The organism is Dyella sp. GSA-30 (assembly GCF_027924605.1).
Taxonomy (GTDB): Bacteria; Pseudomonadota; Gammaproteobacteria; order Xanthomonadales; family Rhodanobacteraceae; genus GSA-30.
On record NZ_AP027042.1, the window covers coordinates 746,909 to 862,251 of the forward strand.

Annotated in this window: 97 protein-coding genes (2 of these 97 running past the window's edge); 50 read left to right on the plus strand and 47 right to left on the minus strand. The window is 62.4% G+C overall.

The genetic code is table 11. The annotated features are described in order from the left end of the window. Positions 1–385, minus strand: partial view of a winged helix-turn-helix transcriptional regulator gene (locus QMG46_RS03365; RefSeq protein WP_281851054.1) — the 5' portion only. 143 nt of this gene lie to the left of the window's left edge; the window shows 385 of its 528 coding nt (coding positions 1–385); its start codon is at positions 383–385; its stop codon lies off the left edge, out of view. 510 nt (positions 386–895) lie between these two features. On the opposite strand from QMG46_RS03365, the gene QMG46_RS03370 reads away from it, so the two are divergent. Continuing rightward, positions 896–2,458, plus strand: a complete 1,563-nt coding sequence (locus QMG46_RS03370; protein WP_281851055.1) for a GDSL-type esterase/lipase family protein — start codon at positions 896–898, stop codon at positions 2,456–2,458. Between the two features lie 255 nt (positions 2,459–2,713). Here the strand turns inward: QMG46_RS03370 and QMG46_RS03375 are convergent, their stop codons facing one another. Next, a complete protein-coding gene (locus QMG46_RS03375) occupies positions 2,714–3,520 on the minus strand; it encodes an SDR family NAD(P)-dependent oxidoreductase (RefSeq protein ID WP_281851056.1) in 807 nt (268 codons plus the stop codon). A 153-nt stretch (positions 3,521–3,673) separates the two neighbouring features. On the opposite strand from QMG46_RS03375, the gene QMG46_RS03380 reads away from it, so the two are divergent. The 9 genes from QMG46_RS03380 (at position 3,674) to QMG46_RS03420 (ending at position 13,798) form a co-directional block, all read left to right on the plus strand. Beyond that, the gene (locus tag QMG46_RS03380) at positions 3,674–4,255 is read left to right on the plus strand and encodes a TetR/AcrR family transcriptional regulator (RefSeq protein WP_281851057.1); all 582 of its coding nucleotides are present in this window, start codon (positions 3,674–3,676) and stop codon (positions 4,253–4,255) included. 299 nt (positions 4,256–4,554) lie between these two features. After that, positions 4,555–5,910 carry a carbohydrate porin gene (locus QMG46_RS03385; RefSeq protein WP_281851058.1) on the plus strand — a complete coding sequence of 452 codons (1,356 nt, stop codon included), beginning with the start codon at positions 4,555–4,557 and terminating at the stop codon, positions 5,908–5,910. Between the two features lie 109 nt (positions 5,911–6,019). Continuing rightward, entirely contained in the window at positions 6,020–6,934 is a 915-nt protein-coding gene (locus tag QMG46_RS03390) for a LysR family transcriptional regulator (RefSeq protein WP_281851059.1), read from the plus strand. Between the two features lie 394 nt (positions 6,935–7,328). Continuing rightward, positions 7,329–8,411, plus strand: a complete 1,083-nt coding sequence (locus tag QMG46_RS03395) for a 4-oxalomesaconate tautomerase (protein WP_281851062.1) — start codon at positions 7,329–7,331, stop codon at positions 8,409–8,411. A 28-nt stretch (positions 8,412–8,439) separates the two neighbouring features. Beyond that, on the plus strand, positions 8,440–9,165 hold the full coding sequence (locus QMG46_RS03400) for a PIG-L deacetylase family protein (protein ID WP_281851064.1): 726 nt from the start codon (positions 8,440–8,442) through the stop codon (positions 9,163–9,165). Then, entirely contained in the window at positions 9,162–9,869 is a 708-nt protein-coding gene (locus tag QMG46_RS03405; RefSeq protein WP_281851065.1) for a 4-carboxy-4-hydroxy-2-oxoadipate aldolase/oxaloacetate decarboxylase, read from the plus strand. The genes QMG46_RS03400 and QMG46_RS03405 overlap by 4 nt, the downstream gene beginning before the upstream one ends. Before the next feature lie 7 nt (positions 9,870–9,876). Then, a complete protein-coding gene (locus QMG46_RS03410; protein ID WP_281851066.1) occupies positions 9,877–10,746 on the plus strand; it encodes an amidohydrolase family protein in 870 nt (289 codons plus the stop codon). A gap of 23 nt (positions 10,747–10,769) precedes the next feature. Next, the gene (locus tag QMG46_RS03415; RefSeq protein ID WP_281851067.1) at positions 10,770–12,074 is read left to right on the plus strand and encodes a dicarboxylate/amino acid:cation symporter; all 1,305 of its coding nucleotides are present in this window, start codon (positions 10,770–10,772) and stop codon (positions 12,072–12,074) included. Positions 12,075–12,349: 275 nt separating this feature from the next. After that, entirely contained in the window at positions 12,350–13,798 is a 1,449-nt protein-coding gene (locus QMG46_RS03420) for a MocR-like pyridoxine biosynthesis transcription factor PdxR (RefSeq protein WP_281851068.1), read from the plus strand. A gap of 242 nt (positions 13,799–14,040) precedes the next feature. Here QMG46_RS03420 and QMG46_RS03425 read toward each other — a convergent pair whose 3' ends face one another. Beyond that, positions 14,041–14,892 carry an alpha/beta hydrolase gene (locus tag QMG46_RS03425; protein ID WP_345781784.1) on the minus strand — a complete coding sequence of 284 codons (852 nt, stop codon included), beginning with the start codon at positions 14,890–14,892 and terminating at the stop codon, positions 14,041–14,043. A gap of 102 nt (positions 14,893–14,994) precedes the next feature. Continuing rightward, positions 14,995–17,235: a TonB-dependent receptor gene (locus tag QMG46_RS03430; protein ID WP_281851069.1), complete on the minus strand. Its 2,241-nt coding sequence runs from the start codon at positions 17,233–17,235 to the stop codon at positions 14,995–14,997. A gap of 189 nt (positions 17,236–17,424) precedes the next feature. Here QMG46_RS03430 and QMG46_RS03435 point away from each other — a divergent pair, with 189 nt between their 5' ends. Next, positions 17,425–21,750: a DEAD/DEAH box helicase gene (locus tag QMG46_RS03435; protein ID WP_281851070.1), complete on the plus strand. Its 4,326-nt coding sequence runs from the start codon at positions 17,425–17,427 to the stop codon at positions 21,748–21,750. Here the strand turns inward: QMG46_RS03435 and QMG46_RS03440 are convergent. From QMG46_RS03440 to ftrA, 4 genes are all read right to left on the minus strand, one after another. Next, positions 21,738–22,109: a nuclear transport factor 2 family protein gene (locus tag QMG46_RS03440; protein ID WP_281851071.1), complete on the minus strand. Its 372-nt coding sequence runs from the start codon at positions 22,107–22,109 to the stop codon at positions 21,738–21,740. The genes QMG46_RS03435 and QMG46_RS03440 overlap by 13 nt on opposite strands. 198 nt (positions 22,110–22,307) lie before the next feature. Continuing rightward, complete coding sequence (locus QMG46_RS03445) at positions 22,308–23,918, minus strand: S10 family peptidase (protein ID WP_281851072.1); 1,611 nt, start codon at positions 23,916–23,918, stop codon at positions 22,308–22,310. 74 nt (positions 23,919–23,992) lie between these two features. Then, positions 23,993–24,856: an EamA family transporter gene (locus QMG46_RS03450; RefSeq protein WP_281851073.1), complete on the minus strand. Its 864-nt coding sequence runs from the start codon at positions 24,854–24,856 to the stop codon at positions 23,993–23,995. Between the two features lie 42 nt (positions 24,857–24,898). Continuing rightward, on the minus strand, positions 24,899–25,882 hold the full coding sequence (ftrA, locus tag QMG46_RS03455) for a transcriptional regulator FtrA (protein WP_281851074.1): 984 nt from the start codon (positions 25,880–25,882) through the stop codon (positions 24,899–24,901). A gap of 78 nt (positions 25,883–25,960) precedes the next feature. Between ftrA and QMG46_RS03460 the strand changes: the two genes are divergently transcribed. From QMG46_RS03460 to QMG46_RS03470, 3 genes are read left to right on the plus strand one after another with little or no spacing between them, the layout of a single operon-like run. Beyond that, complete coding sequence (locus QMG46_RS03460; protein WP_281851075.1) at positions 25,961–26,359, plus strand: rhodanese-like domain-containing protein; 399 nt, start codon at positions 25,961–25,963, stop codon at positions 26,357–26,359. Further along, positions 26,356–26,820: a GNAT family N-acetyltransferase gene (locus QMG46_RS03465; RefSeq protein ID WP_281851076.1), complete on the plus strand. Its 465-nt coding sequence runs from the start codon at positions 26,356–26,358 to the stop codon at positions 26,818–26,820. Before QMG46_RS03460 ends, QMG46_RS03465 begins: the two co-directional genes overlap by 4 nt. Before the next feature lie 27 nt (positions 26,821–26,847). After that, a complete protein-coding gene (locus QMG46_RS03470; protein ID WP_281851077.1) occupies positions 26,848–27,150 on the plus strand; it encodes a DUF1272 domain-containing protein in 303 nt (100 codons plus the stop codon). A 19-nt stretch (positions 27,151–27,169) separates the two neighbouring features. Here the strand turns inward: QMG46_RS03470 and QMG46_RS03475 are convergent, their stop codons facing one another. Continuing rightward, entirely contained in the window at positions 27,170–28,789 is a 1,620-nt protein-coding gene (locus tag QMG46_RS03475) for an MFS transporter (RefSeq protein ID WP_281851078.1), read from the minus strand. A gap of 79 nt (positions 28,790–28,868) precedes the next feature. Here QMG46_RS03475 and QMG46_RS03480 point away from each other — a divergent pair, with 79 nt between their 5' ends. Then, positions 28,869–29,084: a DUF3820 family protein gene (locus QMG46_RS03480; protein ID WP_281851079.1), complete on the plus strand. Its 216-nt coding sequence runs from the start codon at positions 28,869–28,871 to the stop codon at positions 29,082–29,084. A gap of 140 nt (positions 29,085–29,224) precedes the next feature. On the opposite strand, the gene eda is transcribed toward QMG46_RS03480, so the two are convergent. The 4 genes from eda to zwf all read right to left on the minus strand — a co-directional run bounded on the left by eda (position 29,225) and on the right by zwf (position 34,139). Further along, the gene (gene eda / locus QMG46_RS03485; RefSeq protein WP_281851080.1) at positions 29,225–29,890 is read right to left on the minus strand and encodes a bifunctional 4-hydroxy-2-oxoglutarate aldolase/2-dehydro-3-deoxy-phosphogluconate aldolase; all 666 of its coding nucleotides are present in this window, start codon (positions 29,888–29,890) and stop codon (positions 29,225–29,227) included. 6 nt (positions 29,891–29,896) lie between these two features. Continuing rightward, a complete protein-coding gene (edd, locus tag QMG46_RS03490; protein ID WP_281851081.1) occupies positions 29,897–31,717 on the minus strand; it encodes a phosphogluconate dehydratase in 1,821 nt (606 codons plus the stop codon). 94 nt (positions 31,718–31,811) lie between these two features. Beyond that, a complete protein-coding gene (gene pgl, locus QMG46_RS03495; protein ID WP_281851082.1) occupies positions 31,812–32,525 on the minus strand; it encodes a 6-phosphogluconolactonase in 714 nt (237 codons plus the stop codon). Between the two features lie 138 nt (positions 32,526–32,663). After that, on the minus strand, positions 32,664–34,139 hold the full coding sequence (gene zwf / locus QMG46_RS03500; protein ID WP_281852797.1) for a glucose-6-phosphate dehydrogenase: 1,476 nt from the start codon (positions 34,137–34,139) through the stop codon (positions 32,664–32,666). Positions 34,140–34,355: 216 nt separating this feature from the next. Between zwf and QMG46_RS03505 the strand changes: the two genes are divergently transcribed. Next, complete coding sequence (locus QMG46_RS03505) at positions 34,356–35,108, plus strand: GntR family transcriptional regulator (RefSeq protein ID WP_281851083.1); 753 nt, start codon at positions 34,356–34,358, stop codon at positions 35,106–35,108. Positions 35,109–35,388: 280 nt separating this feature from the next. Here QMG46_RS03505 and QMG46_RS03510 read toward each other — a convergent pair whose 3' ends face one another. Next, a complete protein-coding gene (locus tag QMG46_RS03510; protein ID WP_281851084.1) occupies positions 35,389–38,388 on the minus strand; it encodes a TonB-dependent receptor in 3,000 nt (999 codons plus the stop codon). 492 nt (positions 38,389–38,880) lie between these two features. Between QMG46_RS03510 and QMG46_RS03515 the strand changes: the two genes are divergently transcribed. Next, positions 38,881–42,042: an efflux RND transporter permease subunit gene (locus QMG46_RS03515; RefSeq protein WP_281851085.1), complete on the plus strand. Its 3,162-nt coding sequence runs from the start codon at positions 38,881–38,883 to the stop codon at positions 42,040–42,042. Positions 42,043–42,385: 343 nt separating this feature from the next. Continuing rightward, the gene (locus QMG46_RS03520; protein WP_281851087.1) at positions 42,386–45,544 is read left to right on the plus strand and encodes an efflux RND transporter permease subunit; all 3,159 of its coding nucleotides are present in this window, start codon (positions 42,386–42,388) and stop codon (positions 45,542–45,544) included. Positions 45,545–45,688: 144 nt separating this feature from the next. Here QMG46_RS03520 and QMG46_RS03525 read toward each other — a convergent pair whose 3' ends face one another. The 3 genes from QMG46_RS03525 to QMG46_RS03535 form a co-directional block, all read right to left on the minus strand. After that, positions 45,689–46,363 (minus strand): class I SAM-dependent methyltransferase, encoded by a 675-nt coding sequence (locus QMG46_RS03525; protein WP_281851089.1) that lies wholly within the window; start codon positions 46,361–46,363, stop codon positions 45,689–45,691. A gap of 134 nt (positions 46,364–46,497) precedes the next feature. Beyond that, complete coding sequence (locus QMG46_RS03530; protein WP_281851090.1) at positions 46,498–47,940, minus strand: MATE family efflux transporter; 1,443 nt, start codon at positions 47,938–47,940, stop codon at positions 46,498–46,500. Between the two features lie 49 nt (positions 47,941–47,989). After that, positions 47,990–48,562, minus strand: coding sequence for a DUF2239 family protein (locus QMG46_RS03535; protein WP_281851091.1), 573 nt, complete (start codon positions 48,560–48,562; stop codon positions 47,990–47,992). Positions 48,563–48,747: 185 nt separating this feature from the next. Between QMG46_RS03535 and QMG46_RS03540 the strand changes: the two genes are divergently transcribed. Continuing rightward, positions 48,748–49,272, plus strand: a complete 525-nt coding sequence (locus tag QMG46_RS03540) for an acyloxyacyl hydrolase (RefSeq protein WP_281851092.1) — start codon at positions 48,748–48,750, stop codon at positions 49,270–49,272. 71 nt (positions 49,273–49,343) lie between these two features. Here the strand turns inward: QMG46_RS03540 and QMG46_RS03545 are convergent, their stop codons facing one another. From QMG46_RS03545 to QMG46_RS03565, 5 genes are all read right to left on the minus strand, one after another. Beyond that, positions 49,344–50,864 carry a DHA2 family efflux MFS transporter permease subunit gene (locus QMG46_RS03545; RefSeq protein ID WP_281851093.1) on the minus strand — a complete coding sequence of 507 codons (1,521 nt, stop codon included), beginning with the start codon at positions 50,862–50,864 and terminating at the stop codon, positions 49,344–49,346. Between the two features lie 57 nt (positions 50,865–50,921). After that, positions 50,922–52,133: an HlyD family secretion protein gene (locus tag QMG46_RS03550; RefSeq protein WP_281851094.1), complete on the minus strand. Its 1,212-nt coding sequence runs from the start codon at positions 52,131–52,133 to the stop codon at positions 50,922–50,924. An 11-nt stretch (positions 52,134–52,144) separates the two neighbouring features. Next, positions 52,145–53,605, minus strand: a complete 1,461-nt coding sequence (locus QMG46_RS03555) for an efflux transporter outer membrane subunit (protein ID WP_281851095.1) — start codon at positions 53,603–53,605, stop codon at positions 52,145–52,147. A 24-nt stretch (positions 53,606–53,629) separates the two neighbouring features. After that, positions 53,630–54,106: a MarR family winged helix-turn-helix transcriptional regulator gene (locus tag QMG46_RS03560; RefSeq protein ID WP_281851096.1), complete on the minus strand. Its 477-nt coding sequence runs from the start codon at positions 54,104–54,106 to the stop codon at positions 53,630–53,632. Positions 54,107–54,180: 74 nt separating this feature from the next. Next, positions 54,181–54,453, minus strand: coding sequence for a hypothetical protein (locus tag QMG46_RS03565; protein ID WP_281851097.1), 273 nt, complete (start codon positions 54,451–54,453; stop codon positions 54,181–54,183). A 192-nt stretch (positions 54,454–54,645) separates the two neighbouring features. Here QMG46_RS03565 and QMG46_RS03570 point away from each other — a divergent pair, with 192 nt between their 5' ends. From QMG46_RS03570 to QMG46_RS03585, 4 genes are all read left to right on the plus strand, one after another. Next, on the plus strand, positions 54,646–55,449 hold the full coding sequence (locus QMG46_RS03570) for an AraC family transcriptional regulator (protein ID WP_281851098.1): 804 nt from the start codon (positions 54,646–54,648) through the stop codon (positions 55,447–55,449). Positions 55,450–55,528: 79 nt separating this feature from the next. Next, complete coding sequence (locus QMG46_RS03575; RefSeq protein ID WP_281851099.1) at positions 55,529–55,927, plus strand: hypothetical protein; 399 nt, start codon at positions 55,529–55,531, stop codon at positions 55,925–55,927. Between the two features lie 34 nt (positions 55,928–55,961). Beyond that, entirely contained in the window at positions 55,962–58,175 is a 2,214-nt protein-coding gene (locus QMG46_RS03580) for a hypothetical protein (RefSeq protein ID WP_281851100.1), read from the plus strand. A 21-nt stretch (positions 58,176–58,196) separates the two neighbouring features. After that, a complete protein-coding gene (locus QMG46_RS03585; protein WP_281851101.1) occupies positions 58,197–58,745 on the plus strand; it encodes a relaxation protein in 549 nt (182 codons plus the stop codon). Between the two features lie 21 nt (positions 58,746–58,766). On the opposite strand, the gene QMG46_RS03590 is transcribed toward QMG46_RS03585, so the two are convergent. The 4 genes from QMG46_RS03590 to QMG46_RS03605 form a co-directional block, all read right to left on the minus strand. Then, positions 58,767–59,528 (minus strand): LytR/AlgR family response regulator transcription factor, encoded by a 762-nt coding sequence (locus QMG46_RS03590; protein WP_281851102.1) that lies wholly within the window; start codon positions 59,526–59,528, stop codon positions 58,767–58,769. Continuing rightward, the gene (locus QMG46_RS03595) at positions 59,525–60,733 is read right to left on the minus strand and encodes a sensor histidine kinase (RefSeq protein WP_281851103.1); all 1,209 of its coding nucleotides are present in this window, start codon (positions 60,731–60,733) and stop codon (positions 59,525–59,527) included. The genes QMG46_RS03590 and QMG46_RS03595 overlap by 4 nt, the downstream gene beginning before the upstream one ends. 59 nt (positions 60,734–60,792) lie before the next feature. Beyond that, on the minus strand, positions 60,793–62,166 hold the full coding sequence (locus QMG46_RS03600) for a serine hydrolase domain-containing protein (protein WP_281851104.1): 1,374 nt from the start codon (positions 62,164–62,166) through the stop codon (positions 60,793–60,795). A gap of 282 nt (positions 62,167–62,448) precedes the next feature. Next, positions 62,449–64,884 (minus strand): S9 family peptidase, encoded by a 2,436-nt coding sequence (locus tag QMG46_RS03605; protein WP_281851105.1) that lies wholly within the window; start codon positions 64,882–64,884, stop codon positions 62,449–62,451. Positions 64,885–65,108: 224 nt separating this feature from the next. On the opposite strand from QMG46_RS03605, the gene QMG46_RS03610 reads away from it, so the two are divergent. The 4 genes from QMG46_RS03610 to hemC all read left to right on the plus strand — a co-directional run bounded on the left by QMG46_RS03610 (position 65,109) and on the right by hemC (position 68,581). Then, complete coding sequence (locus tag QMG46_RS03610) at positions 65,109–65,771, plus strand: alpha/beta hydrolase (RefSeq protein ID WP_281851106.1); 663 nt, start codon at positions 65,109–65,111, stop codon at positions 65,769–65,771. Positions 65,772–65,799: 28 nt separating this feature from the next. After that, positions 65,800–66,855: a sensor histidine kinase gene (locus QMG46_RS03615; protein WP_281851107.1), complete on the plus strand. Its 1,056-nt coding sequence runs from the start codon at positions 65,800–65,802 to the stop codon at positions 66,853–66,855. Positions 66,856–66,878: 23 nt separating this feature from the next. Beyond that, positions 66,879–67,583 carry a LytR/AlgR family response regulator transcription factor gene (locus QMG46_RS03620; protein ID WP_281852798.1) on the plus strand — a complete coding sequence of 235 codons (705 nt, stop codon included), beginning with the start codon at positions 66,879–66,881 and terminating at the stop codon, positions 67,581–67,583. A gap of 77 nt (positions 67,584–67,660) precedes the next feature. After that, positions 67,661–68,581 carry a hydroxymethylbilane synthase gene (gene hemC, locus QMG46_RS03625; RefSeq protein WP_281851108.1) on the plus strand — a complete coding sequence of 307 codons (921 nt, stop codon included), beginning with the start codon at positions 67,661–67,663 and terminating at the stop codon, positions 68,579–68,581. A 179-nt stretch (positions 68,582–68,760) separates the two neighbouring features. Here the strand turns inward: hemC and QMG46_RS03630 are convergent, their stop codons facing one another. Both QMG46_RS03630 and QMG46_RS03635 read right to left on the minus strand, forming a co-directional pair. After that, positions 68,761–69,588: a DUF481 domain-containing protein gene (locus QMG46_RS03630; protein WP_281851109.1), complete on the minus strand. Its 828-nt coding sequence runs from the start codon at positions 69,586–69,588 to the stop codon at positions 68,761–68,763. An 84-nt stretch (positions 69,589–69,672) separates the two neighbouring features. Then, positions 69,673–70,515, minus strand: a complete 843-nt coding sequence (locus QMG46_RS03635) for a hypothetical protein (RefSeq protein WP_281851110.1) — start codon at positions 70,513–70,515, stop codon at positions 69,673–69,675. Positions 70,516–70,808: 293 nt separating this feature from the next. On the opposite strand from QMG46_RS03635, the gene QMG46_RS03640 reads away from it, so the two are divergent. Further along, positions 70,809–71,792 (plus strand): helix-turn-helix transcriptional regulator, encoded by a 984-nt coding sequence (locus QMG46_RS03640; RefSeq protein WP_281851112.1) that lies wholly within the window; start codon positions 70,809–70,811, stop codon positions 71,790–71,792. A 16-nt stretch (positions 71,793–71,808) separates the two neighbouring features. Beyond that, positions 71,809–72,756, plus strand: a complete 948-nt coding sequence (locus QMG46_RS03645; RefSeq protein WP_281851113.1) for a patatin-like phospholipase family protein — start codon at positions 71,809–71,811, stop codon at positions 72,754–72,756. Here the strand turns inward: QMG46_RS03645 and QMG46_RS03650 are convergent. From QMG46_RS03650 to QMG46_RS03675, 6 genes are all read right to left on the minus strand, one after another. Next, complete coding sequence (locus tag QMG46_RS03650; RefSeq protein WP_281851114.1) at positions 72,734–73,102, minus strand: DUF488 domain-containing protein; 369 nt, start codon at positions 73,100–73,102, stop codon at positions 72,734–72,736. The two genes, QMG46_RS03645 and QMG46_RS03650, sit on opposite strands and share 23 nt — an antisense overlap. Before the next feature lie 86 nt (positions 73,103–73,188). Beyond that, a complete protein-coding gene (locus tag QMG46_RS03655) occupies positions 73,189–73,905 on the minus strand; it encodes a glycosyltransferase (RefSeq protein ID WP_281851115.1) in 717 nt (238 codons plus the stop codon). A 148-nt stretch (positions 73,906–74,053) separates the two neighbouring features. Then, entirely contained in the window at positions 74,054–74,932 is an 879-nt protein-coding gene (locus tag QMG46_RS03660; RefSeq protein ID WP_281851116.1) for a ParB/RepB/Spo0J family partition protein, read from the minus strand. A gap of 2 nt (positions 74,933–74,934) precedes the next feature. After that, on the minus strand, positions 74,935–75,792 hold the full coding sequence (locus QMG46_RS03665; RefSeq protein WP_281851118.1) for a ParA family protein: 858 nt from the start codon (positions 75,790–75,792) through the stop codon (positions 74,935–74,937). A gap of 85 nt (positions 75,793–75,877) precedes the next feature. Then, a complete protein-coding gene (gene rsmG / locus QMG46_RS03670; protein ID WP_281851119.1) occupies positions 75,878–76,510 on the minus strand; it encodes a 16S rRNA (guanine(527)-N(7))-methyltransferase RsmG in 633 nt (210 codons plus the stop codon). Between the two features lie 118 nt (positions 76,511–76,628). Further along, complete coding sequence (locus tag QMG46_RS03675) at positions 76,629–77,090, minus strand: SPFH domain-containing protein (RefSeq protein WP_281851120.1); 462 nt, start codon at positions 77,088–77,090, stop codon at positions 76,629–76,631. A gap of 429 nt (positions 77,091–77,519) precedes the next feature. Between QMG46_RS03675 and QMG46_RS03680 the strand changes: the two genes are divergently transcribed. The 7 genes from QMG46_RS03680 (at position 77,520) to QMG46_RS03710 (ending at position 89,122) form a co-directional block, all read left to right on the plus strand. Next, the gene (locus QMG46_RS03680; protein WP_281852799.1) at positions 77,520–78,524 is read left to right on the plus strand and encodes a LacI family DNA-binding transcriptional regulator; all 1,005 of its coding nucleotides are present in this window, start codon (positions 77,520–77,522) and stop codon (positions 78,522–78,524) included. A gap of 157 nt (positions 78,525–78,681) precedes the next feature. After that, positions 78,682–81,717, plus strand: coding sequence for a TonB-dependent receptor (locus QMG46_RS03685; RefSeq protein WP_281851121.1), 3,036 nt, complete (start codon positions 78,682–78,684; stop codon positions 81,715–81,717). 143 nt (positions 81,718–81,860) lie between these two features. Beyond that, positions 81,861–83,336 (plus strand): glucoamylase family protein, encoded by a 1,476-nt coding sequence (locus QMG46_RS03690; RefSeq protein ID WP_281851122.1) that lies wholly within the window; start codon positions 81,861–81,863, stop codon positions 83,334–83,336. Further along, on the plus strand, positions 83,333–84,625 hold the full coding sequence (locus QMG46_RS03695; RefSeq protein ID WP_281851123.1) for a sugar ABC transporter substrate-binding protein: 1,293 nt from the start codon (positions 83,333–83,335) through the stop codon (positions 84,623–84,625). The genes QMG46_RS03690 and QMG46_RS03695 overlap by 4 nt, the downstream gene beginning before the upstream one ends. Positions 84,626–84,656: 31 nt before the next feature. Beyond that, positions 84,657–85,535 carry a carbohydrate ABC transporter permease gene (locus tag QMG46_RS03700; protein WP_281851124.1) on the plus strand — a complete coding sequence of 293 codons (879 nt, stop codon included), beginning with the start codon at positions 84,657–84,659 and terminating at the stop codon, positions 85,533–85,535. Next, positions 85,532–86,356, plus strand: a complete 825-nt coding sequence (locus QMG46_RS03705) for a carbohydrate ABC transporter permease (RefSeq protein ID WP_281851125.1) — start codon at positions 85,532–85,534, stop codon at positions 86,354–86,356. Before QMG46_RS03700 ends, QMG46_RS03705 begins: the two co-directional genes overlap by 4 nt. Before the next feature lie 3 nt (positions 86,357–86,359). Beyond that, on the plus strand, positions 86,360–89,122 hold the full coding sequence (locus QMG46_RS03710) for a glucosidase family protein (protein ID WP_281851126.1): 2,763 nt from the start codon (positions 86,360–86,362) through the stop codon (positions 89,120–89,122). Positions 89,123–89,216: 94 nt separating this feature from the next. On the opposite strand, the gene QMG46_RS03715 is transcribed toward QMG46_RS03710, so the two are convergent. From QMG46_RS03715 to QMG46_RS03735, 5 genes are all read right to left on the minus strand, one after another. Continuing rightward, positions 89,217–90,050: a pirin family protein gene (locus QMG46_RS03715; RefSeq protein ID WP_281851127.1), complete on the minus strand. Its 834-nt coding sequence runs from the start codon at positions 90,048–90,050 to the stop codon at positions 89,217–89,219. Between the two features lie 84 nt (positions 90,051–90,134). Further along, positions 90,135–91,913, minus strand: coding sequence for a zinc ribbon domain-containing protein (locus tag QMG46_RS03720; protein WP_281851128.1), 1,779 nt, complete (start codon positions 91,911–91,913; stop codon positions 90,135–90,137). Positions 91,914–91,964: 51 nt separating this feature from the next. Further along, positions 91,965–92,639 (minus strand): YecA/YgfB family protein, encoded by a 675-nt coding sequence (locus QMG46_RS03725; RefSeq protein ID WP_281851129.1) that lies wholly within the window; start codon positions 92,637–92,639, stop codon positions 91,965–91,967. After that, the gene (gene xth, locus QMG46_RS03730; protein ID WP_281851130.1) at positions 92,639–93,412 is read right to left on the minus strand and encodes an exodeoxyribonuclease III; all 774 of its coding nucleotides are present in this window, start codon (positions 93,410–93,412) and stop codon (positions 92,639–92,641) included. The genes QMG46_RS03725 and xth overlap by 1 nt, the downstream gene beginning before the upstream one ends. A 21-nt stretch (positions 93,413–93,433) precedes the next feature. Continuing rightward, complete coding sequence (locus QMG46_RS03735; RefSeq protein WP_281851131.1) at positions 93,434–95,476, minus strand: M3 family metallopeptidase; 2,043 nt, start codon at positions 95,474–95,476, stop codon at positions 93,434–93,436. 124 nt (positions 95,477–95,600) lie between these two features. On the opposite strand from QMG46_RS03735, the gene QMG46_RS03740 reads away from it, so the two are divergent. The 3 genes from QMG46_RS03740 to QMG46_RS03750 all read left to right on the plus strand — a co-directional run bounded on the left by QMG46_RS03740 (position 95,601) and on the right by QMG46_RS03750 (position 100,144). Beyond that, positions 95,601–97,334: a patatin-like phospholipase family protein gene (locus QMG46_RS03740; RefSeq protein WP_281851132.1), complete on the plus strand. Its 1,734-nt coding sequence runs from the start codon at positions 95,601–95,603 to the stop codon at positions 97,332–97,334. A 41-nt stretch (positions 97,335–97,375) separates the two neighbouring features. Then, on the plus strand, positions 97,376–97,909 hold the full coding sequence (locus QMG46_RS03745; protein WP_281851133.1) for a gamma carbonic anhydrase family protein: 534 nt from the start codon (positions 97,376–97,378) through the stop codon (positions 97,907–97,909). A gap of 474 nt (positions 97,910–98,383) precedes the next feature. Then, complete coding sequence (locus tag QMG46_RS03750; protein WP_281851134.1) at positions 98,384–100,144, plus strand: peptide-N4-asparagine amidase; 1,761 nt, start codon at positions 98,384–98,386, stop codon at positions 100,142–100,144. A 121-nt stretch (positions 100,145–100,265) separates the two neighbouring features. Here the strand turns inward: QMG46_RS03750 and QMG46_RS03755 are convergent, their stop codons facing one another. The 5 genes from QMG46_RS03755 to aroE all read right to left on the minus strand — a co-directional run bounded on the left by QMG46_RS03755 (position 100,266) and on the right by aroE (position 104,280). After that, complete coding sequence (locus QMG46_RS03755) at positions 100,266–100,811, minus strand: hypothetical protein (protein WP_281851135.1); 546 nt, start codon at positions 100,809–100,811, stop codon at positions 100,266–100,268. 126 nt (positions 100,812–100,937) lie between these two features. Continuing rightward, the gene (locus tag QMG46_RS03760; RefSeq protein ID WP_281851136.1) at positions 100,938–101,231 is read right to left on the minus strand and encodes a hypothetical protein; all 294 of its coding nucleotides are present in this window, start codon (positions 101,229–101,231) and stop codon (positions 100,938–100,940) included. A 66-nt stretch (positions 101,232–101,297) separates the two neighbouring features. Continuing rightward, positions 101,298–103,067, minus strand: coding sequence for a peptide-N4-asparagine amidase (locus QMG46_RS03765; RefSeq protein WP_281851137.1), 1,770 nt, complete (start codon positions 103,065–103,067; stop codon positions 101,298–101,300). A gap of 119 nt (positions 103,068–103,186) precedes the next feature. Further along, complete coding sequence (locus tag QMG46_RS03770) at positions 103,187–103,444, minus strand: YkgJ family cysteine cluster protein (RefSeq protein ID WP_281851138.1); 258 nt, start codon at positions 103,442–103,444, stop codon at positions 103,187–103,189. 2 nt (positions 103,445–103,446) lie between these two features. After that, on the minus strand, positions 103,447–104,280 hold the full coding sequence (aroE, locus tag QMG46_RS03775) for a shikimate dehydrogenase (protein WP_281851139.1): 834 nt from the start codon (positions 104,278–104,280) through the stop codon (positions 103,447–103,449). Between the two features lie 124 nt (positions 104,281–104,404). Here aroE and QMG46_RS03780 point away from each other — a divergent pair, with 124 nt between their 5' ends. After that, positions 104,405–104,665: a hypothetical protein gene (locus QMG46_RS03780; RefSeq protein WP_281851141.1), complete on the plus strand. Its 261-nt coding sequence runs from the start codon at positions 104,405–104,407 to the stop codon at positions 104,663–104,665. A gap of 158 nt (positions 104,666–104,823) precedes the next feature. On the opposite strand, the gene QMG46_RS03785 is transcribed toward QMG46_RS03780, so the two are convergent. Further along, the gene (locus tag QMG46_RS03785; RefSeq protein WP_281851142.1) at positions 104,824–106,311 is read right to left on the minus strand and encodes a RimK family ATP-grasp domain-containing protein; all 1,488 of its coding nucleotides are present in this window, start codon (positions 106,309–106,311) and stop codon (positions 104,824–104,826) included. Positions 106,312–106,538: 227 nt separating this feature from the next. Between QMG46_RS03785 and QMG46_RS03790 the strand changes: the two genes are divergently transcribed. Then, complete coding sequence (locus QMG46_RS03790) at positions 106,539–107,012, plus strand: GNAT family N-acetyltransferase (protein WP_281851144.1); 474 nt, start codon at positions 106,539–106,541, stop codon at positions 107,010–107,012. Between the two features lie 18 nt (positions 107,013–107,030). Here QMG46_RS03790 and QMG46_RS03795 read toward each other — a convergent pair whose 3' ends face one another. Further along, a complete protein-coding gene (locus tag QMG46_RS03795; RefSeq protein ID WP_281851145.1) occupies positions 107,031–107,711 on the minus strand; it encodes a hypothetical protein in 681 nt (226 codons plus the stop codon). A gap of 99 nt (positions 107,712–107,810) precedes the next feature. Between QMG46_RS03795 and QMG46_RS03800 the strand changes: the two genes are divergently transcribed. From QMG46_RS03800 to QMG46_RS03840, 9 genes are all read left to right on the plus strand, one after another. Then, the gene (locus QMG46_RS03800; RefSeq protein WP_281851146.1) at positions 107,811–107,996 is read left to right on the plus strand and encodes an LPS translocon maturation chaperone LptM; all 186 of its coding nucleotides are present in this window, start codon (positions 107,811–107,813) and stop codon (positions 107,994–107,996) included. 7 nt (positions 107,997–108,003) lie between these two features. Beyond that, a complete protein-coding gene (gene dapF, locus QMG46_RS03805) occupies positions 108,004–108,867 on the plus strand; it encodes a diaminopimelate epimerase (protein WP_281851147.1) in 864 nt (287 codons plus the stop codon). A gap of 67 nt (positions 108,868–108,934) precedes the next feature. Continuing rightward, entirely contained in the window at positions 108,935–109,618 is a 684-nt protein-coding gene (locus tag QMG46_RS03810; protein WP_281851148.1) for a DUF484 family protein, read from the plus strand. Positions 109,619–109,631: 13 nt separating this feature from the next. Further along, positions 109,632–110,516 carry a tyrosine recombinase XerC gene (gene xerC, locus QMG46_RS03815; RefSeq protein ID WP_281851149.1) on the plus strand — a complete coding sequence of 295 codons (885 nt, stop codon included), beginning with the start codon at positions 109,632–109,634 and terminating at the stop codon, positions 110,514–110,516. A gap of 165 nt (positions 110,517–110,681) precedes the next feature. Further along, positions 110,682–111,218, plus strand: coding sequence for an ATP-dependent protease subunit HslV (hslV, locus tag QMG46_RS03820; protein ID WP_281851150.1), 537 nt, complete (start codon positions 110,682–110,684; stop codon positions 111,216–111,218). A 50-nt stretch (positions 111,219–111,268) separates the two neighbouring features. Further along, positions 111,269–112,603 carry an ATP-dependent protease ATPase subunit HslU gene (hslU, locus tag QMG46_RS03825; protein ID WP_281851151.1) on the plus strand — a complete coding sequence of 445 codons (1,335 nt, stop codon included), beginning with the start codon at positions 111,269–111,271 and terminating at the stop codon, positions 112,601–112,603. 112 nt (positions 112,604–112,715) lie between these two features. Beyond that, positions 112,716–113,330: a hypothetical protein gene (locus QMG46_RS03830; RefSeq protein ID WP_281851152.1), complete on the plus strand. Its 615-nt coding sequence runs from the start codon at positions 112,716–112,718 to the stop codon at positions 113,328–113,330. 36 nt (positions 113,331–113,366) lie between these two features. Further along, positions 113,367–113,723, plus strand: a complete 357-nt coding sequence (locus tag QMG46_RS03835; protein WP_281851154.1) for a S8 family serine peptidase — start codon at positions 113,367–113,369, stop codon at positions 113,721–113,723. A gap of 107 nt (positions 113,724–113,830) precedes the next feature. After that, entirely contained in the window at positions 113,831–114,322 is a 492-nt protein-coding gene (locus QMG46_RS03840; protein ID WP_281851155.1) for a hypothetical protein, read from the plus strand. A 202-nt stretch (positions 114,323–114,524) separates the two neighbouring features. Here the strand turns inward: QMG46_RS03840 and QMG46_RS03845 are convergent, their stop codons facing one another. After that, a protein-coding gene (locus tag QMG46_RS03845) for a S9 family peptidase (RefSeq protein WP_281851157.1) crosses the window boundary here: on the minus strand, positions 114,525–115,343 show its end. 1,410 nt of this gene lie beyond the right edge of the window; 819 of the gene's 2,229 nt are visible here — the last part of the coding sequence; its start codon lies beyond the right edge, outside the window; its stop codon occupies positions 114,525–114,527.

Consider the following 115,343-nt stretch of genomic DNA (forward strand, 5'->3'; position numbering starts at 1 on the left):
GATCGGTGAGAATTGGCTCGACCATATGCCCATCGCGTTCATCGGCAAGGAAGATGGCCAACCCTTCGGGCGCGAAATGCTTGTTGCCCCAGGTCAGCAAGGCCAGCATCACCGGACGGAAATCACGGCCACGCTCGGTCAATACGTATTCGTAGCGAACCGGCTTGGTCTGATACGGACGGCGCTCCATCAGGCCACCTTCCACCAGCCCGTTCAAACGGCGGGTCAGCATGTTCGGCGCGATGCCCAGGCTCTTTTCGAACTCGTCGAAACGGGTCATGCCGTAATAGGCATCGCGAAGAATCAAGATGCTCCACCATTCGCCGACGCGCTCGAGGCTGCGCGCGATCGGGCATGGCATTTCAGCGAAGTTGGTTTTTTTCATGGCGCGCCGGCCTAGTTACTATCAAGATGCAAGTAACGATACGCCGGTGACTACCGTTATGCAAGTGACTCTTTCCGTCATACGTACAGGTCAAAATATTTATAATATTATCAACAATTTATAAGCGTGACGCGCTCTTCCTCGGGGCCAAGCGACGCTCCGCGATGTCCGCGCGCTCAACGAAGAGATATCGGCGGTTTATGGATACTGGAAGCGACCGATATGGACGAGGCGCTGGCGTGGGGACGCAAGGCTCTCGTCGCCTAAAAGAAAAAACACGAGGTGCGAAACGATGGATTCGGCACAGCACGCTAGCGAATAGTTTCAACATTTCGCAAAGATCAGACGTCTGAACAGAACAGAATCGCTGACATCATTTAGACGTCCAAAATTATTACAGTTCAAACACGCACGTGACGAGAGCGTTCACGGCCGATCCGTGATCGCACTAACGTTCTTGTGGTGCGATGCAATGACACGCTTCGCGCTCCTCCCATGCGAAGCACACGAATGACTATCCGAATCTCAGGCGGCCTTTATCGCCTCGCTCTAGGCTTGTGCCTCACCCTGACGGCCAGCGGCGTCATGGCTGCAAGCACGCTGTCACCCTGGGTCGGCACCTGGGGCGTGGCGCAGTTGAACAACGGCAACGCCAATTACAACGGCAAGACGTTGCGCCAGGTCGTGCATACCAGCATCGCCGGCAGCTCGGTGCGTGTGCAGATTTCCAACGAGTTCAGCGATCAGCCGCTATCGATCACCGATGTGCATGTGGCGCTGCGCAGTTCCGGCTCGTCCACGCAAGCCGGCAGCGATCGTCAGATCACTTTCAACGGTCAACCGGGCGTCGTGGTGCCTGTGGGTCAACGTGTGAGCAGCGACGGTCTCGACTTCAACGTGCCGGCCTTGAGCGATGTGACGATCAGCTTCTACGTCAATGGCAATACCAATGTCATCACCGGCCACTCCTTCAGCAATCAAGACAAATACGTGGCCGATGGCGATGTCAGCGCGGCGACGTCGATCCAGGCACAGACCAATGGCGACTATGCGTTCCTGACCAACCTCGACGTACAGAGCACGACAGCGCAAGGCACGCTGGTGACCTTTGGTGCGTCGATTACCGATGGTTACGATTCCAGCTACAACGCGAACAAGCGCTGGCCAAACGACCTGGCGACACGTTTCAACAGTACCGGTCAGCAGGTAGGTATCGTCAACGTGGGCATCAGCGGCAATAACCTGCTGCAGGATGGTTCGGGGCAGAGTGGCGTTCATCGCTTTGCGCGCGACGTGCTGTCGCAGCCGGGCGTGCGCTGGGTGATTTTTTCCGATGATCCGATCAACGACCTGGGTTCGGGCAACCCACAGGCGACGTTTGCCAATCTCAGCAACGCCATCGAAGGCCTGATCGGTCAGGCGCATGCGCAAGGCATTCGCTTCTATTGCTCGACACTGACGCCGTTCGAAGGATCGGGTGGTTGGACGGCCGATCGGGAAGTGATCCGCGAACAGCTCAACGACTGGGTGAAATCCAGTGCCAGCGGTTGCGATGGCGTGATCGACCAGGACACGGCAACGCACGATCCCTCCGCGCCGACCAAATACCTGCCCGCTTACGATGCCGGCGATCATCTGCATCCGAACGACACCGGCTATCAGGCGATTGCCAATGCGGTGAATCTTGCGCTGTTTGCGCCGGCAACGTTGCCGGTCATCGCGACACCGACTGGCTGCGGCACGATCGGTACCGGCGAAGGCATCGTGCCCGGGCAGACGGTCACTTCATGCGATGGCGGCTACGTGCTCAATATGCAGCTCGATGGCAATCTTGTGCTCTACAAGAGCAACGGCACGCCGCTTTGGGCGAGCCATACGGTCAACCAGCCGGCAGCACAGGCGGACCTGACGGCCGACGGCAACTTCATCGTGCTCGGTGCGCTGGGCAATGTGCTGTGGCAGTCGGGCTCGGGTGGCCAGACAGCCGCGCGCCTGTTTGTGCAGGGTGACGGCAATATGGTGATCTATAACAACGACGGGCCGGTGTGGAATTCGGGGACGGCGGGGGAGTAGGTCGCGATATTCTGAGCCGCCTCGATAGCTTTTTGTAAGAGCGACTTCAATGAAGTTCTAAGAACCTCTCCTATCCGTCATTCCGGCGAAGGCCGGAATCCATTCCTCAGCGTGCATGCTTGTCACATGATTTCTGACCAGCGATCACTGAGGATTGGATTCCGGCCTTCGCCGGGATGACGACGGTTGCGAGGCACTCGAGGTTCACTTCAGTCGCAACTGAAGTCGCTCTCACATACAACCAAGCAAATTCAATCAGCTATTCACGCCATAACGCGCAGCCGACTTGTTCTTCGACAAGTTCGGCAACAACGCCGTACGCGCATCGACCAGCCGCTGCCAATCACCGACATCAGGCAATGCAGGGATGGTGACCAATTCGCCCTGATCAAAACCAGCCAACGATGCATCCACCATGTCGTCCGTTTCCATGACGATTTCCGCCGGCAGGCTTTCCAGCGTGGTGCCGCCCTGCTTGCCCCAGATCTCGGTGCGCGTCGCACCCGGCAGTACCACCTGTACCTGCACGCCCGCGCCGGTCGTTTCCTGCGCCAGCGCCTGACTGAAATGCAACAGATAAGCCTTGGTACCGCCGTATACCGTGTTGCCCGGCTGCACCATCTGCGACATCACCGAGGCGATATTGATGATGGCGCCCTTGCCGCGCGCCAGCAGGCCCGGCAGCACGGCACGTGCCAGACGGGTCGGCGCGGTGATGTTGAGTTCGATTTCGCGCTGGAAGGCTGCGATGTCGGTCTGTGCAAACGGGGCCAAGGTCGCGGTGCCGGCGTTGTTGACCAGCATCGTGATGCTTGCATCGTCGCGCAGCAGCTTTTCGACCTTGGCGATGTCCTGCGCATCGATCAGATCGGCCTGCACGGTCTGCACGCGAACACCGTCGCGTGCACTCAGCTCCTCGGCCAGCTTCTTCAGCGCGTCGACGCGGCGCGCCACCAGGATCAGGTCATAGCCACGCTTGGCCAGACGGTCGGCATAGACAGCGCCGATGCCGGACGATGCACCGGTAATCAGCGCGGTACCCAGGGATGCTTGCTTGCTCATGATGGACTCCAGAGAGGGGAAGGAAAGGGCGGAAAGAATGTGGATGATGAACATCATCTAAGCTACGCCCGTAAAATCTGGATGTCAACTAACATCTTTTGGCAGCAATAGGGCTATGATGCCGACTGCATCTTCCTTAGCAGTGAGGCCGTCATGGGCCATTCCCGCGCCGACAAAGCCCAAACCCACGAGCGCCTGGTCGAAGCCGCAGCTGTGCGCTTTCGCGAGAAAGGACTCGATGGCATCAGCCTGGCCGACCTGATGAAGGAGCTGGGGCTGACGCATGGCGGGTTCTACAAGCATTTTGCATCGCGCGATGCGCTGGTGGCCGAAGCGGTGGAATATGCCTACACGCAGGGCGAGCGCACCGTCGCCGGGATCGTCGACGACCAGGGGCAACTCGATCTGGCCCGCTACGTCGATTTCTACTTGAGCGACTCGCACCGCGATGCGCCCGGCAGCGGTTGCGCGATTTCTGCGCTTTCGGCCGATATCTCGCGCCGTGACGACGACACGCGGGCACGTTACCGCCAGCAACTGGATGGCATATTCACCCGCATCGGCGCGTCGTTTCCCGGCAACGAGGCTGAGCAGCGCAAGCAGGCCATCGCCCTGATGACGCGCATGTATGGCGCCATCCTGATTGCCCGCGGCGCGGGCGATTCGGAACTCTCGAACGAGATTCTCAAGACCGTGCGCGAACAGCTCCACGCCGCCCTTCCCGGCCAAGGCTGAGCTCGCTTCTACGCTCCCAAACGGCCGTTTTGCAGTAGTTGACCGATCGGCGATGCGAGCTGCAAAAACGGCTTGATCGCGTTGCGGCGCTGCAGCGAAAATAATCGGCCGTGGCGCAACAGGCAGCTACACGGGCCAATTGCAGTGTTTTGCGATGCATCATTTTCATTTCGCATTGCGTGCTATGCATAAACTGCATATCTGAAACTTTCTTCATCTTGTTGTTAGCGCACGATGACGTCGCGAGGATCGTGACCCAAACCGCACTTTGATAGCGGAACAGTCACGGGGAATGTTTCATGAGTTATCGCAGCGGCATCGCCTGCCTCTTGCTTTGTATCGCCGGATGGACCCAGTTCGCAGCCGCGCAGGACGCTACACCCAGCTCGACCCAATCGACGGCGACGGCCGACACGCAGCAGGCAGACACCAATTTCATCCAGCGTTGGAAAGACGATGGCGTTTCGTTGCGCTTCGTCTGGGCCAATGACTGGCTCGCCAGCGTGAAAGGCGGCGAGCGCACCGGCCAGACCAACGGCGGCGGCGCGGTCGGCGGCGCGGACCTGGACATGTTCAAGCTCGCCGGCATCGACGGCGCCAAGATCCATATCACCTTCGCGCGCTACTACGGCCATTCGATCTCCGCGACCGACATCGGCATCACGCAGAAGGTCCAGGGCTACTGGTATCCCAAGCGCCAATGGCAGCTCGGCCAGCTGACCTGGGAACAGGCCTTTGACGACAATCATTTCAACTTTCTGTTTGGCCGCGTCAATGCGACATGGCAGTTCGCGCGCTCGACCTATGGCTGCCGTTTCGTCAGCGCACCCGATTGCCCGTTCCAGCTCACCAACACCACGGGCGGCTTCTCCGGCTTCCCGTACGTGAACTGGGGTGGACGTATTCGCTACCAGACCGATGCGCATTATTTTTCGATCGGCGCTTTCGAGATCAATCCCGACCGCCGCAACAACAATGGCATCAACTGGGGCATCGAGAACTCCACCGGCGTGATGGTGCCGGTCGAGTTCGGCCACGTCACTTCGTTCGCCAACGATCCGTATCCGCACACGTTCAAGGTGGGCGGCTGGTACAACTCCGCCGATTACACCGATCCGGAACTCAATACCCGCGGCGTGTCGAAGACCTTGTTCGGCGGTGCGTTTCGCACTTATGACGGCGGTCGCTATGGCGTTTACGCGTTGGGCGACAAAGTGGTCTGGAAACCGGACCCGAACAGCAATACGCGCAATCTTGCCTTGTTCGGCTCGGTAACCGCGCCACTGGACAGCACGGAAATCTACACACTGCAGTCGACCGCGGGCTTCGTATGGACCGGCCCGTTCGCCAGCCGCGCCACCGATTCGCTGAATCTCCAGGCGACCTGGTTCAAGTTCGCCAAGCGTCAGGTGCAGTTCGAAGACGATCTGCTGCGCAAGATCAAACAGCCCGGTAGTTTCTCGCGTAACGAAACCATGCTCGAGCTCAACTACACCTATAAGCTGTTCCCGCTACTGAGCATCGTGCCCAATATTCAATACGTCGTGCATCCGGATGTATTGGGCAACACGGTGGACGTAACGCATGTATCGGCTAATGCGCTGGTATGGGGCGTGCGCGTGATGTTCAACTTCGGTGGACCAGGTAGTCAGTAACGTTGCCGAACACTCAAATCTGTGACCGACGAGGAACGAGTCAAACGCTCGTTTCTCGTTTTTTCGCTCATACTCCCCGCTATAGCGGTCGTCTCGCGGCGAGGTATTCGTGGATCTGAAACACCTGCAGAGCTTTATTCGCATTGTTGAGTTCGGCAGCCTCACCCGCGCTGCCGCTACACTGAACGTCTCGCAGTCGCTGCTCAGCCGGCAGGTGCGCCAGCTGGAAATCGAACTGGGCACGCATCTCCTCCAACGCAACGGTCGTGGCGTCACAGCCACCGATGCAGGCCGGCAATTGTTGGAACACGGCCGTGGAATCCTTCGTCAGGTAGAAGTCGCGCGACAGCAGCTTGGCCATGCGCGCGGACCACAGGGCGGCAAAGTCGTCGTGGGTTTCCCACCCAGCGTCGGCGCCTTGCTGACCGTCGATCTGGTGACGCACTTTCGCTCCAACTATCCGTTGGCATCGATCAGCGTCGTCGAAGCCTTGAGCACCAGCCTGCTGGAGTGGTTGCAGCTGGGTCGTCTCGATTGCGCGCTGCTGTACAACCCGCCGGTCAATGCCAATGTGCATTACCGCCATGTGCATTCGGAGACGCTCTATCTGGTCGGTAGTGCGCACAGTGGCATTCCGCTGCCCGACAAGGTGCCGCTGGTCACATTGGGCAGCTATCCGCTGATCATTCCCTCGCATCTGCACTCCGTGCGCCAACTGGTCGAGGCCGATGCCGCCAAGCACGGCGTACCGCTGGACATCGTGGTCGAGATCGATTCGATTCGCGCGCTGCTCGATCTGGTCGAGCGCGGGGTCGGGTATGGGGTGCTTTCGCGCAATGCGGTGTTGTCGCGTGCGCCGGGGCATAGTTTGCGTGCGGTGCCGATCGTGCAGCCGAATATCGAGACGCGACTGGTGGTTGCTACGCCTACGCAGCGGCCGGTCAGTACGATTACCGAGCGGGCGATTTCTATGATTGATGATGCGATTGGGCGGGGGTTGTTGGATCCGGTGATTGAGGGGTGATTTGGGGGTGGGTGTTTGCGGGGTTTACCCTGCAGCGGCTCTTGAGGTGCACCGGATTTGTGCGCGAGGTGTCGCAGCGGTGAGGACTTAAAGCGTTCCCCCTCACCCCAACCCTCTCCCCCGGCAAAGCCAGGGGAGAGGGAGCCGACTGAGTAAATCCTCAACGCTTCGAATTTCCGAAACCTGCTCCCTCTCCCCTGGCTTTGCCGGGGGAGAGGGTTGGGGTGAGGGGGTGGGTGCTCGCGGGGACCTTTCCACCATGCTGCGATGCACAAAACGCAATACTCACCCCAAGAGTTGCAAATAACGCATATCAGAAACCCAGCCCATCGCGTTGTTCAGCTGCGTTCTGCCGTCCACCATCAGCCCCGAAAAGCTAAGTGGACGATGCACGATGGCGTACGAAATTCCCTGTTGGTTTATGCGTGGCGGCACCTCGAAGGGGCCGTTTTTCCGCGCCCAGGATTTGCCGGGCGATATCGCTACGCGCGACAACGTCATCATGGACGTGCTCGGTACGCCCGATCCGCGCCAGATCGATGGCCTGGGTGGCGCGACTTCACTGACCAGCAAGGCAGGGATTCTGTCGATCCCGACCGATGGCGAGGCCGATCTCGATTTTCTGTTCGCCCAGGTCGGTACGGCTGACGCGACCGTCGATACCACGCCAAACTGCGGCAACATGCTGGCCGCCGCACTGCCCGCCGCTATCGAAGCGGGCATGTTGCGTGGCGATAACGGACGGACTACGCGTCGCGTGCGTACCATCAATACCGGCGTGATTGCCGAGATCACTATCGATACGCCCGACGGCCGACCGCTTTATGACGGCGACGCGCATATCGACGGTGTGCCCAAGCCGGCCGCGCCGGTGTCCTGCGGTTTCCTGGACACCGAAGGCGCCGTCTGCGGCACACTACTGCCCACCGGCAATGCGCAAGATCACATCGACGGTGTCGCCGTGACGATGATCGACAACGGCATGCCCGTGTTGGTTATACGGGCGACGGACGTTGGCATCACCGGCTACGAATCGCACGAACAGCTCGATGCGGACACCGCGCTGAAGGCGCGTATCGAAGCGCTTCGCCTCAAGGCCGGTCCGCTGATGAATCTCGGCGACGTCAGCAAGAAGCCGATTCCGAAAGTGACGCTGGTCGCCGCACCGCGCGACGGCGGCGCGATCTGCACACGCACGTTCATTCCGCACGACTGCCACGCCGCGATCGGCGTGCTCGGCGCGGTCACGGTCGCCACGGCGGCGGTGATGAAAGGTTCGGTCGCCTTCGATCTCGCCCAAGGCAGCAGCGGCGCTACGCGTGTCCTGTCGATCGAGCACCCCAGCGGCGAATTCAGCGTCGAGCTTGGCTTCGATGGCGAGCGCGTTGTGCGCGCCGCCCTTTTGCGTACCGCGCGCTTGCTGATGCGCGGCAGCGTACCGATTTCCCCCTCGATCTGGCGCGGCCCCAACGCCTGATCCGTGTATTACTTCCAAGGAGCTTTCCATGTCCGACACCCGCAAAACCGCGCTGGTGGTCAGCGCTCACTCCGCCGATTTCGTGTGGCGTGCCGGCGGTGCCATCGCCCTGCATGCCAGCAAGGGCTGGCATGTGCATATCGTCTGCCTGTCGTTCGGCGAACGCGGCGAGTCGGCCAAGCTGTGGAAGAAGCCGGGCATGACGCTGGAGCAGGTCAAGAAAGATCGTCAGCGCGAAGCCGAAGAAGCCGCGTCCATTCTTGGCGCCACTGTCGAGTTTCTCGATATCGGCGACTACCCGATGCGCGCCGATCTGGATGTGGTGTTCAAGCTCGCCGAGATCTATCGCAAGCTGCGTCCGGCGTTCGTGCTCAGCCACTCGCTGAAAGACCCGTACAACTTCGATCATCCGCTGGCCACGCATGTGGCGCAGGAAGCACGCGTCGTGGCGCAGGCGCACGGCCATGAGCCGCAGGTGCCGGTAATCGGCGCACCGCCGGTGTTCCTGTTCGAGCCGCACCAGCCCGAGCAGTGCGAATGGAAGCCGGAGCTGTTTCTCGATATCACACCGGTATGGGAAAAGAAGAAGGCCGCGTTCGAAACCATGCAGGCGCAGGAACATCTGTGGGAGTACTACACGCGCGTCGGTTTGCAGCGCGGCGCGCAGGCATCGCGCAACTCGGACTTCAAGATCACCTATGCCGAAGCTTTCCAGCGCGTGTTCCCGCACGTCACCCAGGACACGCTGGCATGATCGGGCCGGATCTGATCGGTATCGTGGTGCGTCAACGCCCCACGATCAGCACGCAGCAGGCAGACAAGCTCGCCGCGCTCGGCGTGGCCACCGTGCACGAAGCACAAGGCCGAATCGGCCTGTTGCGTCCCACCGTCCATCCGATTCAGCAAGGCACATCGATCGCCGGTGCGGCCGTGACCGTGCTGGCGCAGCCAGGCGATAACTGGATGCTGCATGTTGCGGTGGAGCAGTGCCGCCCGGGCGACATCCTGGTGGTGGCCTGCACCACCGACAATACCGATGGCATGTTCGGCGATCTGCTCGCCACGTCGCTGATGGCGCGCGGCGTCAAGGGCCTGATCATCGATGCCGGCGTACGCGATACCGCCGAACTGCGCGCGATGGGTTTCCCGGTCTGGGCCAAGGCTGTGCATGCCCGTGGCACGGTGAAGGCCACGCTGGGCTCGGTCAATGTGCCGGTCGTGGTGGCGGGGCAGGCGATCCTGCCTGGCGACGCGATCATTGCCGATGACGACGGTGTCGTCGTGGTGGCCAACGCCAGCGTCGATAAGGCGATCGAGCTGGGCGAGAAACGCGTCGCCAACGAGACCTCGAAACGCGAACGTCTCGCCGCCGGCGAACTCGGCCTCGATATCTACACCATGCGCCCGGAGCTGGAAAAGCTCGGCTTGCGCTATCTCGACGAACTTCCCAAGGCCTAAGCTCCCGATGAAATCCTGTCTGCCTCCGGACCCGAACCCCACCAAGCCACAGCACGCGATGCCGGCGCTGGCCTGCGACGCGCATTGCCACGTGTTCGGGCCTGCCGAACGTTTTCCCTATGCCGACGACCGCAGCTATACACCGCCCGATGCGCCCTTCGAGCACCTGGTCGCCTTACACGACTTTCTCGGTTTCCAGCGCGGCGTGATCGTGCAGGCCAGCTGCCATGGCACTGACAACACCGCCATGATCGATGCGATCGGTCGCGGCAACGGCCGTTATCGCGGCATCGCCATCGTCGACGACCATATCGACGGCAACGGCCTCGATGCACTGCATGAAGGTGGTGTGCGCGGCGTGCGCTTCAATTTCGTCAAGCATCTGGGCGGCGCGCCCGACATGGGCGTGTTCAACCGCGTGCTCGAACGCATCGAGACCATGGGCTGGCACGTCGTGCTGCACCTGGATGCCACCGATATCGTGGAGCTGCAAGATGTTCTCAAAAGCATCTGCGTGCCGTTCGTGATCGACCATATGGGCCGCGTACGCGCCCAGGATGGCCTGGAGCAGGAGCCATTTCGCCTGCTGGTGCAGCTAATGCGCGACAATCCGCTGGCCTGGGTCAAGGTTTGCGGCGCGGAGCGTGTCTCCGCCGGCAAGCGGCCTTTTGAGGATGCGATCCCCTATGCGCAGACCCTGATCGAAACGGCGCCCGATCGCGTCTTGTGGGGCACGGACTTCCCGCATCCGAACATTTCCAAGGATATGCCCAACGATGGCGGCCTGGTCGACCTGATGTTCCGTTTCTGCCCCAACGAAGGCCTGAGACAGAAGCTGCTGGTCGACAATCCCGCCCGACTCTACGATTTCGGCTAAGCGCCGGAATCGGAGGCTTCTGCATGACACAAGCACCTGTCACCACCGTTCGAGACAAACTCGTCAAACCGCGTCAGCCGTTCTACCGCAAGTTGTATGTGCAAGTGCTGATCGCGGTAGTTATCGGCGTGATCCTGGGTTATCTCTCGCCAAGCTACGCGGTCGCCATGAAACCGCTGGGCGACGCGTTCATCGCGCTGATCAAGATGGTGATCGGGCCGATCATCTTCTGCACGGTGGTGACCGGTATTGCCGGCATGCGCGATATGCGCAAGGTCGGCCGCGTCGGCGGCAAGGCCTTGCTGTATTTCGAGGCCATCTCATCGGTCGCGCTGGTGATCGGGCTGATCGGCGGCATCGTCTTTCAGCCGGGCGTGGGCTTCAATGTCGATCCGTCGACGTTAAAGGCCGGCGAGATCGCCTCGCTGACGGCGCAGGGCCATAACATCGAGTCGATCGATTTCCTGCTCAGCATCATCCCGACCACTTTCGTCAACGCGTTCGCCAAGGGCGACGTGCTGTCGATCCTGCTGGTCTCGGTGTTGTTCGGTTGCGCGCTAGCGTCGATCGGCGACCGTGGCAAACCGGTATTCGACTTTATCGAAAGCGCCGCGCAGGTGTTCTTCAAGATCGTGCACTACATCACCGCGGTGTCCTCGATCGGCGCATTCGGCGCGATCGCCTTCACCATTGGCAAGTACGGCGTGGTGTCGCTGGTGCCGCTGCTGAAGCTGATCGGCAGTTTCTACCTGATGTGCGTGCTGTTCGTGGTGATCGTATTGGGGCTGGTGGCGCGGCTGGCCGGTTTCAGCATCATCAAGTTCGTCTCCTACATCAAGGACGAGCTGCTGATCGTGCTCGGAACGAGCTCATCCGAGGCCGTGCTGGCGCCACTGATGCGCAAGATGGAGCAGGCTGGCTGTCCGAAACAAACGGTTGGTCTGGTCGTCCCGACGGGTTATTCGTTCAACCTGGACGGCACCAATATGTACCTGACCATGGCGATCCTGTTCATTGCCCAGGCCTTGAACGTGCACCTGACGCTGTCGCAGATGATCACCGTCGCCATCGTCGGCATGCTTACCTCCAAGGGCGCCAGTGGCGTCGCCGGCGCGGCGCTGGTGATGCTGGCTTCGACACTGACGGTGGTGCCGGTGGTCCCGGTCGCCGGCATGGTGCTGATCCTGGGCATTCACCGCTTTCTCGGCACCGGCCTGGCGATGACCAACCTGGTCGGCAACGGCGTGGCGGCCGTGCTGGTATCGGCGTGGGAACGCGAGCTCGACCGCGATCAGCTCAGGCACGTGCTCGATCACCATAACGACTGACAATGCCCCGCCCGATCCGGGCGGCGCCATCGACCGGCACAGGCCCGCACGAAAGTGCGGGCCTTTTTGCGCCATATGAAGAAAAATCCCCCGCGGATGGAATGCTCTGGAAGGTGAGCATGGGGATGTGGGGATAGGGCATCCGCGGGGGTGCTGGAAGCTGCGCGCCTGTCGGTATTTCGAGGCCTGGCGCACAGGCTAGGCATCTCGTTGGGTTCCATCCATAGCCACTTTTTCTATAGTCCGTAGGGCCAATGCGATGGGGAAGGCGCCAGGTGTATCTAGAACTCGACGGTCAGGGTCCACAGTACGCACAACTCACCCGTGCCATGAAGGGCGCGATTCTCAACGGGCGGCTAGGTGCCGGCTCGCGTTTGCCACCTACGCGGGTGCTGGCGCGCGAGCTGGAGCTCTCGCGCATTACGGTCCTGGCCGCCTATGAGCAACTGCGTGCCGAAGGCTTTATCGAAGGCCGGGTCGGCTCGGGCAGCTATGTCGCGCATCTGCAGACCAAGGCTCCTGCCAGGCCTGCGGCGAGCACAACCGAGATAGCGGCACCTTCACGCTTTGCCCGGCGCGCACGCACGGTACTCGACCGCATGATCGCCGTGCAGCACCGCGGCCTGCGCTACAACCTGCAATTCGGCAATCCGCAGATCAACCCGCTGCTCAACGACATCTGGGCTCGCGAACTGGCCCGTGCGGCTACCTACACCTCGCTCGACGTCGCCCGTTCGCAGGGCTACGAGCCCTTGCGCGTCCAGGTTGCCGACTACCTGGGGCGCCGTCGCGGCCTCAACGTTTCGCCCGACGATGTGCTGATCGTCAGCGGCAGCCAGCAGGCGTTCTCGCTGACCGCGCGCGTCCTGGTCGACGAAGGCGACAGCGTCGTGCTGGAGGAGCCCACCTATTTCGGTGCGCGCCATGTGTTCGGTACCTACGGTGCCAAATTGCATCCGGTACGCACCGACGACGAAGGCCTGGTCTGCGCGGAGCTGCCCAAACAGGCACCGGAGCTGATCTGCGTGACGCCATCGCATCAGTTTCCGGGCGGCTCGGTGATGTCGCTGCAACGTCGCCTGGATTTGCTGCATTACGCCGCCACCAAACGCTGCTGGGTACTGGAAGACGACTACGACGGCGAGTTTCGCTACGACACTCATCCACTCGCGGCGATGCGTTCGCTCGACCAGCACGATCGGGTGATCTATGTCGGCACCTTTTCCAAGGTGATGTTCGGCGGCCTGCGCCTGGCGTACATGGTGTTGCCGCAAGCGCTGCGCGAAGACTTCATCAACGCCAAGTACATGGACGATTTCTCCTGCGCGGCCATCGAACAGGCGGCGCTGGCGCATTTTATGGAAAGCGGGGGCTTCGAGCGTCATCTGCGTCGCGCGACCAAGGAACTGCGTGCGCGGCGCGAGGCCGTCCTGGAGGGGTTGCGCCAGCATGCAGGGGATCGCGTGGATATCGTCGATTCACCGGCCGGTATTCATACCGTCGTGTGGCTGCGTGGCTATAGCCATGAACTGGCGGCCGAGCTGGTCGACTATGCGCATGATCGCGGGCTGGGGCTTTATCCGATCGCGCCGCATTATTTCAAGGCACCGCCGCGGCCGGGGCTGTTGATTGGTTTCTGCGGTCTGCCGGTCAACGCGCTGGAAGAGGCGATGCAGCTGTTCGGGCGTTGTCTGGATGCGTTCGAATCGCGTCGGCAGATCTAACCAGCAAAACGCCGTGCCGAGATGGCATACCGTTCGTGCCGCCTACTCGAGTTGCCAGGGGGCACTTCGGCGCTTCTGAGGTGCGCCAGGCGTCGTGGCGGTGAGGGCTTAAAGCGTCCCCCTCTCACCGTCGCCTACTCCTCTCGTCATTCCGGCGAAGGCCGGAATGACGGATAAGCAGGATTGGTGCGGAATGCAGCGCGATTGTCTTCCTCAGCACTCATTCCTCACCCGACAACGCGTCAATGCAACTTCCGCAACCAATCCCCAAGCTGCTTCAACACCTGACTCCGCGCCGGCTCCGCTTCATTGAACAGCTCGTGATAAAGCGTATCGAAGAAGCGCGTGGTCAATTGCCGCGTGGCCCAAGCACCGCTGGCAAAATCACGGCTGCCTGCGGGGTCGACCAGTTCGTCGCTACCGGCTACTAACAGCAGGGTGGGTGTCTTCAGTTGCGAGGCATCGGCAATCGATGCGGCGCCGGCGCGGAAAATAAAATCCGCGAGCCTCGGCGTGATCCAGCTGTGTCGCAGCGGGTCTTCACGATAGGCCGTCACGGTCTGTGGCTCATGCGACAGCTTGTCGAACGGCAGGCCATTCGGCAGCGGCAGATTGGGCAGGGCCCGGGTCAGGAGATGTGCCACATGCTGCATGAAACGGGACTCATGCGTACGTAGCGCAGGGGAGGACAGCATCAGCGCAGGGGGCCTGATGCGGCCGTCCAGTACGGTACGCACGGCGACCAGGCCACCCATGCTGTGACCCAGCAGGAACGGCTTGCTCGGCTGGGTCGAGGCGTAGTCGTCATAGACCGCGGCCAGGTCTCGCAGCAGATCGTCGCCATGCTTGATCGCACCGCGTGGGCCGGCTGTCTGGCCATGACCGCGCTGGTCGTAGCAGCGCACGGCGTAGCCGCGAAGATGCAGCCACTGCGCCAGCCTGGCATAGCGGCCGCTATGTTCGCCCAGGCCGTGTACCAGCAGGATCGAGCCGCGCGGGCTGGCGTGTGGCCAGTCGCGCACGTACAGAACCTGTCCGTCGGCCATCGTCAGTGTGGTTTGGGTTTCGCTGACGAACTCGCCGGGATGATTCACTGCGCCTCTCGCCTTGGGTCCATGCGTCCGGGCGAGTTTAACGTGAGGTGGCGCCTACTGCATCGGTCCACGGCCAAGGGCTCGTGGACCGATGCGCGGGGCTTACAGCTCCGTCTTGAACTCCACGCCGATCACGCGCGGGTCGTTGACGAAGGCGGTGCGGTTGTCGAAGTCGATCGCACCGATGATCTGGCGACGGTTGGTGATGTTGCGGCCGTACAGGGCCACTTCCTGCTTGCCGTAGTTCCAGTTGTAGCCCAGACGCAGGCCACCCTCGAGCAGCGGCTTGCCGCGGAACTCGGCCGAGTCGTACAGGAAGAAATTGACTTCGCTGCGGTAGTTCCAGTCGGTGTAGATGAAGAACTCGCCGCTGTTGCCGTACGGGATGCCATAACGCGCGGTCACCGTGCCGATCCACTTGGGAGCATTGGGCAGCGAGTTGCCGTCGATCAGCGCATTGCCCTGGGCATTGAGCGGATCGAGTACGGTGCAGCCCGCGCCGCAAATCGCCACCGACAGGTCCTTGTCCTTGAGCTCGGTGTGGTTATAGCTGCCGCCGGCGGTGACGATGAAGTTCGGCGTGAGGTAGCCCTCCAGGTCGAACTCGGCGCCGTAGCCATCGGTCTTGCGCGCGTTGATCAGGCGCGTGGTGTTGATGTCGCCGCCCACCGCGGTGAGCTGCTCGTTGTGCATGGTGTACGAGTACACGTCCGCATTCAGACGGATGCGGTTGTTCCAGCTGGTGCTCTTCAGGCCCAGCTCGTAGCTGGTGATCGTCTCGGGCTTGGCCTGCGAGATGGTATCGGCGAACAGCACGCGTCCCTGCACGCTCGGTGCGCGGAAGCCGTTGGCGATGCGCGCGTAGACGTTGACGTTGGGGCTCAGCGTCCAGGTACCGGTGACATCGCCGCTCCAGCGTGCGTCGTGTGGCGAAGCGGCCAGGCTCAACGGACCACCGCCGATCGGCGAGAGGAAACGATCGACGTGATAATCGCGCGAATCATGCGACCAGCGCGCACCGGCGCGGATATCGAAGTCGTCGTTGATCTTGTAATCGGTCGAACCGAACAGCGCCCAGGCCGTAGTGCGTTGCTTCTGCACGGCGAAACCGTCCAACGCGTGATTGTTCAACGTGTTGTAGTCGTAGTTGGCGATCGCGATGTCTTCGTTGAAGTAGTACGTGCCGACCTGCCAGTTCCACTGGTCCTGCGGATTGCTGGCCAGGCGGAATTCCTGCGTGATCTGGCGATCGTGCGGCAGCGCGTCGGCGGTCTCGGACGGGAACGCCGTCACCCACTGCTGCTGCGCCGGCGTCTTGGCCACGGCGATGCCGCCGTCGACGTCGCCCAGGCTGTACATCGTGGCGCGTTCCAGACCGGTGATCGAGGTGAAGGTGTAATCGCCGATGTTCCAGTTCAGGTGCAGGTTGCTGCCCCAGGTGAACAGGTGCTGGCGGTTGCGGCCGTCCTGGGTGACCTGATCGCGATTGAAGCCGGGCACGAAGGTGTCGCTGCCCAGCTCGATCGCGTTGCCACGGTTGACCGTGGCCGAACCATCGAGCCAGCGTGCGTGCACGTTGATCAGCGCACTGAAGTCGCCATCTTCGTACAGCGCCTGCGCGCGCACGGCGCGGTCGTTATAGCCGCCCAAGGCGTCTTTCTTGCCGGTGTAGTTGTTGTCGATCCAGCCGTCGCGGTGCTGCGCCAGCGCCGACACGCGGCCGGACCAGTGCGAGCTCAACGCGCCACCGAGAGCTGCTTCGACATTCGCTGTACCGAGCGAACCGTACGAGGCCTTGGCATAGCCGGTCGTTTCCTGGCTGGGCTTCTTCGAATCGAACTTGATCACGCCAGCCGGCGAGTTGCGGCCGAACAGCGAACCCTGCGGGCCGCGCAACACTTCGACCTGTTCGAGATCGAACAGCGGGAAGCCTTTGAGGATCGGGTTTTCCTGCACGATGTCGTCGTACACCATCGACACGGGCTGCGAACCGTTGAGGTCGAAGTCGCTATTGCCCAGGCCGCGGATGTAGAAGCGCGGGAAAATGCGGCCGTACGAGGTTTCCGCATAAACGCTCGGCGCACGCGAAGCGAGCTGGAGCACGCCGTCGCCGGCTTCGCCAAATGCCTCGAGCTTGTCGGGGGTGAGCACCGTGAGCGAGATCGGCACCTTCTGCAGATTTTCCACGCGCTTTTCGGCAGTGACGTTGATCGTCTGCAGTTCGGTGGCTTTGGTCGGCGGCTGCGTGGGGGCAGCATCTTGCGCGACAACGGCCGATGCCGCGAAGGCGGTGGCAATGGACAGCGCGAGCACGGCATAACGCGGCGAGCGGGCGACGGACATGGCTTGTAGTTCCCCAAAAAAAGTGTGGATTGGCGACCCGCGGCTTACTCCGATGGCGCCGCGGTGACACGCTATTGTCACATGTTCCTGCGGCGGTGCAGCGCAACCTTTCACGAAGGCTTTGCTTATGCGTTGCCGCCCCCATTTATGATCGGACTACCCGCCACTCCTTCCGGCGGACCTAAGTCCATGCCCTTACTCGAATTTCACCCCGCCGTCGCCAGCTGGTTCAGCAGTGTGTTCCCGGCCCCTACGGCCGCGCAGACGGCTGCCTGGCCCGCGATCCGACAGGGTCGCGACACCCTGGTGGCGGCGCCGACCGGCTCGGGCAAGACCCTGACCGCCTTCCTGGCCGCGATCGACGGCCTGGTGCGCGAGGGCGTGGCTAACGGTGGCACGCTGGCCGACGCCACGACCGTGGTCTACGTCTCGCCGCTGAAAGCGCTGTCCAACGACATCCGCATCAATCTGGAGGCGCCGCTGGAAGGGATCCGCGCGGAGCTGGAGAAACTCGGTCTGCCCGATGTCGTCATCCGCACGGCCGTACGTACCGGCGATACGCCGCAGGCCGAGCGCACACTGATGCGCAAGCAATCGCCGCATATCCTGGTGACCACGCCCGAGTCGCTGTACATCCTGCTCGGCTCCGAATCGGGCCGCAGCATGCTGAGCGACACGCGCACCGTGATCGTGGACGAAATTCATGCGCTGGCCGGCAGCAAGCGCGGCTCACATCTTGCCCTTTCACTGGAACGGCTCGAATCGCTCTGCCAACGGCCGCTGTTGCGCATCGGCTTGTCCGCCACGCAGAAGCCGATCGAGGAAGTCGCGCGGTTCCTGACCGGCGCGTCGCACGATGAATGCCATATCGTCGACGTCGGCCACACGCGCGAACGCGACCTGGCGATTGCCGTGCCGCCGGTGCCGCTCGAAGCGGTGATGTCCAACGATGCCTGGGAACTGATCTACAACCAGGTCGCCAACCTGGTCGAGGAACATCGCACCACGCTGATCTTCGTCAATACGCGACGCATGGCCGAGCGCGTAGCGCGGCATCTGTCCGAGCGTCTGGGTAAAGAGTTCGTCGCCGCGCATCACGGCAGTCTGGCCAAGGAACAACGCCTCGATGCCGAACAACGGTTGAAACGCGGCGATCTGAAAGTGCTGGTGGCCACCGCGTCGCTGGAGCTGGGTATCGATATCGGCGATGTCGACCTGGTCTGCCAATTGCAATCACCGCGCTCCATCGCGGCGTTCTTGCAACGCGCAGGACGTTCCGGCCACGCGGTCAATGGCACGCCCAAGGCGCGCCTGTTTCCCACCAGTCGCGACGATCTGATCGAATGCACGGCACTGCTCGATTGCGTACGGCGGGGCGAACTCGATGCGCTGTTCGTGCCGCCCGCTCCGCTGGATGTGTTGGCACAGCAGATCGTTGCCGAAGTCGCCGCGCAGGAATGGAACGAAGACGCGCTGTTCGACCTGGTGCGCCGCGCCCATCCCTATCGTGAGCTGACGCGCGCGCAGTTCGACGAAACCATCCGCATGCTGGCCGATGGTTTCACTACGCGGCGCGGTGCGCGTGCGGCATATATCCACCGTGATGCCGTGCACCGCCAGCTGCGCGCACGGCGAGGCGCACGCCTTACCGCCATTACTTCCGGCGGCGCCATTCCCGATACCGCCGATTATCTGGTGGTGCTCGAACCGCAGGCGACGGTGATCGGCAGCGTGCACGAGGACTTTGCCGTGGAGAGCCTTGCCGGCGATATCTTCCAGCTCGGCAACACCAGCTATCGCATCCTGCGCGTCGAACGCGACCGCCTGCGCGTAGAAGACGCGCATGGCGTGCCGCCAAGCATTCCTTTCTGGCTGGGCGAGGCCCCTGGGCGTAGCGACGAGTTATCCCTCGGCGTATCGCGTCTACGCGAAGAGATAGGCACGCAGCTCGACGAAGGCGGTGTCCCGCAGGCGCTGAAATGGCTGACCGAAACGCTGGGCATGAACGCAGCGGCCGCCCAACAGCTTGCCGATTACCTGGCCAAGGCCCAGCTTGCCCTTGGCGTGCTGCCGACACAGCACACGCTTGTGTTCGAACGATTCTTCGACGAATCGGGTGGCACCCAGCTGGTGATCCACACGCCGTACGGCAGCCGCATCAATCGCGCCTGGGGCCTGGCGCTGCGCAAGCGGTTCTGTCGACAGTTCAATTTCGAATTGCAGGCGGCGGCGACCGAAGATGCGATCGTACTGTCGTTGTCGACCAGCCACAGTTTTCCGCTCGAAGAAGTCGCGCGCTATTTGCATTCCAACACCGCCGAGCACGTGCTGGTTCAGGCGTTGCTCGACGCGCCGCTGTTTCCCGTGCGCTGGCGCTGGAATGCCACCACGTCGCTGGCGCTTCCGCGCTTCCAGGGCGGCCGCAAAGTGCCGCCGCAGTTGCAACGCATGAAGAGCGAGGATCTGCTGGCGACGGTGTTTCCCGATCAGGTCGCCTGCCTGGAAAACATCGTTGGCGAGCGACAGATTCCCGATCACCCGCTGGTCAACCAGACCATGTACGACTGCCTGCGCGAAGCAATGGATGTCGACGGCTTGTTGCATATCCTTCGCGGTCTCGAAGGCGGCGCGATTCGGGTGGTCGCTCGCGACCTTACGGCACCCAGCCCGCTGGCCAGCGAAGTGCTCACCGCCGCACCGTATGCCTATCTCGACGATGCACCGCTGGAGGAGCGTCGTACGCTTGCCGTGCAATCGCGCCGCGGCGGCGAGATCGAGGATGCCGGCGATCTAGCCAAGCTCGATCCCGAGGCAATTGCTGCGGTACGCGGCGAAGCATGGCCGCAGGTACGCAGTGCGGACGAAATGCATGAAGCCTTGAGCGTGCTGGGTTTCGTCAGCGATACCGAGGCACAGAAAAACCAAGGTTGGGATAACTATCTGCAGGCGTTGGCGAAACACCATCGCGCCACCGCGCTGACACCAAAGCAGGCACGCGCATCGCTGTGGATCGCCGCTGAAAAGCTGCCGATGTGGCAGGCAGTACATGGCCATGCCAGCATCGACCCGCCCATCGAAGCGCCTGCCGAATACGCGGCGCAAGCGTGGACGCGTGAAGATGCGCTGCTCGAACTGGTACGCGGTCGCCTGGTCGGCCTGGGCCCCGTCGATGCCGCCAGCCTCGCCGAATCACTGCAAGTTGAACGCAGCGATGTCGATCACGCCCTGATCCGCCTGCAATCGGAAGGCTACGTGATCCAGGGACATTTCAGTCCCGGCGTCCAGGACGTGCAATGGTGCGAACGCCATCTGCTGGCGCGCATTCATCGCTACACCATCGGCCGATTGCGCCGCGAAATCGAACCGGTCAGTCGCCGCCAGCTGATGCGCTTCCTGTTCCAGTGGCAGCACGTGGCGCCCGATGCACGCCTGAACGGCCCCGACGGGCTGCCGGCCATCATCAACCAGCTCGAAGGATTCGAAGCCGCGGCCGGTGCATGGGAAACCGAGTTGCTGCCTACACGCATCGACGACTACGCCATTCAATGGCTCGACGAACAATGCCGCGCGGGCCGTGTCGTCTGGAATCGGCTGCGCACGGGCGGCGGCAGCAACGGACCGGTTCGTGCCACGCCAATCGTGCTGTTGCCGCGTCGAAGCCTGGCCACATGGAGCGCCATTGCCGCGAACACACAGTCGCAGGAGACATTGTTGTCCTCGCGTGCGCAAGCTGTTGCCGACGCGCTGGCCGCTCAGGGTGCGTTGTTCTTCGACGAGCTCATGGATTCCACGCATCTGCTGCGTACCGAACTGGAAGATGCACTGGGCGAGCTGGTGTCCGCCGGTCGTGTCAGTGCCGACAGTTTCGCCGGTCTGCGCGCGTTGTTGCTGCCCGCGGCCAAACGCGAAGCGCCGCGTCACCGGCGCGTGCGCCGCCATATGCTGAGCGGCATCGAAGATGCGGGCCGCTGGTCGTTGGTACGACAGCCCGTCGCTACCGGAAAACACGATCCGGACACCATCGAGCACATCGCGCGCTCCTTGCTGCGTCGATATGGCGTGGTGTTCTGGAAGCTGCTTGAACGCGAGGCCTCGTGGCTGCCGACATGGCGGGAGTTGTTGCGCGTGTATCACCGACTTGAGGCCCGCGGCGAAATCCGTGGCGGACGTTTCGTCGAGGGACTGGTCGGCGAACAATTCGCGCTACCTGAAGCCATCCCGCAATTGCGTGCCGCCAGCAAGCGCGAGAACGACGGCGAACTGGTCGTCCTGAGCGGTTGCGATCCGCTCAACCTGGTTGGCACCGTGCTCAGCGGCGACAAGCTGCCCGCCGTAATCGGCACGCGTGTGCTTTACGAGGATGGCGTAGCGGTGGCGGCGCTGGTGGCGAACAAGCCGCAATGGCTGGTGGAGAGCGGGTCCCGTCAGCAACAGCTATGGCGCAATGCCTTGTTGCGCCGTCCCGGCTACGAGACGGCGACCTTCGAGAGTCTGGCTGCCGGTCACTCGCTGTGATCGGCGATATAGATCAACAGGCCGTCGCGCTCGCGAAACTCGCTGCGGCCATTTAAGGCCATGCTCTGGCCGGCGCGGATGCCGTTGGGCAGGTCGATGCCGAAGGTGCCTTCGAAGAAGACCTTTACGTAAGCCGTGCCTTCGAATTCGCGGTACTCGGTGATCGTCTGATGTCGCGCCGAGAACAGATGGCGGGAGCTCTCGGCGAGGTGGCGCAGTTCGTCGATGCCCAGGGTGCGCACGCTCAGCGTGTTGGCGGTGTAGTTTTCGAAGACGACTTCGCGGTGCATGGTGGTGAGCATGGCCTCGACGTCCTTGCGGTTGTAGGCGTCGAGGTAGCGGTCGATGAGCTGGCGCATGGGGGATGTCTTTGGGGGGCTGGTGCTAATAGTAGCTTGAGAGTCCAGAGCCCCCTCACCCCAACCCTCTCCCCCGGCAGAGCCAGGGGAGAGGGAGCTAAAAGCGCGCAGGATTCAAACTTGCCTCAGTGTGCCCCCTCTCCTCTGGCTCTGTGGGGGGGAGGGCTGGGGTGAGGGGGCCGGGCGCTCACGAAGCGCTCACCGCTTTACGTTATCCGTCTCACCAATAAACTTCGCCACATTGTCATGCAGCATCTTCAGCGAATCCTGATTCGCGTAAACCATATGCCCGGACGGATACCACGCATAGGTGATATTGGCCTGCAGCGCATCGGGGATTGGCAGATGGTGCATTTCATAATCGGCGGCGAAGTACGGCGTAGCCAGGTCGTAATAACCGCCGTTCAACAGCACCTTCAAGTTCGGATTGGTCTTCATCGCCGTGGCCAGGTCCGGCATCACATTGGTCGACTGCTGCAAGGCCTCGCCTTCGACACCGGGTGCCTTGTGCGCAAAATCCCAGTGGTCGACGTCGGCGAACAAACGATAGTTCATGTTCTCGCCGAACTTGAGCTGCTTGCGCACATAGTCGTTGAATGCAGCGACGTACGCCGAGCTGATCGCGGAAGACTGCGGATCGTATTCCGAATCCTTGGCCATCGGGTCGAGCGACGGTCCCGAGAAACGGCTGTCGAGACGACCGGTGGTGAGGCCGCCATCGTTCTGCAACTGGTGCTCGAACATGCCGCCGGTTACGCGCAGATTGGCGCGCAAGAGATAATCGGTCGGCAGGCCGGTGTACTGATGCAGCTTCTCCGCAACGGCTTGCTTGCGACCGGCATCCAGACGCGAGCCGGCCATCAATGCCTGGGCATAGTCACCGATCGCGAACTGTTCGACCTCGCGCAGGAACGGCTCGAGCTGCGCCGGCTGTTGCGGCAGCTTACGATGATAAAACGCCGTCGCGGCGAAGGTCGGCAGTGCGGTGATGTATGGCGCATCCACGCCCGGATTGAACTGCGGGCCGTCGATGCTGTTGTCGAAGCTCAGGATCTGCGAAAGCAGGATCACGCCGTTGAGGTCGACGCTATCTTCGTTTTCCAGAATGTTGGAGACCACCGCCGAACGCGTGGTGCCGTAACTCTCGCCAAACAGATATTTCGGGGAGTTCCAGCGACCGTACCGGGACAGGAACTGGGTAATGAACTGCGCGAAGGCATGGCCGTCGCCGTCGACGCTGTACGTGCTCTTGCGTCGATCCTTCATTTGCTCGTCGCGCTTGCCCTTGTCGTCGTCATGGGCAATGAGTCGACTGAAGCCCGCACCCGGTGCATCGATAAACACCAGATCCGACGCATCGAGCAGGCTGTAGTCGTTGTTGACCAGACCATAGGGCGCCGCTGGCGTATGGCTGTCGTCACTGGTGACGACGCGCTTGGGACCAAAGGCACCCATATGCAGCCACACCGTCGCCGAACCCGGTCCGCCGTTATAGATGAAGGTGATCGGCCGCTTGCCCGCCTCCACACCTTTCTTGAAATAGGCGGTATAGAACATGCTGATCTGCGGCTCGTCTTCCTTGTCGCCGCTGCCATGCAATACCAGCGTGCCGGCGACAGCCTTGTAGTCGACGCGTTTGCCTTCGACGCTGACCGAGCCCTCGCTTTCAGAGGACTGCGGCTTGATCAGCGCGGCCTCGGCCTTGTCGTCAGGCTTGTCCTTCTTGTCCTTGTCGTCATGCTCTTTGGCGTGGACGGCCGAGCACAGCATGAGAGCGGTAAGAGCGGCGGCGAGAGGCAGCTTGCGCATCGTGGGCGTTCCTGGATGACGGCGGGGATAGTCCAGAGTACGGACACCGCAAGCCCGCTTTCCCACCCCAGAAGTCATGCCTGTGCGGCATACCCCAGCACACCGATGGCGGCGAACGCGAGCAGAAGACCCAGGACATTGATCGGGCGCAGCCGTTCGCCGAACCCCAGGCTGCCGACCAGGGCGCCGAGCAGCACCACGCCCAGGTTCATGCTGGCAAACACCAGCGCAGGATGTTGCGCCAGCGCCTGATGGGCACGCACGTAGAAAACGATGTTGCCGAAGTTGACCAGGCCCAGGATCAAGCCGCCGACCGCGTCGCGCAGGCTTGGACGCGTCTGCCCGCGTAAGCAGCGCCACAGGAAGATCGCCATGGCGACCAGAAAAGACAGCACAAAGGCCGTCAGCAGCGAGGCCGCAAACGGTACACCTGCCTGCGCCACCAGCTTCAGCAGAATATCGATCGCACCGAAGCCCGCGAACACCACCAACGGCCAGTACCAGCCGTTACCAGCCTGCGCCGCGGATTGCTCCCCACGCCACAGCATGCACAGCAGGGCGATGAAGCCCAACGCCAGCCCTGCCAGCTTGATCGCGGTCGGTTGCTCGCCGAACAGCAAGAACGCCGCCAGCAGAGAGATAAGCAGGGACAGGCGTTGCGCGGTATCGGTACGTACGATGCCGGCGTTGCGCACCGAGGCGGCCAGCGCCATGAAGATCGTCGGCAACAGGATACCCAGCCCGACCATGCCAACCCAGGGGACGTGCTGGCCCTTCAAGGCGTCAAGCGATGGCCGGAAGATCCAGACCGTCAGCGCGCTGGTCGCGACATAGTTCCAGGCAATTGCCTGCCCGACGTCGAACCCACGTCGCCGTGCCAGCTTGAGCATCACCGATACCCAGACGCTGCATAGAACGCTCAATAAAACGTAGATCATGAATCGCGCGCCAAAAAAGGATGCCTAAGGATACGACGATGCTCAGTGCGCGAAGCGTTCGCGATAGCGGGCAGGGCTCAATTGCAGTGACCGACGAAAGTGATGCCGCAAGGTATCGGCACTGCCGAAGCCGCAGGCGTCGGCAATCTGTTCGACCGCCAGATCGCTACCCTCGAGCATCTCCCGCGCACGCGCCAGGCGCTCTTGCGTTAGCCATTGCTTGGGCGAATGCCCGGTCGCTTCCTCGAAGCGACGCAGCAGCGTGCGTTCGCTCATGCGCGCGCGTTCGGCAAGCTCAGGTAATGCGAGCGGCTGGTCCAGATGCTTGCGCATCCATTCCAGTAACTTGCCCAGTGCCGCGCCCTGTTCGGGTAGCGGCGACGGAATGAACTGGGCTTGTCCGCCATCGCGATGCGTCGGCACCACCGCTCGACGCGCTACCTGGTTGGCGATGCGCGGGCCGTAGTCGCGCCGGATCAGATGCAGGGAGAGATCGATCGCCGCCGCGCTACCTGCCGACGTGAGCAGTTGGCCCTCATCGACATACAGCACGTCCGGCTCGATCCGCACGTGCGGATAACGTGCAGCCAGGGCGTCGGCGTAACGCCAATGCGTGCTGGCACGGCGGCCATCGAGCAACCCGGTGGCGGCCAGCACAAACACGCCGGAACAGAACGACACCAACCGCGCGCCGCGCGCATGCGCAGCACGGAGCGCGTCGAGCAGACGCTCCGGTGGCGCCGCGTCGGCGCCGCGCCAACCCGGCACGATGATCGTGCCGGCCTGCGCCAATCCATCCAGGGTGGCCTCGGCGCGCAATTGCAGGCCACCGGCAGCGCGCATGCTGCCGCGATCGACCGCATAAGAACCGAAGCTATACCAGTGATCGAACTCCGGTCGGGCCAGCCCGAACATTTCCACGGCAATGCCGTACTCGAAGCTGCACAGACCGTCGTACACCAACGCGGCGACGTGGCGGTTGGCAGGTCCGTTGGCGGGACGGGAACGTTTTGGCGGTTTCTTCATGGTGACTGGCATTCTTGCCAATGTCCGCCAGCCGCACCAGTGCCCAGACTGCAACGCACCGCCACCTGGAGTTGCATCATGCCAACCGTCGTTCAACGTGTTTCCGCCGCACCCAGCCAGCAGGCGCTGGCCCATTTCGAGGCTCGCCTTACGTTCGAAACCGATTGCGCGGATGTGTACTACGCGACCCACCATGAGCAGAAGGACTTCATTCTGCTCGACGTGCGTACACCCACCCTGTACGCCGCCGGGCATGTGCCCGGTGCGCTGAATGTGCCGACGCGCACGATCAGTGAGCAACGATTGGCCGAGTACCCGGCCGACACCTTGTTCGTGGTGTATTGCGCCGGACCTCACTGTAACGGCGCCAACAAGGCTGCGATAAAGCTGGCGCAGCTTGGCCGGCCGGTGAAGGAGATGATCGGAGGGCTGACCGGCTGGATCGACGAGGGCTTTGGCCTGGCGCGCGGCGCATGATCGAGTTCACAATTCGGCCCGCCGCGCCAGAGGACGTCGCCGCTGTGCTGCCGCTGATGGCAGAACACGCCGCGTTCGAGCGCCTGGATCATGCGCAACAAGCGCGGCTGGACATGCTGCCGGCGGCGCTTGTGACGACACCGCCACGACTGTACCTATGGCTCGCCCAGGTCGATGACGCGATCGTCGGATACGCCAGCGCCACGCTGGATTTTTCCACGCTCGACCGCGCCACCTACCTGCACATGGACTGCCTGTTCGTACGGACAGGTTGGCGTGGTCATGGTATCGGTCGTGAGCTGTGGCATCGACTCAGGGGTTTCGCGCATGCCCGTGGCTGCCTGAGCATGCAGTGGCAGACGCCGGACTGGAACGAAGACGCAGCGCGCTTCTATCGCAGGCTGGGCGCGAACGAATTGCTCAAGCGACGCTATACACTAAGGCTCGACGCCGGTCAGTGAGCCGCGCGTCGCCACCGGAGGCGCGTCGTGCTCGAACTTCGTCCCACCTGCGAACACTGCAACAAAGATCTGCCGCCAGAGTCGTCCGACGCGATGATCTGTTCGTTCGAATGTACGTTCTGCCATAGCTGCGTCGAGCTGTTGCACAACGTCTGCCCGAACTGCGGCGGCGGATTTACACCCCGACCGGTGCGGCCGGCGCACGATTGGCATGGACCGTATCTGGGGAAGTATCCGGCCACCCGAAAGGTCACGCACCAACCGGTGGATCTGGTGGCGCATGCGCAGCTAGTGGCGGAAGTGGAGGATATTCCGCCGGAGAGGCGGTAGTGGAGGGGCGGTCGCGACTTCAGTCGCGACCCTTCGAAACGGGATCTACCCGCTTTATCGGACGCCACCGCATCTCCCCCTGGATAAACATCCCGGCACTGAAAGCACTCAACAAAGCAAGCGCGGCACAGATCAGCATGACCCAGCGAAAGCCGGCGACAAAAGATAGTCCTATTACGCGCTTCACCTCGTCCACCGTGGCGGCCGGATAACCCTCAGGCACCACGATCCCTGCCAGCTTCTGCTGCTGCGCCATGACCGAAGACACCAAGTCCGCTGGCGCCTGCAGCGAGGCAAGGCCGGTGCTCAAGCTGGCGTTGAACGTCTGAGTCAGGACCACGCCGAACAGCGCAATAGCCAACAGCGCAGCGACACGCGATACCGCGTTATTGATGCCCGAAGCGGTACCGGCCAGCTCCGTGCCAAACGCGTTCATCACCGTCGTGGTCAAGGGTGCCACCGTAATGCTCATGCCCAGCCCAAGCACGCAGATGGCAGGAAAGAACATCGTCCAGTAGTTGCTGTCGATCGTCGGCCGGGTAAACAGCGCAAACCCGATCGCGGCTATGACCGGGCCGGTGACCAGCGGCAGCTTGGCGCCGAACACATCGACGAGCGTCCCCGCCCAGCGGGACAAGGTAAACATGATGGCAATGAAAGGCAGAAACGCCGCTCCCGCCGCTGTCGCGCTATAGCCTTGCACCTGGATCAGGTCGAGCGGAAGAAAAAACAGGCTACCGCCGAGTGCGGCATAGAGCAGGAGAGTGAGTACGTTCGCACCGGTAAAGTTGCGGTCGCGAAACAGCCCCAGCGGCAACATCGGTGCAGCGCCACGCGCTTCCACGCGAACGAACAGCAGCAGCGCGACGATACCGATTGCAGTCGCCGCCCAGATCGGCGTCGCCGACCAGCCTCGAGACGGGGCCTCGATAAGCGCAAACACGATACCCGCCAACCCAACCGTGGCCAGGCTGGCGCCCGCCACGTCGATGCTACTTCGACTGGCAGCACCCCGGCTCTCGGGGACTTTCGTCATGCAGATCAAAAGCAGCACGACGCCAACAGGAACATTCACCAGAAAAGCCCAGGTCCACGAGTAGTGATCGACCAGAAAACCACCAATCACCGGCCCGATCGCAGCGGTGATGCCGCTGAAGGCAGACCACGTACCGATCGCCGCGCCACGCTCCGACTGCGGAAACGTCGCACTGATCAAGGCAAGGCTGCCGGGCACCAGGAGAGCGGCGCCTATGCCCTGGATGGCTCTTGCCGCAATCAGCATTCCAACCGCGCTCGACAGCGAACAACCGATCGAGGCCAGTGTGAACAGGCCGATGCCGATCATGAAGATGCGCTTGCGGCCAAAGCGATCACCAAGCACGCCTCCCACCAACAGAAACGATGCCAGGAACAACGCATACGATTCCATGATCCACTGGGCGTCCGACACGGTCGCGCCCATCTCTCTTTGAATGGACGGAAGCGCAACGTTGACCACCGTGCCGTCGATAAAGGCCAGGCTGGAGCCGAGAATCGCCGCGACCAGGGTCCAGCGCCGCGAAGGTGCGGCACACGGCTTTGCCGCTTCGCCAGTCAGGATGACGCCATTGTCGCAGGGAGGTTTTCCGATCTGACTCATGACTGCACCACGGGTGATCGATCGGGTGGGAGATTACTCCGAGGCGACCGTGTGGCGAGCAAGTCTGTAAAATCGGGGAATGAAAGCGGAAGATCTACAGCGATTGGTGACTGTCACCATGCCTTATGGCAAATACCAGGGCCGGCTGATTGGCGACTTGCCGGGCCCGTACCTGGCGTGGTTCTCCCGCAAGGGATTTCCGCCCGGCGACCTGGGAACCCTGCTGGCGCTGGCTTTCGAGCTCGATCACAACGGCTTGAAGCCGCTGCTCGATCCGTTGCGGAAACGGCGGTAACGAAGGTTTGGCGATGTTGTGGGCGCGCCTGAAGAGAACCTCCAATAACCTCAGTCTCCATTATCGTCATCCCGGCGTAGGCCGGGATGACGGCTAGGAAGGGTTTTTTAGAGGATTCCTGAAATCGCGACCGCCCCGCCTCACACCTTCCGCAACGCCGCAGCCTCGCGCGCCAGCAACTCGATTCCCGCCCAGTCACCACTCTTGAGCTTGTCCGCCGGCGTCAGCCACGAGCCGCCCACGCAAAGCACGTTCGGTAACGTCAGGAAATCCTGCGCATTGCTCAGGCTGATGCCACCGGTGGGACAGAAACGAATCTGCGGCAGCGGGCTGGCCCAGGCACCGAGCAGCTTGGCGCCACCAGCAGGCACGGCCGGGAAGAATTTCAGGAACCGATAGCCGCGCTCGAGCAAGCTCATCGCTTCGGACGCAGTCGCCGCGCCAGGCAGCAACGGCAGCGCGGAATCATCGGCTGCATCGAGCAGACGCGGCGACACACCCGGCGACACGGCAAAACGCGCACCTGCCTGTTCAGCGGCTTTCAGATCTTTCTCGCTCAGCACCGTGCCGACACCGATCACCGCGCCCTCGACCTCGGCGGCAATCGCACGGATCGCGTCGAGTGCTGCCGGTGTGCGCAGCGTCACTTCGATCGCCGGAATGCCGCCGGCAACCAGCGCGCGCGCCATCGGCACGGCGGCCTTGGCGTCGTCGATGATCACCACCGGGATCACCGCAGCGAGGCGCATGGTGGTTTCGACCTGGGCCTGCTTGGTTTCGATCGCGTTGCTCACAGTTAACTCCATCAAAGTTTAGACAACGCCCGCGCCGAGATCGGCCGTAGTAGACGCCTGCCGGAACAGCGCGAACAGCTCGCGACCCATTCCGACGTGATGTTTGGAAAGATCGGAGGTCGCTGGCATGCGCGCGGCGAATTCGGATGGTTCGATCAACACATCGACCGTGCCGGCCACGGCATCGAGTCGGATCATGTCGCCATCGCGAATCTTGGCGATGCTGCCGCCTGCTGCCGCTTCGGGGGTAACGTGAATCGCCGCAGGCACACGCCCGGACGCGCCCGACATGCGGCCATCCGTCAACAGGGCGATGCGATGGCCGCGATCCTGCAGCACCGACAAGGTCGGCGTGAGCTTGTGCAGCTCGGGCATGCCGATCGCCTGCGGCCCCTGAAAGCGCACGACCGCGATGAAATCGCGATTGAGCTCGCCGCGCTCGAAGGCGCGACGCACATCGTCCTGGTCGTCGAACACCACGGCCGGCGCCTCGATGATCTGGCGATCGTCCGGCACGGACGACACCTTGATTACCGCGCGACCGATATTGCCTTCGAGCATGCGCAGGCCGCCGTCGGCACGGAACGGTTCGGACGCCTGACGCAGCACGCCGCGATTACCGCTTTCCTTAGACACCGGCTTCCAGTGCAACTTGCCGGTGTTGTCCAGCTCGGGAATCTGCGTATAGCCGTCCATACCGGTGCCGAACACCGTACGCACATCGGCATGCATCAGGCCGGCACCGAGCAACTGATCGATCAGGAAGCCCATGCCGCCGGCGTCGTGGAACTGATTGACGTCGGCGTAACCGTTCGGATACACGCGCGCCAGCAACGGAATCACTGAGGACAGGGCATCGAAATCGTCCCAGCGCAGTTCCACACCCGCAGCGCGCGCAATCGCAACCAGATGCAGCAAGTGATTGGTCGAGCCGCCGGTGGCGTGCAAACCGATCACGCCGTTGATCACGGCTTTCTCGTCGACGATATGGCCGATCGGCAGATGCTGCTCACCCGGTTGGCTCAGCGCGGCAACGCGGCGCACGGCTTCGGCCGTGAGCGCATCGCGCAGTGGTGTATCGGGTGCGACGAAGCTCGAGCCGGGCAGATGCAGGCCCATGATCTCCATCAGCATCTGATTGGAGTTGGCGGTGCCGTAGAACGTACAGGTACCGGGCGCATGATAGGCCGCCGCTTCCGCCTCCAACAGTTCGGCACGACCGGCCTTGCCTTCGGCAAACGCCTGGCGCACCTTGGACTTCTGCTCGTTGGTAATGCCGCTGGGCATCGGACCGGAGGGAATGAAGATGCCCGGCAGATGGCCAAAGCTCAACGCACCGATCAACAGGCCCGGCACGATCTTGTCGCAGATACCCAGGTACACCGTGCCATCGAACATGTCGTGCGACAGCGAGACCGCCGTGGCCATCGCGATGAGGTCGCGCGAGAACAGCGACATCTCCATGCCGGGACGGCCTTGCGTCACGCCATCGCACATCGCCGGCACGCCGCCGGCTACCTGCGCGGTCACGCCGGCCTGGCGGGCGACTTCGCGAATGAATGCCGGATAGCGTTCGTACGGCTGATGCGCGGACAGCATGTCGTTATAGGCATTGATGATGCCCAGATTCGGCGCGCGGCCCGCGCGCAGCGCCGCCTTGTCGTGCGGTTCGCAGGCCGCGAAGCCGTGCGCGAGATTGCCGCAGGACAGCCGTTCGCGATGCGTGCCGCCTTCGCCGCCGGCCGCCGCTATCTTGGCCAGATACCGTTCGCGACTGGCGCGGCTGCGTTCGCGCAGACGCTCGGTCACTTCGGCGATTACGGGATGCAGACTGCTCATGCTGACGATCCAATTCATTCAATAAGGTGTAGGAAACGCGGGCCTTGCGGACCGATGCCCGTTGCGACTGCGCCCGTCGATGTTCAGGCCCGGCTTACGGGCACCAGTAAACCGAGATCGGCGTGCGCTGCTGGGTAAGCACGGCATGCACCGGATAGTCGGCGCCTTTGCCGGTACCAGCGCGAGCCTCGTTCAACACCTCGCGCTTGGCGTCGCCTTCGATATGCAGATACAGCGCGTGCGTATCGAGCAAGGCGGGCAGGCTGAACGTGATGCGTGGCTCCTCGGCACCCTTGGCGCGCATCGGTACCACCAGCAAGCCGCTCTTGAGATCCAGCGCTTCGCTCAAGCGATCGCCACCGGGAAAGAACGATGCCGTATGGCCGTCACCACCCATGCCGAGGATGACCACGTCGAACGGAAACGGCAGCGAGGCCACGCGCGCTTTCACCGCCGGCAGTCCGGCTTCCGGCGTCGGCGCGTTGGCGTACAAGGGGATGAACTGTGCGGCCGACGCTTCGTGTTGCAGCAACATCGACTTCACCAGGCGCGCGTTCGAGCGCTCGCTCGACTCGGGCACCCAGCGCTCGTCCACCAGGGCAATCGATACCTTGGCCCAGTCCAGCTTCTGTCGCGACAGTTGCTCGAAGAAATGCTTGGGCGTGCTGCCGCCCGACACGGCCAACAGCGCCTGACCGCGCGTAGCGATGGCTTCGCGTAGCTGTTCGGCGACGCGCTCGGAAAAGGCCTTCGCCAACGCGTGGCAGTCGGTAAAGCTATGGTCGGTGATGTTCAACGTATCGGGCATGACGCGGCTGTTCAAACGTTTAGCTACGGAAAAGCGAGAGACGGCACCACGTTCTACGGTTGGTGCCATCCAGTGTAGGCAGGCCGATGCAACGTGCCGGTGAAGCCGAGGGAAACTCCACCGGCACGTGCCTCGACCTTATTCTTCGTCTTCGCTGTCTTCGTTCCAGGTGCGGCCATCGCGCTCGATCAGCGCCACGGCAGCGCTCGGTCCCCATGTGCCGGCCTGGTAGGCTCGCGGCGCTTCGCCACTGGCCGCCCAGGCCGCGAGGATCGGATCGGCCCAACGCCATGCCGCGACCACTTCGTCGCTGCGCATGAACAAGGTCGGGTTACCGCGCACCACATCGAGCAGCAAGCGCTCATAGGCATCGGGCTGCTGTACGCCAAACGCTTCGGCAAAGCTCATGTCCAGCGGCACATGACGCAGACGCAGGCCGCCTGGACCCGGATGCTTGATGGTCAGCCACAGCTTCACGCCTTCGTCGGGCTGCAGACGCAATACCAGCCGGTTCTGCGCCAGCGTGCCGGCGGATGCGTCGAAGATCGAATGCGGCACATGCTTGAACGCCACCACGATTTCCGACAGACGTGCCGGCAAGCGCTTGCCGGTGCGCAGATAGAACGGCACGCCGGCCCAGCGCCAGTTGGCGATTTCGGCCTTGATGGCGACAAAGGTCTCGGTATTGGACTTCTTGCCCTCGCCGAGCTCTTCGACATAGCCGGGCACGCTCTTGCCTTCGGAGGCGCCTGCGCGGTACTGGCCGCGCACGGTGAGCTGCGCTGCGTTGCTGCTGTCGATGTGCTTGAGCGCGTTGAGCACTTTCAGCTTCTCGTCGCGCAAGGCATTGGGCGCCAGCGAGCCGGGCGGCTCCATCGCGACCATGCAAAGCAATTGCAGGATATGGTTCTGCACCATGTCGCGCAGCGCGCCGGAGTGGTCGTAGTACGAACCACGACGGCCCACGCCCAGTGTCTCGGACACGGTGATCTGCACGTGATCGATATGCTCAGCGTTCCACAGCGGCTCGAACAGCGCATTGCCGAAACGCAATGCGAGCAGGTTCTGCACCGTTTCCTTGCCGAGGTAATGATCGATGCGGAAGGTCTGCGATTCGTCGAACACGCGCGCGACGTCTTCGTTGATCTCGTTGGCGCTGGCGAGGTCGTGACCGATCGGCTTTTCCAGCACCACGCGCGACTTGCCCTTGTTGAGCTCGTGTGCACCCAGGCGGTTGCAGATATGGGTGAACAGTTCGGGCGAGGTGGACAGGTAGAACACGCGGATGTGATCGGCCTGTTCGGCGATCAGTTGCGCGAAATCGTCCCAGCCCTCGTCCTTCTTCGCGTCGAGCGAGCGGTAGTGGACCTGCTTGAGAAAGGTGTCGATCTTCTGCTTGTCGCCGCCGCCTTCGATCAAGGCTTTTTGCAGCGTGTCGCGGTAACCGGCGTCGTCGGTCGCCTCGCGGGCGATGCCGATGATGCGGCTCTCGGACGGGATCTGGCCGTCCAGGAAGCGGTGGAACATGGCGGGAATGAGCTTGCGCAGGGCCAGGTCGCCCGTGCCGCCGAAAATCACCAGGTCGAATGGGTCGACCGGAGGGGAAGCCGTCACTTCGAAATCCTCGATGCGATGCTTGGCCGTAGCCGGGTGCCACGGCCGGACGCGGCTGATCGTACCAGTGAAATACCAGATGGCGCTAGGCGTTTTCACGCGATAAATCGCCGGCCCAGGCCGCTCGGCTGGCCAAGCCGGAGCTGGTATCCGCCGTCAACGGCGTGAAAGCGCGCCAGTTGCCCTAGTGGTATGGTCATTGGTATCGTGTGCAACATGGAAACCGCCCTGGCTACCGAATACCGCCGTCTTTGCGACGACCCGGCAACCAACCAGCCGCTGGCCTATCTGCGCCTGCGCCGGGCCATTCGCAACATCGTCGAGCACCGCGATATCGAACCGGGACAGGCCTTACCCAGTGAGCGCGATCTGTCGCGCGTACTGAACCTGTCGCGCGTCACCGTGCGCAAGGCGATCGCCGGCCTGGTCGAAGAAGGCCTGCTGACCCAGCGGCACGGTGCCGGCACCTTTGTCGCCGAGCGCATCGTCAAGCCGATGTCACGGCTGACCAGTTTTACCGAAGACCTGCGCGCACGCGGCTTGCATCCGCGCTCGGAGTTCTTCGAACGCAGCATCGGCGAAGTCACGCCGGAAGAATCGATGGCGTTGAATCTGTCACCCGGCGTGCTGGTGGTGCGCCTGCACCGCGTGCGCTACGCGGTGGACGAGCCGCTGGCGATCGAACGCAGCGTCGTGCCGGCCAGCGTGCTGCCCGATCCGATGATCGTGCACGACTCGCTGTACGAAGCGCTGGAGAAATCCGGCAGCCGCCCGCGTCGCGCCCTGCAGCGCCTGCGTGCGGTATCGCTCGGTGCGCAACAAGCGCGCCTGCTGCATGTCGCCACCGGCAGCGCCGGCCTCAATATCGAGCGGCGCGGCTTTCTCGACGATGGCCGCGTAGTGGAGTTCACCACGTCGTGGTACCGGGGCGATATCTATGACTTTGTTGCCGAGTTGCAGACCGACTGAAGCGACGCGTTTTTGTAGGAGCGACTTCGGGGAACCTCTAAAAACCTCTCCTATCCGTCGTCCCGGCGAACGCCGGGATCCAGCGCCTTGTGCCACAACGTGCTGAAGACGCTGGGCCCCGGCGTTCGCCGGGGCGACGATGAGAACTGAGGTCATTCGAGATTGCCTGAAGTCGATCCTACAAACTCAGACTGAGCCCCGCCCAAAAAAAACCGCCGGAGGGCCGGCGGCGAAACTTGGGGAGGCGCGCCGGAAATCCTTCCGGCGCGCTTTGTACTGATTACAGCGAGAAGTCGTAACGTGCCTGCAGCTGCACGTAACGCGGCGCCTGGAAGCTGATCGGACGGTTGTAGACCGGATCGGGCACACCGACGTCGGTTTCGCCCAGATCCTGGCGGCTCAGCTCGCGCTGGCTGTTGAGCACGTTGAAGACATTGGCTTCCAACGTCAGGTTGTCACCTGCCCAATGCGGCTTGTACTGGGCGCTCAGGTCCAGCTGATAGGACCAAGGTGTGCGGCCGCGCGAACCACGCGTTGCGATCTTGCCATCGCAATAGAAGTAAGCCTCGCCGTAGTTGATCGGATCGCCCGGGGCGACACCGATGCAGTTACGCGGACGTCCCGAGAAAACAGCGACGTTCGCGCCAACCAGCCATTCCGCACTCGCCTGGTACCAGCCATAGGCCTTCAACTGGTGACGACGGTCGTTCGGCAGCGGACCGTTGGCGCCGAACATCAGTTCCGGCGCATCCCAGTCCTGCGTCACCGACGGATCGGCCTGGCCGATATCGGACTTCAGCAGACCTTCGGAGTTACCGAAGCTATGCGAAAGCACGTACTCGACCTTGCCGTACCACTTGTCGGAGAACTGGTGCTCCAGGTACATGTCCAAAGCGAGGTACTTGCGCTTCAGATCGGGGAAGCCAAGGTCCTTCTTGGACAACTTGAACTCGCGGAAATCACCCTTGCCGGTAACGTCTACCAGGAAGTCGTTACCCTTGCCCGGATTGAACAGGTAGCAGCCGTTCAGAACCGCGTTGTCCATGTTGATACCGTTCGCCTTTGCATAGGCCAGGAACGGACGCGAATCGCACATGTCATCGATGATGTTCTTCAGGTTGCGATAGATCGCTTTCGCACCGAAGGTCCAGTTGGTCGCCAGCTGCTTGTCGAAACCGAGGATGTATTCATCCTGGTAGTACGCGCCCAGGCCCTTGGCCGCCACCGTACGCGGGTCAGGCGTGGTGCCGTCGGCAGCGTTGAGGTAACGCACCTGGCCGTACGGGACGAAATTGACCGGACGACCTTCCGCGTCAACGCCCGTGAAGGTGCCGTACTGGCTGCTATAGGTCGACGCCGAAGCACCGCGAATAGCAACGTTGGACGGCACGGCCAGGTGATAGCGACCGGCGTTGGCGTAGACCTTCAGCGAGGAGTCGCCGAACACGTCCCAGGTCACACCCAGGCGCGGAGCCAGCTGATGGCGCTGCTTGGCGTAGGAATCGCCACCACCGTTGAAGTTGTTGAACTGCTCGTTACGCAGACCGATGTACGCCAGCCAGCGATCGGTGACCTGCCAGTGGTCTTCGACGAACTGCGCTTCCTGTTCCACCTTGACGTTGGCGGCGGCCTTGAATACGCGATAGTCGACGTAGTTCAGCGTGCCTGCAGGGAACTGGATGTCCGGACGACCGGCAATCTGCCCGCTCGCCGGAGCCAGCGTGTAGATGTAGCGCTCGTTCGACTCGTAGGAGGTACCCGAATACGATTCGAGCGTCTGGTTATCCAGACCGGCGCGCAGGTCATGGCTACCCAGGCGGTATTCGACGTCGAAGCGCCAGCCATGGGTCTTGTCTTCCGCACCCGGTGCCAGCAGGTTGCCGATCAGATAGCACGCCGGCGGACGCACCAGAGTGCCACTGCCGTTGTTGTACTGACCGCTGACGATCGGGCAAGCGCCGCCGCCAGCCGAGGTCGGCAACTGTTGATGCTCGGACTTGCTGCGACCGTACAACGCATTGATGGTCAGATTGTCGGTGAGATAGCCGGTGTACTTGCCGATGTAGAAGTCACCACCGGGCTGGTAGTTCGTATTGGTGCCGACCGAGTAGTTCTTCAGGTCGACCGAACCGCGCTTCACACCCTGACCGAGCGGGCTGTAGCTGTAGGCATAAATCTGGTCGGTCTCATCGGTCTTATCCGAGAAGCCCGTCAGTTCCAGGATGTGGCTGTCGGTGATGTTCCAGTCGATCTTGCCCAACCAGCGCGGCGATTTCACGCTGTAGTAGGAAACCTGCTGCGCAGTCGCCGTACCGACCGTCTTGCCTTCCTGCTTGGTGAAGTCACCGGTCAAATACATGAACAGCTTGTCCTTGATCAGCGGACCGCTGATATAGGCGCCGTACTCGGTGGTCCACGACTTGTTCTGATTGCGATACTGGAACAGCGAATTGTCGGAAGGCTGGATGATGTTGCGCGGATCGGAGCGCAGGAACTTGGGAATCCACAGCGCCATGACGCCGGCCTTCCACTCGTTCGTACCGCGCTTGGTGATGATGTTCACCACACCACCGGTCGAACGGCCGTATTCGGCGCCGTAACCACCGGTGTACACCTGCTGCTGATCGATCGCGTCGAACGGCAGCTGCGCCAGGCCGACGTTGGTCAATGCGTTGGTGACCGAGAAACCGTTGACGTAGTACTGGTTTTCCGCAGCGGACGCACCGCCGAACGAGGCCACGTTGCCGTAACGCGAGTCGCCCAGCACCGTGCCCGGCGCCAGCAATGCGGCGGCCGTGACGTTGCGAGCCACCGGCACCTTCTGCAGTACTTCGGATGTCAGCACGGTACGCGAGTCGACCGACGACACGTCGATGGCCGGCAAAGCGTTGGCGACGACCTGGATGCCTTCGAGGTTCTGCGCGCCAGCCGCGCCGGCGGCGGCGAAGCTCACATCGGTACCGGTACCGACCTGGACCTGTACGTCGTTACGCGACTCGATCGTCGCGCCGTCCTTGATCAGGCTGACCTTGTAGCGGCCGATCGGCAGCGACGAGGCGCGGTAACGGCCACTCTGGTCGACAGAAATATCGCGGACCAGACCGGTATCGATGTTTTCCAGATGCACCGTGCCGCCCGGAGCGGAATCGGCATGGCCGAAGATCACGCCAGAAGCATTGGACTGCGCATAGACGACGCCGGACAGGCTCATCGTCAGGGCGGCCGCTAAAGCGGTCTGACGCCACAGAGACGTCCGCCCGAAGATTCGGTTCTTACTCATTCAAGTGCTCTCCCCAAAAACGGTTCAGATGCGGGCACAGACATGCCCAAGAGCTCATCGCTGGACTTCGAGTTGTTCCCGTATGCGAGCGGCCCACATCGCTGTGAAGAGACATCCCCATGCCAACACCCGTTCGCAAGCTTTCGCGATTTGCTTGCCGAACATAGGGGCAAGAACTTGCAGGCGTCAACATAAATTTTATGAATTTCGCACTTTTAAGCGACAATTGTGCCGCGCCATTTCTCATAATTTGTTTTGTTTCAAATATTTATGCGTGATCCACACAACAGCAAGTACCTGCTGAAATGACCGCCTTAACGTAATTTAATGCCGAATGCTTTCATCAGAAACTGCCTCGTCGATCACACAGCCGCGAAAAATGCCTGTGTGTCGCAGGGAGAGCCTGAGCGGCCAGATGACAGGGCGAACGGCGTGCCGGCCCCCTACTAGCAGCACATTCGTTCGATCACGCGCGGCCATACAGTCGCGCCCATGAATCTCTTTGCACCCTTTATCCGCCGCCCGGTCGGCACGTCCCTGCTTGCCCTCGGGCTGACGCTCGCTGGCATCTGGGCGTATCTCCTGCTGGGTGTCGCGGCATTGCCCTCGATGGAGTTCCCGGGCATGTCGGTTTACGCCGAGGTACCCGGCGCCAATGCGCAGACCATGGCCTCGACCGTGGCCGCCCCGCTGGAGCGCCACCTGGGCCGCATCCCCGGGATCAAGGAGATGCATTCGGAGAGCAACGATGGCTCCACCTCGGTCCGGCTGATTTTCAACTACGGTCGATCCACCGATGTGCTCGCCCGCGATGTACAGGCGGCGATCAACGCCGCCGCGCCGGATCTGCCCTCGAGCCTCACGATTCCCCCGCGCTACTTCAAGTTCGACACGGCCAACATCCCAGTGCTGTTGCTGTCGCTGACCTCCAACAGCATGCCGCCGGACAAGCTCTATGACATGACCGACAGCCTGATCACGCCTGCCATTGCGCAGATTCCCGGCGTGGCCCAGGTACGCGTGATCGGTGGCCGGCCCAAGGCCGTGCGTGTCGAGCTGGACAACAACGCGTTGGCATCGATGAGCCTGACGTCGCTCGATGTGCGCAATGCCTTGATGGCCGCCAATGTCATCTCGCCGCAGGGCACGCTGACCGACGGACGCACCCAGCTCACCTTGTCCGCGAACGATGCGCTGAAGGAACCGGCCGATTTCGCCAATATCCTGGTTGCCACCCGCAACGGCCGGCCGGTACGCCTGTCGGACGTGGCCAAGGTCACCAGCGGCCAGCAGGACGAATACCAGGCCGCCTGGTTCAATGGCCATCGCTCGGTCAGCGTACGCATTACCAAACGCCCGGAAGCCAACGCCGTGGCCACCGCCGACGCGATCCGCGCCAAGCTGCCGGAGTTTCGCTCCTGGCTACCGGCCGATCTGGTCATCACGCCGATCTTCGATCTCACCCAGACCACCAAGTCCGCACTGCACGAAGTGCAGGTGGCGCTGCTGATCAGCGTGGTGATGGTGGCGCTGGTGATGCTGGTGTTCCTGCGCCGCATGCGCCCCACCCTGATCGCAATGATCAGCGTGCCGCTGTCGCTGGCCGGCGCCTTCACGGTGATGTGGGCATTGGGCTACACACTCAACACGCTTTCGCTTATCGCCCTGGTGCTGTGCATCGGTTTCGTGGTCGACGATGCCATTGTGGTGATCGAGAACATCGTGCGCCACCTGGAAAACGGCCAGCCACCTTTGACGGCCGCCTTGAACGGCGTCCGCGAGATCGGCTTTACGGTGATTTCGATCACCCTGTCGCTGATCGCGATCTTCGCGCCACTGCTGTTCGGCAATAACCAGCTGACCCAATTGATGCGCGAGTTCTCGGTCACGCTGACCGCGGCGGTGGTGATTTCCGCGATTGTGTCATTGACCCTGACACCGGCACTATGCGGCCGCTTGCTCAAGCACGAAGCTGCGGATGTGCCGCATGGCCGGCTCGACCACGCCTTCGAACGTTTCGACCGCGGCATGCATGACGTCTACGCGCGTGCGTTGGACTGGGCCATGCGCCACCGCCGCCTGATGCGCTGGCAGCCGGCGATCCTGCTGGTGCTGACGCTGGGCATGGGGTTTGGCATCGTCACGCTCTACGGCTTCAATTTCATGCCCGAGGAAGACATCGGCATGATCCAGGGCGATATCCGCGCCGACGCGAATATTTCGCCCACGCTGATGGCCGAACGCGCGCAGCGTGCCGCCGCCATCATGCAGGCCGATCCGGCGGTGCAGGACGTCACCACCTTTCTCGGTAGCGACAATGCCGGCGGCGCGGTGGGCAACGAAGCCACGATGTTCATCGACCTCAAGCCACGCGGCAGCAAGCCGGGGCAGCGGCGCGAGTCGATCAAGGAGGTAATGACACGCCTTTCCAAGCAATACGACGCCCTGCCGGAACTGCGCGTATCGCTCAATTCGATCGGTTTTTTCAACAATGGCGGCGACAGCAATCGCGGCAGCCAGAGTTTCCAGCTGATCAGCAGCAATAACGTCGACCTGCAACCGTGGGTGCTGAAGGTAGCCAAGCAGCTGCGCACGATGAAGGAGTTCCGTGATGTCACGACGGACTACGACAGCATCGACAAACAGCAGATGCTCAAGGTCGACCGCGCCGCCGCCGGACGCCTGCAGCTGGGCATGGGCATGGTCGATTCGGCGCTGTACAACGCGTTCGGCCAGAACCAGGTATCGATCATCTACTCGGACATCAACCAGTACTGGGTGGTGCTGACGTCGGCAGCGGAGCGTTCGCTAAGCCCCGACACCCTGCTCAATACCTATGTGCGCAACGCGGCCGGGCAGATGTTCCCGCTCTCGGCGGTGGCGCATATCGAGCCGAATATCACGCCCTCGTTCGTGATCCATACGAACCAGTTGGAAGCGGCACAGGTTTACTACAACACCGCGCCTGGTCTCGCCCAGGACAAGGTCATGCGGCTGATCGAAAGCGTGGTGGCTAACGCACAACTTCCGGCGGGTATACAGATCGGCTACACCGGCGATGCCCAGAACCTGCAAGAGACGCGTTCGAACGGTTGGGTGCTGCTGATCGGCGCCATCCTGGCCATGTACATCGTGCTGGGCATTCTTTATGAGAGCCTCGGGCATCCGCTGACGATCATTTCCACCCTGCCCGCCGCCGGCGCCGGCGCCTTTTTGGCCATGCTGGTCACCGGTACACCGTTGTCGCTGATGGCGATCATCGCCTTGCTGATGTTGATCGGCGTGGTGAAGAAGAACGCGATCCTGATGGTGGACTTTGCGCTGGTGGCGCAACGCGAACGCGGGCTGTCCGCACCCGATGCGATCCGCGAGGCGGCGCTGGTGCGTTTTCGCCCAATCACCATGACAACACTGGTGGCCATGGGCGCCGCTCTGCCCCTGGCGATCGGTTTCGGCGTGGGGTCTGAGATGCGCCAGCCGCTGGGCATAGCGATTGTCGGCGGCCTGCTGGTGTCGCAATTGCTGACGTTGTTGAGTACGCCGGCGATTTATCTGTGGAATCACGATCGGAAGCTGCGCAAGGCGGCGCGCAGGCAGCGGCGGGAAGCGCGGCGGCGGCTGAAGACCGGGGGACTGGGCGCCGCGCATTCTTGAGGTTGTTGTCCTGAGGGCTTAAAGCCCCTCTCACCCCAACCCTCTCCCCCGGCAAAGCCAGGGGAGAGGGGGCTGACTGAGGCAAGATTCAAAGTTATGTGCTTTTTGCTCCCTCTCCCCTGGCTTTGCCGGGGGAGAGGGTTGGGGTGAGGGGGCCGGGTGCTCGCGGGAACGTACCCCAACAGCCCGCCCCTGCCTTTCGGCACGGCCGGACTTAAGGCACATTTCTCTATTCACGATTGAACCGATCATCTTCGGGCCGTTCAAAGCGTGGGGCGTTGCGACGCCACGTGCACCGAGAAGTGCTGGAACGCACTTCATCTACACATCGCGGGGGATCCGTTTGAATATCTTTGCGCCACTGATACGCCGACCGGTTGGTACTTCGCTGCTGGCGATCGGCCTGCTGCTGGCCGGCATCTGGGCCTACCGCCTGCTGGGTGTGGCCGCATTGCCCACGCTGGAATTTCCTGGCGTGTTCGTGGTGGCGCAGATGCCGGGCGCAAGCGCGCAAACCATGGCCTCGACCGTGCTTGCACCGCTCGAGCGTCATCTTGGACGCATCCCCGGCATCGAGGATATGTACGGCAACGCCTCGGAAGGTTCGGCCACCGTCCAGGTACGCTTTACCATGGGTCGCAGTGCCGACAAGGCCGCGCGTGACGTGCAGGCGGCGATCAACGCCGCTGCCGCCGACCTGCCCTCGGGCATGCCCAGTCCGCCGCAGTACTTCAAATTCGATACCTCGCAGATTCCGATCCTGCTGGTGGCGCTGCGCTCGACGTCCTTGCCGCCGGACAAGCTTTATGACCTGACCGACACACTGCTCAAGCCCGCGGTGGCGCAGATCAATGGTGTGGCGCAGGTCCAGGTATTCGGCGGCACGCCGCATGCAGTGCGTGTCGAGCTGGACGTCAACGCGCTGGCCAACAAGGGCCTGACGGCCAACGACGTAGCCAACGCGTTGAGCGCCGCCAACGTCACGTCGCCGCAAGGCACGCTGACCGACGGGTGCACGCAGACCACGCTGGTAGCCAACGACTCGATCCGTTCGCCCGAAGATTTCGCGCAGATCGTTATTGCGACCAAAAAGAACATACCGGTACGCCTGTCGGATGTCGCGCGGATCAGCAGCGGCCAGCAGGATATTTACCAAGCCGCATGGTTCAACGACGGCCGTACGGTGGCCATGCAGATCAGTAAGCGCCCCGAAGCCAATGCCGTGGCTACGGTGGAGGAAATCCGCGCCAAGCTGCCAGGGTTCAAGCAATGGATGCCGGCCGATGTCGTGGTCACCCCGATCTTCGATCTGACCCAGACGACCAAGTCGGCGCTGCACGAGGTGCAGACCGCGCTGATGATTTCGATCGGCATGGTGGCGCTGGTGATGTTCGTGTTCCTGCGCCAGATGCGCCCGACGATGATCGCCATGATCAGCGTACCGTTGTCGCTGGCCGGCGCCTTCGTCGTGATGTGGATTCTGGGCTACACGCTCAATACCTTGTCGCTGGTGGCGCTGGTGTTGTGTATCGGCTTCGTGGTCGACGACGCCATCGTGGTGATCGAGAATATCGTGCGCCATATGGAGAACGGCCAGCCACCGCTGGTGGCCGCCTTGACCGGCGTACGGGAAATCGGCTTTACGGTGATCTCGATCACCCTGTCGTTGATCGCCGTGTTCGCGCCGATGCTCTTCGGCAACAATATGATCGTGATGCTGCTGCGCGAGTTCTCGGTCACGCTGACCGCGGCGGTGGTGATTTCCGCGCTGGTGTCGCTGACCCTGACCCCGGCGTTCTGCGGTTATTTTCTGAAGCTCGAACAGGATCGCGCCAAGCCGCCCGGACGTATCGAGCGAGCGCTGGAGCGCTTCGATCGCGGCCTGCATCGTGCCTATGAAACAGCACTGGACTGGGCGATGCGCCATCGGCGCATCATGCGTTGGCAGCCGGCACTGCTGCTGGTGTTGACCGTCGTGCTCGGCGTCGCCGTGGTCCAGACCGCCGGCGGCACATTCATGCCCGAAGAAGACATCGGCATGTTGCAGGGCGATATTCGTGCCGACACCAATATCTCGCCAGCATTGATGTCGCAGCGCGCCCAGGCCGTGGCCGAGATCATGCGCAAGGACCCCGCCGTGCTCGATGTGCTGACCAGTCTCGGCGGTAACGACGGCACCAGCGCGGTCGGCAATTCCGGCACCATGTTCGTGGACTTGAAACCGCTAGGCAAAGGTCCGAACGACCGCAAGGACAGCGCCAAAGTGGTCATGGACCGCCTGTCCAAGCAATACGACCGGATGCCCAACGTCCGCGTGTCGCTGAGCCCGGTGCAGTTCCTCGGCGGCGGTGGCAGTGGCGATCGCGGCGGCTCATACGAGTTCCAGCTGATCAGTACCAATGGCGACGATCTGCAACCGTGGACGCTGAAGATGGTGCGCTACATGCGCACGCTCAAGGACATGCGCGACGTGGGCAGCAACTTCGACCAGGTCGGCAAGCAGCAGATGATCAAGGTGGATCGCGAAGCTGCCGGCCGGTTGCAGGTGGGCATGGGCATGCTCGATTCCGCGTTGTACGACTCGTTTGGCCAGCGCCAGGTATCGATCATCTATTCGGACATCAACCAGTACTGGGTGGTACTGACCTCGTCGAACGCCGAGTCGCTCAGCCCCGATACGCTGCTCAACTTGCGCGTGCGCAATGCGGCCGGGCAGATGATCCCGTTCTCGGCCATCGCCAGAATTGCGCCCGATATCAGCCCCATGGGCATTCGCCATCACAATCAGCTGGAAGCCTCGACCATCACGTATAACCTGGCGCCCGGCGTCTCGCAGGATCGCGGCATCGCACTGGTGAATCAGGCGGCGATCGCGGCCAACCTGCCGGTGGGCGTCCATGTGGAATTCACCGGCCAGAACGAACGCTTGCAGCAAGCACAGAACAGCGGCTGGATCCTGCTCGGCGCATCGATCGTGGCGATGTATATCGTGCTCGGCATCCTCTACGAAAGCCTCGGTCACCCGCTGACGATTCTCTCCACGCTACCGGCGGCCGGCGCCGGTGCGTTCCTCGCCATGCTGGTCACGCAGACACAGCTATCGGTCATGGCGATCATCGCCATTCTGATGCTGATCGGCATCGTCAAGAAGAACGCCATTCTGATGGTGGACTTTGCTCTGGTGGCGCAACGCGAACGTGGTCTGCCCGCACCCGACGCGATCCGCGAGGCGGCCCTCGTGCGCTTCCGACCGATCACCATGACTACGTTGGTAGCGATGGGCGCCGCGCTTCCGCTGGCGATCGGCTTCGGTGTCGGTTCGGAGATGCGCCAACCGCTGGGCATTGCGATCGTCGGTGGCTTGCTGGTGTCGCAGCTGCTGACCCTGCTCAGCACCCCGGCCATTTATCTGTGGAACTACGATCGCAAACAACGCAAACAGGCACGGCGCGAACGGCGCGCCGCCAAGCGGGCATTGAAACTGAGCAACCAGAACGCCTGATCCTGAGGCTTTGCTGGAGCGGCTTCGATAGCGACATCCGTTATATCACGGCTTGTCGCGACAGAAGTCGCTCCCACAAACTAGAAAAACGTCGCTATCTTGTAGGAGCGACTTCAGTTGCGACCCACGAATTCGGCAGAGCAGCTAGTGCTTGGGCGCACGCGCAGCGAACAACGCTACCTTTCCGTGCTGGCTGAGCCGCACATCGTCAAAGTGCTTTTGCAAACCATCGCGCAACGCCTCGAGCGTATCCCCACGATTTCCGAAGATGCCTTTCTTGTTATAGACATCCATCAGCTTGCGACCCAAGCCGTTGTGCCCAGCGGTATCTCCAAGAATTGTCGCACCGTAGAGCACACCATCGTCGGGCAGGTGCACCTTCAAATTTTCGAAAACACGTGATTTCTCGACCATCGTGCCGGGCAAGCAATGCAGTAGGTAGAACAGTGCGATCGAATCGTACTTGTTGTCGCCTAGACCGGCCGTGGGTTGCAGTACGTTCTGTACGACAACTTTGGTATCCGCACGACCCAGGCGCCGTGCCGCAGCATGCAGGCTGTTCGGGTTCAGATCGAGCAGGGTGATCTGCCGCTCGGCGTCGAACCCGGCGTTCGCAAGGTAATAGCCGGTGCCCACGCCGACATCCAGGTGGCGCTGGCCGGCATGCTGGCGATAGAACGGCAACAGGACACGGCGGGTAGGGCACTGCCAGGCGTAGCTGTTGGAGATGCCCAGTACCCAGGCGTCGTAGAGTTTCAGTACCAATGGGGAATAGACGGCAGCGCCGGCTTGAGGATCGAGTGCATCAGGAGCAGACATGGGGAGAGGAAATCCAACAGTGAGACGAGTCGTTCGAACGTCTATCTTCGCAGATTGCTTATGTGCGGAGCCTGGATGCGCGCACAAAAAAGGGCGCTAACGGCGCCCTTTTTTTACTGTCTGTAACGTCAAGTCTATTCGGTCATCTGAGCCGGTGCGGGTTGGGTCGGCACGGGCGGCAAGCTGCCAGGCTTGGCGGGGCCCACCAGCATATGCGCATGGCGCCAACCGCCCCAGCGGTAGTAGCCGATCGCCAGCAACATCGACAGCAATGAACCGAGCGGAAAACTCCACCAGATCGCATCCGCTCCTATGCTCGACATCAAGCTCAATGCAAATGGCGGACGCACCATCCACATCGTGATAGTCAGGATGATCAGCGGCGGCCATACCGCGCCGGTCGAACGCACCACGCCAAACAGCACGAAGGTCACGCCGAAGAACAGGAACGACCACACCACAATCGCATTGAGATGCTCGGCCAGCCCCAGGGCAACGCTGTCGCCGGGCAGGAACAGGTTCAAGGCCGGCTCGTTGAACAAATAGATGATACCGACCAGTGTCCCGCCGAGCAGAAAGTTGTAGATCACGCCGGTGATGGCGATGCGGCTGACACGATCCCACAGGCGTGCACCGACGTTCTGCGCCGCCATCGAAGACACTGCCGCGCCGATCGCCATGGCCGGCATCTGCGCATAGTTCCATAGCTGGGTGGCGGCACCGTAGGCCGCGGTGGTCTGCGAGCCGAAGCCGTTGACCAGGCGCATCATCAGGATCGCCGACGAGGAAATCACGATCATCTGCAGGCCCATCGGCAGGCCCTTGAAGATCAAGGCGCGCAGAATCGTCAGATCGGGTTTCAGGAAACCCAGCTCCGCCCGGGTAATGCGCAGAAAATACTTGCGCGCGTACAAGGTGCCGAGCAGGGCAAACAGCGCCACCGTCTGCGCAATCAGCGTCGCGGTAGCGGAGCCGGCGATACCCATCTTCGGAAACGGACCCACGCCGAAGATCAGCACCGGGTTCAACACCACGTCGAGCACCACCGACAAACCCATGAACAGGAACGGCGTGCGCGAATCACCGGCGCCGCGCAGCGTCATCATCATGAAGTTGTAGAAATACATCGACGGCAGCGCAAGAAAAATAATGCGCAGATACGGCACCGCAAAAGGCAAGGCGTCTGCCGGCGTGCCCATCGCGCGCAGCAGCCCCGGTGCGAACACATAGCTCAACGCGGCGATGACCAACGAGATGACCAGGAAGAACCCCGCGCTGGTACCGACCACGCGCTTGGCTTCGCGCACATTGCGCGCCCCCAGGCTCTGGCCGACCAGGATGGTGCAGGCCATGCTGACGCCAAATACGGCACTGAGCAGCAGGAACAGGATCAGCGTGGCATTGCTGGTGGCGGTCAGGGCGGACTCGCCCAGGTAGTGACCAATCCACATCGCATTGACCGATGCGTTGAGCGATTGCAGCACCGTGCTGCCGAGAATCGGCAAGGCAAACAGCAGCAGGGTCTTGGCGATCGGACCTTCGGTCAGCAAGGGCCGGCGCGCGTGAGGGGACGACATGAATGCAGTTTCGCTCTAAAGGAAAAGATGGATAAGGCTTGCGTCGAACTTACGAAGTGGCGCTTTCATCCCAGGCGATCGCAGCCAGCTTGCGCAGATGATCGCGCACATCGACCGGCCATGGGGCAATGAGTGTATCGAACCGCTCGATCTCACCTCGCCAGAACGCACGCGAGGCCTCTTCGTACCCGGCAAAATTGCCGGCCATAGTGCGCATGAAACGATCCGCCGCTTCGCCCGCTTGCCGCGCACGCAGCTTCGCGCCACCATGGCGCATCGCGTCTTCGACCAGGCGTCGCAATACGGCAGAAGCACCGCCCGGCTGCTCGGCCAACCAGTCCCAATGACGGGGTAGCAAGGTGACTTCGCGTGCGGTAACACCGAGCTTGGGGCGCCCCGGGCCGCGGCTTGCCTTGCCCTCGTCGAGGCGGGCCAGCACATCGTCCGCGCTACCGCGAAAATCGATCTCGACCTGGTGTGCACTGGCGTCGTCGAAAATCAGTACGGGCTCGTCCGATCGCGCATCGACGACGCGCTTGGTGGCCAGAGCGACCTCGGCCAGGGAGCCTGAAGCAATTCGTCGAGAACCGACGAACGCGGTGCAGGTAGCAGGGACGCCCATCGTTTTACCCGGTCAAAATTATTGACGAATAATACCCGGGTAATTTGGCAAGTCAATGCCGGGAGAGCGTTCGAGAAATGCAACACAGAGTCCTTGAATTCAGCGCCGAAAGCTTCACTTAACGTCAACCCGTTTTAATAAACTATTAAGTACACAAAAAGCTCTTCAAGCGAAGGATTTTTAAAATGCGTTCCTCGACTTTTGTCCGCAGTGCTGTTGCGCTCGCTCTCCTTGGCGTGGCCATTCCGGCCGCCGCCGCGCGCCTGGAAATTCAGGGCGGTCGCAGTTACATGGACAGTTACGGCACAAACGTCGGCTTTGCCGAACTGGTCCTTGGCGACCGTCAGCTCGGCCACAGCAATTTCACCTGGGCCGGCGATTTTTCGCTCGGCTATATCAATGGCCGCGACATTGCCCGCTATCGCTACACGAAGTTCGGTACCACCGACGATGTGAAGCTGGCGGCCGGCGGCGTGCGCTTCCAGTACGGTGACGACGACGATTGGTACCACGGCTTTTTCTGGGCTCCCCAGGTTGCGGTCTTGAGCGGCAAGACGGTGGCTCTGAGCAGCACCGGCGAGTTCGTCAACACCGTGGGTTACCAGTTCAAGCATTGGAGCCTGCAAGTGCGTCATATTTCCAACGGCGGCATCCACGATCCGAACCGTGGCGAGACCATGGCGTTGGTGGGTCTGGCGTTCAATCTGTAAGCGTCGCTTTGCGACGCGCATAAAAAAACGGCCCACCAGGGCCGTTTTTTTATGCGGTAAGTCCGGCCCAATCAATGCCCGCCAGCACCCGCACCCGCCTTCGCCGAGAACGGCGGACGCGCCATCCAGATCACGATAATCAGCGCGAAGAAGATCCAGCCCAACGCACGGAAGACTTCGTTGAAGGAGATCTGATAACCCTGCTGGGTGATCATCTGCTCGATCACGCCCATCGTGTGCTGGCTGTCGCCCAACTGCGACAACGTCGCTTGCGTGCTCTGGTCGTACGGCGTGATGTGCTCGGTCAGCTGCGAGTGATGCACGATCGCGCGACGGTCCCACATGAAGGTCGTCAACGACGCCGCGAAACTCGCACCCACGGTGCGCAGGAAGGTGGCCAGGCCGCCGCCTGCGGCGATCTCATGCGGCTGCAGATCCGACAGCAGGATCGTCGTCACCGGCATGAAGAACAGCGCCACACCCAGGCCTTGCAGCAACTGCACCATCGCGACATGGTAGAAATCGATGTCGAGATAGAACTGCGAACGCAGCAGACAGGTGGTACCCATGATGAGGAACGCACAGGACGTCAGCAGGCGCAGGTCGAAGCGCGTGGCGTACTTGCCGACGATGAAGGTCAACAGCACCGGCAAGATACCCAGCGGCGCGGTCGCAAAACCTGCCCATGTCGCCGTGTAGCCCAGGTTACGCTGCAACCACTGTGGTACCAGCAGACCAATCGCGAAGAACGACGCGTAGGCCAGCACCAGGGCGATCGTGCCCATGCGGAAGTTGTGGTGACGCAATAGCTTCAGGTCGACAATCGGCTCCTTGTCGGTCAGTTCCCAGATCAGGAACACGATCAACGAGATGGCCGAAATGATCGCCGTGACCACAATGAAGGTGGAATTGAACCAGTCTTCGTCATTGCCCTTGTCGAGCACGATCTGCAAGGCGCCCACACCGACGATCAGCGTGATCAGGCCGACATAGTCCATCTTCGGCCGCGAGAGCACGTCGTTGCGGCCCTTCATCTGATTGGCCACCACCATGCTGGCGAAGATGCCGATCGGCACGTTGATGAAGAAGATCCACGGCCACGAGTAATCGTCGGTGATCCAGCCGCCCAGGATCGGGCCTGCGATCGGGGCAACCACCGTCACCATCGCCAGCAACGCCAGCGCCATGCTTCGCTTCGCCGGCGGGTAGATCGAGATCATCAGGCTCTGCGTGATCGGATACATCGGACCGGCCACGGCACCCTGGATCGCGCGAAAGAAGATCAGCATGCCCATGCTTTGCGAAATGCCGCATAGGAAAGACGCGAGCGAGAACAGCAGCGTCGACCAGATGAACAGCTTCACCTCGCCGAAGCGACGGGTGAGAAAACCGGTGAGTGGCAGCGCGATCGCCATGCTCACCGCGAACGAGGTAATCACCCAGGTACTCTGGTTGACGCTCACGCCCAGGTTGCCGGCAATCGTCGGCAGCGACACGTTGGCGATCGTCGTGTCCAGCACCTGCATGAAGGTTGCCAGCGACAGGCCGATCGTGGACAGCCCGATGCTCGGTGGACGAAATGGTGTGTTCATAGCGTTCTTTGCGAAAGCTTGAGGCCCCTCGCCAGGCTGGCGAGGGGCAAAGGGTTCTTACTTCTTCGCCGCGTCGGCCTGCGCGCTGGCGCTGGCCATGTTGGCGTGGATGATCTCGTCGATCACGCTGTTGGCCTGGGCCAGCTGCTTGCCGTACACATCGGTGTTGAAGGCCGGTGCGGTCGGTGCTTTCTGCGCCAGCATCGCACCGGTCTGGTCGTGCAGGCCGACCGACACGTCCATCGACAGACCGATGCGCAGCGGATGCTCGTCGAGCTGCTTGGCGTCGGTAAAGAAGATACGCACCGGCACGCGCTGCACGATCTTGATCCAGTTACCGGTGGCGTTCTGCGCCGGCAGCAGCGAGAACGCGCTACCCGTGCCCACGCCCAGGCTCTGCACCGTGGCCTTGTACTTCACGTTGCTGCCATACACGTCGGCCGTGACTTCCACCGGCTGGCCGATACGCATATGGGTCAGCTGGGTTTCCTTGAAGTTGGCATCGATCCACACCTGGTGCAGCGGCACCACCGCCATCAGCGGTGCGCCGACGGCGATGCGCTGGCCCAGCTGCACCGAGCGCTTGGCGACGTAGCCGTCGACCGGCGCAATGATCGTGGTGCGCAGGTTATCCAGGTAAGCCTGGCGCAGACGCGCCGAAGCGGCCTGCACATCCGGATGCGATGCGACGACGGTGTCGTCGACCAGCACCCGGTTGGTCTGCAACTGCTGCTCGGCGGTGGTCAACGCACTCTGTGCGGAGGTCAGGGCGTCCAGCGCGTGCGACAGTTCTTCGCTGGAGATCGCACCGGACTTGGCCAGGTCGCGGCGACGGTTGTAGTCGGCGCGTGCCTTGTCGACCGCCACCTTGCGCACGGCCACATCGGCCTGCGCACCCGACACGTTGCTATACAGGCCGCGCACCTTGCGCACCGTGCTGGCGAGGTTGGCCTTCGCTTCGGCCAGCGCCACTTCGGTGTTGGCCGCATCGAGCTTGACCAGCACGTCGCCGGCATGAACCAGGTCGCCGTCATCGGCGCCGATCGTCACCACCGTGCCCGGCACCTGCGGCGTGATCTGCACGACGTTGCCGTTGACATAGGCGTCGTCGGTACCTTCGTACCAGCGGCCATCGAAGTAATACCAAAGGCCCCAGGCGATCGCGAGCACAACGAGCACGACCGCCAGCAGGCGAAGCAGAAAACCGCGACGGCTCTTCTGCGGGGGGACAGCCGAAGCTTCGGCTGCGACAGGATTCTGGCTAGACATGACAATCAGCCTCAGGAACGAGAAGGATTAGAACGGGAAACGAGATTGGCGTCGTCGGCCTGCGGACGGAACCCGCCGCCGAGCGCCTGAATGAGTTGCACCGACAGATCGACCTGCTGCGCACGCAGCGAGGCCATGCGCTGATCGGCCACCAGTAGCTCCTGGCGCACGCTCAGTGCCTCCAGATAACTGCCGATACCGGCCTTGTAGCGCTGGTCGGCCAGCTTCCATGCATCGTTGGCGGCATCGAGCGCGCGCTGTTGTGCGGTGATCTGGTCACCCAGCGACTTCAGGCCGGATAGATCGTCGGCCACGTCGTTCACCGCGCTGACCAGGGTCTGGTTGTACTGCGCGACCGCCTCGTCGTACTGCGCGTCCTTGCCGGCGAGGTTGTTGCGCAGGCGGCCGCCGTCGAAGATCGGCAGGCTGATCGCCGGGCCGCCTTCGTAGAAACGCGCCGGCATCTGGAAGATGTTGCCGCCGCCGAGGCCAACAATGCCGGCCATTGCGCTGATGCTCAGGTCCGGCAGGAAGCGCGTCTTGGCTTCCTTGATGCCCTGATCGGCTGCCTCGACACGCCAGCGTGCGGCGACCAGATCGGCGCGATGGCCGACCAGGTCGATCGACAGATTGTCCGGCACGGCCAGTGCACTCGGCTGCAAGGTTTGCGGACGCACGATGTCCAGGCCGCGGTCCGGACCCTTGCCGAGCAGTACCGACAGCGCCGAACGCGCCGAGTCGATCGCGCGATCGGTTACCGCGATCTGCTGTTGCGCGCTCGCCACTTCCGATTCGATCTGCTTCAACTGCATCTGGTTGTCGATGCCGGCGCTGACGCGTTGCGAGGTCAACTGATACGAATGATTGGCACGATCGAGTTCGGCCTTGGCGACATCCTGCTGCGCATAGGCGTACGACAGCTGTACATAGGCGCGTGCGACATTGGTCGAAAGCTCGATGCGCACCGCGCGCGTTTCGATCTCGGCGGCACGAGCGCTACCGACGGCCGCTTCCCACGCTGCCTTCTTGCCGCCCCACAGGTCGGCATCCCACTTGAAGCTGCCGTAGGCGTACTTGGCGGCGGCGAAGTGGCCGTTGCCGAACGGTTCGATCGTGGTCGGCAGGCGTGCGCCCGCAACCGACGCGCCGGCATTGACCGTCGGGCCACGTGCAGCGTCGGCGATGCCGGCTTCGGCCTGGGCTTCGCGCAGGCGCGCATCGGCCATGGCCAGATTCGGATTGTCCTTCAGGGCCTCTTCGATCAGTGCACTGAGCTGGGCATCGCCCAGGCCGGTCCACCAATCCTGTTGCGGCCATTGCGCCGGCGACAGTTCGAGCCGGGTCAGGCTGCGATCGGCCTTGAGGGTGGCCGGATCGGTCAGGCTGCCATCCGGATGCAGGCCGCCGCTGCTCGCGCAGCCGGCGAGGGCCAAAGAGATAGCGGTTGCAGCCGCAAGTAAGTGCAGACGCATGGGAATATCCCGGAATAGTCGATTTCAGGTCTTGTCGCGGAGCGCACGCAGTACGCGCGCCAGGTATTCGTGAAGCTGGTTCTTCTCGACCTCGTTCAACGACCGCTGGGCCGCAGCCAGCACGCGATCGTTGCAGTCGGACAATTGGTTCCAGACGGCCGTCCCGGCCTCCGTCAACTCGATGCGCAATGCCCTGCGGTCCTGTTCGTGCGGGCAACGACGCAGATATCCCTTCTTTTCGAGCTGGTCCAGTTGGCGGGTCATCGCGCCGCCATCCAGCTCCACGGCCCGCGCCAGCTCGGTCGCCGACATCGGACCGATAAGCGCGAGACGCTTGATGATCAGGAACTGGTTGAAACGAAGGTCCATCCCCAGCTCGGCCATCTCCGCTTCGATATCGCGGACGAGCTCTCCACGAACCAGCCCGAGCAGGACGCCCAGGTTTTCGTTGGAGACCTTCTCGTTGGAGGCGGCAAGGCTTTGGGCGTTCTTCTTTTCCATGCCAGGCATAATATTGCCGAAATAATATTTGTCAAGGCAAATATATTTTAGGCACTCTTTGCCGTAGCTATTGTTCAGACTTCAGCTAACTCCTTCGCCCGCGGCAAACCGCGCCGCAAAGCCATTTCGTCGGCGATGAGGGCACGCATCGCCGGATCCCTGATCTCGACCAGGTCGAAGAAACCGAGCGCCCGCAGGGTCGGGAGCACAGCCAATAGTTGCGGCTCTATGCTGCGGCGCAGTGCTTCCGGCGTGGCCGGATCGAGCATCAGCTGGGCATGGGCGACAAAGCGGATCAGCGCTTCGGCGGCATCCGTGGGCACGCAGGGTGAGTCGGAAATCAACATGCCGATCTCCTTTCTTATGTTCTTGAAGCGTCCGGTGGTCTTATTTACTAAAGACGCCCGAATGGGCTGGGCCGTGACAACGGCTGGCGAACGGGTCGCTGTGGGGACGGACGCGAGGCGACAGCGCAAGTTTAAGCGCGAATCGCCGTGGCCTGATATCGTTAACAAGCCACAAACTATCGCGATCCAGCCATGACGCTCGCCTTCACTCACGAAGAGATCTTCCACCGTATCGAATGCGCCGACGGCCCGGGCCTCATTGCCTACGTGGTCGACAAGCACGACCCCATGCATGCGCAGGAGCAGGATTGGCACAGCCATCTGCGCGGCCAGTTCTTCTACGTCGAAAGCGGCCTGCTCAGCGTGCGCACGCGCAGCGGCTCCTGGACCCTGCCGCCGCAACGCGTCGGCTGGATGCCACCGGGCGAAATGCACACGATCCGCATCTCCGGTGCGATGCGCGGCTGGGGCGTGTTCGTCGCCCCGCATGCCGCTCATGGCATGCCGAAGGAAACCTGCGTACTGAGCGCCAACGAACTCTTGCGCGCCCTGGTCTACCGCGCGAGCGGCTGGACCCTGGAAGACACGCTCAAGCCCGAACAGGAGCGCGTGCTTGCCGTGCTCATGGACGAAATGCGCCGCGCGCCGATCGAACCCCTGCATCTGAGCATTCCTACCGACCGCCGCTTGAACCGCATCGCGCACGCCGTGCTCGAACGCCCGCACGACTCGCGCAGCCTTGAAGAATGGGCCACCTGGGCCGGCGTCTCGCCGCGCACGATCAGCCGATTGTTTCGCAGCGAAACCGGCTGCAGTTTTGCGCAGTGGCGACAGCAGGCGCGTCTGTCGCGCGCACTGGAACGGCTGGCCGAGGGCGAACCGGTGGCCAATGTCGCCGATGCCCTGGGCTACGCCAGCGTCAGCGCCTTCGTGGCCATGTTCCGCCGTAGCTATGGCTTGCCGCCGGGGCGTTACTTTGCGGCGCAGGCGACGTAAAAGTCGTCGTCGCTAAGGCATACTCCCGCGTCGAGATGCCCCATGTACGACCCGATCGTTTCATTTGAAGGGAAATTCAATGAATAGATTTGACTGGATGGATGTTGGACCGACACGAGCACAATTTTCGGGCGGCATCCGTGGATGGGATGAACTCGGCCATGAAACCTTTGCGGTCGAGATTGCCGAAACCCCGTGGTATGGCGAGATCACGCAGGTCTATGCCGAAAACAAGCATGATTTCAATCTCGAAGTGACGTCCTTCGGCTACGAGTCCAGGGAAAACGTGGGGAATCTCGAGGGAAGGGCGCTGTTTGACGAGCGCGCTATCGAGATGGTCATGGCCGCCACCGTCAAGCTGGTCGAAAAGATCTACACCCTGGAAAACGAAAATCGTCCGAGCCCGCTGTACGAAGTGGAAGGCTCGCATTTTCTTGGAACCATCCATTTCCGCGATGGTTGGATTCTCAAAGGCTGATCGCCTTCACGCGTCTACTTAAAAGAGGTGCGCCATGGATGATTATTCGAAGCAGCTTGAAGAGATCAGCAAGGCGAAATCGCTGGAAGATATCCAGCGAATCGCCCGCGAATTCCCTGCCACCGCGAACGGCGAAGGTGGCGCACTGTATAGCGGAAAAGTCGGCGCGACCACGTCGCACGACATCGTTCTGGAGCTCTCCGAGAACGCGCATCTCAACATTATCGACAATACCCCTCGGGCCAAATTCCTGAGCGACCCGAACGTCGACGCGAGCATCAAGAACCGCGTCAGGTCGATCGCTGTCTCCGAAGGCGTTGCCCCGGCGGAAGCGGGAAAATTCGCCAATGACTTTCTCTATGGCAATGCGGATGTTCCGCTGAACAACCCCACCTCGCTGAAAAACTGCGTCTGGGGCCGCGCATCCGAGGAGTTCGCCCAATCTCTGCGTGGCGATATCGATGTGGTCGCTTCTGCCGCGAGTCCCAAGCGGGTATTCGGTCAAGTCGAAGTCCCCACCGTACTGAACAACCCCAATGTACGGTCGCTGGGCGGCGAGTCCGTGGCGAACTTGCGGCATCTCCAGGCCAACGGCGGCACCGAAGCGGTACTGGCCAAGGTGCAGGAGCCTTTTGTTCGCGCGACGGCGGAACCCGTTTTCAATGCGCCATCGGGCAAGGGCGTGACCTTGTCCAAGGAATTCGTGCACCGCCTCGGTGTCGACTCGAAGGGCTTCGCCACGGCCGCCGAGTTGGAAGGCTACGGTCTGGTGCGCGTGAATACGGGATACACCGCGCCACATGTTGCCGTCGCCACGGGCGTTCCGGCGGGCAAGCCGGCAAACGCAAATCCCCGGCCGCATGAAACCGCACCCAAGGTAGGCACACCCGAAACGGTGGTGACCGGCGAGGGCCTGGCGCCGAAGAAAGTTGTTACACCCGAAGGCATCAGCCCGAAGGTGGGCAAAGTTGTCGGTGCCGCGGGTGCTGTCGCGGTGGCTGTCGATGCCACGCAGACCGCCAATCGCACCACCGAATTGCTCGGCCAGAAAAACAGCCTGGGCGCGCAATCCCAGGTCATCCACTTCGGCGCGCGCAACCTGTCGATGCTCGGCGGCGCTGCGCTCGGCACGGAGCTGGGCGCGGCGGCCGGCATCGAAACGGGACCAGGCGCACTGCTTACCGGCGCCGCAGGCGGAATCATCGGCGCTATCGGCGGCAACAAGCTGGCCGATGCCGTCGACCGCTATCGCGTCTACACGCAAAAAGACAGCGACGGCAATCGCTGGCATCTGGATCCCGACAAGCCGGCCGCGGGCTGGCAGCGCTACGAAATGCAGGTCGATCCAACCGCGCCCAGCTACGACGGCATGTCGATGGGAATGAAGATGACAACGCATACCGCCGATGCCACGTTGTCCAACCAGCTCAACTACAAGGCGAGCGGTGTCGCTGTGGAACTGGCTTTGGCCGGCGCGCCAACACCGCAGGACCCCTACAGCCTCAAAGCCGCGAATACCGATACACACAGCATCGCTACCCGCAACTGGGTGCGCGATCCGGCGACGCATACCTGGTCGCGCGATGTGGCCGATCACTACATCGAACACGGCATGCTCGTGTCGCACACGGAGAGGGCGACTCCGCAGCGTGCAGCGGAGCTGGATCGCCAGGCCGAAGCGACGATCGCCAAGAACAGCGAACAATCCATGCCGGCGATTGCCAACCGCTATCACCAGGCTTACCAGCAATTTGGCTGGTCGAAGTTGGGCGGAGAACCCGAGGCGGTGGCTCCGGCACAAAACATGTTGAAGGGATCGGACGGCTACACCTATACGCGCGGCAACGACGGCAACTGGACCGGTCGCGGCTTTCTGGGCCATCACTTCGCCGCCGAAGGCAACGTCAAGGATGAATTGAATGCCACGTACAAGCATCTGCAAGACGCACGGACGCAGTCCGGGCCGCATGCCGATGCGCGGGGCAGTCAGGGACACGCGCAAGCCCAGCCCGGCGGCCATAACGAATTCGCCGAACGCCTTCAGCGCATGGCGAGCGCGGCCCAGAACGGCGACTGGGCAGCGCTACGCAACGACACGCAGGCACTGGCCCAGACGCAACCCGCACAGCAGCTGTTGGCCAACGCGAAAGCGACCGTGAATCAGCAGGAGCATGCCGCCGCACAACAGCAAGCGCAGCAGCCACCGCAGCAGGACAACCCCACCCGCGGCCCGCAACGGATGGGCTGACCCAAGGGGGAGCGAGGGACCATGCAGCAACAAGAGTTGGAAGTGCTGATCGGCCATGCCGCGGTATTGATGGAGCAGTTCGAACGCCGTTGCGAAAACATCGAACGGCATCTGCACAGTCTCGGCCAGCAGTTGCCGGCGATCATCAAGCAGTCGGCAGACGGTTCGTTGCAAAGCCTGCCGAGCCAGGTCATGGGCCAGGTGCGGGATGGCCTGGAGCGCCCGGTACAGGATTATCAGCAACGCCTGCGCACCGCCGGCAGCGAAGTCGGCGCGGAAGTGAGCGCATTGGCGCAACAGCTCAAGCGCATGGAGCAACTGCATCGCATGCTGATCTGGAAAGTGATCGGCGTATCGGCAATGTCCCTGCTCTTGCTACTGGGCGGCGGGGCGTGGCTGGCGATGCATTATGCCGACGTGATCAAGCAGAACCAGATGTCGGCAGATCTGGTAAGCGTGTACAACCATGCCGATGTGACGATTTGCGACGGCCATCTTTGTGCGAACGTCGATCCGAAAGGCAAGCGATACGGCGAGCATGGCGAGTATCTGAGCGTCAAGGCGCGGTAGTAGGCACGCCGCGCTAGCGCACTACATCCCCCGAAAACGATGCAGGTAACTGGCGCCGACGGCCAGCACCTCCGCGCGCTGCTTGAGCACAAGCTCCGCACGCCCCAGTTCGTTCTTGCGCAAGCGTGCGATCGCGGACACGCGCACAATGGTGCCGCGATGGATCTGCCAGAAGGTGTCTTCATCGAGCATGTCGAGCAGTTCCTTCAGCGGCGTACGGATAATTGCCTCGTCGCCCGCGGTCACCACCCGCACGTACTTGTCCTGCGCCTGAAAGTAGAGCACTTCGTCGATATCGAACATGCGCACGCTGTCGCCGACGCTGGCGGTGATCCAGCGCATCGGCGCAGGCCTGGCAGGCTGCAGGCGACGCACGACCGCTTCGAGCTGGGCGGCAAACCCGTCTGTGGGCCGGCTCAGGCGCTCCTGCACGCGTCGTATCGTCTGTTGCAGCCGCGCATCCTGGATCGGCTTGAGCAGATAGTCGATGGCGCCGGCCTCGAAGGCACGGATCGCGTAGTCCTCGTAGGCGGTAATGAAAACCGCCAGGCCACCGTGCGCGACGACATCGAGCGCGACATCCAGCCCGCTGGTGCCAGGCATGCGGATATCGAGAAAAGCCACCTGCGGACGATATTGCGCAACGGCGACCCTGGCGGCATCGCCGTCCTCGCAGATGGCCAGCAGGTCCAGCGTCGGCCAGTGCGCCTTGAGTTGCGCACACAACGCCTGGCGCTGCGGTGCCTCGTCCTCGGCCACCATGCCGCGTACTGTGGAGGTCATGCCTCGCCCTCATCCGGGACATCGAGAATCGCCACCGCACCGCCGCCTTCGCGGTTGCGCAACTCGAACGTCGCATGGCCCGCATAACGGGCCATCAGTTGCCTGCGCAGATTATGCAGGCCCACGCCCTGACCGGGACCAAGGCGCAAGCCGAGCCCATCATCGGCAACGCTGACACGCAGGCCATGCTCTGTGCGTTGCGCGTCCAGACTCACCGTACCCGGCCCCGGGCGGCCTTCGATACCGTGCTTGATCGCGTTCTCCACCAGCGTCAATAGCAACAGTGGCGGAAAGCGACGGCTGCGCAACGCAGTATCGACGTTCACTTGGTAACCGAGCCGTCCACCGCTACGCACGTGCATCAATTCGAGATAGTCCGCGCACAGATCCAGTTGCTCGCCCAGGCTGCTGGCGATGCTGCCGTCCTGTTCACGCAGGCGCGGAATGGTGGCGCGCAGGTAATCCACCAAGGTGTCGATGGCGTGTTCGGCGCGATCGGGTTCACTGCGGATCAGCGCGCGCATCGAGGCGAAGGTGTTGAACAGGAAATGCGGCTCGACCTGCGCCTGCAACAGTCCGAGCTGCCATTCGGCCTGCTGGCGTTGCTCGTGCGCTGCTTTAAGTTCGCTGTCGCGCGCCGAGTTTTCCCAGCGCCGTTGTTCTTCCAGATAGGCATACAACGCCATGCCTCCTCCCAGCATGCCGTAGATAGCCGCATTGATCAGTGTAAATACCCCGACCAATGCGGCCGATCCGGCACCGGCCGCAGAAGGACGGGCAGGCGGCGCCATATGCGCGGACCGGAAGGCTTCCATGATGGACCACGACGCCCATCGATTGACGGCAAGGCTGGCGGCGACGCCGACAAGGATGGCCAGAACCAGCGCAACGCGTTCCCAAACATCCGGCCACGCTTGATGACGGACGATGGTGGCGAGGGTCGGCCCAAGACAGGTGATGGTGATGCACGCCACAAAGAGCGGGAGCGCGCCTTGCAGACCGGCTTGCATATTGCGCGAAACGAACCATACGCCCAGCGCGCTCATCAATGCCCATACCGCGCTGACCGCGCCGAAGCGCACGCAACGGCCCAGCCACCAGCGGCGGCTGAAGACCGGATAGTGGCGATAACGGACCCACCAGCCATTGCCGCTTGCGAGCATGGCAGGGGGCAAAGGCTGGTCGAGCGATGGACGGATCGGCATGTCATGAAGCCTACCGCGTCGCTCGGCCGACGAGTGCGGCGGCCTGCGCGGCACAGATATCACGGTGTCTTCGTGGCTGGCGCTACCACACGCTCGGCGGACATCGCGCCACCGCCTTGCTTCCAGAGAAAGCGGTCATGGCCGTCTGGATGCAGCAGGGCATCGAGCTTCAGCGGATAGAAATCGCCAACGCTGTCGTAGCCCATGGTGAATTCCGGCTGGCCCGGCACCTGCACCGTCAGCGCATCGCCTTTGTGCCGCAGCGTCATGATCATGCCGTTTTGCAAGCGATAGTCGCCGGTCAACGCGTCGAGCAATGCAGGCGGCGCGGTGACGCTGCGGCGTGGATGACGCAATGGCACGGTCGGATCGAGCAGCGGGAGGGCCACGTCGCCCAGGCCGCCCGTGTTGGTAAGCGACGTGTCGGCCAACAGCACCACGCCGCGTTGGCTGGCCGGGTCGAAGGCCACCAGCGAGGAGAATCCGCCCGTACCACCTTCATGCATCACCATGGTGGCCTGGCCAAGCTTGGGTAGCATCCAGTTCATGGCCATCGGTCGGCCCGAGGCCGTCTTTACCGGCTGCTGCGTCAGTCGCAACGCCGCCAGCGTGGCAGCATCGATCTTGCCCTGGCCAAGCTCGCCCTGCACGTAGCGGATCATGTCGTCCAGGGTCGCACGCACACCGCCGACACCCGCCAGGTTGGTCGAGAACGCCCATGCGGGCGCGACCGTGCCGTTCGGGTAGTGCCCCGTCGCTGGAACGACGCCCTCGGGCGCTTTGGCGATGTAGGCATGCTTCATGCCGAGTGGGCCGAACAGGCGTTCCCGCAGCAGGCTCTCCAGGTCGGTACCGGTACGCCGGGCCAGCGCGGAGGAGAGCAACATCATCGCGTAGTTGGAGTAAGCGAACTGCGCGCCCGGCGCCTGCTGCAGCTTTACGTCGCCCAGCGAGGCGAGCAGCGTCGCGTCGTCCAGATCGGCATAGGGATTGGCCGGGTCGGCCGGATGCATGCGCGAGGGCAGGCCCGGCAAGCCCGAGGTATGCGTCACCACATGCCGCAAGAGGATCGGCTGGCCGTCGAAATCGGGCACCTTGCTGCCTGCCGGCAACCACGCGGACAACGGATCGTCGAGCGATGCCTTGTGCTGCAGGATCAGCCCGGCCAGCAAGGCCGCGGTCATGGTCTTGCTGACCGAACCGATTTCAAAGGCGCTGCGTGCGCCGATGCGGTCATGTTGCGAGGGATCGGCACAGACCGCGCCGCGTGCGACATGATCGTGGTCGATCATCGCCGCTTCCACGCACACACCCGTGCGATCGCCCGAAAAGCGCTGTTCGAGCACGTGCTGCAGTTGATCGTCGGCCATCGCGGTTGCCGTGCCCGCATACGCCACGCAGGCACCGAACAGGATCTTCCGTACGTGTTTCATCTGATGTCACCGGATCGGGAAGGTGCCGGCAGCTTGGCCGATCAACCGATGTCCCGCCGGAGCATGCGACGAAGTCGGCTGTCATCGTGACAAAACGGTGCTGGAGCGGATGAATCCTGGATGCATTCGCTGCGATACGGCTCCCCCTCACCCCAACCCTCTCCCCCGGCAAAGCCAGGGGAGAGGGGGCCGACTGAGGTAAGTTTTCAACGTCATGAGCTTTTGCTCCCTCGCCCCTGGCTCTGCCGGGGGAGAGGGTTGGGGTGAGGGGGCTCTTTCCCTCTACTTCGCAGGCTTCACATACGTCTCGAACAACTCATCGATTCGCCGATATTCGTCATGCCACGAATCAGGATGCACGAACCCGTGCCGCTCCATCGGATACAGCGAAATCCAGAAGTTCTTCTTGTGCAGCTCGATGAAACGCTGATACAGGCGGATCGAATCTTCCGCCAGCACGTTGTCGTCAATGATGCCGTGCTGGATCAGGAGCGGATCCTGCAGCTTGTCGGCGAACTCGATCGGCGAGCTGATGCGATAGCTCTCCGGATCGAGCTGCGGGTCGTTGAGTATGTCTCCGGTGTACTCGTGGTTGTACAGGCGCCAGTCGCTGACCGGACGCAGGGCCGCGCCCGCGGCGAATTCGCCCGGTGCACGCAGCAAGGCCATCTCGGTCATAAAGCCGCCGTAGCTGCCGCCATAGATGCCGATGCGCTTGCCGTCGATACCGTGCTGCTTGACCAGCCACGCCTTGCCGTCGAGCAGGTCTTCCAGCTCCGGATGACCCATCTGACGATAGATCGCGGTACGCCACGCGCGGCCGTAGCCCTCGGAGGCGCGGTAGTCCATGTCGAGCACGACATAACCTTGCTGCACCAGCAGGTTGTGGAACATCTGCTCGCGGAAGTAGTTCGACCACGACAAGGTGACGTTCTGCAGGTAACCCGCGCCATGCACGAAGATCACCGCGGGCCGGCCGGCGGCCGCGGCCGGATCGGCCGGGCCGTAGTACTTGGCCCAGATCGATCCGGCGCCGTGCGAGGACGCCACTTCGACGATCTGCGGTGCGATCCATGCGTGCGCGCTAAACGCCGGCTTCATGGTGCTGGTCAATTCGCGCGGCGTACCGCCGGCGGCATCCTGCACGGCAAGCTGCGCCAGCACATAAGGCGACGAATGCAGTACGGCCAATTGCTTGCTATCCGGCGACAGCAGGAAATCGTCCATACCCTGGTATTGAGTCAGACGCGACAGCTCGCCGCCATTGCTAGGCACGCGATAGACGTCGTAGCTGTACGGAGCGACCTTGTTGGAGCGCACGTAGAACCACTGGCCATCGTCCGATAGCTGCGGATGGCTGACTTCGAACTTGCCCTGGGTAAGCGCACGCGCCTTGCCGTCAAGCGTCTTGGTATAGAGCTGCGAATAGCCGGTTTCTTCGCTCATGTACCACAGCGTGCGGTTGTCCTTGAGCCAACCGAAATCGTTGAAGTTCCAGTTGATCCAGGCATCGTCGTGCAGACGGTGCTGATTGACCAGCGCATGCTTGGCGAAGTCGACGCTGGCGATCCAGCGATCCTTGTTGTCGATCGCGCGCAGCTGGATGGCGAGGTTGTGACCGTCGTCGCTCCACACGATGCCGCCGCCACCGCCGTCGTCCGCGTCGGCAACGATGCGAATGGCACGCTCGTCCGGTGCCTTGAGCGCTTTGGCCTGGTCTTTCTTGCCGTTCTTCTCCAGCTCCGCGATGGCCTTGGCGCGCAGCGCCTTGAGCGGATCGTCCTTGATGCCGGGCAGGTCGCCGGTAGCCAGCGGATAGCTCTTACGCTGGTTCAGATCGACCAACAACAGCGACTGCGGCGTGGGATCGTTGCGACCCACGTAGACGCGCGTTTCCTGTTGCGTGGCGTAACCCGAGTCGGTGACGTAATGGGTGACTTGCGGCTTCTTGCCCTCGCTGGCGTCCTTGGGCTGGGTGACCAGGAGCATCCAACGACCATCCGGTGATAGCTCGGCATCGAGCAGGTCGGCCTTGTCGCCCAGATAGATCGGCTCGGGCGCACGAGTCGGGTCGACCGCTGCCAGCGCGTCGTCATTGTCGCGCAGGCCGTCCTTGTCAGCCTTGTTCTGGCGCAATGCCTTGAACAGACGCAGTTGGTCATCGGTCAGGTCGTTGGTTTTCTTGTCCTTGTCTTTCGGGTCGTCGGCAAACTTCAGCTGCGCGGCCGGCGCGACCACCCGGGCGGCGATGTCATAGCTGAACCACGTATTGGCCTGGCGAAATTGCAGCGCACGACCGTCGCTGGAAAAGCGCGGTGCCGATTCGATTTCCGGCGTCCGGGTGACCTGCAGGCGCCGGCCGCTGGAAAGCTCGACCAGGAAAATGTCGCCATGACGCACGAATGCCGCGTAACGATGCTCGCGGTCGAACACCGACGGGCCATCGGCCTGCGCCTGTGCCGCGGCATCGAGCTTGCTCGACTGTCCGCTGGCCACGTCGACGCGATACAGGTCGCGCACCTTGCTGTCGTCGCGCTTGAGCGCGTAGTACACGGCATGGCCGTCCGCACTCCAGTACGGCTGCTCGACCGCGGCGCCGATCCAGTCCGGATTGGCCATGATGGTTTCCAGGTCCAGCGGGCCGCCTGCAGCGGACTGGGCAAAGGCAGACGGCAGCGCGGCCAAGGCGGCCAGGCCGGCGACAAACATTCGGCGCATGGGAAGCTCCCTGTTCGAAACCGGACAGCATAACCATGGCCGCCGCTGCCGCAAGCGCCAAGGGTTGGTTTCCCTGTGGCGCCGTTGCCGCTACGCTCGGCGGTTAGCCGCATTTATCCGGCGCGTCTTTATCGGGCACGTCAGCCAATCGCGCGATCATGCGTTTCGCATGTGAGCCCGCCGCGATCGGCGCGCCTCCCCGCCAGCCAATGAGCCAGACCCGCATGACCTTGCCGACCGTCGAACGCGAAACCGCCGCCCAGCCGGTTTACAGCATTATCTGGCTGCATGGCCTGGGCGCCGACGGCAACGACTTCGCACCGATCGTGCCCGAGCTGATCGCGCCCAACTGGCCTGCGCTGCGCTTCGTCTTTCCGCACGCGCCGGTGCGGCCGGTCACGATCAACGGCGGCATGCCGATGCGCGCCTGGTACGACATCGTCGGCATCGATCTGCTGCTGCGTCAGGACGAGTCCGGCATGCGCGCGTCGATCGAAGCGGTCGAAGCACTGATCGCCCAGGAAAATGCCCGCGGTGTCCCGGATGAGCGCATCGTGCTGGCCGGCTTTTCCCAGGGCGGCGCCATCGCGCTGGCCGCCGGCCTGCGCCATGCCAAACCGCTGGCCGGCATCATTGCGCTGTCCACCTATCTGCCGATGCAGGAGCATTTTCCGGCGGAACGTAGCCAGACCAACGCATCGATACCGATTTTCTGGGGCCACGGCACGGGCGACCCGATCGTCGCCCTGAGCCGCGGCGTCGCCTCCCGCGATCTGTTGCAATCGCTGGGCTACAAGGTGGAATGGCACACCTATCCGATGCCGCATTCCGTCTGTGCGGAAGAAATCGCCGATCTGCGCGACTGGCTTGGTAAGCGCTTCGCCTGAGGCGGACCCGCTACACAGACGAGTTTCGATGCTCTTGGGCATACTGTCGCCCATGCGCGACACCAGCCGCCCCCTCACCGATAACGCACCGCTGCCGGATTTCTGCAGTCTTCCGGTGATCTTCGCCTTGCTGGTGATCGGCGCGTTGACTGCCACCGTGGTCTGGCTCGCCGCCAGCGGCATGAGTTGGAGCGGCTACTCTCTGTGTGTACTGTTTATCGAGTGGTTGATGCTGGTGCTCGGTCTCACGCTATGCAAGTTACGGCCCTGGTTGCAGCGACTGCGTGGAACACTGTCGTATGTCGGCGCATGGCTGTGGATTCTGCTGATCGTCGCGCCGGCCAGCGCGCTGGCTCACTGGGTGACAACGTCCTTACGGATGGAGGCGCTGCAAACCAGCAATCTTGCCTTCGTGCGCGACAGCGTCCTGATCGCTGCACTGTTGGGTGCGGCCGTGCTGCGTTACTTCTACGTGCTGGCGCAGTGGCAGGCGCGTCTTGAAGCGGCCAGCCGCGCTCAGGTGGACGCCCTGCAAGCACGCATTCGTCCGCACTTTCTGTTCAACAGCATGAATACGGTGGCCGCCCTGGTGCGGGTCGATCCGGATGCGGCAGAACGCACGGTAGAAGATCTTTCTGAATTGTTCCGCGCGGCACTTGGCCAGCACCAGTCGCGCGACGGCACGATGGCCGACGAGCTCGCCCTGGTCGATCGCTATCTGGCTATCGAGCAGTTGCGCCTGGGCGAGCGACTGCAAGTGCGGCGCGAGCTGGATGCCCTGCCCGCCGATTACCCCTTGCCGCGCTTGTTGTTGCAGCCGCTAGTGGAGAATGCCGTACGCCATGGCATTCAGCCGTCGCGCGAAGGTGGCCAGATCGTGCTGCGCGGCTACCGCGAGAACAAGAGTCTGGTGATCGATATCGAAAATCCGCTCGCCGCCACGCCTTCCGAACCGGGCACCGGGCACGGCCTGGACAATGTCCGCCAACGTATCGCCTATCGGTACGGCCCGCGCGCACGCGTCGATGCGGGGCCGCGTGATGGGCGCTTTTGTGTGCGCGTGCAATTGCCGGAAACACCTTGATGACGACGTCGACCACTACCGCGCTGCGCGTGCTCATCGTCGACGACGAGCCGCTGGCGCGCGCGCGCCTGGCAGCATTGCTGGGCGAATGCGACAACATCGTGATCGCCGGTAGCGTCGCTGACGGCGACGCAGCGTTGAACGAGCTCGACACCTCACAGCCCGATCTGCTCTTGCTGGACATCAACATGCCCGGCATCGACGGCATTGCATTGGCCAGGCGCCTGGCCAGTCGCGGGCGCCCGCAGGTGATCTTCTGCACGGCGTACGAAAACCATGCGGTGCAGGCGTTCGACCTGGGCGCGATCGACTATTTGCTCAAACCCGTGCGCCTCGAACGCCTGCGCGACGCGCTGGAACGCGCCCGTCTTCGTCTCAACCATGCCCCGCGCGAGTCGACCCGCTATCTGCGTGGCCGCCAGCATGGCGAACAGGTGCGCATCGCGCTGGACGAAGTGATCTGCCTGCTGGCCGAAGAAAAATATGTTGTCGTCCAGCATCGCGCCGGCCAGCTATTGCTGGACGAATCGCTGCGCCAGCTCGAAGAAGCCTATCCCGAGCATCTGGTCCGCCTGCATCGCAACTGCCTGGTACCGACCCAGCGCCTGCTTGGGCTGAGAACCCTGACCGACGGACGGGTGCTAGCGCGTCTGGGCGGTACCGAGCTGACGCCGGAGGTCAGCCGGCGCAACCTGCCCGCACTGCGCAAGCTGCTGCGAATGGGCTGAGCGGCCCGCGACCATTCGCCGACAACTCGACAACCGTTTTTACGCAACAATACGGCTTTCCTTCGTCGTGCCCGACCATGAATCCTTCCATCCTGCGCATCGCCACCCGCAAGAGCGCGCTCGCCTTGTGGCAAGCCGAGCATGTAGCCGCCGAACTGCGTGCCGCGCATCCGTCGCTGCATTTCGAACTGGTACCGCTGACGACGCGCGGCGACGAAATCCTCGATAAGCCCCTGGCTACCATCGGTGGCAAAGGACTGTTCCTGAAGGAGCTCGAGGTGGCCATGCTCGAAGGCCGCGCCGACCTGGCCGTGCATTCGCTCAAGGATGTCCCCGCCGATCTGGAACCGGGCTTTACCTTGCCGGCAATCCTGCCCCGCGCCGATGCCGCCGATGCCTTTGTCAGCAACGACTACGACCACCTGGCGGCGCTGCCCCAAGGCGCACGTGTCGGCACGTCGTCGCTGCGACGCCAGGCCCAATTGCGCGCCGTGCGACCGGATCTGGTGCTGCTCGACCTGCGCGGCAATGTCGGCACGCGTCTGAACAAGCTCGACGCCGGCGACTACGACGCGATCATCCTTGCCTGCGCAGGACTCGAACGCCTCGGTCTTGCCTCGCGCATTCGCAGCCGCCTGACCTCTCCCGACTGGCTGCCCGCCCCTGGCCAGGCGGCCATCGCCATCGAGGCCCGCAGCGATCAACCGGCGGTACTGGAGCTGCTCCGCGCTCTCGACGATGAGGAAACCCGCTGGACGGTCAGCGCGGAACGCTCGATGAATCGCGCCCTCGGCGGCAGCTGTACCGTACCGGTGGGCGGCTGGTGCGTAGTGACCGAACACGGCTTGCACCTGCGCGGCATGGTCGGCGATGCGCAAAGCGGGCGCCTGCTGCACGCCGCGCTCGAAGGGCGTAGCGACGATGCCGAAGGGTTGGGGCAGCGCGTGGCTGAAGCGCTATTCCTGCAAGGAGCTGGGGAGCTGCTTGCGGGGCATTGAGGATTCAGAGCCGCCCCCTCACCCCAACCCTCTCCGCCGGCGAAGCCAGGGGAGAGGGAGTCTGACTGAGTAGATCCTCAACGTTTCGAATTTCCGTAACCTGCTCCCTCTCCCCTGGCTTCGCCGGCGGAGAGGGTTGGGGTGAGGGGGGCTCTCGCTCGCACAAAGCCCCCCAACCATCAGAAGTTGTAAACCAGATTCGTCGTCGCCAACGTATCGGTGTTCTTGATACCGACCTGCACGTCGCTGTTGTAGCGAACCTGATAGCCCAACTTGACCGCAAGCTTCTTGGTCATGCTGACCGAGAGCCCGATATCGTTCTGGTAATACTTGTTCTTGGTGCCCGCTTCCATCAGCAGCGTGTCTTCCAACGCCGTGTTGCCGGTGAGGCGGTACTTCAGGTTGACCAGGCCGCGCGCCACCGGTTCGCTTTGGCTGTCCTGACGCACGCGCTCGATCGAACCATCGGGCAGGGTGACCTGCTGGTCGGCGGGGCGATATTCCTTGTAACCGGGACCGATTTCGAACGAGAGCTCCATCTTTTCGTTCTTCAGCGCCACGTAGCCGTAGCCGATCGAAACGGTGCCCTGCCACAGGTTGGCGCCAAAATCGTCATGGTCGTAACGCGCCGCACCCACGATATAGCTGCGTGGGTCGAGCTTGAAGCCGACCGAGGCGCCGGCGTCGTAACGGTTGGCGGTGGTGCTCAGGCGGTTGATCGTGTTGCCTTCGTTGTCCTGTACCTGCACCTCGCCCTTGGAACGCAGACCGGTGAAGAAGAAATTGTTCTTCCACAGCTCGTTTTCCTGGTTGAGGGTGAGTTTGGCGTTGGCGTTGTCCGTACGCGAATTGCCGCGCGAAGAGGCGAAACCAAATTCGCCCGAACCACTCCAGCCGCCGTTATTGGCCGCATTGGAAGCAGTGCCACCGGGCGTACCGGCATCTTGGGCGTGAACCGTGCTCGCTAGGGCTGCGAGCACCAAACTGGCGATCAAGGTCTTTTTCATTGGATCGATCCACATAGTTAAATAAAAGTAATCATGAACCTTAACGGAGCCGATTGAATGTGCAGTGAACAAAACCGGCAGGGTTCAGATCGGGCCGGTTTCGCGAGAACGCCTGGCGAGCGCCAACTCATACAGGCGCTGTTCCAGCGTTTTACCGAGCCCGCAGGCGACTGCGGCCATGACCGCCAGCCACAGCGGCGCGCATTCGAAGCCCGTGGCAAGCAATGCCACGCAGGGCAAGGCATAGACCAATGCCGCCGCAAGAAAACGCGCCGGCGTCAGCGGCTGGATACGCCGCGATTTTGCATTCGATTCAAGACCCTGCCCCTGCAGCGCGCGCCAACGCATGCCCTCCACGCCACCAAGTAACAAGGCCAGCACCAACAGGCTCAACACCCAATACAAGGTGCTGCCCATGGTGATCTGATCGTCCTGCGCGGCAAGGCAGACCCATAGCCACAAACCACCGGCATAACACGCCGACACCACCCGGCTGATCGGCAGATGCGAGGTGGCCTGGGTCAGTTCGGGTGCGCGACGGACGCCAAAACCGTGCGCGGTGTAAATCAGCGCCGCCAGGCTCGCCAGCGTCAGGGCCGCACCCGCCAGACGAGTGGCCCAGAAATCGTTGTCGCCGCGAGCAAGAGCCGCCACCGCCAGCATCGGCAGGTAGGCGAGCAGGGCGACCATGGCCTCGCGCGTAGGACGACTGCCACGACCCATCCGCCAGCCATGCCAATCGGGTACCGCCGGCAGGCGCAGACAGGCAACCAGCAAACCGAGGGTGACAAAACCCGCGCCCAACGAGAGCGGTACCAACGACTCGCCGCGCCCGCTGCTGTAGATGCCCAAAGCCAGCGCCAGGCCGAGCAGCATCCACATGCCATAGCCGGTAAATGCCAGTACTTCCAGCAACATGCGAGGCAAGCCGGCATCCAGTCCATGCCGTTGGCCTGTGCTTTGGCGATGCAGTTTCACATCGCTTGGGGATATCTCGCCGCTGTGCTCCATCGATCCTTTACGCGCTATTGGCAAACGACAGTGAAGAATGCCCGCTGGATTCGCGGACCGGTCTGGATTCCACGGGAGTACCCCGACCCGAACTGTGAACTGATTTTAATAACACAGTCTCACGGCGAGTGCGGGGATGACGTCCTGGACTTGCTAGTGTCTCTACGCATGCCCATGCTAGGGGAAGTTCTAAACAGACACTTTATTTCATGGATCGTTACGAGCGCATTCTCACCCTGCACCGCTTGCTCAAGTCGGCGCACTATCCGGTGCCGCTGCCTCGTCTGATGGACGAGCTGGAGTGTTCGCGCGCCACGCTTTATCGCGACGTAGCTTTCTTGCGCGACGCGCTGGGCGCACCGATCGAGAGCGCGGGCGGCGAACACGCCGCGTTTCGCTACGAGCAGGGCGAAGGCGAGCGCTTCGAACTGCCCGGATTGTGGCTGACTTCGGACGAGCTGGCCGCGCTGCTGGCTTTGAACGAACTGATCGGTCGCTCCGGCCCCGGCGTGCTAGCCGGCGCGCTGGCACCGTTCAAGGCGCGCATCGAGCACCTGCTGTCCGACCAGGGCAGCGGCAAGGCCTTGCCGATCGAACGTATCCGGGTGATTTCCTGGGGCGAGCGCAAGCTCGACCAGCAGGTCTTCCGCACCGTCGCCGGCGCCGTGCTCGAACGCAAGCAGTTGCGCTTTCGGTATCGCGCACGCACCACCAACGCCGACAGCCGCCGTACGGTATCGCCGCAGCGGCTGACGCATTACCGCGACAACTGGTATCTGGATGTGTGGGACCACGATCGCGAGGCGCTGCGCAGCTTCGCCGTCGACCGCATCGTCGAACCGCAGGCACAGGACGCGCTCGCCATCGACGTGGCCGAGAACGATCTCAACGAAATGCTGGCCTCGAGCTACGGCATTTTCGCCGGTAAACCAAAAGCCTGGGCAACCGTGCGGTTCTCCGAGCATGCCGCGCGCTGGGTCGCCGACGAACACTGGCATTCGCAGCAAAAGGGCGAATGGCTGTCCGACGGCAAGTACGAATTGAAACTGCCTTACTCCAATTCCAAGGAATTGCTGATGGACGTGCTCAAGTACGGTCCGGACGCGGAAATCATCGCGCCGATCTCGTTGCGCGAAGAAATGAAGATCCTGCTGGACCTGGCCTTGGGCACCTACCGTCAGCCGCCACGTTGATCGCCCTCTCCCCGATATGAGCCTCACGGACATCGTCGACACCTCGATCAGCCAACCTCGCAAACCCACCGTCGCGCTTGCCCTGGGTGCCGGTGGCGCCAAAGGCCTGGCGCACATCGGCGCCATCGAGGAAATCGAGGCATGCGGTTTTGAGATCACATCGATCGCCGGCACCTCGATGGGCGCGCTGATCGGCGGCGTGTATGCGATGGGCAAGCTCGATATCTATCGCGACTGGGTCACCACGCTGGCGAAGATGGATGTGCTCAAGCTGGTCGACTGGACCTTTTCCGGCGGCGGCCTGATCAAGGGCGAGCGCATTATCGGGAGGCTGCGCGAACTGGTCGGCGATGTGCTGATCGAGGAACTGCCGCTGGCCTATACCGCGGTGGCTACCGATATCGATCGCGAGCGCGAAGTGTGGCTGACACGCGGGCCGCTGTTTGATGCGATTCGCGCGTCGATCGCCATCCCGACCGTATTTCGCCCCTACGTCATTGGCGATCGCCGCCTGGTCGATGGCGCCTTGCTCAATCCGTTGCCGGTCACGCCGCTGATTCGCGAACCGGCCGATTATCTGATCGCGGTAAGTCTCGACGGGCCGCCCCAATTGGCCTCGCCGGAAACCGCGGTCGATGCCAGCGAAGCCGGATCGCAGCGCGCGCGCAGTCGTGTGGGCGGTTTTCTCGGCCGGCTGCTCCCGCACGGCGCCGAGAAACCGCGTGAGCCAGGCTTGCTCGAACTGCTGACCCAGTCGATGGACCTGATGCAATCGAACCTGTCACGGCTACGCATGGCTGCGTACGAACCGGATCTCCTGGTTCAGTTGCCACGCAACGTATCGACCCCCTACGAGTTCTACCGTGCGCACGAGCTGATCGCGTTGGGCCGCGAACGCACGCGGTTGGCGATGACCGGCTGGAAACCCGCCGGCTTATCGGTCAACGCGGACCGTGAACTTTGAGCCAGGCTTCGAGATAAGCCTTCAGCGCGAGAGCACCGTTGTGTTCCTCATCGCGCGCACCGAACAGCAGCGTCAGCTTGTGATGCATCGCGTGCGTCGCCAGCGGCCGCCAGAATTCGGCCTTCGCGTCGAGCTCGCTGGCGTAGCGATGGCGAAACGCATCCCATCGCGCCGGTTCGTGTCCGAACCATTTGCGCAAGGCGGGCGAGGGCGCGACTTCCTTGGCCCATTCGTCCAGCGCGGCATCTTCTTTCTTGAGACCGCGCGGCCATAGACGATCGACCAATACACGATAACCATCGGCCTTGGCGGCTGGCTCGTAGATACGCTTGACGGCAATGCTCATGGACGACCCGCTCGACGCATGATCAAGCCGATAGCATACGCGCGGCGAAGGTAGAGGTGGTGCGAAAGCAGGTAACCCCAGTGAGCTTACAGCTCTTGGACCCGCGTCACCTTCGCGCGCCGCATCAGCCATGCCACGCCGCGCAGATCGGCGATGCCCACCCACAGACGATCCAGCATGCCGTACTTGGACTTGCCTGCGGTACGCGGGCGGTGGCCGACAGGCACGCTCTGGCTGGCGAAGCCGGCGCGCTTGACCAGGGCCGGCAGGTAGCGGTGCATGTGATCGAAGTAGGGCAGACGCAGGAAGACACTGCGTTCGAACAGCTTCAGGCCACAGCCGGTGTCGGGCGTGTTGTCCTTGAGCATGCTCGACCGCACCGCGTTGGCGATCTTCGAGGAGATGCGCTTGTTGAAGCTGTCGCGGCGGGTCGTACGCCAGCCGGCGAACAGCCGGATCTCCGCCGCCGCGCCATCGCGTGCCGCGAGCAGTTTCGGGATATCGGCCGGGTCGTTCTGGCCATCGCCGTCGAGCGTGGCGATCCACGGCGACTTCGCCGCATGTACCCCGTTCCACACCGCAGTGCTCTGACCGCTACGGGTCAGGTGGCGCACGATGCGCAACTCGGGGTATTTGGCTTTTTCCGCTGCCAGCACCGCGACGCTGTCGTCGCTGGAATCGTCGTCGACGTAGATGATCTCGAACTCGATCCTGCCGCGCAGGGCGGCAGCGATTTCGGCAAGCAACGGCGGGATATTGTCACGCTCGTTGAAGACCGGCACGACGACGGATAGCTGGGACATGGGAGCGACCTTGGTACGAAGAGCGAATTCTATGTTGGCCGGCTGTACCGGCGAGGAACGGAACTAGTAACGAGAGATCGAGAGTAGGAAACGCGTGAGAGCCTGCTCTTTACTCTCTCTCCTCACTCCTGGTCTCTCACTACTCGCTTTAACGGATTTTCCCCAGGATCCCTTCCAGCTCGTCATTGCTGTGATAGTGGATCACCAGCTTGCCGCTGCCGCCACGGCCATGGGCCAGCTCGACGCGGGTGGCGAAACGCTCGCCCAGCTGGCGCTCCAGGTCGGCGATATTCGGATCGCGCGGCGGCGCGTTCTTGGCCTTCCCCTTGGGCGCCGTCTGCGCGCGGCGTGCGGCTTCTTCGAGCTCGCGCACGCTCCAGCCATGACGTGCCGCCTCCAGGGCCAACCGCTCTGCATCACGCTCGGGCAGGGTCAGCAGGCAACGGGCGTGGCCCATTTCCAGCTTGCCCTCGTCGAGCAGACGCTTGATCGACTCGGGCATCTCGGTCAGGCGCAGCATGTTGGATACCGACGCACGCGAACGGCCGACCGCGTCGGCCGCCTGCTGGTGGGTCAGGTCGAAATCGTCGATCAGGCGCTTGAGCGCATCGGCTTCTTCCAGCGGTGTCAGGTCCTGGCGCTGGATGTTTTCGATCAGCGCCATCGCCGGCACGGCCACTTCGGGCACGTCCTTGACCAGCGCCGGCAACTCGCTGAGCTGCGCACGCTGGGCCGCGCGCCAGCGGCGTTCGCCGGCGATCAGCTCGTAGCTGTTAGGCCCGATCGAGCGCACCACCACCGGCTGGATCAGCCCCTGCGCCCGGATCGACGCAGCCAGCTCGTCCAGCGCTTCGTCGTTCCAGTGACGGCGCGGCTGGTACTTGCCCGGCTGAATATGATGGATCGGCAACGTGCGCAGCTCGCCTTCCTGCTCGAGCACATTCGGCTTGGCGTTGTCGGTCTCGGCACCGGTGCCGAGCAGCGCGTCCAGTCCGCGGCCCAATCCTCGCTTCTTCGCTGCTGCCATGCTTACTCCTGATGAATATCGACAGCGCTATCGAGGGCGACATCGTCGCCATCGTCCTGCGCTGCCGGTACCGGTTCGCTCGCCGCGCCCGCAGCCAGGCCGCGTTCGCGACGGATCACTTCGCCGGCCAGGCCGATATAGGCAATCGCGCCGCGCGAGCTACGGTCGTACAGATGAATGGGCTGACCATGGCTGGGCGCCTCGGCCAGGCGCACGTTGCGTGGAATGATCGAACGCAGCACCTTGTCGCCAAAATGCTGGGTCAGCTGCGCGGACACTTCGTTGCCGAGGTTGTTGCGCACGTCGTACATGGTGCGCAGCAGGCCTTCGATTTCCAGCTTGGGATTCAAGCGCTGACGCACGGCCTTGATCGTATCGAGCAGGCTGGACAGACCTTCCAGTGCGAAATACTCGCACTGCACCGGAATCAGCACGGCATCGGCGGCGGTCAACGCATTGAGCGTGAGCAGATGCAGCGACGGCGGGCAATCGATCAGCACCGTGTGGTACTTGTCGCCCAGCTTGGCCAGCTGTTCTTTCAGACGGCTCTCGCGTGCGATCGCGTCCATCAGTTTCAGCTCGGCCGCGGTCAGGTCGCCATTGCCCGGCAGCAAGTCGTAGTTGCCTTCGGTCGCGACGATGGCCTGATCGAGCGTGGCTTCGTCCAGCAGTACTTCGCAGCCGTTGGGCTTGGCTTCGTGCTTGTCCACGCCGGACGCCATGGTGGCATTGCCCTGCGGATCGAGGTCGACCAACAACACCTTGCGCTTGGCAGCCGCCAGGGCTGCAGCGAGGTTGACGGCGGTGGTGGTCTTGCCAACCCCGCCTTTCTGGTTGGCGACAGCGATGATGCGGGCCATGGAGTGGTCGATACCGTGCGCAAGTGAAAAGGGGAGCTAGAGTACCATTGGTTCAGCTTTAGAGCCTGTCCGCAAGGGTATCCAGCTAAGGCGTGCGGCCAATTTCCAGCAAATGTCGTTCACCATCGACACCGGGCACCTTCAAAGCATGTGTCGCCTGAACCGTAAAACCAGCCGGTACGCCCGGCAGTTCATCATCGGGCCGTTTACCCTTCATCGCCAGCCAGACCCCATTGGGCGCCAGCAAATGACCGCCCCAACCAAGCATATCTGCCAAGCTGGCAAAGGCACGGGCGGTCACGCAGTCGAACTGTCCCTCGACGGCCTCGACACGCGACTGCACCGCACGTACGCCTTCAAGCTTAAGCGAACGGATCGCCTCGCGCAGGAAGCGCACCTTCTTGCCATTGGAATCGACCAACAGCATCTCGCGTCCCGGCGCGGCAATAGCCAGCACGATACCCGGCAAACCGGGCCCGGTGCCCAGGTCGGCCAAACTGCTGCCCCGTACGAACGGCAGGATCGCGAGCGAATCGAGCAGATGACGCGAAACCATTTCCTGGGCTTCGCGCACCGCCGTCAGGTTGTATGTAGCGTTCCAGCGTTGCAGCAGGGCCTGGTAATCCAGCAACCGATCGATCGCCGCACCGGATAGCTCCAAGCCAAGCGTAGTGATGCCTTTTTCGAGCTGGGTTTGCAAAACGGCGCGGTCGGTCATCGGCAAATCGTCTCGGAGCGAAGATCGAGAGTATCTCGGCATCGGCTATGCCGAGCCAAGGTGAATCCACAAAAAAAGCCCGCCGTAGCGGGCTTTCGCATTCTGTTTCGCGAATCTTTTAAGCGATGTCCAGCTCGACGCGTGTCACCATCATGCCGCGTTCGCGCAGCGCCTTGTTCATGGCCAGCTTCAGTCGTGTGTTCAAGTCGCGGCGGTCGGCCTGCAGTGCTTCGGGTTCGTCGCGCAGCGCGGCGAGTGCCCCGCGGCGGATCAGCTGGTCGACCTGGTCGATGACCGCATCCGCACGCTCCGGCTCCAGCACCTGCCAGTACACCGTGCCGCGCACGTCGTGCGCGTCAGCCAGCGGCTCTTCGAAACGCAGCACCTGCCCGCTCAGATCGATGCGGTGGCCGACACGGTCGACCCAGGGCAGGGTCAGATGGGTACCCGGCTGCAACAGGCGGCTCGGCTTGCCGCGGCGATACACGCTCACTACCTGTCCCGAAGGCACCCGCTTCACCGCGCTGGCAGCCAGTACCAGCAGAAAAGTCGCAGCGATGAGTAGGAGCACAGTGTTCATAGGAATAACAAGTAGTTATCGCGGTTAAGTTCGCTTTTTGCAGGAGGTTTAGGGTACAGCGACTTGCCTGCCCTTAGATTAATCAGAATTTAACGACATTCTGATGACTTTTTACAGTCGACCTTTGGCCTAGATCGGACGCCGTTTTCCCGAAAACGTCGGCCTTAGTGGGGTTATCGGCCGGATCGCCGTCTTCTTCATGGCCTACGCGGAAAAACTTGTGAGGCAAGTTGTTGCGTCGCCACACTCCCGGGCAGGCCATCCCTCAATGGCCAAATCCCGGCAAATCACTCGAAAAAGGGGCAAATTCGTGCTTCAAACATATTGCATTGCAGCAAAGTCTTTGATTTGCAAAAGCTTTACAAGGCTTCATGAAAACGTTTACGTTGCGCCCGAAGTCGTTCCCGCGGCATCCACTGGGGCTCTCACATCGTGGCAGTGACCATCAAAGACGTGGCGCGCGAAGCCAACGTGTCAGTGGCATCGGTGTCGCGTGCGCTCAACGGGCATGGCGGCGTCACGGCCGACACGCTCGAGCGTATCCGCGAGGTCGCCGCCCGCCTGCGTTATGTGCCGCACGGCGCCGCGCGCAGCCTGATCACCCGCCGCACGCATACCGTCGGCGCCCTGTTGCCTGACCTGTACGGCGAATTCTTTTCGGAGCTGATCCGCGGTATCGATCTGGCGGCTCGAGCGCATGGCCTGCACCTGCTGGTGTCCAGCTCGCACGACGATGCCGATGAAGCGGCCGCCGCGTTGCGCGCCATGCAGGGCCGGGTGGACGGTTTGCTGGTGATGTCGCCGCACGCCGACGTGGCGTTCCTGCGCCAGAACCTGCCGGTGGGCTTGCCGACGGTGCTGATGAACACCGTGCTCGATGGCGACGACTATCCGGCGCTATCGGTCGACAACCACGGCGGCGCACGCCTGATGACCGAGCATCTGCTCGACGGCGGTTACCGGCAGATCGCGTTCATCCAGGGTCCGCCGAAGAACCGCGACGTGGCCGAACGCGAAGCGGCGTATCGAGAAGTCATGGCCGAACGGGGGCGTCAGGCGATCGTGCTGCCGGGCGATTTCAACGAGGACTCGGGTTATCGCGCCGGGCAACAGCTGCTGACGATGCAGCCGCGCCCCGATGCGGTATTTGCTGCCAACGACATGATGGCGATCGGCTGCATGGCCGCCATTCGCGAAGCGGGACTGCGCATTCCCGAGGACATCGCGATAGCCGGTTTCGACGACGTGCCGATGGCCCGCTACGTCACGCCGGCTTTGACGACGGTGCGCGTGCGCATCGCCGAGTTGGGAAAAGAAGCGCTGAACGAACTGGCTGCACATATCGAAAACGGCGAACGACCCGCGCGATCGGGGCAGCGCGTCGACGCCGATCTGGTCGTACGAAGTTCCAGCAACAAGTCTTCGAGATCGTAACGCCGCCGGGGTTGGCGGTTCGCATCACCGGGTTTTACCAGGAAACATTCCGGGATTACGGCGTGGCGAAGGCTCCGCCGTGCCCCTCGGAACCATGACAACAACGGCACCTCGCCGACAGCACACTGTTTCGACCCTTGAGGGAGGGTAGTAAGCCATGGCACGCAGACACGCACTTTCGATGCAGATTTCACTGGCCCTGGCAGGCCTGGTTGCGACCGCGGCGCTACTGCCTTCGGTCGCCTGGTCACAGACGTCCGACGCCACCTTGCGCGGTAGGGGTCCAGCGGACACCGACGTGGTTGCCAAGAATGTGGCGACCGGTTCGGTGCGCCGTACGCGCACCGACAAAGACGGCAGTTATGCGCTGGTCGGCCTGCCCCCCGGCACGTATCAAGTCGATGCCGGCCCCGGTAACCAGCGTACGGTGACGGTAACGGTGGCATCGGTGGGTACGCTCAATTTCCCCACGGCGGCGACAGCCGAGCAGCCCGTGGCAGCGTCCGCCAATGCGAAAGAACTGGGCACGATCACCGTCAACGCGACCACACTGGCCGAAGTGACGACTTCGGAAGTGGGCACGTCGGTGTCGCAGCGTCAGATCTCCACGATTCCGCAGATCACGCGCAACTTCCTCGAATTCGCCGATACCGTGCCCGGCATGGTGTTCACGGTGAAAAACGGCAATACCAATCTACAGGCGGGCGGCCAGAACTCCGGTGCGATCAACGTCTATATCGATGGCGTCGGTCAGAAGAACTACATCCTACCGACCGGCATTTCCGGCCAGAACAACACACAGGGTAATCCGTTCCCGCAGTTGGCGATCGGCGAGTACAAGGTCATCACGTCGAACTACAAGGCCGAATACGACCAGGTGTCGAGCGCGGCGGTGACGGCGGAGACCAAGTCCGGTACCAACGAATTCCACGGTGAAGTGTTCGGCAACTACACCAACCAGTCCGTGCGAGCCGAGACGCCGGCAGAAGACGCCAGCGGCAAGAAGATCCCTTCGCACAACAAAGAGTACGGCTTCGCCCTGGGTGGTCCGATCATCCAGGACAAGGCGCATTTCTTCGTTACCTACGAGGGCAAGGAATACGATCAGCCGATTACCGTTATTCCGGGCGGCCCCGCCGCCTACACCAGCCAACTGCCGGCCAGCGCCCTGGCCCAGCTCGGCCCCGCCAGCCAGCCGTTCAAGGAAAACCTGTATTTCGCCAAGCTCGACTGGGAGCCGACCGATCGCGACCGCATTGAAGTCAGTGGCAAATACCGCGACGAAACCGCAGTGAGCGGCATTGGTACCGGCACGGCGGCGTCCGCGTCCTACAGCACCAAGAACACCGACAAGCGCTACGACATCCGTTGGGATCACAGCACCGACAGCTGGTTCAACCGCCTGCAGGTGACTTACGAGAACGCGTTCTACACGCCGACGGCGACCAACATCGGAAATGGCGCGGTCTATACCGCACTCGGCGCCAACAACCAATCGATTCTTGCCACCGGTGCAGCGTCGCCGCTGGCCTCGCAGAACAAGGGCCAGAAGGGTCCGGCGCTGCAGGACGACTTCACCTTCAACGACATCGAATGGCATGGCGACCATGTCATCAAGACGGGTTTCAAGGCCAAATGGGTCCGCCTGACGGCACGCGACGCGGGCGAGTTCAATCCGCAGTTCTTCTATGACGTGACCCCGGATGCGGGAACCCTCGCATTGCCTTACCAGGTGCAGTTCCCGTCGCCGACACCTGGGCAGAACCCGACCGCCAGTACGGTCGATCGCCAGTTCGGTGCCTATATTCAGGACGACTGGACCGTCGACGAGCACCTGACCTTGAACCTGGGCATTCGTTGGGATTACGAGAAGACGCCTTCGTATCTCAACTACGTCACCCCGCAGGCCGTGGTGGATGCGTTCAACTCGCAAGATCCGAACACCGGGGCGCCCCCGGGGCAGACTTATGCGCAGTCGCTGGCCAAGGGCGGCATCAACGTCAACGACTACATCAGCAACGGCCACAACCGCCATGCGCCGCGCCTGAACTTCCAGCCACGCTTCGGTTTCTCGTATGACGTCAATGGCGACGAAGTGCATGTGATCCATGGCGGCGTGGGCCGTTCGTACGACCGTGATATCTACGAGATCCTGCAGCTGGAACAGACCAAGTCGGTGCTGTCGCAGCCCACGATCAGTTTCCAGGGTTTCGACGCCACCCATCCGTGCACGCCTGGTCCCACATGTATCCCGTGGAATCCCATCTATCTGAACGGTCTGAGCAATCTCCAGGCGCTGGTCGCCGGCAGCAATGCGGGCAAGGAGGTGGACATGATTACCAACCACCTCAAGACCCCGTACTCCGACCAGATCAGCCTGGGTATGCGCAACAAGCTGGGGGACTGGAACACCGACGTCACCATCCAGCGCGTCAACAGTTTTGATGGGCTGATCTTCCAGCTCGGCAACCGCTTCCCGGATGGGTCGTTCTTCCAGGGCACGAACAAGCCGTTCGGCAACCCGATCCCGGGCTTCGGCGCCATGATCTACGCCAACAATGGCTTGAAGACCAAGACGACCCAGGGGTTGATCTCGGTTGAAAAGCCCTACACGCCCGAATCGCATTGGGGCGCGACGTTTGCGTACACGTACACCAAGAGCCGGTTTAACCACGACCAGCAGGATTTGACTGACCAGTACGCGTTCGACTATCCGACTGTCGGCGACTATCCGTTTGTCGGCGGTCCCATCGCCAAGCATCGCCTGGTGTCCACCGGTACGTTCGACGGTCCGTGGGGCTTCCTGCTGGCCGCCAAGCTGACACTGGCGACACCGACCGCATCGGTCGGTCAGGCCTGCTTCGGCTCGACCTCCCCGATCGCAACGCCTGATGGGTGTCAGGCATTCAGCGCGGTTCCGCCGGGCACCGGCAAGTTCCTGATCGGTGGCAAGGTATTCGGCTATCGCGACCTGGACATCCAGGCCACCAAGAACTTCAAGGTGTGGAACAACCTGGATGCCTACGTTCGTCTGGATGTCCTGAACTTGTTCAACTGGGCCAACTACAACGACTACATCACCAACTATGGCGCCAACGGCGTACTCAACCGCACGCCAGTGGTCTATAACCCCGACGGCAACATCGTCGATGTGTCGCGCCAGCTCAAGCTGACCGTCGGACTGAAGTTCTGACCCGACGGAACGTCCAAAAAAGGGCCTGCGGGCTCTTTTTTGGGACGCCAACGTAAACGTTTACGTGATACAACATGCTTTCCCCTGCGGGCGGATCATGGCATCTAACGACCGCCCGCTTTTTTGCTTCAAAAGGCAGCACCATGCGCTTGAATAAACCCACCCGCCTTACCCTGGTCCTCGCCACGGCCCTGACCTGCCTCAGCCCCGTGGCGGCACAGGCAAAGAAGACCCAGGCTGCTCCTACCCACCAGCAAGCCGACAGCAAGCGCATTCCGCCTGCGATCGATGACCTGGAGAAGCGCACCTTCAGCTGGTTCTGGGATAGCGCTAATCCGGTCAACGGATTGATACCCGACCACTACCCGACCGATTCCTTCGCCAGCATCGCTTCGGTGGGGTTTGGGCTAACCGCATACGGCGTTGGCGTGGAGCGGGGTTACATCACGCGCGACCAGGCGATCGAACGCACCCTGACGACGTTGAAATTTTTCCGCGATGCGCCGCAGAACGATAGCGAAGACGACGCTACCGGCTTTCACGGTTTCTTCTACCACTTCCTCAACATGCAGACGGGCAAGCGCGAAGCGCGCTGGGTCGAGCTATCTACCGTCGATACCACCTTGTTGATGGGCGGCGTGCTGTTCGCGCAGTCGTACTACGACCGCGACACGCCCAAGGAGAAGGAGATCCGCGAGATCGCCGACGAGCTGTACCGCCGCATCGAATGGTCATGGGCGCAACCGCGCGCGCCGCTGATCAGCATGGGCTGGACGCCGGGCGGTAAGTTCATTCCGCACGACTGGACCGGCTACAACGAAGGCATGCTGGTGTACATCCTGGCGCTGGGCTCGCCGACGCACCCGGTCAGCGACGATGCCTGGGCTGCCTGGAGCGCCAGCTACAAGCGCACCTGGGGCACCTTCTACGGCCAGGAACATCTTGGCTTCGCCCCCTTGTTCGGCCACCAGTTCAGCCATGTGTGGGTGGACTTCCGCGGCATCCGCGATGCATGGGGCCGCGAGAAAAACCTGGACTATTTCGAAAACAGCCGCCGCGCCACCTACTCGCAGCGCGCTTATGCCATGGCCAATCCGGGCAACTGCACAGGTTACGGCAAGGACATCTGGGGCCTGACCGCCAGCAATGGCCCCGGCGGCTATATCGTGCTGGGTGCGGCCAACGCCCAGCAACCGAAGTTCTTCGGCTATACCGCGCGCGGCGCGGGGATCGACTACATTCAAGACGACTGCACCATCGTGCCGACCGCTGCCGGTAGTTCGATTGCCTTCGCACCGGAGATCGTGGTGCCGGCACTCGAAGAGATGAAGAAACGCTACGGCAAGTACATCTATAACAAGTACGGCTTCGTCGATGCGTTCAACCCCAGCTTCCACGTACCGAACGTGCAGCTGCGCACCGGTCGGATGGTGCCCGAGATGGGTTGGGCCGATACCGTGCAACTGGGTCTCGACCAGGGGCCTATCGTGCTGATGATCGAAAACTGGCGCAGCGATTTCGTGTGGAACGTGATGAAGAAGAACCCGTACATCCGCAAGGGCCTGGAACGCGCCGGATTCACTGGCGGCTGGCTGAGTAAGGACGCCGCGCAGCCATGACGTTTTTCTCGCCCACGCGCTGGATGGCGAAACTGGCGCTGGGCGTTGGCCTGGCGTTGGCGCTGACCAGCTGTGCGCGCAATGAGGATTCCGACCCGTTGGTGTTCTGGACCATCGGTCGCGAAGGCGAAGCGATTGCCAAGCTGATCCCGGATTTCGAACGCGAATATCCGCAGATTCACGTCAAGGTGCAGCAGTTGCCGTTGACGGCCGCGCATCAGAAGCTGCTCACCGCCATTGCCGGCGGCTCGACCCCCGATATCAGCCAGCTGGGCAATACCTGGATTCCCGAAGTGGCCGCGCTCAACGCGATCGAGCCATTACAGCAGCGTGTCGCGCAATCGAAGGTGATCCAGCCAGACGATTACTTCGCCAGCATCTGGAGCACGAACGTCATCGACGGCACGTTGTACGGTGTGCCGTGGTACGTCGACACGCGCTTGCTGTTCTATCGCGTGGATCTGCTCAGGCAGGCCGGGTTCGATCATCCACCCAAAACCTGGAATGAGTGGCGACAAATGCTTGCCGCCACCAGCCACCCGGACAGGAAAATCTACGGCGCGCTGCTGCCGACCAACGAGTTCGAACAGCTGCTTTCGCTCGCCTTGCAGCAGAACGATCCGATCCTGCGCGATAACAACCGCTACGGCAATTTTCGCAGCGCCGGCTTCAAGCGCGCCCTCGGTTTCTACGTCGATACTTTCAAACTTCATCAGGCGCCGGCGATTACCAATGTGGAAGCGGGTAATCCCTGGAGCGAGTTCGGTCGCGGCGTCTACGCCTTCTATTTTTCCGGTCCGTGGAATATCGGCGAGTTCCGCAAGCGACTTCCGGCGGAGCAGCAGGATGACTGGTCGACCGCGGCGCTGCCCGGCCCTGACGGCCCCGGCGCGTCGAACGCCGGTGGATCGAGTCTGGTGATCTTCAACACCTCCAGGCACAAGGAACAGGCCTGGCAGTTGATCGAATATCTGTCGCGCCCCGATATCCAGCAGCGCTTCTACGACCTGCTTGGCGATATGCCGCCGCGACGCTCGTCGTGGGAAGGCGGCGCCTTGCACGACGATCCGAAAGCGCGCGCTTTTCGCGAGCAGCTCGAACGCGTCAAGCCGCTGCCGCCGATTCCCGAATGGGAACGCATCGTGACCGAGATGCAGCTGGTGGCGGCGCAGGCCGTGGCAGGCCAGTTGACGGTGGATCAGGCGGCCGAGGAGATCGATCGCCGCACCGATAGAATTTTGGAGAAGCGGCGTTGGGTGTTGGAGCATTCAAAAGAGGTTCGCCCATGAAACGTTCCTCGCCCTCCATAGGTTTGGGTACATGAATCCGACCCGCGCCGCCTGGATCTTTCTCGCACCCGCATTGATCGTTCTGGGTCTGTTCTTTTTGCTGCCCGTCATTGCAGCACTATTGCTCAGCCTCACCGACTACGACCTCTACGCGCTGGCCAACCTGCACAACCTGCGCTTCGTTGCACTGGGCAATTATTGGGAACTGCTGCACCGACCACTGTTCTGGTCGGCGCTGGGACACACGTTCTACTTCGTGATCGTCGGTGTACCGCTGTCGATCTGTACCTCGCTCGGCGCCGCGCTGTTGCTCAACTCGCCGCTGGCGCGCATGAAATCATTCTTCCGCACGGCCTTGTTCGCACCTGTGGTTACCACCGTGGTCGCGACCGCGGTGATCTGGCGTTATCTATTCAACACCAAGTACGGCTGGGCCAACTACTTCCTGCAGAGCGTCGGCATTCATCCGGTCGATTGGCTCGGCGACCCTCACTGGGCGATGCCGACAATCATCCTGTTCGCGGTGTGGAAAAACTTCGGCTACAACATGATCATTTTCCTGGCCGGCTTGCAGGCTATTCCGGCCGATCTCTATGAAGCCGCGCGCATCGATGGCGCCTCGCTCCGCCGCCAGTTTCAGCACATCACATTGCCGATGCTCAAGCCAACGCTAGTGATGGTGGCGATCCTCACTGTCGCCGGTTACTTCCAGCTGTTTGCCGAGCCCTACGTGATGACCGAAGGCGGCCCGCTGCAAAGCACCACCAGTGTGCTGTACCTGATGTACGAAGAAGGCTTCAAATGGTGGAACCTGGGCTCCGCTTCCGCAGTGGCCTTCTTGCTGTTCGTAATCATGTTCGTGGTGACCGCCGTGTTGTTGCGGCTGTCGCAGCGCGGAGATGAGGCATGAACGAGACACGCTTCGGTAAGGCGATCATCAACGGTTTGCTGATCGGCGGCGCGATCGTCGCGCTGTTCCCGCTGCTGTGGATGCTCTCGGTGTCGTTCATGCAGCCGGGCGAAGCCAGCTCGCTGCCGCCGCCGTTGTTGCCCAGGCACGCAACGTTCGGCAACTATCGCGAACTGTTTGTGCACGCGGGCATGGGTCGGTATCTGGTCAACAGCCTGCTGGTTTCCACCGCGATCACCTTGTTGGCTCTGGCCTGCAATCTGATGGCCGGCTACGCCTTCGCCAAGCTGCGCTTCGCCGGTCGCGAGCGCCTGTTCCAGCTATTGATCGGCGGCCTGGTGATTCCCGCGCAGGTAGCGATGCTGCCGCTGTTCCTGCTGCTGAAGTACATGGGTCTGGTCAATAGCTATGCCGGCGTGATCGTGCCGGGCATGGCGACCATCTTCGGTATCTTCCTGGTACGTCAGTATGCACGCGGCATTCCTGACGACCTGTTGGAGGCGGCACGCATCGATGGTGCGGGCGAGCTGCGCATCTTCGTGCAGATCGTGCTGCCCCTGCTCAAGCCGATCATGGTAACGCTGGCGATCTTTACGTTTCTCGCTGCGTGGAACGACTTCATGTGGCCGCTGATCGTGCTGACCGGCCAGGAGCACTATACCCTGCCGATCGCGCTGGCATCGCTGTCGCGCGAACACGTGCAGGATTCGGAACTGATGATGGCGGGCTCGGTGGTCACCGTGCTTCCGGTGCTGGCGCTGTTCCTGGCGTTGCAGCGCTACTACCTGCAAGGGCTGTTGCTGGGCAGCGTAAAGGGTTAGGCAATGAAACGATGGCAGGGCTGGCTGGCGGCAACGCTGCTGCTGGGTACGTGCTGGGCCCACGCGGCAACGTCGCGGGTAATCGATGATTTTGGCCAACCCGGCGCATGGCGCGCCAGCGGTACCGACGACATCGATACATCTCTGCACGCCGTTCAGGGCAAGAACGGAGCTGGCATCTGCCTGGATTTCAACTTCAACGGTGTATCCGGCGCAGCAACACTGCATCGCGATCTGCCGGTCGACTTTCCAGAGTACTTCGCGCTGTCGTTCGATACGCGTGGATCGATGAAGCCGAATGATCTTCAGGTGAAGTTGATCGATGCCAGCGGCGACAATGTCTGGTGGTATCGGCAAGAGGCGTTCGAGCCCAATGCCGATTGGCGGACCATCCGTGCGGACGATCGCCAGGTCGAGTTCGCCTGGGGCCCATTGAAAGACCATGCGCTCAAGCGAACGGTCGCTATCGAGTTCACCGTCTATGCCGGCCGGGGTGGCAAGGGGCAGCTTTGCGTCTCTCATCTGCACTTGCAGCCATTACCGCCGCACGCTGCCGACAAACCGTTGCCGCAGACGCCGAATGCCTTCTTCCAGGAACAGGCGAAGAAGGCATCGCGCGGCATGTATCCACGCGGGTTCTCTGGTGAACAGAGTTATTGGACGTTGGTCGGCGTAGACGGCGGAGCCCGGCATTCGGCGCTGATCTCCGAGGACGGTGCGGTGGAGGTCGACAAGGGCGGCTGGTCGATCGAACCGATGCTGTTCGAAGACGGCAAGGCGATCGACTGGGCGAGTGGCAAAAACACGCAGCGCCTCGAAGACGGTTACCTGCCCATGCCTACCGTGCGCTGGCAGGTCGACCAACTGAGTCTGGAAACCACCGCCATCGCCAACGGCAGCCAGGCGCATTCGCAGTTGTTGCTGCGCTACGTCCTGCGCAACGACAGCGATCGTCCACGACAACTGACATTCGCCTTGCTGGCACGCCCTTTCCAGGTAAACCCGCCGACGCAGTTTCTCAATACACCCGGGGGCATCAGCCCGCTACACCGATTCGCCTGGGACGGCCGCGCGCTGCGTATCAACGACAGCTATACCGTGCAGCCGCTACAAGCGACCGATGCATTCGCCGCCAGTCCGTTCGATGCAGGCAATCTGCCCGAGCGCCTGACGCACGGCGACGAACCGGCGGTATCGCAGTTGGACGACCCCAAAGGGTTCGCCCAGGGTGCCATGCTTTATCACGTCACCATCGCACCGCATGGCAGTCGGCAGTTCGCGTTGCTGATGCCATGGACAGGTGCCATGCCATCGATTGGCGACCAGCCCACGACGTGGCTCGAACAGCAGATACAGCAGACGGCGGCTACCTGGCGCGGCAAGCTCAATCGCGTCACCTTGCACGTGCCCACCGACCAACAGGCTATCGCCGATACGGTACGCAGTGCGCTCGCGCAAATACTGATGTCTCGCGATGGACCGGCGCTGCAACCGGGCACACGCTCTTATGCGCGAACGTGGGTACGCGACGGCGCGATGATGACCGAAGGACTGGTGCGCAGCGGTCATGCCGATGTCGCGGCAGAGTTTGTCCGTTGGTATGCGCCGCATCAATTCAGCAACGGCAAGGTGCCCTGCTGTGTCGATGCTCGCGGCTCCGATCCGGTGCCGGAGAACGACAGCCACGGTGAACTGATCTTCGCCATCGCCGAGCTGTGGCGGTACACACATGATCGTGCCGCCCTCGAAACGTTATGGCCGCACGCCGAACGCGCTGTTGCTTATATGGACAAGCTGCGTGCCACTGAAACCGGACCGGCACCGCTCTTCGGCCTTATGCCCGCATCGATCAGCCATGAAGGCTACTCCGCCAAACCGATGCATTCGTACTGGGACGATTTCTGGGCACTCAAAGGCTATGACGACGCGGCGATGCTTGCCGGCGTGCTGGGCAAGCCCGACGAAGCGACAAGGTTCTCCTTGTCGCGCGACGCCTTTCGCAAGGACTTGGCGCAGTCCATCGATGCGGCCGTCGCGCAGCATCACATTGACTACCTCCCTGGCGCGGCCGAACTGGGCGACTTCGATGCGACGTCCACCACGATTGCGCTCTCGCCCGGCGACGGCCAGACGTGGCTGCCGCCTGCACTCGTCGAGCAGACTTTCCAGCGTTACTGGGATGGATTCGTCGCGCGCCGTGACGGAAAAAATGCTTGGGAGGACTACACACCTTACGAAGTACGCACCATCGCCAGCTTCGTGCGCCTTGGCTGGCGCGATCGCATCGGGCAGCTGTTGACGTTCTTCTTTGCCGATCGTCGACCGGCGGCGTGGAACCAGTGGGCGGAGGTGGTTGGGCGCGATCCTCGCAAGCCGCGCTTTGTCGGGGACATGCCGCATGCATGGATTGCTTCGGATTTTCTGCGCTCGGCGTATGACTTGTTTGCTTATGAGCGGGCGAGGGATCAGGCGCTGGTATTGGCTGGCGGGATTCCTGCCGAGTGGCTCAAGGGCGATGGCGTTGGGATCGAGCGGTTGCGGACGCCTTATGGATTGTTGAGTTATTCGCTGCGCGAGCAGGGGAAGCAGCTGGAGTTGCGTGTTGAGGCAGGGGTGGCAGTGCCGCCGGGTGGGTTGGTGCTTGCTTGGCCCTATTCGGGAGTACCGGATGGAAAGGTTCTGATCAATGGGGAAGTTACGCGTTGGCGAAACGGGGAGCTGGTTATTCGCCGTGTACCGGCGAAGGTGACGATTGCTCTTCCATAGTTGTGTTTGACCTTTCCTACTTCGTCATCCCGGCGCAGGCCGGGATGACGAGGTTGTAGAACGGAGGCAGATGTCCGGCGCAGAAATTCCGCTCTTAAAACTTCCCGGCCCGAAAATCCGCAATCGCCTCATGAATCTGCTCGGGCGTATCCATCACGAACGGGCCATAACGAGCCACCGGTTCCTTCAGTGCCTTGCCCGCCACCAGCAACACGCGTGCCGCGGCATCGCGCCCGGCGACACGTACGCTGTCGCCCTTGGACAGCACCGCCAGTTCGCTGCGTCCAAGACGCTCACCGGCAACGGATGCATCGGTGCCGTCGAACACATACGCAAAGCCGCTATGGCCTTCCGGCAACGGGATCTCGATCTGCGCGCCCGGCTGCACCGCGATGTCCATGTAGATCGGCGCGGTGGCAATGCCATTGACCGGACCAACAGCGCCATCGAGTTCACCGGCAATCACGCGCACTTCGACCCCATCGCTGGGATGCACGACGGGAATGCGATCCGGTGCGATGTCCTGATAGCGCGGCGCGGTCATCTTGTCCGAGGCCGGCAGGTTGACCCACAGCTGGAAACCCCACATCAGGCCGTTTTCCTGCTGCGGCATTTCCGAATGCAGGATGCCGCGGCCGGCGGTCATCCACTGCACACTGCCGGGGCCTAGATCGCCGCGGTTGCCATGGTTGTCGCCGTGCTGCATATGGCCGGCAAGCATGTAGGTGACGGTTTCGAAGCCGCGATGCGGATGCTCCGGGAAGCCGGCGATATAGTCGCCCGCCTGGTCGGAACGGAATTCGTCCAGCAACAGGAACGGGTCGACCATATCCAGGCCGGGCTGGCCGATGATGCGCTTCAGGCGCACACCAGCACCGTCGGAGGTGTCCATGCCACGTATGCGGCGGAGAATGCTGCGCTCGGTCATAAAGAGTTCCTCTTACTTCGGATCCCGCCAAGATGGCGCCGAACGAAGCCTACGCCAAGCCGCGCGATACGAACGGATTGTTTCCTAACCGAGCGGGTTGCCGCATTCAGGGCAGAACTTGGCGGTAGACGACACCGGATGCTGGCAGCTCGGACAGGCGTCGGGCCTTGGCTTGCCGAAGCTCGGCGTCACCGGCGGGCTTGGCGCCACCGCATCGACGACGCCCTGCAGCGCAGCCCGCGGATCGGCACCCGCGCTGGCCCGGTTCATCGAGTTCATCGCGGCGATCTTTTCCAGGTCCGCGCGCGAGGCGGGCATATCGACGCTGCTCTGGCCTTCGGCAAAACGCTGCAGGTGCTCGCGCAGGGACAAGGCCAGGTCAGGCCGGCCGCGCAGGCCGATCATGCGGCGCTGCGAGTCGGCACCGAAGGTCACCGAATCGACTTCGGCCACCCACACACGCAAGGTCATGTCGTTGACGCTGATGATCTCTTTCTCGGTACGCACGCGGTCGGTGAACTGCGCACCGATGGCGGTATTGGACCGCTGGAAGTTGCCGTCGACCTCCACCCAGGTCAGGCGCGAGGTGAAATCGAAGCGCGACCACAGGATATGGCCGGCACGCAGACAGAAGGTGGCAAGCGAGAACATGCCGCCGGCAAAACAGATGTATTCCCAGATCACCGGCTCGGTGAAACGCATGGACACCTTGTGCGCGAACAGCAGCAACGCCACCGCCGTGGCCAGGGTGTAGAGCACGCCTAGACCACTCAGCAGGGTCAGCCAGCGATAGCGCGGTTCACGCAGCGCATCCTGCAAGGTGATCTTGCGCATGTCGTCGCGCGGCATCGGCTGGGTTTCTTCCAGCAGCTCGCCATTGAAACTGCCCGAGGCGCCGACAGTTTGCGGAATCTGTCGCGCATAGCGACGGTTCGGAATCTGTTCGATCCAGCCGCGCTGCATTTCACGATCGAGTTCCACCAGCACCTGATTCGGCGGTGCGTTCATCGATACCGTGGCGATCTCGCAAGCCATGATGGTCTGCGGCGGCGCCACCATCTGACGCAGCAGTGCAATGAAGAACACCACCACGGCGGTAATCGCGCAGATCAGCAGAAACAGCGCCTGTCCGCTGAGATCGACACCGCCGAGCGTGCGCAGATGCGGCGACAGGTTGTGAATCAGCACCGGCGCAAGAATCGCCACCAGCACCAGCCCGATCAGTCCGCCAGGGCCCAGATGCGTACGTGCCAGGGCGCCGCGTTCCAGCGGAATAAACAGCAAGGCCGCCGTATAGACGAAAAAGAACAGGCCGAGCCAGGCCAGATCGTTCGCTTCGGACACGCCGAGCATGGTGGCCAGCAAGGCCACCAGCACCACGATCAAGGTGAGCCCGGTACGGAACTGCAGCTGGGCGACCCACTGGATCGGCTGCGGCGCCCAGATCAGCGGACGAACCATACTGTAGAGCAGACCGTTCAATGCACCGGTGGGCTCCTCTACCGCAATCGCACCACCACGCATGGTGGCTTTCAGGCGTGGCGCGTCGGGCTTTTCGCCGGTCTGGCCCTCGGCCAGTTCGCCGGCCAGGCCCTCGGGTTTGCCGCGACCGAAAAAGAAACGCAGCCGACTCAATGCCGTAGCCGCGTGCTTGATGCCGCCGGCCAGCATGCCGATGCCGATAATGATCGGGGCCAGCGACCAGCCTTCGAGATGGGCAGTCAGTCCGTTGCGCGCAAGGAACAACGCATACAGACCGCCGCCGATAAGAATGACCGCCGCGGCCATGCGGAAGACATTCTCGACCCGGTAAGGGTTGGGGAAATCCAAGCGCTGCGCGCTTGAACCGTATTCGTAAGCCATCCTTCTCTTCCCCTCAAGGGTCGCTGCCGTCGCCGACCGCAGCGCTTTTGCTCAATGCACCCAGTGCCCGCTGCGCTGACGCGGCGGTGTCGTGGTTTTCTCTTCGGGCTCTTCGTGAACCAGGGCTTCGAGCTCCGATTCCGTCGCGGGATGTTCCAGCCAATACTGACCGACCGCGCTCAGCACCATGGGCACCTGTGACAGGCACTCGTCGTATTCATCGTCACTGAGCTTTTCGAAATCGGCCTCGGCACTCAAGATGCCCTCGTCGACCGCCAGCGCCATCACCGGGCCGAGCAGTTCCATCAGTTGCGGATCGTCGGCCAGGCGCTTTTCCCACAGACCGGCGCGCAAATCGATCGCACGGCTGAAACCTTCGCACCAGCCCGCCGCGCTGAGCACGGGACCGGCTTCGGTATCCACTTCGCCAAGAATCGGCTCATAGGCATCGACGTCGAGCTCGGCGCTGATCGAATCGTTGAGCTTGGCCAGCAGCGCCAGTACGCGATTGCCTTCGTCTTCATCGACGAAGGGTTCGTGCAGCACTTCAGGCAGCCATTCTTCCGGCAGTACCTGCAGCGGCCCGACCGCCAGCGCCGAGAGCATGCCGTGCACGCCATCCAGCAGCAGGTCGCCGTCGTTGGCATGGACGCGCAGGTAACGGTCCAGCTCGTCGAGCTCGTTGTCGTCCAGCGAACTGGGCCAATCTTTCTTGGGCGTATTCATCAGATATCCAAATCCAGCGTCACCGGCGTGTGATCGGAAGGACGCTCCCAACGTCGTGGCGTGCGATCGATAGCCGCCGCCTTTGCCACGGATTTCAGGGCATCGGAGATCAGGATCAGATCGATGCGCAGACCCATGTTGCGCCGGAAAGCCGCCTGACGGTAGTCCCACCAGCTGTAGTGTTCCCCGGCCGCTTCGAACAGACGAAAGCTGTCGGTCAGGCCGAGGTCGGTAATCGCCTTGAGCGCTGCCCGCTCCGGTGGCGAGCAGAGAATGTCCTCGCCCCAGCTCACCGGGTCGTAGACATCGCGGTCATCCGGCGCGATGTTGAAATCGCCCAACACGACCAGTTTCGGGTGGCGCGCGATTTCCTGCGCGAGAAAATCGCGCATCTTCGCCAACCAGTCGAGCTTGTAGGTGTATTTCTCGTCGCCGACCGCCTTGCCGTTGACGACATACAGGTCGACCACGCGTACGCCACCGACGGTGGCAGCCAGGATGCGCCGCTGCGGATCCTCAAGACCGGGAATATCGGTAAGCACATCCTCAAACGCATGTGTGTCGCGCGCGAGGATGGCCACACCGTTATAGGTCTTCTGGCCGGAGAACACTGCGCGGTAGCCCATCGCGGCAATCTCGTCGAGCGGAAACTTGGCGTCTTCCAGCTTGGTTTCCTGCAGCGCCACCACGTCGGGCTGCGCCTCGGCCAGCCACTGGGCGAGGTGCGGCAAGCGCACCTTCAGCGAATTCACATTCCAGGAGGCAATTTTCATCGGCGCATTGTAAGCGATGCGTCAGGCCAGGCCGTGGCTCTTGAGCAGAGCCTCCGGTTCGGGTTTGCGCCCGCGAAATGCGATAAAGCTCTCCAGCGCCGGTCGGCTCGCGCCCACACTGAGTATTTCACGGCGGAAGCGCTCACCGGTGGCGCGATCGATGACCCCATGGGCCTCGAACTCGCCAAACGCATCGGCACTCAGCAGCTCCGCCCACAGATAACTGTAGTAACCGGCCGCATAGCCGCCAGCAAAGATGTGGCTGAATGCGTGCGGGAAGCGCTGCCAGGCTGGCGGATGCAACACCGCCACCTCTTTACGTGCCTGTTCGAGTACGGCCATGGTCTGAGCGCCGGTGGTCGGGTCGTATTCAAGATGCAGCAGAAAGTCGAACAGAGCGAACTCCAGCTGGCGCACCAGGAACAGGCCGGCATGGAAGTGCCGTGCATTGAGCATGCGCTGGAACAGTTCGTCGGGGAGTCGTTCGCCGGTTTCGTAATGGCGCGCGAACAGATCGAGGGCTTCGCGGTTCCAGCCGAAGTTCTCCATGAACTGGCTGGGCAATTCCACCGCGTCCCATTCGACGCCGTCGATGCCGCCGATCGACGGCAACGAAATCTCGGTCAGCAGATGGTGCAGGCCGTGGCCGAATTCGTGGAATAGCGTGAGCACGTCGTCGTGCGTCAGCAGCGCCGGCTTGCCTTCGGTCGGCGGTGCGAAGTTGCAGGTCAGGAAAGCCACCGGCAGCTGTTCGTGCTCGCCATCGCGGAAACGCGCGCGACAGACATCCATCCAGGCGCCCCCGCGTTTGCCGTTGCGGGCGTACAGGTCGACGTAGGCGCCTGCAAACACGCGGCCGTCGGCATCGCGCACGTCGTAATAGCGCACATCCGAATGCCATACATCGACGCCGTCGCGCGGGGCGAGGGTGATGTCATAGAGTTTTTCGGTCAGGCCGAACAAGCCGTCGATCACCGCCGGTAGCGGGAAATAAGGCTTCAACTGCTCTTCGTCGAGCGCGTACTGCTGCTGGCGCAATTTCTCCGAGATATAGCCGACGTCCCAGGGTTCCAGGTTGTCGAGCTTGAGTTCCTCGCGCGCGAACTGGCGCAGCTCGGTCAGCTCCTTTTGCGCTACCGGCTTGGCGCGCGTAGCCAGGTCACGCAGGAACTCCATCACTTCCAGCGGCGACTGCGCCATCTTGGTGGCCAGCGACTCCTCCGCCGCGTTGTCGAAGCCGAGCAGCAGCGCCGCCTCATGGCGCAACGCCAGGATCTTTTCGATACGTTCGCTGTTGTCGTACTTGCCAGCATGCGGACCCTGATCCGACGCCCGGGTCTGATACGCCCAGTAAACGCGCTCGCGCAGACCGCGGTTGTCGGCATACGTAAGCACGGCCTGCACGCTGGGCTGCTTGAGCGTTACCAGGTAACCGTCCAGCTGCTGGTCCTTGGCGTACTGGCGCAGCACCGCTCGGCCGGATTCGGGGATGCCGACGACGTCGCGCTCGTCGGTGAGGTGTTCGTGCCACGCGTCGGTGGCGTCGAGCACCGCGTTGGAAAACTCGGTCGACAGCTTGGACAGTTCGACACCGATCTCGCGAAAGCGAGAGCGCGCCGGCTCCTCCAGTGATACGCCGGACAAGCGGAAATCACGCAGCGCATGCTCGACGAGCGCGCGCTCGGGCCGGCCGAGGCCCGCGAATTCCGGAGCATCGGCCACGGCCTGAACGGCCGCATAGAGTTCGCGATTCTGGCCGACCTCGATCGAGTGGTCGGTCAGCTTTTCCTCCGCAGGTCCGTAGACCTTGCGCAACGCCTCGCTGTCGGCGACCGAATGGAGGTGGCCGACCGGCGCCCAGGCGCGCGACAACTGCTGATCGAGCCGCTCCTGGCTCAGCATGACGCTGGCGAAATCGCGGGGCGCGCCAGGCGCGGTGATGGCATCGATACCGCTGCGATAGTCGGCCAGAAGCGCCTCGACCGCCGGTTCGACGTGTTCGGGGCGGATCTTCGAGAACGCCGGCAGGGCGTCGTCGGCCAGCAGCGGATTGTCTTTGCTCATGGGTGCTCCTTAACGATCAGGCGACCAGCGTGGCGACCACGCGGGTCGAAATCAAGCCGGTCCGTCATGGTTCGAAGGTCCCTGCTTTCGTTTTGTCATAAACCGCGCCGTAACATCGCCGATCATGAGCTCAACGGATCTTGCCGGGTCGCTCGCACGCTATGCCGTCTTTCGGCATCTGGATGCGGGCGCGCTGGCGGCATTGGAACGCGAATTGGTGTGGTTCAGCCTCCCCGGCGGACGGCCGCTGTTCAAGGCGGGCGAGCCGGCGGACGCGCTTTACCTGCTGAAAACCGGCAGTCTGGGCGTGTTCGAGGGGCCAACCGACCTGCTCGAACTGATCGCCCCCGGCGACAGCACCGGCGAAATCAGCCTGATCAGCGGCGAGGTCCGCCGCCGGACCGTGCGGGCGCTTCGCGATTCGGACCTGCTGCGCCTGGATCGCGCGGCGTTCGAATCGCTGGTCGCCCGTTATCCACAAGCGATGCTGGGTGTGGCTCAGGTGGCGATCGACCGCCTGCTGCGACGCGATCGGCAGGAGGCTGTCCCATTTACCCCCCGCACGTTTGCGGTGCTGCCCGTCAGCGTCGAGGTCCCGGCGCGCGCGCTGGCGATGCAGCTGGCCCAGGCGCTGGAGCGTTACGGCAACTGCCTGGTGATCGATGCCTCGATCGGGGCCGGACGCGGTAGCGACTGGTTCGCCGAGCGCGAAGCCCAGGCCCGTTTCGTCATCTATCTGGATACCCAACTCGACCCCCACTGGCGAGAGCGCTGCCTGCGTCAGGCCGATGCGTTGTTGCTGCCTGCCCTCGCCGCGCAGCCGGCACAGCCCTGGCCGGAAACGGCGCCCGGGCATCCGTCACGGGTGCGACACCGCCCGCGCCACCTGATTCTGCTGCAACCCGGCCGCCAGCCCGGCCTGGGCTCGGCGCACCGCTGGCGCGCGCAGTTCAGTGGCGAATTGCAGCACCACCATATCGGCCACCAGGGCGACGTGGAACGATTGGCGCGGATGATCAGTGGCCACGGCCGCGGCCTCGTGCTGGCCGGTGGCGGTGCGCGCGGCATGGCCCATCTGGGCGCGTTACGCGCACTGCACGAGGCCGGTCATGTGTTCGACGCGGTCGGCGGTACCAGTATCGGCGGCATCGTCGGCGCGGGCGTGGCCTGCGGCTGGGATATCGACGCCATGACCGAGACCTTCCGTCGTGCCTTCATGCAGGGTCGGCCGCTATCGGACTGGACCTTGCCGCTGGTCGCGCTGACGCGCGGTCATCGCACCTCGGCGATGCTGCGCTCCACCTTCGGCGCGCTGGATATCGACGATATGGTGCTGCCGTTTTTCTGTGTATCGACCTGCCTGTCCGGCAATGGCATGAGTGTGCACAGACATGGCCCCTTGTGGCTCTGGCTGCGTGCCTCCTCGGCGATCCCCGGTGTGCTTCCACCGGTGCTGCATCAGGGACGCGTCTATGTCGACGGTGCGCTGGTCGACAACCTGCCCACCGACGTCATGGCCGACGACGGCATCGAACACATCACGGCCGTGGATATCCGCGCGGAAATCACCCTGGCCACCACCGCCGAGGAATTCGCCACGCCGCCATGGTGGCGCGTGCTGATGCAAAAAGACGCCGATATCAGCCGCCCCGGCATTGTTTCGACCCTGGTGCGCGCGGCCATGGTCAACAGCGAAGGCCCTGCCGAACGTCGCCGCGAACGCGCCGACCTGTTGCTCACGCCGCCGTTGGAACATGTGGGGATGCTCGACTGGAAGGATTGGCAGACGGCCATCGAATCGGGGTATCGGCATACGTGCGAGATGCTCGAGAAGCGGGAAACGGGTAAGCAGAAGTAAGAAGCGAGTGAGGGTGGCCCACTCTCAACTACAATGCCCGCATGAACCCGCTACGCAGCTACAAAGGCATCACTCCGACCCTCGGCGCACGCGTCTACGTCGACCCCGCCGCTACGGTGATCGGTGCGGTAGAACTGGCTGACGACGTCTCGATCTGGCCGTGCGCGGTGTTGCGTGGCGACGTGCATCGCATCCGCATCGGCGCGCGCAGCAACGTGCAGGACGGTGCGGTGGTGCATGTGACTCACGACGGCCCGTATTCCCCGGGCGGCTTTCCGACCCTGGTCGGCGAGGGCGTGACCATCGGCCACGGCGCGGTGATCCATGCCTGCACCATCGAGGACTACTGCCTGATCGGCATGCATTCGACCGTGCTCGATGGCGCGGTGGTGAAAAAATACGGCTTCGTCGGCGCGGGCAGCTTGATCCCGCCGGGCAAGGTCGTTGGCGAACGGGAGCTATGGCTGGGCAATCCGGCCAAGTTCGTGCGTCTGCTCACGGACAAACAAGTGGAGCAGCTGCAGTATTCCGCCGAGCACTACGTGCGGGTCAAGGACGATTACCTCGCCGGTTGACCACGGTCGCCTGGCGTAAGAAGCCAGCTTCATCGCAAGATTTCCCTAAATACCGTCTGACGACAGCGTTGGTGGCGGGGGCGTTGTCATAAATTTTGTTTCAGTCGATTAACGCCTGATATCCATGGCTACATTATCGTTACGTCAGTATATATACCCCTCCCACAGACACTGACATGTCGATTAAGCATCACCGTTTATATGTCGGTGTTTGGAGTGGCGTTTCTCATTCAAAAGCATGGTTGTTACAGCAAATGTTTCCGCCGCTTACGTTGCTGTTTTGTAATGCTTTTATGATCGCCAATATTTCCGTATGGATTTTATTACATGGAATATTTCCATGAGAATAAATTTTATTATACGACGGGTTTTTCCATCATTTTAAATAAACCGCATGCTAGGTTTATGAGCTGCAGACGGATTTGTCTGCACAGGGGCTGTTCTTCTTTGTACATCCATCGGGAGATATACGTCATGTCGCATCGCGCTTTGGCTCGTCGCGCCCTTTACGTGGCTAGCTTGTGTGCCCTGGGTTTTGCGGGCACGGTTTATGCCGGCGGGGTTTCTCAACCCACGGTCGGTTCCTCCAACACTGTCGTGGCCGATCCGGCCGTGCCGCGTCCGGCCGGTACGCCGTGCGTGGTCGAGTTGTTCAGCAATGAAAGCTTTACCGACGCCAGCAATCATCCGTTCAACTATGCGCCGCCCGCCGGTTGCCAGGGCAATTGGTCGAAAGTGGTGCTGGAAGCGGATTTCTCCATCAGTGGCAATGCGCAGTCCGACATCACCAATATCTGGGTCGGCGGTGTGAATCTGTTCTACGGCTCTACGCCGGTACCTTCCGCCACGCTGTCACCGAGCTGGCATGTCGAGCGTGATCTGACCGACTACACCGCGTTGCTCAAGTCTTCGCAGCAAGGTCAGGCTCTGGTCGACAAGATCTTCTCCGGCAACAACCAGGGCACCGTTCAAGGCACCGCCCGCCTGTTGTTCTACCCGGGCAAGCCGGCCGCGACCGCGCCGGATGCGGTGTACTCGCTGAGCAGCGACCCCATCGGTGCCACCACGACACTGCTCAACTCGTCCGCAGCCATGAGCAAGACCTTCACGCTGCCGCTCAACGTGCAGAAGGCTTACCTGGACGTGTTCGCGCAGGCCCAGGAGCTCGATACGCTGTGGTTCACCTGCGTACCCGACCAGTTCGCCGGCCAGGTGGCAGCCTGCGGTGGCGGCAATTTCCGCGAAACCGAAGTGAGCATCGATGGCCAGCCGGCCGGCGTAGCCCCGGTGTACCCGTCGGTCTATAGCGACGGTGTCGATTCGAACCTGTGGCAACCGACACCGGGCGTGCAGACGCTCAACTTCATCCCGTATCGCGTCGACCTGACGCCGTTCGCCGGTGTCTTGAGCAACGGCCAGCCGCATACGGTCTCCGTGAGCGTTGTCGGTGCCCACAGTGGTTTCGCTGCCACCGCCGCGCTGCTGGTGTACCGCGATGCCAACAGCCAGCAGGTGACGGGTAGCGTGACACGCAACACGCTGGCCGGCCAGCCGGCCACGCCGACCATCAGCGATACGCTGCAGGTCGATGCCCAGGGCAACGTAACCGGTGCGATCAACACCACGATCAGCCGTCAGTTCGTGATCGAAGGTGTTGCCAACACCTCGAAGGGCCGTGTGCAGTCGACGGTGACGCAGACGGTGGGCTTCGATAACACCCAGACCTTCACCATCAATGGCACTCAGTATCACCAGATCACCAGCCAGACCGCATCGGTCGACAGCAACAGCCAGAGCAAGATCGGCGCGCTGATCACCGGTGATTACCGTGAGAAGGTCAGCTATCCGCTCAACCTGGATTTCAACGAGACCGTCACTGATCAGGGCGACCTCAACATCGCCAGCTCGATCCAGCAGGGCTACAAGAAGCATCTGGCACATCGCCTCTTTGGCGTCGACCTCTTCAGCGCCAATGTGTCCAATACCGTCAACAGCGGCAACACGCAGGTCTTCGCCGCCGACGGTTCGACCTCGAACGTCGGCCAGCAGAGCTCGCAGGACTTCAGCTATACCGACTCCCTGCTGGGCTGCTACAACGCCTCGCTGACCACGTCGGCCGGCGCGCTCGCCAGCTTCACGAATGGCAAGGGCTGCATTGGCGGCGTAAACCGCGTGTCTTCGTTCACCCATCCGGATGGTTCGCCGGACGGTGGCAACGCCAGCCTGCTCTGGTAATAACCACCTGTACGCTCCTCGGCCTGAGGAGCGTACTTTCGCAGGCACTACTAAAAACCCCAACGCCATCACGGCGTTGGGGTTTTTATCATGTCCTGGAATTTACGCGGCTGATGCCGTCTCAGTGAGCAGCTGCACCTTGTGCATTGGCCGCCTGGATGGCGGCCGCACGTGCTTCGTCCTGCTTGATCATCACCTGGCGCGCAGCATCGAGCTTGCCACCCAACAACGAGAGCGTGTAATTGGTGCTGTCGAATTCGCGCAGCAATCCAAGTTCACGCTGCGCCTCATCAAGATCGTTGTTGTTGATCGCGCGCTCGACTTCTTCCGACGCCGAACTGAACAGATCATGCATGTTCTGCTGGGCGGTCTTGTTCTGGCCATCCAGCTGCAGCACGGAGAGATAAAACTCGTACGCGTTGCTGCCGGCCGGGGCGACCAGATGCTTGTCCTTGATCGCCGTATCGGCCAGGCCGAGCAGAATGCCGGTGCCTGAATTGTCCGTGCTGGATGCCGATGCCGGCGCACTGCCGGTCGAAACGGACGAGCCCATGCCAGCATGGCCGACAACGTACCAACCGATCGCGCCAAGCACGACAGCGGCTACCGCGCCGGAAATCCAGATGAGCCCGCGCCGGTTGGGCGTGGCGGAGAGAGAAGCGTTCATGACACCGGGGGGATCGGGGAAATCCGTCGCAACAGGAAGCTGCCCCCTGTAGACAGGTCCTCGCGACAACTTGATTACCGTAACCGGACAGCGTGTCAGGAATGTGACCGGGGTCCTGAGTGGCGCTCAGCCGAAATGTCCACCCACGATGTGCCCGTCCTTGTCCAGCTCGACAAAATACCGGCTGTTATTGGAGCGGAAATCCATGGTGGTGATCGTATTGGGCATCACCAGCTGCACATCCGGGTACATCGCGCGGAACTGTGCCGGCGTCGGGTGCGTTGCGATAAATGCATTGAACGCCGTCATGTCGGTGACATAGCCATGTACCGGTGCAGGACTGGCGGTCGACATGGTCTGGCAGCCTCCCAGGCCAAGCGCTACGGCGATGGCCGCAGCCAGAAACAGACGATGACGCATGGCGGTTCTCCTTGTGACGCCCGAAAGAGCGCGCTCCTCGTCATCACCGAGGAGCGCGCGTCGACCTCACCACAAGATACTGGCATTGCCTCCATCAGGCGAACCGTCCGGATGGGTGAACCACGACAGGCGATTGCGCCCGCCCAGGCAGCCCTTGCCTTCGGTATAGCTGGCCAGGGTGCCGGCCGAGGTGGTCAACGAAGCCTTGTAGCAACCCAGCAGCGAATCGCCATAGCTGAAGTCCTGCGTGCTCTGCTGTCCGCTATGCGAGGTCAAGGCTCCGGTGGCATCGAAGACCAGCGTGTCGCCGGTGCTGATGGCGTTGGCGACATCGGCGGTGAACAGATCGAAGCCAAGCAGGCGATGCGCCAGATGCTTCTGGTAACCCTGCTTTACCGCACTGGCGACGTTGCTGCTGCCGTCTTCGTTCGCGGTCTGGTTGTAATCGAGATAGAACGGATAGCTGACGTTCTCGCGATACTCGGCCGTGATCACCGGCCCCAGCTTGCTCTGGCTCACGCTATTGACCGTGGTGTTCTGTTGCGTGACCTGACGGTATTGCGTGGCGTTGATGGTGAACGTCTGCGTATTGGCAAAACCCACCGTCTGCGTCACCGTCGATTGCACACGGCCCTTGGAGGTGTTGGCGTAACCTTCGACCACGAACTGGCGGCTGATGTCGGTATTGATCGAACCGGAGACGTTGCCCGCACCATCGTTCTGCAACGTGTCGCTGACGCTGGGCGTCGGTGGCTGGTTGGCAAGCGTGTTGCGCGTAATACCGCCGGTGACCTGCTTGGCGTGCGCATCCTGGTACACCAGCAAGCTGGCGGTAGCCGAGAAGTAGTTGTTTGCGCCGGCCACGCTCACCGAGACCGTATGCGGTTGGCCATTGCTCAACACACCGGCGAACGGCGTCAGATCAACCCGATACGGCAGGAAGTTGAGCGTCTGCACGCCAGGCGTCGGGCGCCACATGTACGGGTCGATGCCACCGGTGTAGATCCACGGATAGACCGGCGCCACACCAGCGGGCTGGCCGTCGATGCTGACTTCGGTTTCGCGGAAATTGCCGCCTCCACATTCCTCGACCTCGCTTGCGTACTGGTCGGGTACACAGGTGTACCAGAACTCATCGCCAATCTGGCTTTGCGCGAACACATCCAGATACGCCTTCTCGACATTGCGCGGCAACGTCAACGTCCTGGACAAGGTATCGCTCGAGGTAACCAGCGTCGTGGTATTGCCGACCGGATCGCTACCGAGCGGATACACCGCGTCCGGTGCCGCGGCTGCCGGCTTGCCTGGATAGAACAGCAGGCGCGCGGTGCCATGGATCACGCCCGTATAGGTACCGTCGACGATATTGCCGATCAGGCTCTGGCCTTGCTGCGGCGACTTGAGCAGTGCGGTGTAGTCGGTCAGATCGCGCTCGATATGCCAGCTCGGCGCCACCGCGGCCGAAGGCTCCTGGGTGGTTCCGAAATAAATATTGACGCCGCCGATCCAGATATTGGCGGTGCGATCGAACTGACGTCCGGCCGTTACCGAGAAATCGGCCTCCAGCACCACCTTCGACCAGTTGCCCTGGCAACCGGCCGGCGGCGCATAGCTGAAGGTGTGATTGCTGAAATCCGTATACGTGGTATCGCCGAACAGCTCGACCACGCAAGGCTTGCCCGACGGGCGCGGCACCCCCGGATCGGCCACGGCAACATTGGCAGAACCGACGGTAGGCTGCGTAGCTCCGTCAGCGAAAACCGTGCCCGCCAAACCCAAGGCACACGACAAACCCGCCAGGCACAGAACGTGGCGAGCCCAACCATGCTGCGACATAACGATGCACTCCCGTTACACCCCGAACCCCCTGCCGGCCGAAGCTAGCACGGGGCTGGGTTTAGAGGGGAGAAGATCATCGTGTTCCGAAGCGCAAGTTTGTTCGGCTGGCACCAGCCTTAGCCGGTCGCCGCCTCCAGCACCCGCAGGTAAGACAGCGCGTGCTCGCGATCCTTGCCGCACATGTCGATATCCGGTTTCAACCCCGAACATACCGCCGGCCGGTCGGCCTGCCCGAAGATCGCACAGCGGTTGTCATCGGTAAGTTGCACGCAACGCACGCCTGCCGGCTTGCCGTTGGGCATGCCGGGAATGGGCGAGGAGATCGACGGCGCAATGCAACATGCGCCGCAACCCATGCGGCAGGCCAGGCTCATGCTCAGCCGTACTGCTGACGCAGTTCGTTGTAGACCGGCTCGGTGTCCGGGCGCTTGCCGTGCCATAGCTCGAAGGCATCGGCCGCGGTTTCCACCAGCATCCCCAAGCCGTCGACGATGAATTTGGCGTTGGCCACACGCGCCCAGGCGAGAAAGCCGGTGGCGCCCTTGCCATAGGACAGGTCGTAGCAGGTGGCGCGGTTGCCGACAAAACCAAACGGCAGGTCAAGTGGCTTGCCGAGTACGCCGGCCGAGGTCGCGTTGATCACCAGATCGAAGCTGCCGATGTCGTCGAGGTCTTCCCAATAACGCGTATGCGCGCGCAACGGCTCGCCGATCGCATCGGCCAGTTCGTCGGCTTTTTCGGGCGTGCGGTTGACGATGGTCAGCGTGCGTACGCCCGCATCCATCAAGGACCACGCAACACCTTGCGCGGCCCCACCCGCACCAAGCAACAGGGCATCGTGCCCGCGCAGATCCAGCTGATGGCGTTCGGTGAGGTCGCGTACAGCGCCGGCACCATCGGTGTTATGCGCAGCGATGCGGCCATCGGAAAGCAAGGTCAGCACGTTGGCGCTACCGGCGCGCGTGGCCGCTTCGCTGCGGACATCGGCCAATGCATACGCGGCGTTCTTGTGCGGCAGGGTGACATTGGCACCGCGCGCGCCTTCTTCGCCGAAGAAACGGCGCACCGCATCGGCGAAGTCGTCCGGGCTGGCATCGATCGTGCGATAGGCCAGCTCCAGGCCGAACTGGCGCGCGAACGCCTGGTGGATCTGCGGTGACAGCGAGTGGCTGATCGGATGACCGAAAACCGCGAACTGACCTGCCTTCATGAGCACTCCCTTGTAATGAGTCGACGGCCGGTCGGACCGGCCAAACGGCGATTTTATCGCGGTCGCAGTCCGTGAGATGACTGCCGCCCACACTTGCTTCCACACCATCACCGGATGCGAAGCGATGCGCCAGCCTACTCAATCCCATCAAGCCCGCCACCAGCGCCTGCTCGGCGCGGCGCTCGTGTGGTTGCTGGCCGGCACCGCCGCACTGCTGACCACCCTGGTTCCGGTGCATAGCGAGCAATGGGGCTGGACCCCGGCGTTCTGGCTGGTCGCGGCGCCCTTGTCGGTCCTGCTGGTGCTCGAACCCAGCCTGCCGCGCCAGCTGCTGGCCCTGGCTCGCCTGCGCCGCCGACCGGTGCGCACGACAGTCTGGAACTAAAGAACATTCCGCTTGGCAGTGGATGAAAGCGGCAGGAGGCTGCGAGGGGACTCGTCGGTGGAAAGGGAAGCGGTGCACCACCGGCGAGCGGCATCAAGGGACGATGCCTATGCACCTGGCGACTCAGGGACGAGTCGCCGGCATGACCCTGCCTAAGCTCAGTCGGCTATGCCAAGCCGCTTGCGCTCCATCCGACGCAGAAACTCCTGCATGATCCGGCGATAGAGATCGTCGCCCAGGTAAGCATCTTCCACGCCCGCGTCGATCGACGGATTGTCGTTCACTTCGATCACGACCGGCTTGTCGGCGACCTGTTTCAGGTCCACGCCGTACAGGCCATCGCCGATCGGCTGGGTAGCCTTGAGCGCTAGCTTGACTACCTCCGATGGCGCATCGCGTACTGCGATCGTTTCGAAGCCGCCTGACTTGGCCGTGCCCTTGGCGCCGTGGTTGTAGATCTGCCAATGACCGCGCGACATATAGTATTTGCAGGCGTAGATCGGCTCGTGGTTGAGCACGCCGATGCGCCAGTCGAAATCGGTATAGACGAACTCCTGCGCCAGCAGCAGGGCGCTGTGCTGGAACAGTTCGCCCGCGGCTTTTTCCAGCGCCGCCTCACTTTCCACCTTGACCACGCCACGCGAGAACGAACCGTCGGGAATCTTCAGCACCAGCGGAAAACCCAGCTTGGCGGCGACATCCTTCAAGCCCTTGGCGTTGTCGCGATACAGGATCTCGGTGTTGGGCACGGCCAGCTTGCGCGACACCATCAAGTCGTTGAGGAAGATCTTGTTGGTGCAACGAAGGATCGAGCTTGGATCGTCGATCACCACCATGCCTTCCTTCTCCGCGCGATGCGCGAAGCGGTAGGTGTGGTTGTCGCTGGCGGTGGTTTCGCGAATGAACAGGCCGTCGTACTCGGCCAGGCGCTGGTAGTCGTTCTTGCCGATCGGGTCGACCTCGATGCCCAGCTCCTTGCCGGCCGAGATAAAGGATTTCAGCGCCTTCTTGTTCGACGGCGGCATCGACTCGTCCGGGTCGACCAGCATCGCGATGTCGTAGCGGTAACGCTTGCGCGCGCGCGGCTTGCGCCAGAGCTTCTTGGAGAAGCGATCGAGCTCCTCGGCAAAGGCGTCTTCCTGCGCGTCGTCGAGCGTGTGCAGGCCGACCGGCTTGATCGAGCTGATCTGCCACACGCGGTCGCGCTCGAACTCGATCCGCAGCAGCGGGCACGGGAAGGTTTCGAACACCTGGCGGGCCAGATCCTGCAGCGCCGGGTAAGCGGTCTCGCCGAAGTAGACCAGGATGCCGAAGTCGGTCGTGTCGCGCCCGCCTGCCGGCAGGAAGTGGGTGAGCTTCTGGTTGAGGTCGTCGATATCCAGGCCGTACAGCGAGCGGCGGCGCAGGTCGTTGACCGTGCGCACCGAGGGCATCACGCGATGCCCGCGTGCCTCGGCCAGCAACGATACGTAGTAGCCCGTGCCCAGATACTTGTAGCTGCGGCACAGGTTGATGACATGTGTACGCTCGTCGTCATCGTTGTTGATCGGCTCGCGCAGATAGTCCATCGCGCTGACCACGTCCACAGACGGATAATACGAGCCCCAGTCGGAAGCTTTCTCGACGACGATGACGAGCCGGGTCATGACACCTCAGTGAGCCTGCCCTGGCAATCCGTCGCCGCGGGAGGACGTGAAAATTCGGCGCATGGTCGCCATGCGTTCAAGTCGCGCAGTGTGGCACATAGCCACTCACACACAAGTGTGCGCACTGAAGCCAAATTAAACGCCCGGGCCGGTCGTGTTTGCCGCCGTGGGAAGGGACCGCTAGAGTGCCGCGCTTGTTCTCCTTCCCCTGAGCGCAGGACGCCACGATGACCCCTACGCCAGCTACCGCCGCCGTCCGCGTGCGGCGCGCCGAACTCTCCGATCTGGACGACCTGGTCGCGCTCGAAGACGCCACCTTCGACAGTGATCGACTGAGCCGCGCACAGTATCGCCGGCACCTGGACAGCGATACCGCACAGGTACTGGTGGCCAGCGCCAACCATCGCCGCTTTCTCGGCACCGCCGTGGTGTTCTTCCGCAAGGGCAGCCGGGTCGCGCGGCTGTACTCCATTGCGAGCAAGCCCGAGGCACGCGGCAAGGGTGTGGGCTCGGCGCTGATCGCCGCAGTCGAGGGTGCTGCGCGCGCACGGCACTGCCAATCGCTGCGGCTGGAGGTGCGTACCGACAACGAAACGGCGATGCGCCTGTACGAGCGACTGGGATATCGGCAGATCGGACGCTATGCGCGCTATTACCAGGATGGGGCGGATGCCTGGCGATATGAGAAGGTGCTGGGCTAAGAGCGTCCCCTTGGCGCTTTAGAAAGGCTGTCCCATCCGCTGCTCGGTCGCCTCATCCGCCCGCGCCACTAGCCCGCCGGCACGCGACAGCGTCACCGTGTAATGCCCCTGATCCACCAGCGGCAGATACACACCGCCGCCATAGACCGCATCGACCTCCGGCAGCCAGGTCATATAGTTCTTGCGTAGGTCGACGAGGTCCTCGGCACCGTCACGCAGATCGATCACCGTGCGTGGCGCATGTGCTTCCTGGTCCGTATCGTCGTAACGGCCGCTGAGGCGGTCCAACCGATAGAGTGGCGGCACGCCGGCCAGCACCGCCGGCAGTTTCCATTTCACCACCAGCGCTTCCAGCCGCCACGCGTCGCCGGAGACGGTCATGTGCTGCACGCTGCCGTCAGGCCGGTGCAAGGTCAGCGCCCATTGCTGCGGCGACAGGATGCGTGCGTCGATCTCGGCGACGGGCGTTTCCTCGTCCAGCAGGCGGTAGCCGTGAATCATCCAGCCGGTGCCGCCAAGCAGCAGCGTGAGTATGAATGCCACCAGCACCACCACGGCGCGGATGCCCGCCGAAAGGCGCAAACCCCGCTGCAGGCGATCGCGCAACACAAAAAGCTGCAGCAACGTCACCAGCAGCATGACTGCCGCAAGAATCAGCAGGATGGTCGATGGCCAACGCAGCCAGACACTCCAATCCATTGTTTTTTCCACCTCGACGAACACTACTGGCGCCTATGATAGCCAACCGCGCCAGCATGCTCGTTCTATACTCGCGCCGACCTGGCAGGAATTCTCACTATGCGTCGTTCACTTTCACTGGTTTCGCTTTGTGCCGTGGCGCTTGCCCTGGCGGGCTGCGGCAACAAGGGACCGCTTTATATGCCGGCCAAGCCGGCCACACCTGCGGCAGCACCCGCCAAACCTGCGGCACCTGCGCCGGCGACCAGCACGGTCAAGCCCGCTTCCGCCAGCAGCTCGCTCTGAGCCGACGGTGAGTTTGCGCTTCACCAAGATGCACGGGCTGGGCAACGATTTTGTCGTGATCGACGGCCGGGCTCCCGATTTCGAACTCGATGTGGCGCGGGTTCGCGCGATCGGCGATCGCTATCGCGGCGTGGGTTTCGATCAGCTGCTGACGATCGAGCCGGCGCGCGATCCGTCCTGCGCGTTCTACTACGGCATCTGGAACACCGACGGTTCACTGGCCGGGCAGTGCGGCAACGGGGTGCGCTGTGTTGCCGCGTGGCTTTATCGCGCCGGGCTGATGTCGATGGGCGACGAGGCACGACTGGAGAGCCCCTCGGGCCCGGTGTCGGTCAAATTGCTGACAGCGACGCGTGTATCGGTGGATATGGGCGAACCCGATTTCGATCCGAAGGCCTCGCATTTCGACGGCGGCGCACCGACGATCGGCGTGACGCTCGGTCAATCTCCGGGGCCGCTGGCCGGCACGGTGGTCGAGTTTGGCGTGGTGTCGATGGGCAACCCGCATGCGGTGGTCACCGTGGACGATCTCCGTGATCCGATGCTGGAAACCGTCGGACCCGCGCTGACCACACATCCGCGCTTCGCCGACGGCGTCAATGCCGGTTTCGTGCACAAGCTGGCCCGCGACCACCTGCAACTGCGCGTTCATGAACGCGGTGCCGGCTGGACCCAGGCTTGCGGCACCGGCGCCTGCGCGGCCATGGCGGTGCTCCACCAGCGCGGCGAAGTGGACGACAGCGTGCAGGTCGACCTGCCGGGCGGCAGCCTGCGCATCGACTGGGCTGGCCCCGGCCACACCTTATGGATGACCGGCCCGGCCACCTTCGTCTTCGAGGGTGAATGGCTGGATATGGACCTAAGCGATTGATGCCCGGCATCGACTCGTCGCACACTCCGGCTGTGCGCCCCCTCCGCACGGTATTTGAGGACAAGGCATGACCGACACGGCACTCGTGGATCCGCTACAAGCCAGCGACGTGGCCGCTTATCTCAAGCGTCACCCCGACTTTCTCACCGACTATCCCGAATTGGCTGCCCAGCTGCAGCTGCCGCGCGAGCAGGGCCAGGTCGCCTCGCTGGCGACTTATCAGCTGCAGAACCTGCGCGAGAAGAACGCCGAGCTCGAGCGGCGCATGGCCGAGTTCATCGCGGTGGCGGCAGAGAACGAACAACTGATGCAGCGCGTGCACGAGCTGAACGTGGCGGTGCTGCGCGCACGTACACCTGCCGTGGCCGCTCGCAGCGTGATCGCTACGCTGAGCGAAGACTTCCACACCGAACAGGTACGCCTGATGCTGTTCGGCGACGCCGCGCTGCCGCCGGCCGACTGGTTGGTGCTCGAACCCGGCGGCCGTGCGTCGATACCGGAGTTCGCCGACTTCCTCGCCCATCACGAACCGATCTCCGGTCGCCTGACCCAGGAGCGCCTGCAACGCCTGTTCGGCCAGCACGCCAGTGAGATTCGTTCGGCCGCGGTGATGCCGCTGGGTGAGCTGGGATTGCTTGCGATCGGCAGCAAGGACCCGGATCATTTCCAGCCCGGCATGGGGACGGTGTTCCTCAAGATGATCGCCGCCACGGTGACCGCCGCCCTGGCACGTACGCAGGACGTCGTCTGACGCGCGTGCCCGGATGAAGCCCAGCGAGCACGTGGAAGCCTGGCTCGGCCGACTCGCCGGCGAGCGCAAGGCTTCTACGCATACCGTCGATGGCTATCGGCGCGACCTGGCGAAATTGCTGCGCTATATGGAAGCGCAGCAGATCGAGCAGTTCGACACACTCGATTCGCATCGCATGCGCAGTTTCGTCGCTGCCGAACACCGCGGCGGCCTGTCGCCGAAAAGCCTGCAACGCCTGTTGTCGTCGTGCCGCAGCCTGTTCCGCCAGCTCAATCGCGAAGGCACGCTGAGTCACGATCCCACGGCTGGCGTGCGTGGGCCAAAGGTGCACCGCAAGCTGCCGCAGGTACTGGACGTGGACGAAGCGACCACGCTGGTCGAGGCCGACAGCGGCGGCAGCCTGGGCGTGCGTGACCGCGCGATGCTGGAGCTGTTTTATTCCTCGGGCCTGCGTCTGTCCGAACTGATTGGCCTGCGCTGGATCGACCTCAATCTCGACGATGGCGAAGTGCGCGTGCTCGGCAAAGGCAGCAAGACGCGCATCGTGCCGGTGGGTCGGCATGCCATTACCGCGCTGCGTGCGCTGGGCGAATTGGAAGGCCGTGTGCCCGAGTCACCGATCTTCCGCGGCCGCGGCGGTGCCCCGATCAGTCCGCGTACTGTGCAAGCGCGGCTGAAACATCTGGCACTGGCGAACGGTTTCGCCAAGCATGTGCACCCGCATCTGCTTCGCCATACCTTCGCCAGCCATATGCTCGAATCGTCCGGCGATCTGCGCGCGGTGCAGGAGCTGCTCGGCCACGCCGATATCGCTACCACGCAGATCTATACGCACCTGGATTTTCAGCACCTGGCGAAGGTGTATGACGCGGCGCATCCGCGGGCGAAGAAGCGCTAGAACGGCTCGGATAACGACCGACGTTTACGTTTATGGCCGGTCGCGACTTCAGTCGCGACCGCCTCGTGACGGGATAGCGAAGCATCTGATCGCGGTTGTCCCCGCAACCATTGAACCGCCAGCAGGCACCCCCACCTCATCGGTTCAAGTCTTCGGAGCGACCTCATGGAATCCTTCCACGCCACCACCATCGTTTCGGTCCGCCGCAACGGCCGCGTCGTCATCGGCGGCGACGGTCAGGTCACGTTGGGCAATACCGTGATGAAGGCCAATGCACGCAAGATCCGCCGCCTGGGCAAGAACGGCGACGTGATCGCCGGATTTGCCGGCGCCACGGCCGATGCATTCACCTTGTTCGAGCTGTTCGAGGAAAAACTCGCCAAGCACAGCGCCAACCTGACGCGCGCCGCGGTCGAACTGGCCAAGGAATGGCGTACCGATCGCCGCCTGGGCCGCCTCGAGGCGATGCTGGCGGTGGCCGACAAGGATGCCTCGCTGCTGATTTCCGGCAACGGCGATGTGCTGGAACCGGAGCACGGCCTGATCGCCATCGGCTCAGGCGGCCCCTTCGCGCAATCGGCCGCGCTCGCGCTGATGGAAAACACCGAGATGGATGCGCGCGTCATCGTCGAAAAGGCACTGAAGATCGCTGGCGACATCTGTATCTACACCAATCACAACACGACGATCGAAGAACTTTGACGTGAGCGGTCTCCCCTCGCTCCCCATTCCCTGTTCCCCGAGCTAAAGCCATGTCCGAACTCACTCCCCGCGAAATCGTCAACGAACTCGATCGCTACATCATCGGTCAGCACGACGCCAAGCGCGCCGTCGCGATCGCGCTGCGCAACCGTTGGCGCCGCATGCAGCTGGAGCCGAGCCTGCGCGACGAGGTCACGCCGAAGAACATCCTGATGATCGGCCCGACCGGCGTCGGCAAGACCGAAATCGCACGCCGCCTCGCCACGCTGGCGAATGCGCCGTTCGTGAAAGTCGAGGCGACCAAGTTCACCGAGGTGGGCTATGTCGGCAAGGACGTCGAGTCGATCGTGCGCGACCTGGTCGACGTGGCCTACAAGCTCACTCGCGAGCAGGCGATGAAGCGCGTGCGCACCCAGGCCGAAGACCGTGCCGAGGATCGCATTCTCGACGCGCTGTTGCCGCGCCGCCAGTCGCCCAGCGACTGGAGCCACGATCCGGCACCGGCCATCGATAGCGATACCCGCCAGAAACTGCGCAAGCAGTTGCGCGAGGGCGCGCTGGACGAGCGCGAGATCGAGCTCGATTTCGCCATGAATGTCGGCGTCGAGATCATGTCGCCGCCCGGCATGGAGGAAATGGGCCAACAGCTGCGCCAGATGTTCCAGAACATGGGCGGCGCCAAGACCCAGCAACGCAAGCTGTCGATCAAGGCCGCGCGCCCGCTGCTGATCGACGAAGAAGCCGGCAAGCTGCTCAACGACGAAGAAATTCGCGCACAGGCCGTCGAGGCGGCCGAGCAGAATGGCATCGTCTTTATCGACGAGATCGACAAGATCGCCCAGCGTTCGGAGTGGGGCGGGGCCGGCGTCAGCCGTGAAGGCGTGCAGCGCGACCTGCTGCCGCTGGTCGAAGGCTCCACCGTGTCGACCAAGTACGGCCCGATCAAGACCGACCACGTGCTGTTCATCGCCTCGGGTGCGTTCTCGCTGGCCAAGCCGTCGGACCTGATCCCGGAGCTGCAGGGTCGTCTGCCGATCCGCGTCGAGCTGTCAGCGCTGTCGGTCGGCGACTTCAAGCGCATCCTGCGCGAGCCACACAGCGCACTGACCAAACAGTACGTCGCCCTGCTCGGCACGGAAGGTGTCAGCCTGGAATTCACCGACTCCGGCGTGGATCGCCTGGCCGAGGTCGCCTTCCAGGTGAACGAGCGCACCGAGAACATCGGCGCCCGCCGCCTGCACACGGTCATGGAGCGGCTTTTGGAAAAGATCTCCTACGAAGCTGCAGACAAGTCCGGCGAAAAGTACACAATCGACGCCGAATATGTAGACAAGAACCTCGGTACCCTGGTCAAGGACGAAGACCTCAGCCGCTACATCCTCTAAGCCCTGCGGGCATTGTCGCAAGTCATTGTTTGTAAAAGCTTAAGTACCGAACTTTCTTGCCCGTTAGCCGGCCCTAACAAGCCGGCGACCCCCCTCTGGTAAAATTGCGCCCATGGGCAAGATCATCGAACTGAAGACCACTGGGCAGCGCGCGCAACTGCGCGAGGCCCAGGAAAACCGCCAGCTGGTCAGGCTATGGCGTGAAGAACTCGAACACGGCAGCTTCTGCGGATACGTCGGCGGCGTCGGGCGCGAGTTCTTTCTGCTGTGGGTGGTGGGCGACACCATCACCTACGACGGCATCTACATCATGCGTCACCGGGATGTCAGCGAACTGGAAGTCCCGGACAAGCACGCCTTGTTCATGGAGAAGGCACTGACCCTGAAGGGGCTGACGCCGACTCTGCCGCAGAACTTCCCGTTGGATAACATCCGCGAGGTCGTCGAAGCGGCGGCCCGTCAGTCGGCGGTGATCGGCGTACATGTCGATAGCGAGGAAGAGGCCGAGGTCTGCTACATCGGCAAGCTGGTCAGCGTCGAGGAAGACGGTTTCAACATGCAGGAAATCAGCCCCGACGCGGAGTGGCTGCGCGAGGCGTCGTTCTTCTCCTGGGACGAGGTGTCCACCGTCAGCATCGAAGACGGTTATGCGCAGTCCCTGCTTGCCGTTGCCGGTACCGCGCCGCCGATCGAACAAGGTTCCGGCTTGGGGTTGGCGCACGAGTAAGCTTCGGCAACATCCACATCGACAAAGAGGCGGTCCATGCGTATTCGAACTTTCATCCTCGTTCCGCTGGCCGCCTTTCTTGTATGTGCCGCCCACGCCCAGGTCTATCGGGGTAACGCCATGCCCGCCGATGCGGCACCCAGCGCCAAGCAATTGATCGTCACCTACAAGGACGGTCCCAAATCCGCTGCAGCGCAGGCGGCGAACGCAAAAGTGGGCACGATTTTCGTACGGCCGATGGGTTCGGGTGACGCCGCCGTTGTCACGCTACCGCCCGATGCGGATATCGATCAGGCCATCGCTGCGTTTCAAGCGCAGCCCGGCGTGACGCATGTGGAAGTCAACGCGCGCAAGACCGTCGATCCGCTTCGCGGTCCGAAACTGGATAAATAACTCGCGTCGTAAATTCATACTCGTGCAACGCCGTTGCCCGTGCGACGTTCTTGCGTCGCATGCGTTGGTATGATCCGCGCGTAGCCTAACGCGTAGGAGAGCCACGCATGCTCGGTGTCAACGGTCGGTCGCGCTTCCTCCAAGCCTTGCGTGTCGTCGGCGCACTCGGCGTGATCGTTGCGATCGCCGGCTGCAGCATGATCTCCAGGCGCCACCAACGCCCCGATGATTTCGCGGTGAAATACGCCAAATCCACCGGCGTGATTTCATCACCGAACTGGTCCCGCTATGCCGTCGACATCGACGCCAAAGGCAAGAAGACCATCCAGTCGGGATCGCACAATGGCGACGTCAACAAGACGGTGCAACTGAGCCCTGCGGAGTACGACAGCTTCTACGCTGCGCTGCGCAGCGACGGCGCATTCGACGATCTCTCCGATAACCCGCCTTGCCCAGGTCCTACGACGGGCTACGAAGACCTGTCGTTCTTCGCCAACGGCAACTACGTTTCGATTCCGCTTTGTTCGACGTCCAAGAAGAAGCAGAAGAAGATCGACAAGGTTTGGCAGGATGTGCGGGCTGTGGTGGGAGAGCCATGACCGGCTCTAAATCGTTCGGGTGAAGCTACCTCGAACATTTAAGAACCATCTCCTATTCGTCATTCCGGCGAAGGCCGGAATCCAAACCTCAACGTTAATGCCTGCGACATCTCGTCTGACAAGCGAAGACAGTGGAATGGATCCCGGCCTTCGCCGGGATGACGATGGAAACTGAGCTAGTTCTACAAAACCCCGCCAGGCCTTATTTACCCGACGCATCACCCTTCACCTGCCCCTGAAAGAAATTCTCGATCAGGTGATAAACGTGCACGCGCTGCCCCGGCAGATTCAATCCATGCTTCGCACCCGGGTACGCCATGAACTCGAACTGCGTACCACGTTTCTGCAACTCCGCCATCAGCTTGGTCGAATTGACGAACAACACATTGTCATCAGCCATGCCGTGCACGAGATAGAGCTTTGACGTGAGGCCATCGAGCCACGCAAACGGAGAGCTGCGCGTGTAGCCGGCTTCGTTGTCTTGCGGACGACCAAGGTAACGCTCGGTGTAGAACGTATCGTAAAGATGCCAATCGGTAACGGGTGCGACGGCAACGCCGCCGGCGATTTCGTTCGATGCCTTGCTCAGCATCATCGTGGTCATGTAGCCGCCGTAACTCCAGCCGAACACGCCGATGCGATTGCCATCCACCCACGGCTGCGATTTCAGCCAATGAATGCCGGCAAGCTGGTCGTCGACTTCAACCGCACCGAGCTGCTGGTAGATCGGATCTTCGAACTTGCGGCCACGACGGGCCATGCCGCGGTTGTCGAGGGTGAAGACGACGAAACCCTGGTTGGCCATGTACTGGTTGAAGTAATCACCCCAGCTATCGACCACCAGCTGCGCATGCGGGCCGCCGTAGTACGCATCGAATACCGGATACTTCTTGCTCGGATCGAAACCCGCCGGCTTGTAGATGCGGTAGTAAAGCGTTTGGCCGTCCGAACTGGTAATGGTGCCGAATTCGGGTTTGATCAGACTGTCGCGATAGGGCCAGAACGGATGCTTCTCATCGAG

What these genes read in the sequence shown, in the direction of transcription:
- QMG46_RS03370 (WP_281851055.1), top strand. Translation starts at nt 896, where the DNA reads ATGACTATCCGAATCTCAGGCGGCCTTTATCGCCTCGCTCTAGGCTTG.
- QMG46_RS03375 (WP_281851056.1), bottom strand. Translation starts at nt 3,520, where the DNA reads ATGAGCAAGCAAGCATCCCTGGGTACCGCGCTGATTACCGGTGCATCG.
- QMG46_RS03380 (WP_281851057.1), top strand. Translation starts at nt 3,674, where the DNA reads ATGGGCCATTCCCGCGCCGACAAAGCCCAAACCCACGAGCGCCTGGTC.
- QMG46_RS03385 (WP_281851058.1), top strand. Translation starts at nt 4,555, where the DNA reads ATGAGTTATCGCAGCGGCATCGCCTGCCTCTTGCTTTGTATCGCCGGA.
- QMG46_RS03395 (WP_281851062.1), top strand. Translation starts at nt 7,329, where the DNA reads ATGGCGTACGAAATTCCCTGTTGGTTTATGCGTGGCGGCACCTCGAAG.
- QMG46_RS03400 (WP_281851064.1), top strand. Translation starts at nt 8,440, where the DNA reads ATGTCCGACACCCGCAAAACCGCGCTGGTGGTCAGCGCTCACTCCGCC.
- QMG46_RS03405 (WP_281851065.1), top strand. Translation starts at nt 9,162, where the DNA reads ATGATCGGGCCGGATCTGATCGGTATCGTGGTGCGTCAACGCCCCACG.
- QMG46_RS03410 (WP_281851066.1), top strand. Translation starts at nt 9,877, where the DNA reads ATGAAATCCTGTCTGCCTCCGGACCCGAACCCCACCAAGCCACAGCAC.
- QMG46_RS03415 (WP_281851067.1), top strand. Translation starts at nt 10,770, where the DNA reads ATGACACAAGCACCTGTCACCACCGTTCGAGACAAACTCGTCAAACCG.
- QMG46_RS03430 (WP_281851069.1), bottom strand. Translation starts at nt 17,235, where the DNA reads ATGTCCGTCGCCCGCTCGCCGCGTTATGCCGTGCTCGCGCTGTCCATT.
- QMG46_RS03435 (WP_281851070.1), top strand. Translation starts at nt 17,425, where the DNA reads ATGCCCTTACTCGAATTTCACCCCGCCGTCGCCAGCTGGTTCAGCAGT.
- QMG46_RS03440 (WP_281851071.1), bottom strand. Translation starts at nt 22,109, where the DNA reads ATGCGCCAGCTCATCGACCGCTACCTCGACGCCTACAACCGCAAGGAC.
- QMG46_RS03445 (WP_281851072.1), bottom strand. Translation starts at nt 23,918, where the DNA reads ATGCGCAAGCTGCCTCTCGCCGCCGCTCTTACCGCTCTCATGCTGTGC.
- QMG46_RS03450 (WP_281851073.1), bottom strand. Translation starts at nt 24,856, where the DNA reads ATGATCTACGTTTTATTGAGCGTTCTATGCAGCGTCTGGGTATCGGTG.
- ftrA (WP_281851074.1), bottom strand. Translation starts at nt 25,882, where the DNA reads ATGAAGAAACCGCCAAAACGTTCCCGTCCCGCCAACGGACCTGCCAAC.
- QMG46_RS03460 (WP_281851075.1), top strand. Translation starts at nt 25,961, where the DNA reads ATGCCAACCGTCGTTCAACGTGTTTCCGCCGCACCCAGCCAGCAGGCG.
- QMG46_RS03465 (WP_281851076.1), top strand. Translation starts at nt 26,356, where the DNA reads ATGATCGAGTTCACAATTCGGCCCGCCGCGCCAGAGGACGTCGCCGCT.
- QMG46_RS03475 (WP_281851078.1), bottom strand. Translation starts at nt 28,789, where the DNA reads ATGAGTCAGATCGGAAAACCTCCCTGCGACAATGGCGTCATCCTGACT.
- QMG46_RS03480 (WP_281851079.1), top strand. Translation starts at nt 28,869, where the DNA reads ATGAAAGCGGAAGATCTACAGCGATTGGTGACTGTCACCATGCCTTAT.
- eda (WP_281851080.1), bottom strand. Translation starts at nt 29,890, where the DNA reads ATGGAGTTAACTGTGAGCAACGCGATCGAAACCAAGCAGGCCCAGGTC.
- edd (WP_281851081.1), bottom strand. Translation starts at nt 31,717, where the DNA reads ATGAGCAGTCTGCATCCCGTAATCGCCGAAGTGACCGAGCGTCTGCGC.
- pgl (WP_281851082.1), bottom strand. Translation starts at nt 32,525, where the DNA reads ATGCCCGATACGTTGAACATCACCGACCATAGCTTTACCGACTGCCAC.
- QMG46_RS03505 (WP_281851083.1), top strand. Translation starts at nt 34,356, where the DNA reads ATGGAAACCGCCCTGGCTACCGAATACCGCCGTCTTTGCGACGACCCG.
- QMG46_RS03510 (WP_281851084.1), bottom strand. Translation starts at nt 38,388, where the DNA reads ATGAGTAAGAACCGAATCTTCGGGCGGACGTCTCTGTGGCGTCAGACC.
- QMG46_RS03515 (WP_281851085.1), top strand. Translation starts at nt 38,881, where the DNA reads ATGAATCTCTTTGCACCCTTTATCCGCCGCCCGGTCGGCACGTCCCTG.
- QMG46_RS03525 (WP_281851089.1), bottom strand. Translation starts at nt 46,363, where the DNA reads ATGTCTGCTCCTGATGCACTCGATCCTCAAGCCGGCGCTGCCGTCTAT.
- QMG46_RS03530 (WP_281851090.1), bottom strand. Translation starts at nt 47,940, where the DNA reads ATGTCGTCCCCTCACGCGCGCCGGCCCTTGCTGACCGAAGGTCCGATC.
- QMG46_RS03535 (WP_281851091.1), bottom strand. Translation starts at nt 48,562, where the DNA reads ATGGGCGTCCCTGCTACCTGCACCGCGTTCGTCGGTTCTCGACGAATT.
- QMG46_RS03540 (WP_281851092.1), top strand. Translation starts at nt 48,748, where the DNA reads ATGCGTTCCTCGACTTTTGTCCGCAGTGCTGTTGCGCTCGCTCTCCTT.
- QMG46_RS03545 (WP_281851093.1), bottom strand. Translation starts at nt 50,864, where the DNA reads ATGAACACACCATTTCGTCCACCGAGCATCGGGCTGTCCACGATCGGC.
- QMG46_RS03550 (WP_281851094.1), bottom strand. Translation starts at nt 52,133, where the DNA reads ATGTCTAGCCAGAATCCTGTCGCAGCCGAAGCTTCGGCTGTCCCCCCG.
- QMG46_RS03555 (WP_281851095.1), bottom strand. Translation starts at nt 53,605, where the DNA reads ATGCGTCTGCACTTACTTGCGGCTGCAACCGCTATCTCTTTGGCCCTC.
- QMG46_RS03560 (WP_281851096.1), bottom strand. Translation starts at nt 54,106, where the DNA reads ATGGAAAAGAAGAACGCCCAAAGCCTTGCCGCCTCCAACGAGAAGGTC.
- QMG46_RS03565 (WP_281851097.1), bottom strand. Translation starts at nt 54,453, where the DNA reads ATGTTGATTTCCGACTCACCCTGCGTGCCCACGGATGCCGCCGAAGCG.
- QMG46_RS03570 (WP_281851098.1), top strand. Translation starts at nt 54,646, where the DNA reads ATGACGCTCGCCTTCACTCACGAAGAGATCTTCCACCGTATCGAATGC.
- QMG46_RS03575 (WP_281851099.1), top strand. Translation starts at nt 55,529, where the DNA reads ATGAATAGATTTGACTGGATGGATGTTGGACCGACACGAGCACAATTT.
- QMG46_RS03580 (WP_281851100.1), top strand. Translation starts at nt 55,962, where the DNA reads ATGGATGATTATTCGAAGCAGCTTGAAGAGATCAGCAAGGCGAAATCG.
- QMG46_RS03585 (WP_281851101.1), top strand. Translation starts at nt 58,197, where the DNA reads ATGCAGCAACAAGAGTTGGAAGTGCTGATCGGCCATGCCGCGGTATTG.
- QMG46_RS03590 (WP_281851102.1), bottom strand. Translation starts at nt 59,528, where the DNA reads ATGACCTCCACAGTACGCGGCATGGTGGCCGAGGACGAGGCACCGCAG.
- QMG46_RS03595 (WP_281851103.1), bottom strand. Translation starts at nt 60,733, where the DNA reads ATGCCGATCCGTCCATCGCTCGACCAGCCTTTGCCCCCTGCCATGCTC.
- QMG46_RS03600 (WP_281851104.1), bottom strand. Translation starts at nt 62,166, where the DNA reads ATGAAACACGTACGGAAGATCCTGTTCGGTGCCTGCGTGGCGTATGCG.
- QMG46_RS03605 (WP_281851105.1), bottom strand. Translation starts at nt 64,884, where the DNA reads ATGCGCCGAATGTTTGTCGCCGGCCTGGCCGCCTTGGCCGCGCTGCCG.
- QMG46_RS03610 (WP_281851106.1), top strand. Translation starts at nt 65,109, where the DNA reads ATGACCTTGCCGACCGTCGAACGCGAAACCGCCGCCCAGCCGGTTTAC.
- QMG46_RS03615 (WP_281851107.1), top strand. Translation starts at nt 65,800, where the DNA reads ATGCTCTTGGGCATACTGTCGCCCATGCGCGACACCAGCCGCCCCCTC.
- hemC (WP_281851108.1), top strand. Translation starts at nt 67,661, where the DNA reads ATGAATCCTTCCATCCTGCGCATCGCCACCCGCAAGAGCGCGCTCGCC.
- QMG46_RS03630 (WP_281851109.1), bottom strand. Translation starts at nt 69,588, where the DNA reads ATGAAAAAGACCTTGATCGCCAGTTTGGTGCTCGCAGCCCTAGCGAGC.
- QMG46_RS03640 (WP_281851112.1), top strand. Translation starts at nt 70,809, where the DNA reads ATGGATCGTTACGAGCGCATTCTCACCCTGCACCGCTTGCTCAAGTCG.
- QMG46_RS03645 (WP_281851113.1), top strand. Translation starts at nt 71,809, where the DNA reads ATGAGCCTCACGGACATCGTCGACACCTCGATCAGCCAACCTCGCAAA.
- QMG46_RS03650 (WP_281851114.1), bottom strand. Translation starts at nt 73,102, where the DNA reads ATGAGCATTGCCGTCAAGCGTATCTACGAGCCAGCCGCCAAGGCCGAT.
- QMG46_RS03655 (WP_281851115.1), bottom strand. Translation starts at nt 73,905, where the DNA reads ATGTCCCAGCTATCCGTCGTCGTGCCGGTCTTCAACGAGCGTGACAAT.
- QMG46_RS03660 (WP_281851116.1), bottom strand. Translation starts at nt 74,932, where the DNA reads ATGGCAGCAGCGAAGAAGCGAGGATTGGGCCGCGGACTGGACGCGCTG.
- QMG46_RS03665 (WP_281851118.1), bottom strand. Translation starts at nt 75,792, where the DNA reads ATGGCCCGCATCATCGCTGTCGCCAACCAGAAAGGCGGGGTTGGCAAG.
- rsmG (WP_281851119.1), bottom strand. Translation starts at nt 76,510, where the DNA reads ATGACCGACCGCGCCGTTTTGCAAACCCAGCTCGAAAAAGGCATCACT.
- QMG46_RS03675 (WP_281851120.1), bottom strand. Translation starts at nt 77,090, where the DNA reads ATGAACACTGTGCTCCTACTCATCGCTGCGACTTTTCTGCTGGTACTG.
- QMG46_RS03685 (WP_281851121.1), top strand. Translation starts at nt 78,682, where the DNA reads ATGGCACGCAGACACGCACTTTCGATGCAGATTTCACTGGCCCTGGCA.
- QMG46_RS03690 (WP_281851122.1), top strand. Translation starts at nt 81,861, where the DNA reads ATGCGCTTGAATAAACCCACCCGCCTTACCCTGGTCCTCGCCACGGCC.
- QMG46_RS03695 (WP_281851123.1), top strand. Translation starts at nt 83,333, where the DNA reads ATGACGTTTTTCTCGCCCACGCGCTGGATGGCGAAACTGGCGCTGGGC.
- QMG46_RS03700 (WP_281851124.1), top strand. Translation starts at nt 84,657, where the DNA reads ATGAATCCGACCCGCGCCGCCTGGATCTTTCTCGCACCCGCATTGATC.
- QMG46_RS03705 (WP_281851125.1), top strand. Translation starts at nt 85,532, where the DNA reads ATGAACGAGACACGCTTCGGTAAGGCGATCATCAACGGTTTGCTGATC.
- QMG46_RS03710 (WP_281851126.1), top strand. Translation starts at nt 86,360, where the DNA reads ATGAAACGATGGCAGGGCTGGCTGGCGGCAACGCTGCTGCTGGGTACG.
- QMG46_RS03715 (WP_281851127.1), bottom strand. Translation starts at nt 90,050, where the DNA reads ATGACCGAGCGCAGCATTCTCCGCCGCATACGTGGCATGGACACCTCC.
- QMG46_RS03720 (WP_281851128.1), bottom strand. Translation starts at nt 91,913, where the DNA reads ATGGCTTACGAATACGGTTCAAGCGCGCAGCGCTTGGATTTCCCCAAC.
- QMG46_RS03725 (WP_281851129.1), bottom strand. Translation starts at nt 92,639, where the DNA reads ATGAATACGCCCAAGAAAGATTGGCCCAGTTCGCTGGACGACAACGAG.
- xth (WP_281851130.1), bottom strand. Translation starts at nt 93,412, where the DNA reads ATGAAAATTGCCTCCTGGAATGTGAATTCGCTGAAGGTGCGCTTGCCG.
- QMG46_RS03735 (WP_281851131.1), bottom strand. Translation starts at nt 95,476, where the DNA reads ATGAGCAAAGACAATCCGCTGCTGGCCGACGACGCCCTGCCGGCGTTC.
- QMG46_RS03740 (WP_281851132.1), top strand. Translation starts at nt 95,601, where the DNA reads ATGAGCTCAACGGATCTTGCCGGGTCGCTCGCACGCTATGCCGTCTTT.
- QMG46_RS03745 (WP_281851133.1), top strand. Translation starts at nt 97,376, where the DNA reads ATGAACCCGCTACGCAGCTACAAAGGCATCACTCCGACCCTCGGCGCA.
- QMG46_RS03750 (WP_281851134.1), top strand. Translation starts at nt 98,384, where the DNA reads ATGTCGCATCGCGCTTTGGCTCGTCGCGCCCTTTACGTGGCTAGCTTG.
- QMG46_RS03755 (WP_281851135.1), bottom strand. Translation starts at nt 100,811, where the DNA reads ATGAACGCTTCTCTCTCCGCCACGCCCAACCGGCGCGGGCTCATCTGG.
- QMG46_RS03760 (WP_281851136.1), bottom strand. Translation starts at nt 101,231, where the DNA reads ATGCGTCATCGTCTGTTTCTGGCTGCGGCCATCGCCGTAGCGCTTGGC.
- QMG46_RS03765 (WP_281851137.1), bottom strand. Translation starts at nt 103,067, where the DNA reads ATGTCGCAGCATGGTTGGGCTCGCCACGTTCTGTGCCTGGCGGGTTTG.
- QMG46_RS03770 (WP_281851138.1), bottom strand. Translation starts at nt 103,444, where the DNA reads ATGAGCCTGGCCTGCCGCATGGGTTGCGGCGCATGTTGCATTGCGCCG.
- aroE (WP_281851139.1), bottom strand. Translation starts at nt 104,280, where the DNA reads ATGAAGGCAGGTCAGTTCGCGGTTTTCGGTCATCCGATCAGCCACTCG.
- QMG46_RS03780 (WP_281851141.1), top strand. Translation starts at nt 104,405, where the DNA reads ATGCGCCAGCCTACTCAATCCCATCAAGCCCGCCACCAGCGCCTGCTC.
- QMG46_RS03785 (WP_281851142.1), bottom strand. Translation starts at nt 106,311, where the DNA reads ATGACCCGGCTCGTCATCGTCGTCGAGAAAGCTTCCGACTGGGGCTCG.
- QMG46_RS03790 (WP_281851144.1), top strand. Translation starts at nt 106,539, where the DNA reads ATGACCCCTACGCCAGCTACCGCCGCCGTCCGCGTGCGGCGCGCCGAA.
- QMG46_RS03795 (WP_281851145.1), bottom strand. Translation starts at nt 107,711, where the DNA reads ATGGATTGGAGTGTCTGGCTGCGTTGGCCATCGACCATCCTGCTGATT.
- QMG46_RS03800 (WP_281851146.1), top strand. Translation starts at nt 107,811, where the DNA reads ATGCGTCGTTCACTTTCACTGGTTTCGCTTTGTGCCGTGGCGCTTGCC.
- QMG46_RS03810 (WP_281851148.1), top strand. Translation starts at nt 108,935, where the DNA reads ATGACCGACACGGCACTCGTGGATCCGCTACAAGCCAGCGACGTGGCC.
- xerC (WP_281851149.1), top strand. Translation starts at nt 109,632, where the DNA reads ATGAAGCCCAGCGAGCACGTGGAAGCCTGGCTCGGCCGACTCGCCGGC.
- hslV (WP_281851150.1), top strand. Translation starts at nt 110,682, where the DNA reads ATGGAATCCTTCCACGCCACCACCATCGTTTCGGTCCGCCGCAACGGC.
- hslU (WP_281851151.1), top strand. Translation starts at nt 111,269, where the DNA reads ATGTCCGAACTCACTCCCCGCGAAATCGTCAACGAACTCGATCGCTAC.
- QMG46_RS03830 (WP_281851152.1), top strand. Translation starts at nt 112,716, where the DNA reads ATGGGCAAGATCATCGAACTGAAGACCACTGGGCAGCGCGCGCAACTG.
- QMG46_RS03835 (WP_281851154.1), top strand. Translation starts at nt 113,367, where the DNA reads ATGCGTATTCGAACTTTCATCCTCGTTCCGCTGGCCGCCTTTCTTGTA.
- QMG46_RS03840 (WP_281851155.1), top strand. Translation starts at nt 113,831, where the DNA reads ATGCTCGGTGTCAACGGTCGGTCGCGCTTCCTCCAAGCCTTGCGTGTC.